We start from the raw sequence: 115,343 nt of genomic DNA on the forward strand, positions 1-115,343 counted from the left end.
GACGCCCCGCTGGACTACGCGGAGCGGATCTCCCGTTTCCATGAGCTGGGTCTGCTCACGGACCGGGACATGGGCGATCTGCAGAAGCTCGTGCACGGCATCGCCCACTCGGCGGGCCGGCAGGGCATGGGCCAGTTCTGTCACGGCGACGCCCTCCTGTCCAACATTCTCCTCTCACCGGCCGGTCCAGTGCTGGTGGACTGGGAGCATGCGGGCTGGTACTTGCCGGGCTACGACCTGGCGACGCTGTGGGCGGTGCTCGGGGACGCTCCCGTGGCGCGCCGTCAGATCAGTCAGCTGGCGCAGTCGGCCGGTCCGGCGGCACGGGACGCCTTCCTGGTGAACCTGATGCTGGTACTGACCCGTGAGATCCGTACGTACGAGACGGCCGTGCAGCGCTCGATGCACGACACGACCCCGGCGGCACCGGGACCGGCCCACCCGGGTGCTGCGCCGTCCGGCGAGGAACAGCGGCTGCTGCTGAGGCGGCTGCACGACGACTGCCAGTTGGCCCGACGGGCCGTCCGAGCGGCGGTCGGCACTCGCTGACGGGGACGGAGGTCCGCGGTTGCGCCTGGACAGCGGCGCACCGCGGGCCTTCGTCATGTCCGGGTGCTGCCCGCCACCTGGCGTCCCCGTTTCCGCTGTCTCTGTTTCCGCGGTCCCTGTTTCCCGGTGTCCACCGTTCGGGTTATTGGTCCACTCCACTGACGCCCCGCAGGCCGGGTCACCGCCGCCACGAAACCCGCTACACCCGCCGATGACATGGGAAATCGCCTGCCTCTGGGCATGATTGACGGATCGTCGGAGAGCCGATACCACTGACGCGTTCGGCCCCCGCACGCCCCACCGCGCCCGACCGTCCCAGGAGGCTGCTTTGCGAGGATCCGCCCCCGGCCCCAAGGCCATCGCCGGGCATCGACGCACGCGCAGGACCGCGGGCGCCGTCGCCGCGGCGGCGCTGCTGCTGCCGCTGCTCGGCGCGGCCCCGTCCGGCACCACCGAGCAGGTCTCCTCCGCACAGTTGCAGAGGGCCTTCGGCGCCGCGGCCGCCGAGTACCACGTGCCGCAGAGCGTCCTGCTCGCCGTCTCCTATCTGCAGTCCCGCTGGGACGCGCACGCCGGTGCCCCGAGCGTCAGCGGCGGCTACGGCCCGATGCACCTCACCGACGCCCGTACGGCGATCGCCGAGGCACCGCACCACAGCGAGGGCACGGAGGACGCCCGCGGCGACAGCTCGCGCGCTGCCCTCCTCCCCGACACCAAGGTGCCGGAGAACTCCGAACTCCCGGCCCGGCTCAAGACGTTGACGAAGGCGGCCGAGCTCACCGGCCTCCCGGCGGAGCAGCTGCGTACGGACGCCGCCGCGAACGTCGAGGGCGGCGCCGCGCTCCTCGCCGCCGCGCAGCAGGACCTCGGCGAGCCGCTGAGCGACGACGCGGCCGACTGGTACGGGGCGGTGGCACGTTTCTCGGGCGCGGACGACACGGCGACGGCGGCGACGTACGCCGATGACGTCTACGAGGTGATGCGCGGCGGCGAGGAGCGCACCACGGACGCCGGTCAGCAGGTGGCGCTCGCCGCCCAGCCCGAGCTGAGCCCCGACACGGCACAACTCGGGCGGACGGGGCTGCGTACGGTCTCCGCCGATGGCACGGAGTGCCCCAAGGAGGTGTCCTGCGAGTGGATCCCGGCCCCTTACGCGGAGTTCGGCGAGGGTGACTACGGCAACCACGATCTCGGCGACCGGCCCGCGTCGCAGAGCATCAAGTACATCGTCATCCATGACACGGAAGGCACCTGGGACGGCGTCCTGAAGCTGGTCCAGGACCCGACCTATGTGTCGTGGAACTACACCCTGCGCTCGACCGACGGTCACATCGCCCAGCATGTGCAGGCCAAGGACGTGGCCTGGCACGCGGGCAACTGGTACGTCAACGCCAAGTCGATCGGACTGGAGCACGAGGGCTTCCTGGCCTCGCCGGACGCCTGGTACACGGAGGAGATGTACCGGACCTCGGCGCGGCTGGTGAAGTACCTCTCCAAGAAGTACGACATCCCGCTGGACCGGCAGCACATCCTGGGGCACGACAACGTGCCGGGCCCGACGACCGCCACCATCCCGGGTATGCACACCGACCCGGGCCCGTACTGGGACTGGCAGCACTACTTCAAGCTGCTGGGGCACCCCTTCCACCGCACGTCGAAGCACGGCGGCGGGCTGGTGACCGTACTGCCGGACTTCACCGACAACCAGCCGGTGTACACGGGCTGCGTCACCAAGGGCGTGCCCTGCACCGCGCACGGCTCCAGTGAGGTGCGCCTCTACAGCGCGGCGGACGAGAACTCGCCCCTGATCAAGGACATCGGGCTCTACCCCAAGGGCGACGCCTCGACCACCGGCGTGAACGACGTCGCCTCGCGTGTCTCCACCGGGCAGCGGTACGCGGTCGCCGAGCGTGACGGCGACTGGACGGCGATCTGGTACCTGGGCCAGAAGGCCTGGTTCAAGAACCCGCGGAAGCAGCCGACGGCGGTGAACGCGTCAGGGCTGGTCGTCACACCCAGGGACGGCCTCGCGGAGATCCCCGTCTACGGGCGCGCCTACCCGGAGAAGGAGGCGTACCCGACGGGCGTCCCCGTCCAGGCCGTCTCGCCGCTGCCGTACAAGCTGCTCGAAGGCCAGCGGTACGCGGTCGGCGACAAGGTGCCGGGCGAGTACTTCTACGCGCCGACCTTCGACACGGCAGGGCACAAGGTCGTGATCGGCACGGACATGTACTACGAGATCCAGTTCGGCCACCGGGTGGCGTTCGTGCGGGCCGCGGACGTGGACGTGATTCCGTCGCACTCGTGACAGCTTGACCGGTTGACGGCCGGGGCCGGGTCCGCTTGCCGCGGGCCCGGCCCTGTCCGTTGCTCTGGCCGGTGGTCCCGAAGTGGCAATTGCCGGTGGCGAAGGCAATGGCATCCGATCACCGCAAGCGCTGTCGCCGGACAGCTTCGGCCGTGGTCGGGCCAGTAAGCGACATATAACCCCGCACGCAGCCCATGTGAGATGGGATGCCCGAATCATGGTAAGCGGCATACCTGGGGCGGACATGGGCGACTTTGTCAGTGAGACTTCAACTCGGCCCGCCGATGCGACGGGCCCTCACCACTGTCGGTGCGACGCCGAGGAGCGCAGGGCCGGTCCGGGAGGCGCGGAGGAAAGGTTTCGAGGACTGCTCGAAGCGGCGCCCGACGCCATGGTCATCGTCGACGACACCGGCACCATCAGACTCGTCAACGCCCAGACCGAAGCCCTCTTCGGATACCAACGCGAAGAACTCCTCGGCCACCCCGTCGAACTCCTGGTCCCCGGCCGTTTCCGCGCCCACCACACCTTCCACCGCGACGGCTACGCCAACAACCGCCAAGTACGCCCCATGGGTGCCGGACTCGAACTCCACGGCCTCCGCAAGGACGGCACCGAATTCCCCGTCGAAATCAGCCTCAGCCCCCTCGAAACCGCCGACGGCCTCCTCGTCTCCGCCGCCGTCCGCGACGTCAGCGACCGCAAGGCGGCGGAGGAGAGGTTCCGGGGACTGCTCGAAGCGGCGCCCGACGCCATGGTCATCGTCGACGACACCGGCACCATCAGACTCGTCAACGCCCAGACCGAAGCCCTCTTCGGATACCAACGCGAAGAACTCCTCGGCCACCCCGTCGAACTCCTGGTCCCCGGCCGTTTCCGCGCCCACCACACCTTCCACCGCGACGGCTACGCCAACAACCGCCAAGTACGCCCCATGGGCGCCGGACTCGAACTCCACGGCCTCCGCAAGGACGGCACCGAATTCCCCGTCGAAATCAGCCTCAGCCCCCTCGAAACCGCCGACGGCCTCCTCGTCTCCGCCGCCGTCCGCGACGTCAGCGACCGCAAGCGCGCCGAAGCCCGTATCAACGAGCTGGCCGGACTGGTGGAATCGTCCCAGGACGCGATCCTCGCCAAGACCCTGAACGGCGACATCACTTACTGGAACGCGGCGGCCGAGCGGCTGTACGGCTACTCGCGGGCCGAGGTCGTGGGCCGGCACGTGTCGCTTCTGGCGCCGTCGGAGCGCCGGGACGAGATAGACGTACTCCTGGACCGGCTGCGCAGCGGGGAGAAGGTCGAGCACTTCGAGACACTGCGGCTCACCCGCTGCGGGGGCCTGCTGGACGTCGACATCACCCTGTGGCCCACCCGTGCCCCGGACGGCGCGATCATCGGGGCCTGCGCCATCGTCCGTGACATCAGCGACCGCAAGCGGGCCGAGGCGGAGCTGACCTTCCTCTACGAGCAGCAGCGGCATATCGCCCTCACCCTGCAGCGCAGCCTGATGGGCACGCCGCCCGCCATCCCCGGTCTTTCCACGGCGAGCCGCTACCGGCCCGCCACCCAGGGGGCCGGGGTGGGCGGTGACTGGTTCGACCTGATCCCCCTGGGGGCCGGTCGGGTCGGGGTGCTGATCGGCGACGTGATGGGCCGCGGTCTGGATGCCGCCGCCGTGATGGGGCAGCTGCGGTCCGCCGCGCATGCCCTGGCCAAGACCGGTATGCAGCCCCGCCAGCTCATGCAGGCCCTGGAGGCGGTCGTCGGGGACCTGGACGTGCCCGACCAGCTCGTCACGTGCTGTTATCTGATCATCGCGGCCGACGCGGGGGAGGTGACGGTCTGCTCCGCGGGGCACCTGCCGGTCCTGGTGGCCACTCCCGGCGACGGCGCCCGGTCTCTCCCGGCGCCCGTGAACGCGCCTCTCGGTGTCGGCGACGTCCTCTACCAGCAGTCCAGCGCGGTCATGCCGCCCGGTGCCACGCTCGTCCTCTACACCGACGGTCTCATCGAAACGCCGGGCTCCGACATCGAGGACCAGCTCGCCAAGCTCACCGCCACCCTGGGGGACCTCTTCGCCACCGTCCCGGACCTGGAGGACGCCGCCGATCGAGTGCTGGCCGCCCTGTTGCCCGACGCCGAGGGTCACAACGACGACGTCACCCTGCTGTTCACCCGGCTGCCCGACGGGCCCCTGTCGTCCGTCACGACGGACCTGCCCGCCGTTGCCGAGTCCGTGCCCGAAGGCCGTGCCTTCCTCAGCAAGGCCCTCACCTCATGGGACTGCGTGAGCACCGCGGACGACGCCCGGCTTCTTCTCTCCGAGATCCTGACCAACGCCGTCCAGCACGCCCAGGGGCCCATCGGCCTGCACGTGTGCAGGACCACCACCGATCTGACCGTCGAGATCAGCGACAGCAGTCCCCATCTGCCCCAGCCCCGTCCGGCGGCCGAGGACGAGGAGTCGGGCCGGGGCCTGTCCCTCGTCCGCGCTCTCGCCGACGACTGGGGTGTGCGCCCCACGGACGAGGGCAAGACCACCTGGTTCACCCTCAGGCTGTGAGGGCAACGGGCGGGCAGGGCCGAGGGCTTGGGATGTTCACCCAGGATCCCGGGCGATGCCCGGCGGCGACGTTCAGCTCTGCTGGAACAGCTCCGCCGGCAGCGGCTTCAGCAGGGCGTACAGGTCGTCGGTGATCGGGCGGTCCCAGGCCGCGATGGTCACCAGCACATTGTCGCTGCGGTCGAACTGCACGCAGGAGATGCGGGTCTCGGAGAGCTTCAGGCGGCGCACGATCAGGAGGTTGTCGCCCTGCATCACCGGCATGTCCTCGGTGCCGGTGACGGTGACCTCCTCCTCGTTCTCCAGCGCGATCAGCAGCTGGGCCACCTCGAAGGGGACCTCGTCCTCGGCGATGTCACGGGCCGGGGAGCCCTCCGGCAGATTGCCGATGATCATCGCGGGACCACGGCCGCCGAAGAGGTCGTAGCGCAGGAAGACGCCCTGGCAGCTGCCGTCGGGCGCGGGCAGCAGGCCGGCACCGAGATTGCCCGGCCAGTCGCCCGGGTCCATGGCCAGAACGTCGAAGTCGGGCCCGGCGGGAGTGGCGCTGCGGCGGCGGAGGAAGGACATGCCGCAATGGTACGTGCACGGGCGTGAAGCGGGCCCCGGGGGCGCCCCTGCGAGCGGCCAGGGAGATGGCTGTTCCCCGGCGTTGGGGACAGCGGTACCCGGTCACGGCGCCGGTTGTTCGCCCAGTGCGGCGGCGAGTCCCGTACGGTCCGTGCCAACCTTCCGGTAGACCGCCGACAGCATGCGTACGACGGCCTGCTCGTCGGTGTGCAGTTCCTCGGCGATCCGGGCCGTGTCGCCGCCACGGACGGTGAGTGCGGCGGCGGCCCGTTCACGGGCGGTGAGCGTGTCCGTCTCGGTGCTGTGCAGGCGCCGCGGCCGCAGACCGGCGGCCGCGAGCTCGTCACGGGCCTCCTCGACCAGCCCGTCGGCTCCGCACTGGACGGCCGCGTCGAGCCCCCGGTAGAGGTGTTCGGCGGCTTCCTTGGGGCGGCCGACGCGGCGCAGCTCGGTGCCGAGGGCGACCAGGGCGCAGGCGAGCTCGTACGCGGCCGGGGAGCGCTCCAGCTGGCCGACGGACTCTTCGAGGAACTTGACGCGGGCCGAGCCGGAGGAGACCTCCGCGGCGGCGCGCAGTGCCTGGCCGATCGCGGAGGGGGTGCCGTACTGGCGGGCGCGGTTCACCGCTTCGAGTGCCATGGTGACGGCGCGTTCCGGGGCGTCGTGGCTCTCGGCGCGGGCGAGGTGGAGCTGCCAGGGGCACCAGGCGGGGTTGCGCATGCCGCGTGGGTCGAGCCGGCGGCCGGCGGCCGCGAGCTCGGCGGCGGCGTCCTTGGTGAGGCCGCGGGCGAGCAGCAGCTCGCCGTGCACGGTCTGGGCGTCGGGAAAGGTCACGGCGGCCGGGAAGGGAGCCTCGAACGCGTAGTCCTCGGCGGTCCGTGCGGCCTCGGTTGTCCGGCCGCGGGCGAGCAGGACCTCGATGAGAGTGCCGACGGCATACCAGTGGACGGGGGTGCCGGGCCCGACCCGCTCGGCGAGCCGGAGGCCCGCGCGGACGAAGTCCTCGGCCTCGGCGAGCCGGCCGCGGCGGTAGCGGACGTACCCGAGGATGGTGTAGCCGAAGGAGAGGTGGGCGCCGTGCCAGCCCTGGGCCTCGAAGTCGGCGATCCCGGTGGCGAACAGCTCCTCCGTGCGCCCGGGCCGGTCCGCGTACATGAACGTGAGGGCGACCAGGACGGGCACCTCGAAGCCGCGGTCGGCCTCGGCCCAGCCGAGCCCTCCGGCGAGGGCGCGTTCGGCGTGGTGGAGGGCGATGTGCGCGGGCTCGCCGCGCAGGGTGGCGTCCCAGGCGCGCAGCCCGATGACGTACCGCTCGGTGAGCTCGCGGCCGGTGAGCCGGTCGGCGAGGCGGGTCAGGCGGCGGGAGCGGGCGGGCGAGTCGGGTTCGTCGGAACGGAACGCGTCCCACATGAACTGCTCGGACTGCATGCGCAGCCGCACCCGGGCGTCGCCGGTCACGCGGATCTCGCGGGCGAGGGTGTCGGAGGCCTCACCGAGGCGGTCGCTGTGGGCGAGGACCTGGGAGAGCCGGTAGACGATGTGGTGGCGCAGCTCCGGATCGGTGATGGGCTCTTCGAGGGCGGCGCGCAGATGGTTGACCGTGGTCGCCGGTTCGGTGAGCAGGGAGGCGCAGCCCAGTTCGTACAGGACGGCGGCCCGGTCCTCGAAGGGCGGCGGTTCGCGCAGGGCGCGGGCCAGGCAGCGGCGGGCGGCGTCGGGGGCTCCGGCGCGGAGGGTCTCGCGGGCGGCGGCGCGCAGCTGCTGGACGACCCAGGTGTCGCCGTCGGGGTGGGTCTCCAGGAGGTGGCGGGCGGCGGCGGACGGGCCGAGACCCTCGTCGATGACGCACCAGGCGGCCTGACCGTGCAGGGCGACGCGGACGCCGCCGGGTATGGCGCGGTAGACGGCGGTGGCGATGAGGGGGTGGACGAATTCGAGCGTGCCCCCGGCAGTCACCGGGCCGGTGAGGATCCGGGCGCCGCGCAGGGCGTCCGCGGCGTCGGCGGCCTCCTCGGAGCCGAGGCCGGCGACGGCGGCGGCGAGCGCCGGATGGATCTCGGTGCCGAGCACCGCGCAGGCCCAGGCGAAGCGCACGGTGGAGGTGCCGAGGCGTTCGAGGCGGGCGATCAGGCCGCTGCCCTTGACGGCGGCGGCGAGGTCGCGCAGCAGATGCGCCCCGGCCTCCGTGGGGGTCAGTCCGCGGTCGCGGACCTTGGCGGTCAGCTCGACCGCCTCGAAGGGGTTGCCCGCGGTGACCGCCCAGCACTCGCGGCAGAACGCGTCGTCGGCCTGGGTGCCCAGATCCTCCCGCACGAGACGGGCGACGGCCGCCGCGCTGAGCGGTTCGAGGTCGATGGGGCGCTGCCCGGCGCGTCCGGGCAGTCCCCTGAACGCCTCGGCGTGGTCGGGGAGTTCGTCGGGCCGGTAGGCGACGGCGAGCAGCAGGGGGAGTTCCTCGGCGCGCGGCGCGAATCCGGCGAGCCAGCTCAGTGACTCCGGGTCGGCCCAGTGCGCGTCGTCGAGGACGAGCACCATCGGGGCGCGCTGCACCGCGAGGTGCGTGAGTACCCAGTCGAGGCCGTCGCGCAGGCCCTGCTGGTCGGGCGGGGCGCCCTCGGCCGGCGCGCACAGGCCGAGCGCGGGCCCGACGATCGCGTACCAACTCCCCAGCGAGGCCCGGAGTTCGGACTCCGGCGACCCGGCGAGCTGGGGTTGCAGGAGCTGGCGGGCGACATGGAAGGCGACGCCCTGCTCCTGGTCGCCGCCGCGCGCGGACAGCACGGTGCAGCCCTTGGCGGCGGCGCGCCGCCGCACTTCGGCGAGGAGGGTCGTCTTGCCGATGCCCGCACGTCCGGCGAAGGCGAGGAGCGCGCCGCGAGGACGCTCCGGTGGCTCACCACCGTCCCTGCGCACTCCGGTGAGCTCGCCCAACGCCTCTTCGGCGGCGGCGAGTTCACTCTCACGCTCGAAAAGCGTCCGACGGCTTCGTACGCTGCGCTGTCCCATGCCGCACCCCCTGCCACGGTGGTGCAGCCGGCGCGGGGAGCAGGTGCGCACCGTGACCTTCAGGCAGCTCAGCGTACGCCCGGAGCGGCCCGACCGCGCCCGTACGGCCACTACTGACCGGATCCGTCGGTCAACGGCCCTCGGCCTATGCGGACTTCTTGTGCCGTTCGTGGTGCCGGGCGACCCTGGCGCGGTTTCCGCACGACGGTTTGCACCATTCCTGGCGTGGGTGTTCCTTGATGAAGTACCGCACGCAGCGCGGCGCGTGGCAGGCGCGCAGGCGTTGCCGGTCGGGGCTCGCGAGGAAGGCGACGGCGGCGCGGGCGAGCAGGGCGGGCAGGGGTGCGTCCGCGCCCACGGCTTCCTGCCGTACGACGGGATCGGCGTCCTCGGCCCAGCCGAGGACGGGGACGGTCGGGACGAGCGCCACCGCCGTGTTCAGGCGCTCCACGGCCTGCGGTACGGGCAGCAGCCGGGCGGCGTCGGCCGGGCTCGGCTCGCCGGGGCGTACGGCGCGCGCGAAGAGGGCGCGGACGGCGGCGCGCACGTCGCGTACGGCGGTGAGCGTCACCGGATCGGCGACGAACCGGCCGGCTCCCGGCAGGGCGTCGGGGTGCGCCTGGACCCAGGCCGTCAGCCCGGAGGGATCGGTGAGATCGTCGGCGACACCGCCGTGACCGTCGTGCCGGATGGTCAGCGCGAGGTCCAGGGCGAGCCTGGCGTCCCCGCTGATCGAGTCGTCCATGGCGCTAATGATAGATCCAGCGGCTTCCATTAGCGCATGGCGGAGAGGCCCTCAGTCCCGGGCCGCCGAGGCAGCCGCCCCTCCCCTGTACGCAGGTGGCGGGGCGGCCCCGACCTCTGTCGGCTCAGGTCAGATCGAACTCGCCCTCGCGCGCCCCCGATACGAACGCGCCCCACTCGGCGGGTGTGAAGATCAAGGAAGGGCTCTCGGGCGAACCACTGTTGCGCATCGCGATGAAGCCCTCGACAAAAGCGATCTGGACGTCTCCCCGCCCTCGGCTGCTGGACTGCCACTCCGCGTTGCTCAGGTCCAGCTCCGGCTTGTCCCAGCCCGCGAGCGGGTGCTGCTCAATGGTGCTTTCAGCCACGTCCGTGCTCCTCCCGGTTCGTCGTCCGCCGTCAGCCTAGCGATCGGTTCGGGCGGCGGACAGGCCACGTGAGGGGGACGGTTTCAGGAGGCGGGCGGCGCGGCGCCGACCAGCCACATCGAGAAGAACTGGGATCCGCCGCCGTAGGCGTGCCCCAGTACCCTGCGAGCCCCGTCGACCTGGTGATCTCCGGCCTGGCCACGCACCTGAAGTGCCGCTTCGGCGAAGCGGATCATGCCGGAGGCGCCGATCGGATTGGTGGACAGGACACCGCCCGACATGTTGACGGGCAGGTCCCCGTCCAGCTCCGTGACCCCGGACTCGGTGAGTTTCCAGCCCTCGCCCTCCTCGGCGAAACCCAGGTTCTCCAGCCACATCGGCTCGTACCAGGAGAACGGCACGTACATCTCGACGGCGTCGATGTCCCGGCGCGGGTCCGCGATACCGGCCTGCCGGTACACATCGGCCGCGCAGTCCTTGCCCGCCTGCGGGGACACGAAATCCTTGCCCGCGAAGAGAGTGGGCTCACTGCGCATGGCGCCGCCGTGCATCCAGGCGGGCGGCCGGGGCGAACGGGCCGCCCCCGCACGGTCGGTGAGGATCATCGCGCAGGCCCCGTCCGAGGACGGGCAGGTCTCCGAGTAGCGGATCGGGTCCCACAGCATCGGCGAGGCCTGGACCTTCTCCAGCGTGATGTCGTGCTCGTGGAGATGCGCGTACGGGTTCTTCAGCGCGTTGCGGCGGTCCTTGTACGCGACGAGCGAGCCGACCGTGTCGGGCGCGCCGGTGCGCCGCATGTACGCGCGCACGTGCGGTGCGAAGAATCCGCCGGCCCCGGCGAGCAGCGGCTGCTGGAAGGGGATCGGCAGCGACAGGCCCCACATGGCGTTCGACTCGGACTGCTTCTCGTAGGCCAGGGTCAGGACGGTTCCGTGGACGCGCCCCGCGATGAGGTTCGTGGCGACCAGGGCCGTCGATCCGCCGACGGAGCCCGCCGTGTGCACCCGCAGCATCGGCTTGCCGACGGCGCCGAGCGCGTCCGCGAGATACAGCTCCGGCATCATGACGCCCTCGAAGAAGTCGGGCGCCTTGCCGATGACGACGGCGTCGATGTCGGCCCACGTCAACTCGGCGTCCGCCAGGGCCCGCCCGGCGGCCTCGCGGACCAGTCCCGCGATGGACACGTCCCGCCGTGCCGCCACGTGCTTGGTCTGGCCGATGCCTACGACGGCCACGGGCTCCTTGCTCATCGGGCATCCCCTTCGAGTACGGCGACCAGGTTCTGTTGGAGGCAGGGGCCCGACGTCGCGTGGGCGAGCGCCCGGTCGGACTCGCCGCGATGGATGCGGGCGGCGGCCTCACCGATACGGATGAGCCCGGCCGCCATCACCGGATTGGCGGCGAGCGCTCCCCCGGAGGGGTTGACGTCCACGCCGTCGTCGAGCCGGAGTGCTTTGCGCAGGACCACTTCCTGGGAGGTGAAGGGGGCATGCAACTCGGCGGTGTCCACGGGCCGTTCGAAGGCTCCGGCCCGCTCGGCGGCAAGGCGGGTCGACGGCGAGTCGGTCAGATCGCGTACGCCGAGGCTGTGTGCCTCGATGCGGTGGTCGATGCCCCGGATCCAGGCGGGCCGTTCGCACAGTTCACGGGCCCGCTCGCCCGCGGCAAGGATCACAGCGGCGGCACCGTCGCCGACGGGCGGACAGTCACCGGTGCGCAGGGGACGTACGAGATACTCGCCCTGAGCCCTCGAACCCCTCACCTGCGCATGGGAGTTGCCGGCCGCCGACGCGCGGCTGCGGGCGGCGACTCCGGCGAGCGCGGGCTCATCGGTGTCGCCCGCGTCGATGAGCGCCTGCGCCTGAAGTGCCGCGAGCGCGACGGAATCCGGCCACAGGGGGGCCACGTAGTAGGGGTCGAGCTGCCGGCTCAGGACGTCCCGTACGGAGCCGGGCGACGACTTGCCGTACGCGTAGACGAGCGCGGTGTCTGCGTCGCCGGTCAGCAGTTTCGTCCACGCCTCGTACAGCGCCCACGCCCCGTCCATCTCGACGTGCGACTCGGAGATCGGCGGCCAGGCGCCCACCCCGTCGAGCGCCATCGTGAAGGAGAAGGCGCGGCCCGCGAGATAGTCGGTGGAGCCGGAGCAGGTGAATCCGATGTCGCTGGTCTTCAGGCCGGTCCGGTCGAGGACGTCGTGCAGGACCGGGATGAGCATCTCCACCTCGGAGAGCTCGTCACTGGTGCGCCGATGGTCGGTCTGCGCGAAGGCGACGACGGCGATGTCCCTGATGGGCGGCATCTACAACAGCTCCTTGTACGTTTCGTAGTCCGCGTCCGGTTCGCCGGTGGGCCGGTAGTGGTCGGGATAGCCGCCGCCTTCCGTCCACACCGGCTCCACGCGCAGGCCCATCCGCACCTCGTCGTAGGGGATGCCGCCGATCCGGCCGTGCAGCGCGAGGTCGGCGCCGTCGAGGGCGATGTGCGCGTAGACGTACGGCACTTCGATGTCGAGGTTCCTCGCCTTGATGTTGACGATGCAGTACGTCGTGACGGTGCCGCGCGGACCCACTTCGACCTGTTCGGCCGTGGCGACGCCACACGTGGGGCACGCGCCCCTGGGCGGGACGTACACCTTGCGGCAGGACGGGCAGCGTTCGCCGACGTTGCGCCGGCCGGAGAGGGCGTTGATGTAGCCGGACTGGGCGCGGCCGGGTGAGTAGACGTAGTCGAGGCGGGCGGGTGCGACGATGCCGGTCACCATGTCCTCGAACCGGCCGTCGTGGCCGGTGAGTCGCTCTGCCGTCCCCTCGTACGGTTCGAAGCAGGCGATGTCCGTGATCGCGCCGGAACGCTCCTCCGCCCAGCGGACCCGGACGCGCATGCCGGTGCGTACGGCGTCGGGGCCCGGGGCGTCGAGGGCGTGCAGGAGGGCGGTGTCGGCGCCGTCGAGTCGCACCAGGACCCAGGCGAAGGGGGTGCCGAGGGGCTGGCCCCTGCGGGGTTCGTGGTTCCAGGCCCAGGTGGTGACGGTGCCGGTGGGGGCGACCTCGACGAGGTCGTGTATCTCCTCGGCGGTGACGGGGTCGTACTCGACGGGCGGGACGAGGGTACGGCCGTCGGAGGTGCGCACGCCGAGGACGACGCGCTCGCGCAGGCCGGTGAGGAAGGCGCTCTGGACGGGGCCGAGCGAGCGGGTGAAGGGGAATTCGACGACGAGGGGGGCTTTGAGGACTTCGGGCATCCCGGATGTCTCCTTCGGAGGTCGGATGGGCCATGCCTCCGTAGGAGGTCAGGCGCGCCGGTAGACGGGCGGGCGCTTCTCGGCGAAGGCCCGGGAGCCCTCCTTGGCGTCGGCGGTGTCGAAGATCGGCCAGCCGCGCCCCAGTTCGGCCGCGAGGCCGTCGGTCTCGGTCATCTCGGCGGTCTCGTACACGGACGCCTTGACGGCCTCGACGGCGAGCGGGCCGCAGGCGTTGATCTGCTCGGCGACGGCGAGGGCCTTGTCCAACGCGGCGCCGTCGGGCACGACATGGCCGATCAGGCCGATGCCGGCGGCCTCCCGGGCCGAGTACGGACGCCCCGTGAGCAGCATTTCGAGGGCGTGGGTGCGCGGGATCTGGCGTTGCAGCCGGACCGTGGACCCACCGATGGGGAAGAGGCCGCGCTTGACCTCGAAGAGCCCGAAGGTCGCCGACTCACCGGCGACGCGGATGTCGGTGCCCTGGAGGATCTCCGTGCCGCCCGCCACGCAGTACCCCTCGACGGCGGCGATCACCGGTTTGCGGGGGCGGTGGTGGCGCAACATCGCCTTCCAGTGCAGATCGGGGTCGGCTTTCAGCCGGTCCCGGTACTGCTCGCCCTCCATACCCTTTCCGGCCAGCGCCTTGAGGTCCATCCCGGCGCAGAAGGCACCCCCCGCGCCGGTGAGCACGATCGAGCGGATCGCGTCGTCCTCGTCGGCCTCGACCCAGCCGTCGTACAGACCGACCAGCATCGGCAGCGAGAGCGCGTTCCTGGCCTCGGGCCTGTTGAGTGTGAGCACCAGTGTGGCGCCTTCGCGCTGCACGGTGAGGTGTTCGGTCCCACCCATTGCCGTCCTCCCGTCTCGGATGCGAGAACAGGTTGCAGGAGGTGTCGAGCCAGTACAAGGGTTTTCTGACAGACAGTCAGATTTCTTCTGCCGGGACCCTTCACAGTTGGGTCGGGCTTTGCTCTGATGACCGTCGAGCCCAGGCCCTGTCGGGGCAGCCATGGACGTTCGGGGTCAGGAGGAGCGGTGGAGTACAACCTTGCCGACCTGTTCGAGTCGGTCGTCGACGTGGTCCCGGGCCGCGAGGCGCTCGTGTACATCGACCACCCCGGCACGGGTGCGGAGCGCCGGCTGACGTACGCGCAGCTGGACGCGGCCGCGAACCGTGTCGCGCACCATCTGATCGACAGCGGCATCCGCCCCGGCGAGCACCTCGGGCTCCACCTCTACAACGGTGTCGAGTACCTCCAGACCGTGCTGGGCTGCCTGAAGGCACGGATCGTGCCGGTCAACGTCAACTACCGCTATGTGGAAGAAGAGTTGGTCTACCTCTACCGGGACGCCGATCTGGTGGCCCTGGTCTTCGACGCGGAGTTCACGGACCGGGTGGCGGCGGCGCTGCCGCACGCTTCGGCACTGCGCCATCTCGTCCGGGTGGGGATTCCCGCGCCCGACGCGGTCCCGTTGGACGCGGTGGACTTCGCGGACGCCGAAACGGCCGCATCCCCCGAGCGGGGTTTCCCGGCGCGTTCGGCGGACGACCAGTTCATCATCTACACCGGTGGCACGACGGGCATGCCCAAGGGTGTGATGTGGCGGCAGGAGGACCTGTTCTTCTCCGGCCTGGGCGGTGGCGCTCCGACGGGCGAGCCGGTCAAGCAGCCGGAGGAACTCGCCGAGCGCGTCGCGGCGGGCGGCGAGGGGATCACCTTCTTCCCCACTCCCCCACTGATGCACGGCACCTCGACACTCACCGCCTTCATCGGCTTCAACTTCGGCCAACGGATCGTGATCCACCGCAAGTTCGCACCCGAGGAAGTCCTGCGGACGATCGAGAAGGAGAAGGTCACCAGCATGTCGCTGGTCGGCGACGCGATGCTGCGACCGCTGATCGACGCGTTGAGCGGGCCCCTGAAGGGCACGGACTGTTCCTCCATGTTCAGCGTGTCGTCCTCCGGCGCGATCATGTCGGACACGGTGCGCGAGCAGTTCCAGGCACTCGTCCCGAACGTGATGCTGCTGAACAACTTCGGCTCGTCGGAGTCAGGCTTCAACGGCACCGCGACGGCGGACTCGGGCCCGGAGCGCGGCTTCCGGATCCGCGTCAACTCCCGTACGCAGGTGGTGGATCCCGTCACGCACGAGCCGGTCGCGGCCGGTGAACCGGGGCGGGTGGCGCAGCGCGGCCATGTGCCCCTCGGCTACTACAACGACCCCAAGAAAACCGCCGAGACCTTCTTCCAGAAGGGCGACGAGCGGTGGGTGCTCCTGGGCGACATGGCCACGGTCGACGAGGAGGGCATCGTCACCGTCCTCGGGCGCGGCTCCCAGTGCATCAACACCGGTGGCGAGAAGGTCTATCCGGAGGAGGTCGAACAGGCCCTCAAATCGCATCCGGACGTGTACGACGCCCTGGTCGCCGGCGTGCCCGACGAGAAGTGGGGCAACCATGTGGCGGCGGTCGTCCAGCTCCGCGAGGGCGCGAACCACCCGTCCCTGGAGGACATCCAGACACACTGCCGCTCCCACCTCGCGGGCTACAAGATCCCCCGCCAGCTCGTCGTCACGGACACCATTCAGCGGTCGCCGAGCGGCAAGGCGGACTATCGGTGGGCCAGGTCGGTCGCGGCGAGCGCGGCCGACTGACCCGGGCGCCCCCCGTCCGGCGTACTCTTTGCGCGCGGTTGACCTTCCCGGTTGAACGTCGGGTGAAGGCCGACCGTACGGATGGTGGCGCCCCCGCCCTGCCCCGGGGCGTGTCCGCGGTGTCATCACGGGGCTTCGCACGGAAGGACCATCTGCGTGTCGCACTCCACGCGCTCTCGCCAACTACCGGAACAACCGGAGACGGAGCCGCATCCGGACGCCGACACGGCTGCCGGAACGACCGCGGATGCGGATACCGATACCGACACGGCTGCGGAAGCTGATGCGCCCACAGATGTGGATACCGACATACCGGGGAGTGCGAGCGCGGCGGACACGGAAGCCGACGCGCCGGCGAAGGCTGACGCGCCAGCGGAAGCCGAGGCGCCTGCGAAAGCCGAAACACCCGCAGAGGCCGATCCGGATGAGGGCGGCGACACCTCTGAGAAAGCCGTCGCCGGTGGTGGGCGGCGAGGCTGGTGGGGCTGGCGGGTCAAGTACCCGCGTGCGGCACGGGTCGTGGCCGTCGGGACCTCGGTCCTCGCCGGCGCCCTGGTGCTCTTCGCCCTCCTCGTGCCGAACCAGCTCGACCGCCTCTCCTTCGACGCCTTCCTCCGCATACCGGCGGAGGGAGTCCTCCTCGCCGCCCTGCTGTTGGCGCTGCCGCCGAAGCCGAGGCGGATCACGGCGGTCGTCGTGGGTGTGCTGCTCGGCCTGCTGACCATCCTGAAGTTCGTCGACATGGGCTTCTACTCGGTGCTGGCCCGGCCGTTCGACCTGGTGCTGGACTGGATCCTGTTCGACGACGCCGCGGAGTGGGTGAAGGAGTCGTTCGGCCGGACCGGCGAGGTGATCGCCGTGATCGCGGTCTTCGCGCTCGTCATCGCCCTGCTCGTCCTGATGACCCTCGCGGTCGTGCGGCTGACCGACCTCATGGTCCGGCACCGGCCCGTCGCCACCCGGACCACGCTGGTCCTCGGCACCGCCTGGATCACCTGTGTGACGGTCGGCGTGCAGTTCACCGACGTACCGGTGGCCTCACAGATCAACGCCAAGCTCGTCCAGAACCGGGTGCACCAGGTACAGGCGAGCCTGCGCGACGGAAAGGTGTTCGCCAAGGAGGCCGCCGTCGACGCCTTCGCCGACACCCCGCCCGACCAGCTGCTGACCGGGCTGCGCGGCAAGGACGTCCTGTTCACCTTCATCGAGAGTTACGGCCGTACGGCGATCGACGACCCGGCGATGTCCGAGCAGATCGACTCGGTTCTCTCGGAGGGGACCAGTTCGCTGAAGGCGGCCGGGTTCTCATCGCGCAGCGCCTGGCTGCGCTCCCCTGTCACGGGCGCCGGCAGCTGGCTGGCCCACTCCACCTTCCTGTCCGGCCTGTGGATCAAGAACCAGCAGCGCTACCGGAGTCTCACCACGAGCGACCGCAACACGCTCACCAGTTACTTCCAGAAGACCGGCGCCTGGCGCACGGTCGGCATCGTGCCGGGTGTCCGCCGGGCCTGGCCGGAGGGCAAGTTCTTCGGCCTCGACCACATCTACGACTCCGAGCACCTCGGCTACAACGGCCCGTACTTCAGCTGGACGCCGGTGCCCGACCAGTTCAGCCTGGAGGCCTTCGAACGCCTGGAACACGGCAAGAAGGACCACAAGCCGATGATGGCGGAGATCATCCTGGCCTCCAGCCACAACCCCTGGGCGCCCATCGCCCACATGATCGACTGGAACGACCTCGGCGACGGCTCGGTGTTCAACCAGATCAAGAAGGAGGGCAAGGACCCCAAGCAGGTCTGGAAGAACCCGGAGAGCGTGCGCACCGAGTACCGGCGCGCCATCGAGTACTCGCTGCACAGCCTCACCGAGTACGTCGAGAAGTACGGCGACAAGAACACCGTGCTCGTCTTCCTGGGCGACCACCAGCCCGTCCCGACCGTCACCGCAGGCAGCACGAGCCGGGACGTGCCCGTCACGATCGTCGCGCACGACCAGAAGGTGCTGGACAGGATCGCCGACTGGGGCTGGACGGACGGTCTCAAGCCCGCCAAGGACGCGCCCGAGTGGCGCATGGACACCTTCCGCGACCGCTTCATGACGGCATACGGTCCGCATCCCGACTCGTCGGCGACGGCCTCGACTCCCTGACCACCCGCGATCCGGCGTCCGCGGCCCGCGCGGCCGCGGACCCGACCGCGCCCGGCCTACGCCGGCCGGGCCACCGGAACCGAGCAGCTGATGGCATCGGCGGCCGGAGTGTCTCCTCGCGGTCGACGCAGTAGCCGCGGTCGCGCACCGCCGCGAGGTCGGCGAGCAAGGCGCCGCGGTCAGTGTGGGCGCGGCACGCTCAGCTCCGCTCCGCGCTGCCGCACCCATTGACCTCCCATGGTTCACCCACCTAACCTTCATTCTCATACGTAGACGCCATCTGCATATAGGGATGAGATTCATGACTGGGTTCAGCGTGGCGGGCGAGGACGTGGTCCAGCGGCTGCGGGACGGCATGGCCGGCGGAGTGCTGTCCTTCCCGCTCACGAGCTTCCGGGACGACGGCGACCTCGACCTGGAGTCGTACCGGGCGTACCTGACCGCCCAGCTGGCGACCGCGCCGGGCGCGGTGTTCCCCGCCTGTGGAACCGGCGAGTTCAGCGCGCTGGACGAGGATGAGTACCGCGCCGTCGTCGAGGCCACGGTCGAGATCGCCGACGGCCGGCTGCCCGTGGTCGCGGGTATCGGCTACGGCTGGGCGCAGGCGCTGCGGTTCGCCCGGATCGCGGAGGCGGCGGGCGCGGACGCCGCGCTGGTGCTGCCGCACTATCTGGTCGAGGCCCCGCAGGACGGGCTGGTGGAGCAGCTGCGCCGGATCGCCGCCGGCACCCGGCTGCCGCTCATCGCCTACCAGCGCGGGCCGGTCGCCTTCACCCCCGACGGCCTGCGCCGGATCGCGGAGATCCCCAACGTCATCGGCCTCAAGGACGGGCACAGCGACCTCGACCGCCTCCAGCGCCTCACGCTCGCCGCCCCCGACGGTTTCCTGTTCTTCAACGGCGCCGCCACCGCCGAGATCCAGGCCCGCGCGTACGCCACCGTCGGCGTCCCCGCCTACTCCTCGGCCGTGCACGCCTTCGCGCCCGAGATCGCGGACGCCTGCTTCGTCGCCCTGCGGGACGGCGACGACACCACCGTGAACAAGCTCCTGGCCGAGTTCTACGTCCCCCTCGTCGAGCTGCGCGACCGCGTGCCGGGCTACGCCGTCTCACTGGTCAAGGCCGCCGCCCGGCTGCGCGGCCTTCCGGTCGGCCCGGTACGCGCCCCGCTCACCGACCCCGGTCCGGACGACCTCGCCGAGCTGGAGAAGATCCTCGACCACGGGCTGGCGCTCACGGGAGCCGAGCGCCGGCCGACCTGACCGGCGGAGCCTCCGGCTGCGCCATGCCGCCTCTTCTGACGGGCAGCGGGGTCCATCCGGAGACACTGGTGCTCGCGGTCGAGTGGACCCTCGACGCCCTCAGCCCCTCATCACAGCGCCCGCGTCACCCCCGTACCCAAGGATTTCGATGAGCATGAGCCAGCAACCGACCGTCGCCGAGTTCTCCGTCTACCCCGTCGCCGGCCGGGACTGCATGGAGCTGAACCTCTCCGGCGCGCACGGCCCCTACTTCACCCGCAACGTCGTCGTCCTCAAGGACTCCGAGGGCCGTACGGGTCTCGGTGAGGTCCCCGGCGGCGAGAAGATCACCCAGACCCTGCGCGACGCCGAGTCGCTGGTCGTCGGCGCGAAGGTGGGCGACTACAAGCGCGTCCTGCGCGAGATCGGGGACCGCTTCGCCGACCGCGACGCCGGCGGGCGCGGCGCCCAGACCTTCGACCTGCGCACGACCGTCCACGCGGTGACCGCGGTCGAGTCGGCGCTGCTCGACCTCCTGGGGCAGCACCTCGACGTGCCGGTCGCGGCGCTGCTCGGCGACGGACAACAGCGGGAATCCGTACGGGTGCTGGGCTATCTCTTCTACGTCGGTGACCCTGATCGCACGGACCTGGAGTACGTGCGCGAACCCGACTCCGCCGTCGACTGGTACCGGATCCGGCACGAGGAGGCCCTCACGGCCGAGGCGATCGTCCGGCAGGCCGAGGCGGCCTACGACCTGTACGGCTTCCGGGACTTCAAGCTCAAGGGCGGTGTCCTGGAGGGTGCCGAGGAGGTGAAGGCCGTCCGCGCGCTCAAGGACCGCTTCCCCGAGGCCCGCATCACCCTCGACCCGAACGGCGCGTGGTCGCTGCGCGAGGCGATCGAGCTGTGCGAGCCCCTGGTGGGCACGCTCGCCTACGCCGAGGACCCCTGCGGGGCCGAGGGCGGCTACTCCGGGCGCGAGATCCTGGCCGAGTTCCGCCGCGCCACGGGCCTGCCGACCGCGACCAACATGATCGCCACCGACTGGCGGCAACTGACCCACGCGCTGGCCCTGCAGTCGGTCTCCATCCCGCTGGCCGACCCGCACTTCTGGACGATGCAGGGCTCGGTGCGGGTGGCCCAGCTGTGCAACGCGATGGGCCTGACCTGGGGCTGCCACTCGAACAACCACTTCGACATCTCACTGGCCATGGTGACCCACTGCGGAGCCGCGGCCCCGGGCGCGTACAACGCCCTGGACACCCACTGGATCTGGCAGGAGGGCCTGGAACGCCTCACCACCGCCCCACCCCGCATCGTCGACGGCGAGATCGCCGTCCCCGACGCCCCCGGCCTGGGCATCCAGCTCGACATGGACCGCCTCCTCACGGCCCACGAGCTATACCAGCAGAAGGCGCTCGACGCACGCGACGACGCGATCGGGATGCGCTACCTCATCCCCGACTGGGAGTTCGACGCGAAGCGGCCCTGCCTGGTGCGCTAGCACCGACCTGGTGTGCGGTGTACGGCCATGGGCCGGTCACTGGCTGAACCGGTCCCGCAGCTCCCGTTTGAGGATCTTCCCGCTGGCGTTGCGTGGCAGTTCGTCCACGAACAGGATTCGCTTGGGGGCTTTGAAGTGGGCGAGGTTCTCGCGGGCGTGGGTGATGAGTTCGGATTCGGTTACCTCGCCGCGGGGGACGACTACGGCGGTGACGGCCTCGATCCAGCGCTCGTCGGGGAGGCCGATCACCGCCACCTCCGCGACCTGCTCGTGCGTGTAGAGGGCGTCCTCGACCTGGCGTGAAGCGACCAGTACGCCACCGGAGTTGATGACGTCCTTCACCCGGTCGACGACGGTGAAGTATCCGTGGGCGTCGCGCACGGCGAGGTCCCCGGAGTGGAACCAGCCGTCGCGGAAGGCTTCGGCCGTCTCTTCCGGCTTGTCCCAGTAGCCCTCGCACAACTGCGGTGAGCGGTAGACGACTTCACCCGGTGTCCCGTCGGGTACATCCTTGCCGTTCTCGTCGACCACGCGCGCGTCGACGAACAGGACCGGGCGGCCGCAGGAGTCCATCCGGCCCTTGTGCTCGTCGGGGCCGAGGACGGTGGCCAGGGGGCCGATCTCGCTCTGGCCGAAGCAGTTGTAGAAGGCCAGCTTCGGCAGCCCCTCGCGCAGCCGTTCCAGAACGGGTACCGGCATGATCGACGCCCCGTAGTAGGCCTTGCGCAGCCCGCTGAGGTCCCGGGTCGCGAAGTCGGGGCGGTTCGACAGGCCGATCCACACGGTGGGCGGAGCGAACAGGCTGTCCGCGCGGCCCGTCTCGATCAGGTCGAAGAGCGGATCGGCATCGGGCGAGTCGAGGATGACGTTCGTCGCGCCGATCGCGAGATACGGCAGCAGGAAAACATGCATCTGCGCCGAGTGGTAGAGCGGCAGCGAGTGCACCGGCCGGTCCCCCGCGCTCAGGTCGAGGGCGGTGATCGCGCTCAGGTACTCGTGCACCAGGGCGCGGTGCGTCATCATCGCGCCCTTGGGCAGGGCGGTGGTCCCGGAGGTGTAGAGCAACTGCACGAGGGTGTCACCGCGCGGCTCGGCGCCCTCGTACGCAGGTGCCGCGTCCAGCCGCGCGAGCAGCGAGTCGTCGGCGTCGCGCAGCGGCAAGGTCCGTACGCCGTCCGGGAGTTGCCCGGCGAGGTCCGGGTCGGCCAGGACCAGCGTGCTCCCGGACTGGCCGACGATGTACGCGAGGTCGTCACCGGTCAGGTTCTGGTTGACCGGCACGTGCACGAGCCCCGCGCGGGCGCAGGCGAGGAAGCCGATCAGGTACGCGTCCGAGTTGTGGCCGTAGGCACCGACCCGGTCGCCCGGCCCGAGCCCCTGGTCGAGGAGGACGCTCGCCGCGCGGGAGACGGCCTCGTCGAGTTCCGCGTAGGTCCAGGAGCGCTCGCGGTAGTCGACCGCGACGCGCGCCGGGGTGCGCCGGGCGCTGCGCCGCAGCACCCCGTCAACCGTGCTGCCGTGTCCAGGCGTCATGACACATGATCCTCGGTCCGCGTCTCAGGGAGGTCAAGTCAACGCACGGAGGTCGAACAGATACGCCAACACCGCACATACCCGTTGGTACGCTCAACCGCCCCTTCCCTCAATGACGTTGGGAGGCACGATGCGCACCCGCCTGAGACGGCTCGTCATCACGGCCGTCGCCCTGCTCACCGCCACGACCGCACTGCCCGCGGCCGCGGCCCAGCAACAGAACCGTCAGGAACATCCCTCGCACGGCGGCCTGTCGGCCGTGATCCGCTACACCGAGTACGGCATACCGCACATCGTCGCGAAGGACTACGCCAACCTGGGCTTCGGCACCGGCTGGGCGCAGGCCGCCGACCAGGTGTGCACCCTGGCCGACGGCTTCGTGACCGTACGCGGCGAGCGGTCCCGCTTCTTCGGGCCCGACGCGGCGCCCGACGGTTCGCTGTCCTCGGCGACCAAGAACCTCTCCAGCGACCTGTACTTCCGCGGTGTACGGGAGACGGGCACGGTGGAGAAGCTGCTGGCCGAGCCCGCGCCGCTCGGGCCGGGCCGCGACGTCAAGGCCCTGATGCGCGGCTGGGCGGCCGGCTACAACGCCTGGCTCGCCCAGAACCGGATCACCGACCCGGCCTGCCAGGGCGCCGACTGGGTCCGCCCGGTGACTCCCGTGGACGTGGCCGCCCGTAACTTCGCGCTGGCCGTGCTCGGCGGCCAGGGGCGCGGGGTCGAGGGCATCACGGCAGCCCAGCCGCCGACGACGACGTCCACCGTGACGAGTGCGCCGGAAGGGTCGAGCGCCGCCGCCCCTGACGCGAAGAGCACCGCCGCGGCCGCGCGGGAGCTCTTCGACACCGCCGACGCCGACATGGGGTCCAACGCGGTCGCCTTCAGCGGTGCCACGACGGCGAACGGCCGCGGTCTGCTGCTCGGCAATCCGCACTATCCCTGGCAGGGCGGCCGCCGCTTCTGGCAGATGCAGCAGACGATCCCCGGCGAGCTGAACGTCGAGGGCGGCGCGCTGCTCGGCTCGGCGACGGTGTCCATCGGGCACACCGCACATGTGGCGTGGAGCCATACCGTCGCGACGGGCATCACGCTCAACCTCCATCAGCTGACGCTCGATCCGGCCGATCCGACGACGTATCTGGTGGACGGGAAGCCGGAGCGGATGACGAAGCGGACCGTCACCGTCGACGTGCTGGACGGCACGCCGGTCACGCGCACCCAGTGGTGGACCCGGTACGGCCCTGTCGTCACCTCGCTCGGCGCGCAACTGCCGCTCCCCTGGACGTCAACGACGGCGTACGCGCTGAATGACCCGAACGCGGCCAATCTCCGCGCCTCCGACACCGCGCTCGGCTTCAGCAAGGCCCGCAGCACGACAGATGTTCTCGCGGCCCTCCAGCGCACCCAGGGGCTGCCCTGGGTGAACACGATCGCCGCCGACTCGGGCGGGCACTCGCTGTTCACGCAGTCGCAGGTACTGCCGCGCATCACCGACGAGTTGGCGCAGCGCTGCTCGACGCCGCTCGGCAAGGTCACCTATCCGTCGGCCGGTGTCGCGATCCTCGACGGCTCGCGCGGGGACTGCGCGCTGGGCAGCGACCCCGACGCCGTACAGCCGGGGATCTTCGGGCCCGCGAAGATGCCGGTGCTCAAGGACGCGCCGTACGCGGAGAACTCCAACGACAGTGCCTGGCTGGCCAATGCGGACCGGCCGCTGACCGGGTACGAGCGGATCTTCGGCACGATCGGCACCCAGCGCACGATGCGTACGCGCGGGGCGGCCGAGGACGTGGCGGCGATGGCCGCCAAGGGCCGGCTGAGCGTACGGGATCTTCAGGCGCAGCAGTTCGCGAACCGGGTGCCCGCGGGTGATCTCGTCGCGGACGACGCGGCGCGTGCGTGTGCCGCGCTGCCGGGTGGCACGGCGACAGGCAGTGACGGCAAGGCCGTTGACGTGTCCGAGGCCTGCGGTGTGCTGGGGGCGTGGGACCACTCCATGAACACCGACAGCCGGGGCGCGCTGCTCTTCGACCGGTTCTGGCGGAAGCTGGCGGTCGCGGTCCCGGCCGCGCAGCTCTGGAAGGTGCCGTTCTCGGCGGCGGACCCGGTCCGTACCCCGAACACGCTCAACACCGACGCGCCGGGCTTCACCACGGCCCTCGCCGACACGGTGACGGAGTTGCGTACGGCGGGCATCGCGCTGGACGCGAAGCTCGGCGCGAACCAGTTCGTCGTACGCAACGGCCGGCGCATCCCCGTGCCGGGCGGCACGGAGTCGCTCGGCGTGTGGAACAAGGTCGAGCCGGTGTGGAATCCGGCGGCCGGCGGATACACCGAGGTCACCACCGGGTCCTCGTACATCCAGGCCGTCGGCTGGGACGGGAGCCGCTGCCCGGTCGCCCGCACGCTGCTGACGTACTCCCAGTCGGCGAATCCGAACTCGCCGCACTACAGCGACCAGACGCGGCTGTTCTCGGGCGAGAAGTGGGTCACCTCGCGCTTCTGCGAGAAGGACATCCTGTCGTCGCCGGGGTTGCGAGTGGTGCGGGTGAGCGACCACCGCTGACAACAGTGCTGTGGTCCCGTCCTCCATGGGGCGGGACCACAGTGCCGCGGGTCGGCGCCCCGCGCGTCACAGCTCCATGTGGCCCAGCTTGTCGGGGTTGAGGACCGCGTAGACCCCGTCGATGCGTCCCTCGTGCACGGAGATGGTGACGACCTGCTCGATGCCGTCGACGGTGAGTGCCAGGGCGGGCAGCCCGTTCGCCGTGACGACGCGCGCGTCGCCGAACGGATAGCGGGTGACCAGACCCGCGATGAACGCGACCACACGCGCGCGGCCCTCGATCGGGCGCAGCGCCGCCCTGACCTTGCCGCCGCCGTCGTTCCAGGCGACCACGTCCTCGGTCAGCAGTTCGGTCAGACCCGTGAGGTCGCCGCTCTGCGCGGCCTCCAGGAAACGCGCGAGCAGTTTGGCGTGGTCGTCCTCGGCGAGCGCGAACTTGTCGCGCCCCGAGGTGACCCGGCGGCCCGCCCGGCTGTGCATCTGGCGGCAGTTCGAGGAGGTCGTGTCCAGGATGCGCGCGATCTCGTCGTACGGCAGGTCGAAGGCCTCCCGCAGGACGAACACCGCGCGCTCCGGCGGCGACAGACGCTCCATCAGATGGATGGTCGCGTAGGCCACGGTGTCGCGCAGCTCGGCCGTGTCCAGCGGGCCGAGCGCCGCCGTCGCGACGGGCTCGGGGAGCCACGGCCCGGTGTACGCCTCGCGGGTGACGCGGGCCGAGCGCAGCTGGTCGAGGGCGAGCCGGGAGACGATCGTGATGAGGAAGGCGCGCGGTTCGCGGATGTCCGCCCGGTCGGTGCCCGTCCAGCGGAGATAGGCGTCCTGGACGACGTCCTCGGCGTCCCACATGCTGCCGAGCAGCCGGTAGGCGAGGCCGAGCAGCAGGGGGCGGTACGCCTCGAACTGCTCGGTCGCCTGCTCCGGAGTCTTCAACTCCTCAGTCCTTTCCCTGCGGTTCGGCGTGCATCCGGCTCCCTGCGAGGCGGCGTACGGCCCGCTCCCAGCGGTTCAGCGTGCGGCCGTCGCGCCATTCAACTCGGCCGCGAACCCCGCGCGCCAGGAGGCATACCGGGGCCGCCAGTCGAGAGTGAGCACGGCGCGCGCGTTGTCCGCGCCGCGCAGCCCGTTCATGAACGCCACTCCCCAGCCGCCGACCGCGAGCCGGGCGAGCGCCGCGGGTGCCTTCTTGGGCGCCGGGGCGCCGAGCATCCGGGCCAGCTCGGGCAGCCACTCGTGCAGCGGCGCCGGGTGGTCGTCGACGATGTTCAGCGGGCCGCTCGCGGGCTTGTCGAGTGCGGCGATCACCGCGGTGGCCGCGTCATGGGCGTGCGTGAAGGAGAACACCGAGTTCCCGCCGCCGACCAGCGGAACCTTTCCCCCGGCGACCTGGTCCACGAAGGAGCCGTCCTTGGCGTAGATCGTGCCGGGCCCGTACAGGTGCCCGAAGCGCAGGACCGTGCCGCCCGCGTCGGCGGTGCGCAGCTCCAGCTCCTTCAGGGCTTCGAGCACCGGCACGAACTGCTTCGGCGGACGCTGCCACAGCGGGGCGTCCTCGTCGGCCGCACCCTGGCCGGCCGGGTCGTAGGCGTACGCGAGTCCCTGGGCGACGATCTTCTTGACCCCGGCGTCGTGCGCGGCCTCGTACAGATTGCGGGTGCCCTCGGTGCGCAGCCGGTTGGTGAGGGCGAAGTCGCGGGCCAGGTGGCGCGGGTCGATCTGGGCCGGGATGGCGGTGAGCATGTTGACCACCGCGTCGGGGGCCGCCTCGCGCACGGCCCGGTGCAGCGCGGAACGGTCGAGGGCGTCGGCCACGACGCTGCCCTCGACAGCCGTACGCGACAGTGCCACTACGTCATGTCCCACCGAGCTGAGCAGCGGAACGAGCGCCCGCCCGATGACTCCGGTGGCTCCGGCGACGAGTACACGCATGGGAATCCATCTCCTGATGTCGGGCCCCCTGGCGGTCCGCTGATCGGTTCCCGGGGGCGTTTCGGCATCAGGACGGGCGAGTGCGGTTCCGCGTGACAGGTCGCGAATGTGACCTGCGTCACACTGCCCGGGTGCGGCCCTCCCAGTAGGGATCCCGCAGTCGCCGCTTGTACAGCTTTCCGTTGGGATCGCGGGGCATGACCTCGATGAAGTCGACACTCTTGGGCCGCTTGTAGCCGGCCAGCTGCCGCTCGCAGTGGCCGAGGATCTCGGCGGCGAGGGCCGGGCCCGGCTCATGGCCGGGGGCGGGCTCGACGACGGCCTTGACCTCCTCGCCCCAGTCGTCGTGCGGGATACCGAAGGCGGCCGCGTCGGCGACGGCGGGGTGGGTGAGCAGGGCGGCCTCTATCTCGGCCGGGTAGATGTTGACCCCGCCGGAGATGATCATGTCGATCTTGCGGTCGCGGAGGAAGAGATAGCCGTCCTCGTCGAGATAGCCGAGGTCACCGACGGTGAAGAAGTCGCCGATGCGGTTCTTCTTCGTCTTGGTCTCGTCCTTGTGGTACGAGAATCCGCCGGTGCTCATTTTCATGTACACGGTGCCGAGCTCACCGGGCGGCAGCCTGGTGCCGTCGTCGTCGAAGACGGCGAGCTCGCTGATGGGCCACGCCTTGCCGACCGTGCCGGGCTTCTTCAGCCAGTCCTCGGCGGTCGCGAAGGCTCCGCCGCCCTCACTGGCCGCGTAGTACTCCTCGACGCAATCGCCCCACCACTCGATCATGGCCCGTTTCACATGGTCGGGGCAGGGGGCAGCGCCATGGATGGCGTGCCGCATGGACGAGACGTCGTAGCGCGCCTTCACCTCGTCGGGAAGCGCCAGCAGACGGTGGAACTGGGTCGGGACCATATGCGTGTGCGTGCACCTGTGGGTGTCGATGACACGCAGCATCTCCTCGGGCGTCCACTTGTCCATCAGCACCAGACGGTGGCCGATGTGCAGGGACGCGCCCGCGAATTGCAGCACGGCGGTGTGGTAGAGCGGCGAGCAGACCAGGTGCACGTTGCCGTCGAACGGCTTGATGCCGAAGATGGCGAGGAAACCGCCGAGGTACGACTCCTCGGGGAGCTTGCCGGGCAGCGGGCGCCGGATACCGCGCGGGCGTCCCGTGGTGCCCGAGGTGTAGTTCATGACCCAGCCGAGGGTGCGTTCGGCGGGCGCCGACTCGGGCTGTCCGTCGAGGAGTTCGGCGTACGGCCGGAAGCCCGTAACCTCGCCGACCGCGTACCTCTGAGTCCCTGGCAGCTTCGCCTCGTCGGCGGCGTGCCGGGCGGCGTCCGCGAACCGTTCGTGGGCGATGAGGACCTTCGCGCCCGAGTCGGAGACGATCCAGGCGATCTCGGGGCCGACGAGGTGGTGGTTGACGGGGACGAGGTAGAGGCCCGCCTGCGAGGCGGCGAGATAGGCGACGAAGAACTCGACGCCGTTGGGCAGCACGACCGCGAAGGCGTCGCCGCGTTCGAGGCCCGCGGCGCGCAGCCCGTGGACGAGCCGGTTGGCCGAGGCGTGCAGCCGTCCCGCGGTCCACTGCTCGCCGGCCGGGGTGACGAGGACGATCCGCTCGGGGTCCGCGGCGGCCTGGGCCCAAAAGCCGTTCGGAGGCGTGCCCCCACTCACGCTATTACTCCCACCCACGCCCTCACTCGCACTGTTACTCTCACCCGTGCTCACGACTGGGCGCTCCTTCCCGCGATGCGGTTGATGCGGTCGACGGCCCGCTCGAAGCCCCGGGTCAGGTCGTCGAAGACGGCCTGGACGCTGCGTTCGCTGTTCATCCGGCCGACGATCTGCCCGACGGGGGTGCCGAGCAGCGGCTCCACCTCGTACTTCTGGATGCGCGAGACCGCCTCGGCGACGAGCAGCCCCTGGAGGGGCATGGGGAGCGTGCCGGGCCCGTTCGGGTCGTCCCAGGCGTCGGTCCACTCGGTACGCAGCTGGCGCGCCGGTTTGCCGGTCAGGGCGCGCGAGCGGACGGTGTCCCCGGACCCTGCGGCGAGCAGCTTCCGCGTCACCGCGGGCGAGTGCATGTCGGCTTCGGTGACGGTCAGCCACAGGGAGCCGAGCCACACGCCCTGGGCACCGAGGCTGAGCGCGGCGGCCACCTGCTGTCCGCTGCCGATGCCGCCCGCCGCCAGGACGGGCAGCGGGTCGACGGCGTCCACGACTTCGGGCGTGAGCACCATCGAGGCGATCTCCCCGGTGTGCCCGCCCGCCTCGTAGCCCTGCGCCACGACGATGTCGATGCCCGCCTCGGCGTGCTTGCGCGCGTGCCGGGCGCTGCCCGCGAGCGCGGCGACCCGTACGCCCTTCTCGTGGGCGCGTTCCACCACGTCGACGGGCGGTGAGCCCAGCGCGTTGGCGAGCAGTCCGATCGGATAGTCGAAGGCGACGTCGAGCTGGGTCCGGGCGACCTGCTCCATCCACCCCGTGATACGCCACCCGGACACCTCGCCCTCGGCGAGTTCGGGCACGCCGTACTTGGCGAGGGTGTCCCTGACGTACTGCCGGTGCCCCTCGGGGATCATCGCCTCGACATCGGCCTCGCTCACGCCCTCGACCTTCTTGGCGGGCATGACGACGTCCAGGCCGTAGGGCTTGCCGTCGACGTTCGCCTCGATCCAGTCGAGGTCGCGCTTGAGGTCGTCGGGTGCGGTGTAGCGGACCGCGCCGAGCACACCGAATCCGCCCGCACGGCTGATGGCCGCGGCGACGGCGGGAAACGGCGTGAAGCCGAAGATGGCGTGCTCGACTCCCAGTTCCTTGCTCAGCTCCGTCTGCATGGCCGCAGGATGCCGCAGTCCTCCGGACGAGGGAAGGGGTTTTCTGATGCTCCGTCAGATTTCTGGACACGACCCGGCGTTGTTCCGGACCGGGTTGCCGCCACGGCTTCAGCCGCGCCCCCCGTCCCCCTCCTCCAGCACCGCCATGGCCGCGTTGTGCCCTGGTACCCCGCTCACCCCGCCGCCGCGCACCGCGCCCGCCCCGCACAGCAGGACGTTCGCGTGCCGGGTCTCCACGCCCCAGCGGCCCGTGCCCTCCTGCGCGTAGGGGAAGGCGAGGTCGCGGTGGAAGATGTTGCCGCCGGGCAGCCGCAGGTCGCGTTCCAGGTCGAGGGGGGTCTTCGCCTCGATGCAGGGGCGGCCGTCCGCGTCGGTGGCGAGGCAGTCGGCGAGCGGCTCGGCGAGGTGGGCGTCCAGCTGGGCCAGGGTCGACTTCAGCAGCTCGTCCCGTACGGCGTCGTTGTCGCGCTCGAACAGCCGGGCGGGGGTGTGCAGGCCGAACAGGGTCAGGGTCTGGTAGCCCTGCTCGACGAGGTCGTCGCCGAGGATGCTCGGGTCGGTGAGCGAGTGGCAGTAGATCTCGGAGGGCGGCACGGTGGGCAACTCGCCGGACGCGGCCTGCGCGTGGGCGGTCGCCAACTGCTCGTACCCCTCGGCGATGTGGAAGGTACCGGAGAACGCCTCGCGCGGGTCGACGGAGGTGTCGCGCAGCCTGGGCAGCCGCCTGAGCAGCATGTTCACCTTGAGCTGGGCGCCCTCGGCCGGGGTGGGCGGCTCGTCGCCGGTGAGGTGCGCAAGCTCCTGCGGCGAGGCGTTCACGAGAACGTGCCGGGCCGCGACGACGCCCTCCCCGTCCGGGGTCCGGTAGGTGACCTCGGCGGCCTCCCCGTCCGTCTCGATCCGCAGCACCTCGTGACCGGTGGCGACCACGGCGCCCGCGCTCCGTGCCGCCGCGGCGATCGCGTCGGTGAGGGCGCCCATACCGCCGACCGGCACGTCCCAGGCTCCGGTGCCGCCGCCGATCACGTGGTAGAGGAAGCAGCGGTTCTGCCGCAGCGAGGGGTCGTGGGCGTCGGCGAAGGTTCCGATGAGGGCGTCGGTGAGGACGACACCGCGGACGAGGTCGTCGGCGAAGTTCTCCTCGACGGCCGTGCCGACCGGCTCCTCGAAGAGCATCCGCCAGGCGTCCTCGTCGTCGACGCGGCGGCGCAGCTCGTCCCGGGTGGGCAGCGGTTCGGTGAGCGTGGGGAACACCCGCTGCGCGACGCGGCCCGTCATGGCGTAGAAGCGCTGCCACGCCGCGTACTCGCGGTCCGAGCCGGTCAGCCGCGCGAACGCCTCACGGGTGCGCCGCTCGCCGCCGCCGACGAGCAGCCCGGTGGGCCGTCCGTCGCGTTCGACGGGCGTGTACGAGGAGATGGTGCGCCCGCGGACGCGGAAGTCGAGGCCGAGATCCCGCACGATCTTCCGGGGCAGCAGGCTCACCAGGTACGAGTAGCGCGACAGACGCGCGTCGACTCCGGCGAACGGCCGGGTGGACACGGCGGCGCCCCCGGTGTTCCCGAGGCGCTCCAGCACCAGCACGGACCGCCCGGCCCGGGCCAGGTAGGCGGCGGCGACCAGTCCGTTGTGGCCCCCGCCGACGATCACGACGTCGTATCCCTCGTGTGCAGGCATGCTTCTTCGTAGCACGTGATGATCTACGTCGGCCAGGGGTGCGCGGCAAGCGGCGGGCGACCGGATGGGGACGATGACGACGGCGAGGACGACGAGGACACTGACGGCTCGCCGGACGGTCAGTGCCCTCCGGCCGCCCGCTGCTGCCGTAACGCCGCCACCCTCCGGTACAGCTCCACCGCCTCCTGGCCGCGCCCCAGCTGTTCCAGGCAGTGGGCCTCGTCGTTGCGGCTGGCGAGGGCGTCGGGGTGGTCGGCGCCGAGAACGTGCTCGCGGGCGATGGCGACGCGGCGGTACTCGGTGAGGGCGTCGGCCCAGCGGCCGAGCCAGCCGAGGCCGACGGCGACCTCGCGGCGGCTGACGAGGGTGTCCGGGTGGTCGGCGCCGAGGACGCGCTCACGGATCGCGCACACATCGCGGGACTCGGCGAGCGCCTCCTCCCAGCGGCCCATCCGGCCGAGGTTCACACCGAGGCCGTGCCGGGCGCGCAGGGTTTCGGGGTGCGCGGGACCGTGCACGCGGGTGCGGTCGTCGACCAGGTCGCGGTACAGCTCCAGGGCCTGGGCGCTGCGGCCGAGCCGGCCGAGGCTGATACCGACCTCGTACCGGGCGGCGAGGGTGTCCGGGTGGTCGGGGCCGAGGGCCTGCGCGCGGGCCTCGGCGACCTCCTGGTAGGTGTGCAGCGCCTCCGGCCAGCGCCGCAACTGGCCCAGTGCGTAGGCGACTTCGTACCGCGTGACAAGGGTGTCGGGGTGGGTCGGGCCGAGCACCCGGGCGCGGGCGGCGGCGACCTCGCTCGCCATCCGGTACGAGTCCTCCAGGCGCCCGAGCCTGCTCAGGTTGAAGGCGAGGTTGTGGCGGCAGCGCAGGGTGTCGGGATGGTCGGGTCCCATGGCGCGCTCGCGGGCGCCGAGCACGGACGTGTAGGCCTGGTGCGCCTCGAAGTGGCGGCCCAACTGGCCCAGCACGTATGCCATTTCCTGGCGTGCGGCCAGGGTGTCGGGGTACTCGGCACCGAGCACCCGCTCCCTCACCTGGGCGACATGCGCGTACTCGCGCAGCGCCTCGGCGGGCCGGCCGGTGCGGCTGAGCGTGAAACCGACCTCGTAGCGGCTGGCGAGCGTGTCGGGGTGGTCGGGCCCGAGGGCGTGCTCGCGCTCGGCGGCGACCGCCCGGTGCACCTCGCCGGCCTCGGTCCACCGGCCGAGCCGGCCCAGGCTCAGGCCCGCGTTGTGCCGCCCTGTCAGGGTGGTGATCAACTCCGGTGAGGGGGTCGGCCGTTCGGTGCGCTCGGGCGCGCGGGTGACGGCCGTGGACGGGCGGGCGATCCAGTCGCCGGTGAGACCTGCCGCCGCGTCCGGCGGGGTGGAGTGCGGTCCGGCGCCGGTCGCCTTGTGGCCGGTGCCCATACCCCGGGTCCAGGACGGCAGCCGGGGTTCGCGCGAGGGCGGCTGCTCGGGGCGCGACTGAGTCGAGGGCGCCAAGGGCCGCTGTTCCGGGGTGGGTTGCCGGAGAGACGGGGTCACCACGGTCGGCACGTACACCGGGGTCGTGCGGCCCGCGCTGATGCGGCGGCCGAGTTCGCGGGCGTCCTGCGGGCGCTGCTCGGGCTGTTTGGCGAGCAGGTCCAGGATGATCTTCTCGAAGTACTCGGGGAGTTCGGCCCGGTGGCTGCGCGGCGGCTCAGGAGGCGTGTCACGGTGGCCGACGAGGACGGCCCAGGCGTCGTCGAGGTCGAACGGCGGTGCCCCGGTGGCGATCTCATAGAGCACACATCCGAAGGAGTACAGATCGCTGCGCTGGTCGACGTGGGCTCCGCTGATCTGCTCCGGCGACATGTAGTGCGGGGTGCCCATCGCGATACCGGTGCCGGTCAGCCGTGAGGTGAAGCCGATGTCGTGGCCGAGCCGGGCGATCCCGAAGTCGCAGATCTTCACCGTGCCGTCGGCCAGCCGCATGATGTTCGCGGGCTTCAAGTCCCGGTGCACGATGCCCTGTTGATGGGTGTAGGCGAGCGCGGAGGCCACCTGGTCGGCGATGTCGACGACTTCGGAGACCGCCAGCGGATGGTGTTTGTTGTCTTCCAGGAGCTGGCTGAGGTTGCGCCCCTCCAGCAGCTCCATCACCAGATAGAGCACACCGTCGGACTCCCCGAAGTCATGGACGACGGTCACTCCGCGATGCTGCAGGGCGGCGGCCACCCGGGCCTCGCGCCGAAACCTCTCCCGCAGGACACGCGTGAAGGACTGATCGTGGTGCGGGCCGAGCGGCTTGAGGCACTTGACGGCGACGTGCCGGCCCAGCGACTCGTCCCGCGCCCGCCACACCTCGCCCATACCGCCCCGCCCGATCAGATCGAGCAGCCGGTACCGGCTCTGGATCAGCCTGGTCTCCGCCATCTCGTGCGATCGCCCCCGTCGCTGCTCGCCGCGCCCTCCCCTGGCCCGTCCAGTATGGCGAGTTATCTGCCGACTTTGCAGGGCGCGGGGCGGGAGCCGGGGCCCAGCCGTGACATGGCGCGCAGAATGTGTTTGGGCGGGAGTTGCCAGCGCAGACGTGCGGGAACACAGCGCAGCAAGGTGCCCGTGAAACGCAGGCGCCGGGTCACCGTGGCGGGCGGCGGGGCGGCCCTGCCGTACAACTCGTGGGCGTACGGCGGCAGAGCGGCGTACGCGAGATGCGCCACACGCCGCCACAGCAGGGCGCGCGCCGGTACGAGCAAGGGGTGGACCGGCGGACGCACCAGGAAGTCGTCCACGTCCCACGCCTCGGGCCCCGCCGCCAGCTCCGGCAGCATCTTCTCGAAGTAGGCGGCCAACTCCGCCTGGTTCGCCGGTACGTCGGCGGGGTCGAGCCCCACCAGCCGTGCGCTGACCAGGTGTTCACCGATGTAGCGGTCGGCCTGCGTGTCCGTGAGGGGGAACCCGGAGCGCCGCAGGACGTGCAGATAGGAGTCGATCTCGGCGCAGTGCACCCACAGCAGCAGCCCGGGCTCGTCGACGCCGTACCGCTCCCCCGTGTCCGGGTCGGTCGCCGTGAGCATGCTGTGAATCTTTCGTATGCGCGTCCCTGCCTTCTCCGCGGCCTCACGGGTGCCGTAGGTCGCCGTCCCCACGAAGTTCGCGGTGCGCATCAGCCGGCCCCAGGCGTCGCGCCTGAAGTCGGAGTTCTGCATGACTCCGCGCACCGTGCGCGGGTGCAGGGCCTGGAGGTAGAGCGCGCGGATCCCGGCGACCCACATCATGGGGTCGCCGTGCATCTGCCAGGTCACCGAATCCGGACCGAAGAGTCCCGGGTCGCCCTTCTGGAAGGCCTCCATACCAGCAGGCTAACGCCGTACCCGCGGCATCCCCAGACCGATCCACGAGATGATCTCGCGCTGGATCTCGTTGTTGCCGCCGCCGAAGGTGAAGATCACCGCCGATCGGTAGCCGCGTTCCAGTTCGCCGTGCAGGACCGCGCCCGCGGAACCCTCCTTGAGGACGCCGGGGGCCGCGACGATCTCCATCAGCCAGGCGTAGGCGTCGCGGCGCGCCTCCGAGCCGTACACCTTGACCGCGGAGGCGTCCTGCGGGGTGAGCGTGCCCTCCTGGACCGCGTTCACCATCTGCCAGTTCAGGAGCTTCATCGCGTCGAGCTTGGTGTGGGTCTGCGCGAGGCGGCGGCGCACCCACGGGAGGTCGACGACGCGGCGGCCGTCGGCGAGCTTGGTCTCCATCGCCCAGCGCTGGACGTCGTGCAGGGCGCGGATCGCCATGGTGCCGTGTGCGGCGAGCGTGACGCGTTCGTGGTTGAGCTGGTTGGTGATCAGCCGCCAGCCCTTGTTCTCCTCGCCGACCCGGCGGGAGGCGGGGACGCGGATGTTCTCGTAGTAGCTCGCGGTGGTGTCGTGCGAGGCGAGGGTGTTGATGATCGTGCACGAGTAGCCGGGGTCGGAGGTCGGCACCAGGAGCATGGTGATGCCCTTGTGCGGCGGGGCGTCCGGGTCGGTACGGACGGCGAGCCACACCCAGTCGGCGGTGTCGCCGTTCGTGGTCCAGATCTTCTGACCGTTGACCGTGTAGTGGCCGGTGGCCTCGTCGCCGTCCCGTACGGCCTTGGTCTTGAGCGCGGCGAGATCCGTGCCCGCGTCGGGCTCGCTGTAGCCGATCGCGAAGTCGATCTCGCCGGAGAGGATCTTCGGCAGGAAGTACGCCTTCTGCTCGTCCGTGCCGAACCGCATGATCGTCGGGCCGACCGTGTTCAGCGCCATCAGCGGCAGGGGCACGCCCGCCTGGGCCGCCTCGTCGAAGAAGATGAACTGCTCCATGGGGCTCAGCCCGCGCCCGCCGTACTCCTTCGGCCAGCCCACGCCGAGCCAGCCGTCGGAGCCGAGCCGCCGGATCGTGTCGCGGTAGAAGCGCTTCTGCGCCGCCGGGTCGCCATAGCGGGCGTAGGCGTTGTCCGGCACCAACTGGGTGAAATAGCCGCGCAGTTCGGTGCGCAACCGCTGCTGCTCCGGCGTGTATTCGAGATGCACGGCGCCTCCTGGCTCCCAGTGGCTGAGCTGGTTCTCCCGGTCGGACGGCGCACAGAGTAGAACGCGTTTCAGAAATTGGGAATGCCGATGACGTGTCAGGAGGACATCCGCCGGGCTCTCACGGGTCAGGAGGACGTCCGCCCGGGCCTTCCGCGCGCACCGTCTCCCACATGGCCCGCATGGACGCGTCCAGGGAATGGCGCGGGCTCCAGCCGAGCAGCCGCCGCGCCCGGGTGCTGTCGACCTGGATCCAGTCGGCGCCACGGCTGCGGACGGCCCCCGAGTGCCCCCGTACCGTCCCCGGTGGGCGTCCGGACGCGTGGACCAGCGCGGTGACCAGGGTCCCGATGTCCAGCGCCCGGCCGGTGCCGATGTTGAACACGCCCTGGGCGGAGGGGGTTTCGGCGGCACGCACCACCGCGTCGGCGGCGTCGCGGGAATCGACGTAGTCGCGGCACGCCTCGGCGATCGTCAGATCGATGGCCCCCGGGTCGTCGCGCAGCCGTGCGGCGAGGGAGCCGAAGAAGCTCTCGGCGGCGGGGTGCGGGCCGATGGTGTTGGTGAGGCGCAGGACCACACCGTCGAGTTCCCCGGCGCGCGCGGCGTCGAGTACCAGCCCGGCGGCCACCAGCTTGGAGCGCGGGTAGGGCTGTCGCGGGTCCGGCTCCACCTCTTCGCCGATCGACGTGCCCCAGGGGACGGGGCCGTACTCGTGGATCGTGCCGAGCTGTACGAGGCGCGGCGGACTCGGTGTCTTCTTCAGCGCGTCCACCAGGCGCTCCACCAACTCGACGTTGGTGGAGTGGAGTTCGTCGCCCCAGCCGAGCGTCGCGTTCACCACGGCGTCCACCCGCTCCATGGCCAGAACCTCCGCGAGCTGCTCGCTGGACACGTGCGCGGCGTCCAGGGCCAGGAACCGGTGGGCGGCCACCTGGCTCGCGTGACGGCGGGCGATCGCGACCACTTCCGTACCGCGGGCGGCGAAGGCGGCGGCGATCTGCCGGCCCATGCACCCGGTGGCGCCGATGACGGCGACCCGCCCTGCCCCGCCGGGCCCGACTCCCTCACTCACCGGGCGGAGTCCGGTTCCGCGGGCCACTGCCGGCAGTGCTCGTACCGGGGCAGCATCCCCCGCGCCTCTGCCTCCGCGAGCGAGATCGCGACCGTGTCCCGCTCGGACAGGTGGAACTTCATGTCGTAGGGCCACGGCAGGCCGAGTGCCGGGTCGAGCGGGTCGATGGCCTGTTCCAGCTCGGCCCGGTAGGCGGTGGACACCAGGTACGACATCACCGTGTCGTCGTCGAGCGCCAGAAAGGCGTGCCCCACACCGTCGGGGATGTAGACGGCACGGTAGGAGACGGCGTCCATCTCGACGATGTCCCATTTGCCGAAGGTCGGCGAGCCGAGCCGGATGTCGACGACCGCGTCGAGGGCACGCCCCTGCGCGCAGTACACGTACTTGGCCTGTCCGGGCGGTGTGGTCGTGAAGTGCAGCCCGCGCAGCACACCGCGGGCGGAGCGGCTGTGGTTGGTCTGCGCGGTCACGAACCGTTCGCCGACCGCCGCGACGAACGCCTGCTCCTGCAAGGGCGAGACGAACAGTCCGCGCGCGTCCGTGTGGATCTCGGGCGTGAACTCGAAGCCGCCGGCCACGGCGAGCCTGCGCGTACGCATCCCCATCACCTGCCCGTCGCGTCGTGGTGGGTCCGGGGCCGGGCCGCGCGGCCCGGGGCGCCGAACCAGTGCCGCAGGGCGTCCTCCAGCTCCAGCAGCGCGTCCTTGCGCGGTACGCCGTCGCCGGGATCCGCCCACGCCACATGGCCGTCCGGGCGCAGCAGCAGACCCGCTCCGCCCTCGGCCGGGACCGTGCCGACGCGGTGCGACCAGTCGGTGGCGAGACCGGCCGCCTCCTGGGCCGTGCCGTCCGGCAGGAGCAGCACTCCGCGCCCCGTGCGCAGCACCGTCCGGACCTCGCCGCCGACCGCTTCCGCGAGCGGCGGGCAGGGTCGGCCGAGCAGTTCGTGCTCGTAGCGGCCGGGAGACGGGGTGTAGCGGACGTCGAGGCCCGTCATCTCGTGTGCCAGCCTGCTGTTGACCTCGGGCAGCGCGAGGAGTTCCGAGAACATCTCGCGCAGCGGGTCGACCTTGGGGTCGGGGGCCATGAGCATGAGCTGCACCCGGGTCTCGCGCAGCACGCGCTCGGCGACCGGGCGGCGCTCGGAGCCGTAGCTGTCGAGCAGCCCGGGGGGAGCCCAGCCGACGATCGTCCCGGCCAGCTTCCAGCCCAGGTTGACGGCGTCCTGGAGGCCGAGGTTGAGTCCTTGCGCCCCGATGGGGAAGTGCACATGCGCCGCGTCGCCGGCGAGCAGCACCCGGCCCTGCCGGTAGGTGTCCGCCAGCCGGGTCGTGTCGGCGAACCGGGACAGCCAGCGCGGCCGGTCCATGGCGACGTCGATGCCGGTGATCCGCCGTACCGTCTCGCGCAGCTCATCCAGGGTCACCGGGGTGTGCTCGGAGCCCGGCTCCGGCGGGGTGAACTCCGTGGTGAGCACGCGGGTCACCCCGGGCTGCAGCGAGATCGCCATCAGCAGGCCGCGGGGGGTGCGCATGGTGCCCGGCACCCCGTTGGGCAGCTGTCCGGGGTCGGCCAGTTCCACATCGGCGAGGAGCGCACGCACCGTGGGCGCCGAGCCGCTGAAGCCGATGCCGGCGAGCTTGCGGACGGTGCTGCGCCCGCCGTCGCAGCCGACCAGGTAGTGCGAGCGCAAACGGTAGGTTCCCTCGGGCGAGTCGACCTCGCCCACGACGTCGGAGGGGGTGGCGTCGAGCCCGGTCAGCGCGTGTCCGCGGCGGATCTCCACCCCGCACGACAGGGCGTACTCCTCCAGCAGTTCCTCGGTGCGCGCCTGCGGGATCAGCAGGGCGTACGGATGCTCGTTGTGCAGGTGTCCGAAGTCGAGCAGCGGTTCCAGGCCGGCGAAGTGGGCCTTGGGCCAGGTGCGGTTGCCCTCCATGAACCGGCCGAGCAGGCCCCGCTGGTCCAGTACGTCCAGCATCCTGGCCTGCATACGGAAGGCCCTGGAGTGGCCGCTCGGCTCGGTCAGGCGCTCCAGGAGGACCACGCGGGCACCTCCGAGGCGCAGTTCGGCGGCGAGCAACAGGCCGACCGGACCGCCTCCCACCACGACGACGTCGGTGTTCATCGAACCTCCAAGTCCCTGTGCGGCGTATGCCCGTTGTCCCCGTGCGGCGGCGTTCGCGGCTCGTCGTACAGCAGGGCGGGGTCCGGTGCCATCGGACCGGCGACCAGACACAGGCCCGCCAGCCGTGTGCACAGGCCCCATCCGATGCGGCGCCCGACCGCGCGGGCGAAGTCGAGGTCATACCTGGCGGTGCGCATGTCCCTCACCCTTCCGGGGGCTCCTCGAGCCGGGGTGGAGGGCCCGTCGATCAGCCCCGCGACGCCATCGACCGTGAGTCGAGGGGGGCTCCAGCACGGTGCCCGAGCCTGGGTCGCGGACGACCGTCGGCAGCAGAGGATCGGATGGCAGTGACGAAAGGAACCCGCACCCCCCAGGTACTCGTGGCGGGGGCCGGCCCGGTGGGGCTCGCCCTGGCCTACGAACTCGCCCGCCGTGGAATCCCGTTGCGTCTCATCGACGCCAAGGACGCGCCCGCGACCACCAGTCGCGCCGTCGCCACGCATCCGCGCACGCTGGAGGCGTACGACCAGATGGGTCTGGTCGAGGAGATGCTCAAGCGGGGCCGGGAGATCCGCGCCTTCACCCTCTTCCAGGACGGCCGTCGGCTGGCCCGCCTCGACGCGGACTACTCGACCATGCCGACCCGCTTCCCGTTCACGCTGGCCATCGAGCAGACGGCGACCGAGGAGGTGTTCCGCGACGCTCTCGCGGACCTCGGCGTGGTCCCGGAGTGGGGCACGAGCCTGGAGCGAATCTCGCGCGACGACGACGGGGTGACCGTCGTACTGAGCCACACCGGCGGCGAGGACGAGACGGTCCGCGTCCCGTGGCTGGTCGGCTGCGACGGCGGCCACAGCACCGTACGCCGCTCCCTCGAACTCCCGCTGATCGGCGAGGCGAACCAGACCTGGCTGCTGGCCGACGCGCCCATGACGAGCGAGCTGCCGCCCAACAGCATCTACTGGGTGCGCACCGACGGTGGCACGCTGATGGCGGTGCCCCTCGCCGACGACCGATGGCGCCTGCTGGACACCGCAGAGACCGACTACGACGGCGACCCCGGCCATCTCGCGGCGCGCTTCGAGCGCAAGCTCAGCCAGGGCCTAGGCCACCAGGTGCGCATCGGCACGCCCAGCTGGGTGTCGGTCTTCACGGCCCAGCAGCGCATGGTCCCGAACATGCGGGTCGGCCGCTGTCTGGTGGCGGGCGACGCCGCCCATGTGCACAGCCCGGCCTCCGGCCAGGGTATGAACACGGGCATCCAGGAAGCCGTCAACCTCGCCTGGAAGCTGGCCATGGTCATCGAGGGACATGCCCGCGCGGAGCTGCTCGACAGCTACACGAGCGAGCGCGTGCCGGTGGGTGAGGCGCTCCTGGAATCCACCAAGAAGGCCACCCAGATGATCGAGCTGCGCAGCCGGTTCACGGACCTCGCGCTGCCCGTGATCTTCGGTGTGGTGAGCCGGGTGGCCCCGATCCGCAAGCGGATGCAGCGGGAGATGCTCGGCGGGATGTCCGGGCTGCTGCTCTCGTACGCGGATCGCACCCTCACCGCCCCGGACAGCCACGACGGCAGCGGCCCCCGTCCGGGCGCCCGGCTCACCGAGGTCACCGACTCCGATCTCACGGGCACCGGCTGGCCCGCGCTGCTCGCGGCGCTGCGCCGGCCCGGCTGGCTGCTGCTGGCGGCCGCCTCGCCCGGCGACCCCGCCGTCGCGGAGACGGTCCGCCGGGCGCGTGCCGCGTACGGGTCCTGGCTGTCGGTGCTGAGCGTCACCGAGGCGAAGTCGGCCACGGACCCCGAGGTGATCCCCGACGGCGACGGGCGGGTGTCCGACCGGCTCGGTCTGTCTCCCGGCGGATGGCTCCTGGTCCGCCCCGACGCCTATCTGCTCGCCCGCGGGTCCGCCCTGTCGCCGGCCGCGCTGTCCGACGCGCTCGGCCGGCTGCCGCTCGCCCGTCGCGTCTGAGGAGCCCTGATGGATCTCGGACTGACCGACCGGGTCGCCCTGATCACCGGGGGGACCCGGGGCATCGGCGAGGCCACCGTGCGCGCCTTCGCCGCCGAAGGCGCCCGCGTCGCGCTGACGTACGCCGGCTCGAAGGACAGGGCGGCCGAGCTGGCCGTCGAACTCGGCGGCCCGGAGCGGGCCCTGGCGATCCGCTACGACCTGGCCGACCCCAGTTCGGTCGAGGACCTGGTGCCGGCTGTCGAGCGGCACTTCGGCGCGGTGGACGTGCTCGTCGCCAATGCCGTGCGGCGGCCCGCGGCCCGCCCCGGACCGGGCTTCGAGCATCTCGACCCGGCAGCCTGGACCGCGTATCTCGACGACAACCTGACGGCGACGATCCGCACCGTGCAGACCGCGCTCGCCGGGATGCGCGCACGCGGCCACGGCCGGATCGCGCTGATCTCCTCGCACCTGACGGCCAAGGGGCAGGCGGGGCAGGAAATCTACACGGCGGCCAAGTCGGCGCTGCACGGCTTCGCGCTCAGTCTGGCCCGCGACGCCGGACCCGACGGCGTCCTGGTCAACGTGGTCAGCCCGGGGCTCACCACGACCGAGGGCGCCCTGCGGCACTTCCCCGCGGCCGTCCTGGAGAAAGCGGCCGCCGCACTGCCGACCGGGCGCCTCGGCAGCCCGGAGGAGGTCGCCAGGACTGTCGTCTTCTACTGCTCGGCGGCCAACGAGAACATCACCGGCGAGCTGGTCTCCCTGGTCGGGCGCGGGTGACCCCACCCACGCCCGGTCCCTCGCCGCGGGCCGCCCGCCCGCACTCACCGTGGAAGGAACACCAGTGGTCAACACCCAAGCCCCCGTGGGCGAATCGGTCGTCGTCGAGGCGCCGGCGAAGGTCGTCCTCGACCTGATCGCCGACCCCGATCCGCTGCACTACCTCTCCCCCACCATCGTCTACGCCGACCGGGTCACCGCCGGCCCGGACAAGGACCGGGTGACGGTGTGGACGATCACCGAGACCGAGCAGGTGTGGTCCCGCACCCAGCAGCGCACCCTCGACGCCGACGGCCTGCGGGTCACCTTCGAGGACACACCCGAATCCGCCCTCGCCGGAGTGCGGGGCGAGTGGCTGCTGCGCGCGGTGTCGGACGACAAGACCGAGATCGAGCTGAAGCAGGACACGAGCGCGCTCACCTCCCCCGAGGCCGTCACCCGGGCCGAGGAGGCACGGTCCGATCTGCTGTCCACGGTGGCGTACGCCGCCGCGAACCGGCAGGAACTGTCCGACCTGGTCGTCGACTTCCGTGACCCGCTCTTCGCCGCGGGGTCCGCCGAGGACGCGTACAAGATCCTTTACGAGGCCGATCGCTGGCCCGAGCGGCTCGCGCACGTCTCCCGGATCGACATGACCGAGGAGGTGCCGGGCATTCAGTTCTTCGACATGGACACCACGACGTCCGACGGCGCCCCGCACACGACCCGTTCGGTGCGGATCTGCTTCCCGCACTCGAAGATCATGTACAAGCAGATCGGGCTGCCCGCGCTGCTGGCCGCGCACACCGGACACTGGCTGTTCACCCCGACCCGCGAGGGGATCGTCATCGAGTCCCGGCATGTCGCCGTCATCAAGCCGTCGGCGCTGTCGATCCTCGGCGAGGGCACCACGGTCGAAGACGCCCGCCGCTATCTGCGCCGGGTGCTGAGCACCAACTCCATGACCAATCTGCGGCTGTCCAAGGAGTTCGCGGAGGAGCAGGCGCGTGCGTGAGCCCGTCGAGCGCCTGGACGACCTGCCGCGGCGCGCCGCCGAGGCCGACCCGGACGGTGTGGCCGTCCGCACGGACCACGGCGACGCGCTGACCTTCGGCGAGCTGGAACGGCGGGTGAGCGGCTGCGCGGCGCGGATCCGGAGCCTGGCGGGCGGACCCGGCGTGGTCGTCGCGATCACCTCCGTCCTCCATCCCGACTTCGCCGTGGCGTACTTCGGGACGCTGCGCGCGGGCAATGTCGTCGTGCCGGTCAACCCGTTCCTGCGCGCGAAGGGGCTGGAGGCTCTGGTCGCCGCGAGCGGGGCGCGGCTGGTGCTCACCACACAGGAGATCGCCGGCCAGCTCGGCGGCGGGGTGCCCTCGCTGGACATCGGCGACCGGGCACTGTGGGACACCGAGCTGCTCGCGGACGTACCCGCCGTCGGTCCCGACGACATCGCGTCCGTGCACTTCACCAGCGGTACGACCGGCGAGCCGAAGGGCGTGCGGCAGACGCACCGCAACCTGGCGGTCAACGCGGCGCAGACCGTGCACGCCCACGGCCTCGACAGCACCTCGGTGACGGTCAACCACCTGCCCACCTACCATCCGATGCATCTCAACTCGGCACTGTTCGCGGGTGCCGAGCAGGTGCTGGCCACCGATCCGGATCTGGCCGCGTCGCTGCGGACGGCGAACGAGGCGCGGGCCACCCGGTACTACAGCCTGCCGATGCGGCTCAGCCGTCTCGCCGTGCGTCCGGACCTCGCGGAGCTGCGCCTGGAGACCGTACAGGCCGTCTTCTCCGGCGGCTCCGCGCTGCCGGTGCCGGCGGCACGGACGCTCGGCGACCACTTCGGGATCCCGGTCCTTCAGGGGTACGGGCTCGCCGAGACCGCGCCGATGACCCACTGCGGGAGCCGCACCCACCCGAAGGACGGTTCCTGCGGGCCGCCGGTCCCGCTCACCGAGTGCCGGATCGTGGATCTCACCACGGGCAAGGCCCTCGGCCCCGGCGAGCGCGGCGAGATCCAGGTACGCGGCCCGCAGTTGATGAAGGGGTACCTGGGTGAGCCCGACGGGGCGGCCGTCGACGCCGAGGGCTGGTTCGCCACCGGGGACGTCGGCCAGGTCGACGAGGACGGCTACCTGTTCGTCGTCGACCGGCTCAAGGACGTCTTCAAGTGCGACAACTGGCTGGTCTCCCCACAGGAGATCGAGCAGGTGCTGCTCGCGCATCCCGCCGTCGCGGACGGTGTGGTCGTCGACCACCCGGACGAGTTCAGCGGTGCCGTCGCGGTCGCCCTCGTGGTGACCCGTCGCCCCGAGGAGCAGGAGGCCCTCGACGCGATCGCCGCGGACGTCAACTCCGGCCTGCCGTACTACCAGCACATCCGGCACATCCGGGCGGTCCCGGAGATCGCCCGGTCCGGCGGCGGAAAGATACGCCGCCAGGATCTGCGCCGGCTCTTCGAGGATCTGCTCGTCACGAGCGAGTGAAGCCCGCCCACCCTTGCCCCAGTTAAGGAGTACGACCATGGTGACCCTGATCAACAAGTTCACGGTGACGGGCGAGATCGACGCGTTCCGGCGCGCCATCGCCGAGGTCAGCGCCTATATGCAGGCGCAGCCGGGCTTCATCAGCCACGAGGTGTACCGCTCGATCGGCAAGCCGAACATCTTCGTGGAGACCGCCCACTGGGACGACCCCGACTCGCACAAGAAGGCCGTGCAGAGTGACGAGTTCCGCAGCCGCGTACGCGGCCTGGCCGGGCTCGCCACGCCGGACGCCGACCTGTACACCCCGGTCGGCGACGACCACTGACGTCACACGAAGGGGCCCCCGGGAGATTCCCGGGGGCCCCTTCGGCATCACGTCCCGCTCACCCGGGCGTGCTCACCCCGTCCTTGGTGACACGCCGCCGGCTCACCTTGAGCTCGCCCGCCTCGCGGACGAGGACGTCCTCGCACACACAGCTCATCTTCACCTCGGGCTCACCGCCCACCAGCGTGCCGATGATCAGCGCGTAGCACCTCACGTGCAGCGAGCCGTCGGCCGCCGCTTCCACGGCGAGCATGCCGTGCCAGTGCCGGCGCACCTCGCCCGCGGCCACCAGCCCCTCGTGCGTGGAGCGCACGGCCTGCGCGAGGGCGGACCGTCCGACGACGGGTTCGGGCCGGTGCTCCGGCGCGAACTCCCCGTCCTCGGTGAAGGTCTGGGCCCACTCGTCGGCCCTGCCGCTGTCGAGGAGCTGCATGTGGCGGGCGTAGAACTGCTGCACCTCGGTGTAGAGCGCCTCCTGCACGCGCGCGGTGTCGAGCGTGGTGTCGGTCATACGGTCCTGCCTTCGTGATCGGGGTGCCGACAGTGCGCCGAGCCCGCGAAGAGGCTCAGCGGAGTTCGTAGGTGAGGTTCAACGGGGCTTGCACTCCAGGACCGCCCAGTCGCCGACGGCCGGCTCGCAGTCCAGCTCGAATCCGCCGGCGGCGAGCAGCTCGCGCCATTCGTCGAGATTGCGCTCACGGCCGCCCATCACCACCAGCATGTCCACGTCCAGGAACTTCGCGGTGTCCCAGGTGTTGCCGGGTGCCACGACCTGTTCGAGGACGAGCAGCCGCCCCGCGGAGTCACCGATCGCCTCGCGTACCCGGCGCAGGATCTCCACGGCCTTGTCGTCCGGCCAGTCGTGCAGCACGGTCTTCAGGACGTACGCGTCGCAGCCGGCCGGGATCGGATCGGTGAAGAAGTCGCCGCCGACCACGTCGACCCGCTCGGCCACCTCCCGTTCGCCGAGCAACTCCCCGGCGGTGTCCGTGACTTGGGGGCGGTCGAACAGAACACCCCGGATGCCGGGGTGGCGGCGGAGGATCTCGGCGAGGAAGTAGCCGCGGCCGCCGCCGACGTCGGCGAGGACGGGGAACCGTGAGAAGTCGACGCGGTCCAGGTAGAGGCCGCCGAGCCGACGGCTGATGGTGGTCATGGCGTCGTCGAAGACCTCGCCGGCCTCCGGGTTGGCCTGGAGGTACTCCCAGAAGGACATGCCGTTCGCCGCGTCGAAGCCCGGATGGCCGGTCCGCGCGGAGTGCAGGATCGACCCGAACGAGCCCCAGAAGAAGCCGGATCCGTCGAGCAGCACGGCGTCCCGCACCCCGTCGGGCAGGTCGGTGCGCAGTCCCTCGGCGATCGGGGTGAGGGCGAACTGCCGCCCGTCGAGCTCCTGGAACACGCCGAGCAGCGCGGCACAGCGCAGCATCCGGTAGAGCGCGGCCTCGTCGGCACCGACGGCGTCGGCGAGTTCGGTGACCGTGCGCGGGCCCTTGATCAGCTGGTCGGCGACATTGAGTTCGGCCAGCGCGTACACGACCGCGGAGAACCGCTGGCCGTTGGCGAGGAGCATCAGCCGCTGGCGAAGCGAGACGTCCGGCCGGTCGACGAAGGAGTACGCCGCCTGAGTTTCTTGGGTCATGTGCGTCAGCCCTCGTTGTCGTCGATGAAAGCGACCGCGCGGGTCCAGCCGGCTCCGGCGCCCGCGATCTTCACGGGGAAGCACGAGAGGGTGAAGCCGTGCCGGGGCAGCCGGTCCAGGTTGGCGAGGCGCTCGATCTGGCAGAACTCGCGGTCGCGGCCCGTGAAGTGGGCGGGCCACAGGACCGACCGGTCCCCGGTCCGCTGGTAGCGCTGGAGGATGTCACCGAAGGGCGCGTCCAGGCTGAACGCGTCGGTGCCGATCACCTTCACTCCGAGGTCGAGCAGGAGGTGCACGGCGGGTCCGTCGAGCCCGGCGAAGTTCGTGAAGTATTTCTCCGTACCGGCCCACCGGTCGGCTCCGGTGTGCAGGAGCACGATGTCGAGGGGCGCCAACTCGACGCCCACCCGGTCCAGTTCGGCTTGAATCCGGTCGGCGCCGACGGCGCCGGGGGGCGCGTCGGTGAGGTCGAGCACGACGGCGGGCCGGTGGAACCACTCCAGGGGAAGCTCGTCGATCGTGCGCGGCGGGCCCTCGCGGTAGGAGGCGCGGGTGCCGTAGTGGGCGGGCGCGTCGATGTGGGTACCGGTGTGGGTGGTGAGCCGCAGTGTGTCGATCGACAGCAGTTCGCCGTCGTCGAGCACGCTCGGGTCGAATTCGATGCCGAAGTGCTCACGCATCTCCTCGGCCATGTGCCGGGCGCCCTCGGCCGGTGTGATCACCTCGTGGGTCACCGGTTCGGGCTCCCAGCCCCGGGCGTCGACGGGTGATGACAGATCGACCAGTCTCATCCGCGATCACTCCTTCTGGTTGACGGTGAAGAGGTTGTCGGCGACCCGGATGCCCGGGGCCCCGAAGGCGATCCGGTTGGTGAACTTGGTGCCGATCGGGGTGCGCATCACGACACGGGCGAGCTTCGGCCGCAGGAAGGTGGCCAGGCTGTCGGCGGAGAGCATCATCCGGCTCTGCACGGCCTGGAACTTCATGACCGCCTTGATGTGCGGCCTGCGGATCCGCTCGAACTCCGCGAGGCGCCCGGCGCTCGTGTCGCCGTCCGCGACGGCGGCGAGCAGGATCGGGTGGAGCAGCGCCGCGTCCTGGACCGCGAGGTTGATGCCCTGGGCGCCGAGCGGACCGTGCGTGTGCGCGGCGTCGCCGATGAGGACGAGGCCGTCGCCGGTCCAGCGTTCGGCGGCGGCGCCGAACACGTCGAGGAGCGAGACGTCGGCGAAGCTGTGCAGGGTGCCTTCCACCCGGTCCGCGAACTGCGGGGTCGCCGCGGCGATCCTGCGGCGCACCTCGCCCATGCCCAGCGGGGCGAGTTTCTTCCACTCCCCCTTGGGCAGGGTCCAGCCCATCTGGAGGGCGCCCGGGTGCGAGTCGTAGGCGAGCACGGGATTGCCGCCCGCGCGGTTCACCATGACCTCGCCGAGGGGCTCCTCGGCGGGCAGCCGGAACCAGACCACGTCCTGGTCGAAGACATCCTGGCGGACGTGGTCGATCCCGGCGAGCCGGCGCACCTGCGAGTGCCGCCCGTCCGCGGCGACGACACAGGCGCCGCGCACCGTGTAGGTGACGTCCTGAGCCTTGGCGTACACACCGCGCACGGCCTCGCCCTCACGGATCAGGCCGTTGACCCGCGCCACCAGGTAGCGGAAGCCCGGGAACTCCTGGCACCTGTCGAGGAGTTCGGCGAGCAGGTGCGCCTGGGGCAGACTGAGCAGGTAGTTGTACGGCGGCTGGAGCTTGCGGTACTCGAAGGCCATCAGCACCCGGCCGTGCTCGACGAGCCGGAACCGCTCCAGGACGTGCGCGCCGCGGTCGGTGGCGCCCTTGAGGACGCCGATCTCGTCGAGTACGGCGAGGCCGCCGGGCTGGAGGATCTCGCCGCGGTACTCGCGGCTGAGCGAGGAGCTGCGCTCGACGACGGTGACGCGCGCTCCGGAGCGCAGCAGCAACAGCGCCAGGGTCATGCCCGCCGGGCCACCGCCGACGATGCAGATGTCGGTCTGTTCTTCCGTCTGCTCTGCCGTCTGTTGTTCTTCCGTCTGCTCTTCCATGTCGGTCTCCTGTCAGGCCAGCAGGCTCAGGCCGCCGTCGGCGGAGACCACATGGCCGGTGATCCACTGGGCCTCGGGCAGACAGAGCAGCGCCACGGTGTCCGCCACGTCCCGGGGTGTCGCGAGGCGTCCGGCGGGGGTGCGGGCGCCGATCGCGCGGGCGACCTCCGGGCGCGTGGTGTCGGCCCCCTTGTCGAGCTTGGAGGCGGAGACCGCGTTGACCGTGATGCCGCGGCCCGCCAGTTCCACCGCCACGAACCGGGTCAGGCTCTCCAGGGCCGCCTTGGCGACCCCCAGGCTGACCATGTGGGGAGCCACGCCGCGGGCGACGCTGGCCGACACGACGATGATCCGGCCGCCCTCGGACATCAGGTCCGCGGACGCCGCCGCGGACGCCGCGAGCGGCACCACCGCGGTCGCCGTGTCGGCGTACACCTCCCTCAGGCGCATGCCGAGCGTCGGCATGGGGTGCGCCGAGGCGGCCGAGTGGACCAGGAGGTCGAGGCGTCCGTGCCGCTCGCGCACCTCGCGCATCAGCTCGGGCAGCGTCGAGGCCCGGCGCGCGTCGGCGCGCAGGGTCGCCAGGCTGCCCGGCGTGTCCTTCAAGTCGGCGAGCAGAGCCTCGGCGTCCGCCTCCGAGTGGGCGAACGTGGCGATGACGTCGCAGCCGGACACGGCCAGCTTCTCGGTGACGGCCCGGCCCACTCCGCGCGTTCCGCCGATGACGAGGGCGCTCTTGCCCTTCAGGCCGGGCAGCGGCGGTACTTCGCTGCGCGTGTGCGGTTCCGACACGGTGCACTTCCTCTCGCGGTCCGGGCCGCCGCGGGCTGCCTTCGGCAGACGGGCCCAGCGGGTGAGTTGAGTGCTGTCACCGTGTCCCAGGACGGTCGATCGTCGCTGGAGCCGGGGCGGAGCGCGCGGGGAGCGGTCGCGCCGGCGGCCGCTTCGACCGGCGGTCCAGTTCCCGTCTAGGGGAGTTGACGATGCTGGTGTCATGACAGCTCCCGCTCTCGAAGCCGTGACGAACCTCCGCAGACTCGCTCTCGCCGCCGGTCACGCGGCCGCGCTCCGCGCCGCGGCGCAGCTGGGTGTCGCCGACGCGCTCGGCGAGGAACCCGCGACCGCCGCCGAACTGGCGCGCGCGGTCAACGCCGAACCCGGCACGCTCGACCGGCTGTTGCGCGCGCTCAGCTCGCAGGGCGTGTTCACCGCCCAGGGCGACCGCTACGCACACACGCCGGTCTCCCGACTGCTGCGCACCGACACCCCGCGCAGCCTGCGCGACATGGTCCTGTGGGCCACCGAACCCTGGACATGGGACGTGTGGCCGCACCTCGCCGACGCCGTACGCACCGGCAAGGGCGGTTTCAGCGAGGCGCACGGCAAGGACTTCTTCACCTATCTGTACGAGGACGCGCCGGAGTCGGCCGAGGTCTTCAACCGGGCCATGACACAGGCCAGCCGGCTCTCCTCGGCGGCGATCGCGGAGTCACTCGACCTGCGCGGTGACCTCACGGTGGTGGATGTCGCCGGCGGCCACGGCGACCTCATCGCGACCGTCCTGGAGCGCGATCCGTCCCTCCAGGGCGCCCTGTTCGACCTGCCCGGTGTGCTCCCCGACGTCGACCCGCGGCTGCGCGAGGGCGGTGCGCTGCACGACCGCTGCCGGCTGGTGGCGGGCGACTGCCGGGACTCGGTGCAGGTCGAGGCGGACGTCTTCATCCTGAAGAACGTCCTGGAGTGGGACGACGCGGGCACCGTGGCCGCGCTGCGCAACGTGGCCGCCTCCGCCCGTCCGGGCGGGCGGGTCGTCGTGATCGAGAACCTGGTCGACGGAAGCCCGGAGACGGGGTTCACCACGGCCATGGACCTGCTTCTGCTGCTCAACGTCGACGGCAGGAAGCACCTGCGCCAGAGTCTGCTGCGCCTGGTGGAGGAGGCCGGTCTCACCGTGACCGACGTCCGGCCCGTCGGGCCGTATCTGCACATGATCGACAGCCGTGTTCCCGAACGCCGGGACACGGGTAGCTGACGGCCGCGGGAAGACAACAGCCGTCCACCTCCGTCCGGGGCTCCACGCCCCGGGCGGAGTGCGCCCGGCGAGCATTTATTACTTAGCGGTATCCGAAAGCTGATGGCACCAATAAATCGTGCGCGAGCTATTTTCCCGGTTGCCTTTCAAGGAATATTCAGTGGGAAACGCTCGACGCCACACGGTCGAGAATCGCCAGGGAGTCGGCCATGGGGTCGAAGCACAGCATCGCGTGCTGCAGACCCCGTATGCGTGGGGACGGTTCGAGACCCAGGTCGGTCACCAGACGATGCCGGTACTGGTGGAAGGAGTCGAGCGCGGCGGACAGCCGGCCGGCCCGGAACAGGGCCAGCATGTGCTTGACGCGGATCCCCTCGTGCAGGGGGTAGCTGCCCACCAGGACGGTCAGTTCGCTCTGCACTTCACGGTGCCGGCCGAGCCGCAGGTTGGCCTCGATGCGCATCTCGGTCGCGGCGAGCCGGCTCTCCTCCAGGCCGCAGATCTGCGGATAGAGCAGTGGCCCCGGGCGTACGTCGCTCAGTGGGGCGCCACGCCAGAGTTCGAGCGCGCGGGACAGCAGCCCTTCGGCCTTCTCGTTGTCGCCCTGCTCCAGGAACTTCTGTCCCTGCTCGACCAGGGTTTCGTACGCGCTGAGGTCGTGTTCGGTCTGGTCGGCCTGCAGGAGGTACCCCGGGACCCGGGTGACGAGCGCGTCCGACGGAGGCTGGCCCATCACCTGTGAGATGTCTCGGAACATGCGGCGTAACTGCAGGACGTACGTCTGGAGCGTCGTGGACGCGCTGCGCGGTGGGCGCTCGTCCCAGAGCTCTTGGATCAGGGAAGCCGTGGACACCGCACGGCCGGGCTCGAGCATCAGCATCGCCAGCACACTGCGAGGCTTGGGTGCCGTCAGGATTTCCGCCACTTCGACATCATTGATGGTTAACGTACCGAGCACTCCGAGCTTCATCTTGCTACCCCCAGGATGGCCAAAAACAACTTACCCCCGCAGTCAGTGCTGCTAAGGCGATCCGAGACGAATCAGATTATCACGAGAAGACATCAAGAACATGACTTACTCGCGAGTTTTAAGATCAGGACTGCACACAGAATGTGCTGGACCTAATTAACCAGCGTCATGCTCCAAACGTGGACACAGTCCGTTACCGTTATTACCCCTCCCTTTGAACAAAGCTTTGACCTATGCGCCACTCAGGGTGATCCACATACCAGCGAACAGTCTCGGCCAGTCCCTCGTCGAAGGGGATACGAGGAGTGAAGCCGAGCCCGCGCAGCTTGCCGGCGTCGAGGCTGTAGCGACGGTCGTGACCCTTGCGGTCCACGACGTGCTCCACCATGTCCCAGCCGCGGCCGCAGGCTTCGAGCAGGCGCCGCGTCAGCTCACGGTTGGTCAGTTCCGCGGTGCCCGCGATGTGGTAGACCTCGCCGGGCGCACCGCGTTCGGCGACGAGCTGCACGCCACGGCAGTGGTCCTCGACGTGCACCCAGTCGCGGATGTTGCCGCCGTCCCCGTACAACGGCACCTTCCGGCCCTCCAGCAGCCTGCTGATGAAGAGCGGGATGACCTTCTCGGGGAACTGGCGCGGCCCGTAGTTGTTGCCGCAGCGGGTGATCGACACGGGCAGGCCGTGCGTGACCGCGTAGGCACGGGCCACCAGGTCGCCGCCGGCCTTGGACGCCGCGTAGGGCGAGCGGGGCCGGAGCGGGGCGTCCTCGTCCCACGAACCGGCGTCGATGGATCCGTACACCTCGTCCGTCGAGACCTGCACGATGCGCGGAGTGCCCGCCTCCAGGCAGGCCTGGAGCAGGGTCTGGACACCGAGCACGTTGGTCCGTACGAATTCCGCGGCGCCGGTGATGGAACGGTCGACATGCGATTCCGCGGCGAAATTGACGACCACATCCTGGCCGGGTATGACCTTGCCCAGCAGCTCGGGGTCGCATAAATCTCCCCACACCAACTCGCACCGCACATCGTCCAAATTGGCTGGATTTCCGGCGTAGGTCAGTTTGTCGAGAACCGTCACCTCCGCGTCGGCATATGCGGGATACTCCCCGGCCAGCACGGCGCGCACGTAGTGCGAGCCAATGAAACCGGCGCCACCGGTGACAAGAATCCGCGGGCCGCTCATGACGCGATCTGCACACGGCTGCGGTCCCCGAGGACGAGACGGTGGGCGGACGGCGGTTCGGGGGTGCGGGTGATCTCCACGTCCTGGCCTATCAGCGAGGACTCCAGCGGCCGCACCCCGGTGATCGAGGCGCGCGGCATGACGATGGAGTCACGGATCCAGCTGTCGGCGATGCTGCAGTCCTCGGCGATCGAGGTGTAGGGGCCGATACGGGAGTTGGTGACGGTCGCGCCGGAGCCGATCACAGCGGGGCCGACGACCACGGAGCCGGTCACGCGCGCCCCGGGCTCGACGACCACCTGGCCGTTGATCTCGCTGTCGCGCACGATCCCGGCGCTGGACGGTTCCAGGGATCGCAGCACCAGGCGGTTGACCTCCAGCATGTCGGGCACGTTGCCGGTGTCCTTCCAGCAGCCGGTCATGACGGCGGCCTCCGCCCGCAGATCGTGGTCGATGAGCCACTGCACCGCGTCGGTGATCTCCAGTTCGCCACGGGCCGAGGGCTCCACTTCGGCGACCGCCTTGTGGATGGCCGAGCTGAACAGGTAGACGCCCACGACGGCAAGATCGCTCCGTGGTCGGCGGGGTTTTTCCTGAAGTCCCGTCACCCGGCCGTCGGCGGACACCTCGGCGACGCCGAACTGCCGGGGGTCGTCGACCTGCGCGAGCATGATCTGCGCGGCGGGCCGCCGCTCCCGGAAACGCTCCACGAAGTCGGTGATGCCGTCGAAGACGACGTTGTCGCCCAGATACATCACGAAGTCGTCGTCCCCGAGGAAGTCGCGGGCTATCTTCACGGCATGGGCCAGACCGAGCGGCTCCCGCTGCCACAGATAGGAGACCTCCAGGCCGAACCGCGAGCCGTCGCCGACGGCGGCCTGGATCTGGGCACGGGTGTCGCCCACCACGATGCCGGTCTCCGTCACCCCCGCGGCGGCGATCGCTTCCAGACCGTGGAACAGCACCGGCTTGTTGCCCACCGGCACGAGCTGTTTGGCCAGCGTGTGGGTGATCGGCCGCAGCCGGGTTCCTGAACCGCCGGAAAGCACGAGCGCTTTCATGAGCTGAACCTTCCCTACGAGGCGTTCGGTGGTTTCACCTGTGCGGGACCCAGGTCCTGGATCCCTCGGGCGGCCGGTCCCGGCTCCAGGAGCCGGCCGACGAGCCCGGTGTCGTGCCGGGCCGTGCTGAACTCGTCGCTGTCGACGACCGAGCGGAGGAAACCCGCCGTGGTACGCATGCCCTTGCCCTCGACACGGACCTCGTCCAGGGCCCGGCCCATCCGGGCCAGCGCGAGCTCCCGGTCGGGTGCCCAGACGGTGACCTTGGCGAGCAGCGGGTCGTAGAAGACGGAGATGCGCGAGCCTCGGCGCACATGGGTGTCCACGCGCACGAACGGGCCCGACGGCAGGGCGAGTTCGTCGATGACTCCGGGGGTCGGTGTGAACTCCCGGTCGGCGTCCTCGGCGTTGATGCGGCACTCGACGGCGCAGCCGCGGGGCGCGATGTCCTGCTGGCCGATCCGCAGCGGATGGCCCGCGGCGACCCACAGCTGCTCATGGACCAGGTCGATGCCCGTGACCAGTTCGGTGACCGGATGCTCGACCTGGATACGGCAGTTGACCTCCATGAAGTAGAAGCGGCCGCTGTCGTCGTAGAGGAACTCGAAGGTGCCCGCGCCCACATAGCCGGCGGCCTTGGCGCCCTGGACGGCGTGTTCCGCCATCGCGGCGAGGACGTCCTGGTCCAGGCCGGGTGCCGGGGCCTCCTCGATCAGCTTCTGGTGGCGGCGCTGCACCGAGCAGTCGCGCTCGCCGAGGTGGATGACGTTGCCGTAGCGGTCGGCGAGCACCTGGATCTCGACATGCCGCGCGGACTGCAGATAGCGCTCCAGATAGACCCTGCCGTCCCCGAAGACGGCGGCGGCGTGGCGCCGGGTTTCCCGGTAGACGGCGGGGAACTCGTCCGCGCCGTACGCCACTCCGATACCGCGGCCGCCGCCGCCCGCGACCGCCTTGACGACCACGGGAAAGCCGATCTCGGCGGCAAGCGCCTCGGCCTCGCGGGACGAGGAGACGGGGTCCAGGGTGCCGGGCAGCAGGGGCAGCCCGGCATCGGCCATGAGGGCCCGGCAGGTGGACTTGTCCCCCAGCGCCTCCATCACCTCCGGGGGCGGGCCGATGAAGGTGATGCCCTCGGCGGCGCACACCTCGGCGAAGTCGGCGTTCTCGGAGAGGAATCCGTAGCCGGGGTGGATGGCGTCGGCTCCGGTGCGCCGGGCGGCCTCGATGACGGCCGGGATACTGAGGTAACTGGCCTGAGCCGAACCGGGACCGATACGGACCGCCTCGTCGGCGTACCGTACGACTTCGCTGTCGGTGTCCTCGGTGGAGTACACGACGGCGACCCGGATGCCCAGTTCCCGGCAGGCGCGCGCGACGCGCAGCGCGATCTCACCCCGGTTGGCGATGAGGACGGTGCGGAACACGGCGCCTCACCGCCCGTCGGCCGGGACGAGGGAGCACAGTGGGTCGCCGTACTCGACCAGGGCTCCGTTGGGCTGAAGGAACTCGTCGATGACGCCGTGCCGGTCGGACTCGATGGGGATCATCAGCTTCATCGCCTCGATGAGGCCCACCTGTTGGCCGGGCACGACCGTGTCCCCCTCGGTCACGAAGGGTTTGGCGCCGGGTTCGGGCGCCCGGTAGAAGACCCCGACCGTCGGAGCGTGGATGTGGTCGAGCGGTGACCGTACGGCCGGTGCCGCACCGCTCGGGGCCGGTGCGGCCGTCGCGGGCGAGGCGGGTGCCGGTGCGCCGGCCGCCGCGGGGGCCGCGCCCGGCCAGTCCATCTCGATGGTGACGGGGCCGACCGTCACACGGACCGCGGACGGCGGAACGGGGGCCTCCGACAAGAGCTCGATCATGCTCGTCTTGGCGGCCTCCAGGACCGAGGGAAGGGTGTCGGGGCCTCCGTCGCTCATCAGAGCGTCGAGGGTGGCAACGCTGTCGGGCGTGGGCATCTCACTACCTCTCCGGTACCGGGCGGTCGGGCGGTGTCTGAGCTTCCGAACACGCGGAACCGGGCCCGCCGCCTGGCCAGCAGTTGATCGGTGGTCAGCTCTGTCAGTTCTTCGAGCAGCGGCCGTACGGCACCGGCGAGGCGCTCCGCCGTGGTCCGGTGATCGCTCTGCGCACCACCCTCGGGTTCGGGGACGACTCCGTCGACGACCCCCTGAGCGAGCAACTCCCGTGCGTGCAGCCCCAGTTCGCGGGCCGCGAGGGGTGCCGCGGCCGGGTCGCGCCACAGGATCGCGGCGCATCCCTCCGGGCTGATCACCGAGTAGACGGCGTTGCTCAGTGCCAGCACCCGGTCGGCGACCGCGAGCCCGAGAGCGCCTCCGCTGCCGCCCTCCGAGACGATCACGGCGACGATCGGCACGGGCAGCCCGGACATCAGCCGCAGGTTCTCGGCGATGGCCACGGCCTGGCCGCCGCGTTCCGCCTCGACGCCCGGGTACGCGCCGCTGGTGTCGACCAGCGTGAGCACCGGGATGCCCACCTTGGCGGCCAGCCGCATCAGCCGGGCGGCCTTGCGGTAACCGGCGGGCACCGGCATGCCGAAGTTCCGCTCCCGCAGCGCCGCCGCGGTGTGTCCCTTCTGCTGGCCGATCACCATCACGGGCCGGCCGCCGAACAGACCGACTCCCGCGACCGTGGCCGGGCAGTCACCGCCGAGCCGGTCGCCGTGCAGTTCCTGGAAGTCCTCGACGAGCAGGCCGATGTAGTCCAGGGCGGTGGGGCGTTCGAGGTTCCTGGCCAGGCGGACGGCCTGCCAGGGGTCGAGGTCGGGGACCTGTTCCGGGTCGGTGAGCAGGACGGAGTCCGCAGTGTGGGGCTCCTCCTCCTGGACGTGCTCCGCGGGAGCCAGCGCGCCCAGCAGCCGGGTCAGGGTCGCGCGCAGCTCACCGCGCGGAGCGACCACGTCGACCTGGCCGTGCTCCCGCAGGAACTCCGCGCGCTGGAAGTTCTCCGGCAGCCGCTCGTTGATGGTGCGCTCGATGACGCGCGGTCCCGCGAAGCCCATGCGGGCCCCCGGCTCGGCCACGATCACATCGCAGAGCGTGGCGAACGAGGCGGCCACTCCTCCGTACACCGGATCGGTGATGACGGAGACCGTGGCGATGCCGGCCTCGTCGAGGGCGAGCAGGGCCTGGCTGGTCTTCGCCATCTGCATCAGCGAGATCAGGCCCTCCTGCATACGGGCGCCGCCGGACGCGCAGACGATGATCAGTGGCCGACGCTCGGTGAGGGCCGTCTCGGCCGTGAGCGTGATGAGTTCACCGACGCCGCCGCTGAGGCTGCCGCCCATGAAGCCGAACTCCATGGCGACGAGGGCCACCTCGACACCGCCGATACGGCCGCGGACGGCGATCGCGGCGTCGTCGAGCCCGGTGCGTTCCCGGGCCTCGGCCAGCCGCTCGTGGTAGGGCCGGGTGTCGGTGAAGCCGAGCGCGTCGTCGGCGGTGCGCGGCACGCTGAGGAGGTCGGCCGACCCCGGGTCGAGAAGTTGGTCGAGTCTCTCCCGCGCCGACAGCCGCCGGTGGTGGCCGCACTCCGGGCAGACGCCGGCCGACCGGGCCAGCCGCTTGGCGTAGACGGGGCGCCGGCAGTGGTCGCACAGCCACCAGGCGGCCACCGCGGTCGTGTCGGCGGGGGCGGTCATGAAGTCGCGGCGATCTGGCGCCTGGCCAGTTCGAGGAGCCTGCCCGGCGTGCCGACCTCGTTGACCTCTTCGTCGGTCAGCTCGACGCCGTAGACCCGTTTCAGCCTGGCCGCGGTCTCCAGGACGGCCAGCGAGTCGTATCCGAGGTCGGCGAAGAGGACGTCCGCGAACTCCCCGTCGAGATCGGCGCTCTCGCCTTCGCCCGCGCACTCGCGCAGGATGCGGGCGAGTTCGCCGAGGGTCAGCTCTGGCATGGCATTTCTCCTCTGGATTGCTGAGCGGGGCAGGGCTCAGTGGGACGCGCCCACGACCATCGCGGAGTTGAAGCCGCCGAGGCCGCGGGCGACGACCAGCACGGCGCCCATACGGAGCTCCAGCGGCCGGTCGACGATCACCTGGAGCCCGTACCGGGGCGACGGCCGGGTGTGCGCCGCCGGGGGAAGGACGCCGTCGCGCAGGGCGAGCAGCGCGGTCGCGACGTCCAGTGGTCCCGCGCCCGCGCACAGCCGGCCGGTCAGGGTCTTGGGGATGGCGACCGGGAGCTCGCGCTCGCCGAAGACCGCGGTGAGCGCGGCGGCCTCCGCCCGGTCGAGGTGCGGAATGCCGGCTGCGTCGGCGAAGACGGCATCGATGTCATCGGGTGCGGCACCGGCGTCGGCGAGGGCGAGTTCGATCGCCCCGCGCAGCGCCGACGTGTCGTCGGCGGGTGCGGTGCCCGGCTTGGGGTCGAAGGTGGCGGCGTATCCGAGGAGCCTGCCGTGGACCTGGGGAGCGTGGCGTTTGCGGGCGGCCGCCTCGTCCTCGACGACCAGGATCGCGCCGCCCTCGCCCGGGACGAAGCCGGCGGCCTCCTCGTCGAACGGGCGGTACGCGAGTGCCGGGTCCTCCGCCGCGCTCAGCTGTCCGGTCGCGGTCTGGGCGATCCAGCCCCAGGGGCACAGGGATCCGTCGACCGCGCCGGTGACCACGGCGTTCAGGTCCCGGCGCAGCAGGCGCCGGGCCTGGGCGAGGGCGTCGAGGCCGCCCGCCTCGTCGGCGACCAGCACTCCGCTGGGGCCGCGCAGGCCGTGCCGGATGGAGATCTGGCCGGTGTTGACCGCGTAGAACCAGGCGAAGGACTGGTACGCGCTGACGTACTCGGGTCCCTGGCGCCACAGGTTGTCGAGTTCCTGGTGGCCGAACTCGAAACCGCCCGCGCTGTTGGCGGTGACCACGCCCACGCCGTACTCGGGCAGTTGCCCGGTGTCCAGGCCGGCGTCACGGATGGCCTGGTCGGCGGCGACGAGGGAGAGCCGGGTGGAGTGGTCGGTCTGGGGGATCAGCCGGCTGGGCAGATGGGCGGCGGGGTCGAAGCCGCGGATCTCGCCGGCCAGGGTGGCACGGTAGCGCTCGGGGTCGAAGCGGGTGATGCGGCCGATGCCGGAGCGGCCCGCGAGGGCGGCGCTCCAGTACTCCTCGGTGCTCAGGCCGTTCGGCGCGACGACTCCGATGCCCGTGACGACGGCTGCGTTCACCGCTGCGCCCGACCGGGCCGGGTGAGCACCATCGCGCTCTGGAAGCCGCCGAATCCGCTGCCGACGCTGAGGACGACGTCGAGCCGCGCCTCCCGTGCGGCCAACGGCACATAGTCCAGGTCGCATTCCGGGTCCGGCTCGTGCAGATTGGCCGTCGGTGGAACCGCGCCGTTCTCGATGGCGAGCGCGCAGGCCGCGAGTTCGACGGAGCCGATCGCACCGAGCGAGTGGCCGATCATCGACTTGATGGAGCTGACGGGCGTACGGCGGGCGTGGTCGCCCAGCGCCTTCTTGAACGCGGCGGTCTCGTGCCGGTCGTTCTGCTTGGTGCCGGAGCCGTGCGCGTTGATGTAACTCACCTCGTCCGCCGTCACCCGGGCCTCCACGAGGGCCGTCTCGATGGCGGCGGCCATCTCCTTGCCGTCCGGGCGCAGCCCCGTCATGTGGAAGGCGTTGCACCGTGAGGCGAACCCTCCGACGCCCGCGTACACATGGGCGCCGCGGGCCCGTGCCCGCTCCCGCTCCTCCAGCACGAAGACCGCGCAGCCCTCGCCGAGCACGAAGCCGTTGCGGCTGCGGTCGAACGGGCGGGAGGCGGTGGCCGGTTCGTCGTTGCGGGGCGTGGTCGCCCTGATCGCGTCGAAACAGGCGACGGTGATGGGCGAGATGGGCGCGTCGGTGCCGCCCGCGATCATGACGTCGGCCGAGCCCTCCTCGATGAGCCGTACGGCGTGGCCGACGGCGTCGAGTCCGGAGGTACAGCCCGTGGAGACCACGGAGCACGGGCCCTGCGCGCCGACGGCCCAGGCCACCTCGGCCGCCATCGAGCTCGGCACGAAGTAGTCGTAGAGGTGCGGGACCGCGAGGTCCGGGTCGACGAGCCAGTCGCGGCCGCCGTGGCTGGCGACGACGTACTCGCGTTCCAGGCTGGTGGTGCAGCCGACGGCGCTGCCGATGGTGACGCCCGTGCGGTAACGGTCGAGCTCCCCGGTTTCGAGGCCGCTGTCGCCCACCGCTTCGCGGGTCGCCACCAGCGCGAACTGGGTGGCCCGGTCGAGCCGGCCGGCCTCCTCGGCCGTGAGGCCTTCCGCCTCCGCGTCGAAGTCGCACTCGGCGGCCACGGTCGAACGAAAGGGCGAGGCGTCGAAATGGGTGATGGTACGAGTCGCGGTGCGGCCGGAGACCAGCAGATCCCAGAACGGTTTGCTGCCGATTCCGCCCGGAGCGACCACGCCGACACCCGTTATCACTACATCTCGGGCCATTCTGTTCATCCCCCGACATCTGAAGTGGATCCGGCTTTCCCTGTCGCGCCCCGAAGCATTCGGGGCATCGCTTGAGGCGACCTCGAACGCAAGTTGAAGGGACAGGCACCGGTTCGATTCGAGTGGGCGTCAAGGCGCGCGCTAGAGCCCCTTGCGACGGTGTGCCCCGCGAGCGCCCGCTCGCCTTCCACGCGTCGGAAGGGACATCCATGGCCAGCGGCACCATCACCGTCACGGAAGCCGACTACCTCCGGATCATCATTCACGGCACGACCGCGTTCGAGCTTCTGCGGACGGGGCTGGAGTTCGACCTGTTCGAGCGGCTGGAGGCGGCCGAGGGCATGGACATCGAGGAGGTCGCGGAGGCCATCGGCGTCGAGCCGCAGCCCGCCCGCATCCTGCTCCTCGGGCTCGCCTCGCTGCGACTGCTGGACAAGAAGGACGACAAGTACGTCAACAGCGAGATGGTGCGGCGCAAGCTGCTCAGGTCGAGCCCGCGTTTCCTGGGTCCGCTGGTGGACATCCAGGCCGACATCATCAACCAGTCGCTCGTCGATTTCGCCGAGTCGATGCGGCAGAACACCAATGTGGGCCTGCGCCACATCGAGGGCCCGGGCACCACGTTGTACGAGCGCCTCACGGCCCACCCGGAACTGCAGGAGGTGTTCTACCGGAACATGGGCGACGCCTCGAAGAAGGCATTCGCGCAGATCCTCGACCGGTACGACTTCTCGGGTGTGCGCCATGTCATCGACATCGGCGGCGGTGACGGCACCAACAGCATCGAACTGGCCCGCCGCTATCCGCACTTGGAGGTGACGGTCTTCGACCAGGAGAGCGTCACGCGGATCGCGGCCCAGCGCACCGAGGACGCCGAACTGAGCAAGCGTGTGCACTTCCACCCGGGCGACCTGTTCACCGACGCGCTGCCCGAGGGCGCCGACGCGATCATGTTCTTCCACATCTTCGAGATCTGGTCGCTGGAGCGGAACACCGAGCTGCTGCGCAAGTGCTACGAGGCCCTGCCGCCCGGCGGTGTGTGCCTGGTCTACAACTTCGTCTCGAACGACGAGGGCACCGGCTCGATGAGCGGCGGCCTGGTCTCGCCGTACTTCCTCGCGCTCGCCTCCGGCGAGGGCATGACGTACGCCCCCCAGGACATGGACAAGGCCATCCGCGACGCCGGCTTCTCCCGGGTCGAGCGCTACGACGGCCTCGGGTTCAGCCACTGCCTGGCCGTCGGGCACAAGTAGGCGCACCCCGCGGGCCGACGGCGGCCCATGGGCTCACAGGAGAAGGAGAGTTCAGTGCAAGGACAAGACCTGTACGTGAGGTCTCTCGGGGTGCACCTGCCGGAGCCGGTGAGCACCGCGCAGGCCGTGGCCCAGGGCCGTCTGGAGGCCGAGGACGTCGCCGACGGCGAGCTGACGGGCGTTCGGGTCGCCGGTGACGTGCCCGCCCCGGAACTCGCGGTGCGGGCGGCCCGCCAGCTGTTCGAACGCTCCGGCACTCGGCCGTCGGACGTCGACCTGATGCTGTACGCCAGTGTGTGGCACCAGGGCCCGGACGGCTGGGGCCCGCAGTCGTATGTGCAACGCCATCTGGGGGGCGAGGCCCTCGCGGTGGAGCTCCGGCACGGCTGCACCGGGCTGTTCAGCGGACTGCAGCTCGCCTCCGGCTTCCTGCGCGGCAATCCGGGGTCGACGCAGGCGCTGCTGCTCGGCGCGGAGAACTTCGGCACTCCGCTGATCGACCGCTGGCGGGCCACCGGCGGCGGCATGCTCGTCGGCGACGGCGCGAGCGCGCTGCTGCTGGACAAGGAGCCCGGCTTCGCCAAGCTGCTGTGGGTCGACTGCATCGCCGTACCCGATCTGGAGGCGATGCACCGCAGCGGCGAGCCGATGTTCCCGCCGGGCGCCACCATCGGGCGCACGCTCGACTTCTCCGAACGCAACCAGCACTTCCTCAAGCACGAGGGCGAGCAGATGCGGCCGCTGCTGATGAAGGCCCACCAGGACCTCTACGACCGGTGGACGGCCGCGACCGGGCTCGGCGTCGAGGACGTCACCTACCTGAGCTATATGAACACCTCGCGCACCACGATCGAGAAGCGGCTGCTGCCGCTGCTCGGTCTGCCGGCGGAGCGCACCACCTGGGAGGTGGGCCGCGACATCGGGCACCTGGGGGTCAGCGACCAGCTCGTCGCGCTCGACCGGCTGCTGCTGGACGGCAGGCTCAAGCCGGGCGACCACTATCTGATGTACGGGCTGGGCCCGGGCATGACAGTGGCGGGCGCGATGTTCGAGATCACCGAGGTGCCGTCATGGACAGGGTCATGACGGCGCCCGAACCCATCGCCGTGGTGGGCATGGCGTGCCGGTTCGCCGGAGGCGTCGACTCTCCGGAGGCGTTCTGGTCGATGCTCGGCGAGGGCCGGGACGCCATCGGCGAGGTACCCGCCGACCGCTGGGAGTGGTACGGCTCCCTCGACCGGGAGAACGCGGCAGCGGTGAACGGCGTGACCCGGTACGGCGCGTTCCTCGACGACATCAAGGGGTTCGACGCCGACTTCTTCGAAGTGACCCCGCGCGAGGCCGCGTTGATGGACCCGCAGCAGCGGATCGTCCTGGAGCTGTCCTGGGAGGCGCTGGAGCACGCGGGCATCCCGCCGCGCGATCTCGCGGGCAGCGACACCGGGGTGTTCATGGGCGTCGGCTCGGACGACTACGGGCGTCGGATGCTGGAGGACCTGCCGCGCATCGAGGCCTGGACCGGTATCGGCGGCGCCTACTGCGGGGTCGCCAACCGGGTCTCGTACGTGCTCGATCTGCGCGGTCCGAGCGTCGCCGTCGACACGGCGTGCTCGTCGTCCCTGGTGTCCGTGCACCTGGCGGTGCAGAGCCTGCGGGCCGGCGAGTGCCCGGTGGCGCTGGCGGGCGGTGTGCTGGTGATGGCCTCGCCCGGACTGTCGCTGGTGCTCGACGCGGCGGGGGCGACGGCTCCCGACGGGCGGTGCAAGTCGTTCGACGCGAGCGGCGACGGATACGGCCGGGGCGAGGGCGGCGGCATCGTCGTCCTCAAACGGCTGTCGGACGCCCGGCGGGACGGCGACCGGATCCTCGCCCTGATCCGGGGCAGCGCCGTGCAGCAGGACGGAAAGACCAGCGGCATCATGGCGCCCAACGGCGAGGCGCAGGCCCATCTGATGCGCCGGGCGTACGAGAGCGCCGGTCTCGACCCGGCCACGGTCGGCTATGTCGAGGCCCACGGTACGGGCACCCGCGCGGGCGACCCGCTGGAGGCGGGGGCGATGGCCTCGGTCTTCGGTGCGGGCCGGCCGAGCGAACAGCCCTGTCTGATCGGGTCCGTGAAGCCGAACATCGGTCATCTGGAGGCGGGCGCGGGCGTCGCCGGGGTGATCAAGGCCGTTCTCGCGCTCCGGCACGCGGAGATCCCGCCCAGCCTCAACTTCGTCGAGCCCAACCCCGCGATCCCTTGGGAGACTTCGGGTCTTCGGGTGGTCACCGAGCCGACCCCCTGGCCCGGGACGGGCGGTCCCCGGCGGGCGGGGGTCTCCGGGTACGGCTACGGCGGCACGATCGCGCACGTCGTCCTGGAGCAGGCGCCGGACGCCGGGCTCCCGGACCCGGGACGGGACGACGAGTCGGCCGCGGACCGGGACACGGGGCCCGCGGTGTATCCCTTGTCGGGCGCGAGCGACGCGGCGGTACGGGAGTACGCGGGCAGGCTCGCCCAGCGGCTCGACGACGCCCCCGCAGCGACCGCCGAGGTCGGCGGCACCCTGGCCCGGCGGCGCTCCCATCTCTCGCACCGGGCCGCCGTGGTGGCCGCCGACCGGACGCAACTCGCCCACCAGCTCCGGGAGTTCGCGCAGACGGGCAGCGCGCCGGGCCTGAGCACCGGATCGGTGCTGCCGGCCGCCGGGCGCGGTCTGGTCTGGGTGTTCTCCGGGCACGGCTCGCAGTGGACCGGCATGGGGCGCGAACTCCTCGCCGACGAGCCGGTGTTCGCGGAGGTCATCGACCGGCTGGAGCCCGTCTTCCTGGAGGAGATGGGCGTGTCCCCCCGGGCGGCGCTCCTCGACGACGCCCCGCAGCCCGTCGACGTGGTGCAGCCGCTGATATTCGCCGTGCAGTCGGCGCTGAGCGCCCTCTGGCGGTCGCGGGGGCTGCGCCCCGACGCGGTCCTCGGCCACTCGGTCGGTGAGATCGCCGCCGCCGTGACCGCCGGGATGCTCACCCTGGAACAGGGCGCCCGGCTGGTGTGCCGGCGTTCGCTGCTGCTGCGCCGGGTGGCCGGGCGGGGCGCCATGGCGATGGTGGGCCTGACCGCCGAGGAGGCCGAACTCCGGCTGGGCGACCGCCGGGACGTGACCGTGGCGATCACCGCGTCGCCGGGCTCCACCGTGATCTCCGGGGACATTCCCGCGGTCGCGGAGGTCGGCGAGCGGTGGCGCGCCGACGGGATCGCGGTCCGCACGATCGACTCGGACGTGGCATTCCACAGTCCGCAGATGGATCCCCTGCTGGACGATCTCGCAGCGGCGGCGGCCGACCTCGCGCCGTCCCACGCCGTGCTCCCCGTCTACGGCACGGCCCTGGACGATCCCCGGGACACCGCACCGCGCGACGGACGCTACTGGGCGGCCAACCTCGGCGGCCGGGTCCGGTTCGCCCAGGGCGTCGCGGCGGCCGTCGAGGACGGCTATCGGCTGTTCCTCGAAGTGTCGCCGCACCCCGTGGTCGAGCACTCGGTCAACGAGACGCTGGACCACCTGGGCATCGAGAACGCCTTCGTCACGCACTCGCTGCGCCGCCGCCGTCCCGAGCGCGAGACGCTGCTGGCCAATCTGGGCCAGCTGTACTGCCATGGGGCCGCCGTGGACTGGTCGTGCTCCTGGCCCGCCACCACTCCCGCCGAACTGCCGGTCATCGCCTGGCAGCGCAAACCGTACTGGCTGGAGGAGCCGCCGCCCCGCTCGTCCGCCGCCGACCGTCACGACGTCGCCGGTCACACCTTGCTGGGCGGCCGCACCACCTTCGCCGGGACGACCCCGGCGCAGGCCTGGCGGACGTATCTCGACCGGGACAGCCGTCCCTATCCGGGCGACCATCCGGTCCGTGAGGTGGAGATCATCCCGGCCGCGGTCCTGCTCAACACCTTCCTCGGCGCCGCTGCCACCGGCGGGAGCCTGCCGGATCTCAGCGATGTGGCCCTGCGGGTACCGGTGTCGGTGTCGCAGCCGCGCGAGGTCCAGGTCGTCACGCAGGACGGCACGATCCGGCTCACCTCCCGCATCGTCGGGGAACCCGGCGACGACAAGGGCCTGATCACCCACACCACGGCGAACATCGAGCCGCACAGCGGGCTCGGCGAGGCATCACCGGTCGCCGCCCCCGACGCGCTGCCCACCGGGCATGTGGTGGACCGGCTCGCGGAACTCGGCGTCGCCGCCATGGGCTTCCCCTGGCGGATCACCGAACTCCGGTGCGGCGAGGGCACGTTGGTGGCCACGGTCCGCGCGTATCCCGAGTCGGACGAGCCGCCCGGGACCTGGGCCTCGGTCCTGGACGCCGCGCTGTCCACCGCGTCCGTGGTGTTCCCCGGCCCGCCCGTGCTGCGTATGCCGGCGCACATCAAGCGGGTCGCCCTCGAAGGACCGTGCCCGGCCCGGGCCCGGATCACCGTACGCCTCGGCGGCGAGGACGTCGTCGACGTGGAGATCCAGGACAGCGGCGGCACCCTCGTGGGCCGGCTCACCGGACTGCGGTACGGGCTGCTGGAGGGTGAGATGGGCTCCGCCGCCGGCCCTCGCAGGCTCGTCCACCGCATGCGGTGGCAACCGCTGCCGCAGCAGGACCCCGGTGCGCACCCGACCGTGGTCCTCGTCGGTGACGACCGCGACCTGGTGAAGCGGCTGAGCCGCCGGCTGGTCGCCGAATCGGTACCGCACCGGATCGCCGCGGCCCCCGAGGAACTGCGGGAGGGCGAGCTCTCGGACGACCACACGGTCGTGGTCGTGCCGGCCCCGGGCCTGCCGGACGAACCGGTCGGCAAGGCGTCGCTGCGGGCTTCCTGGCTGCTCGCGCGGACCGCGCGGCGGCTGGCCCGTGCCCCGCGCCCGCCCCGGCTGTGGTGTGTGACCCAGGGCGTACGCGAGAGCACGGCCGAAGCCTCCCTCGCCCATGGGCCGCTGTGGGGTCTGGGCCGCATCATCGCCGGTGAGCACCCGGACCTGTGGGGCGGAATCGTGGACATCGGGTCCTCGCCCCGGGACATCGCCGGGCTGGTCGACCTCCTCGGCACCGCGCACGGCGAGGACATCCTGGCCGTACGTGACGGCCGCCCCGAAATGGCGCGGCTCGCGCTGCTGGAGGGCGAGCCGGTCCGGCCGCCGATGACCTGCCGCCCGGACGGCACCTATCTGGTCACGGGCGGGCTCGGCGCCCTCGGTCTGGAGGTGGCGCACTGGCTGGCCGGGCGCGGCGCGCGCCGGATCGTACTGTCCGGGCGGCGGTCGCTGCCGCCGCGGGACCAGTGGGACGAGATCACCGATCCGCGTGTGCTGGCCCAGGTGGAGGCCGTCAGGTCCATCGAGCGGCTGGGGACCACGGTCGTCACGGTGGCGCTGGACGTCTCGGACGCGGACGCCGCGGAGAAGCTGCTCTCGCCGACCGCGCTCGGGCTGCCGCCCATCCGCGGTGTCGTGCACGCGGCCGGTGTCCTCGACGACGGTCCGCTGCGCTCCCTCGACGAGGACTCGCTGCGCATGGTGCTGCGGCCCAAGGCCGAGGGTGCCTGGGTGCTGCACGGCCTCTTCCCGCCCGGCAGCCTCGACTTCCTCGTGCTGTTCTCGTCCTGCGGCCAACTGCTCGGCCTGCCCGGGCAGTCCAGCTATGCGGCGGGCAACGCGTTCCTCGACGCGCTCGCGGCCCACCGGCGGGCCGCCGGGGACAACGGCACGGTCAGTTTCGGCTGGACGTCGTGGCGGGGCCTGGGCATGTCCACCTCGTCGGAGGTCATCGACGCCGAGCTGGCCGCGCACGGTACCGCCGATGTCACCGCGGTCGAGGCGTTCGCCTCCTGGGAGCTGGCCGAGCGCTACGGCCTCGGATACGCGGCCGTGCTGCGCACGCTCCCCCTGGAACCCGGGCAGCGGCGGCCGCCCTTGCTGAGCGAGCTGCCGTCCGACGCACCGGAGGGCCAGGACGTGGAGGAGACCGAGGCCCCCTGGGCCGGTCTCGCGGGCGACGAGCTGCGCACCTTCCTCACCTCCGAGGTGCGCCGGCAGGTCGCCGCCGAGACCCGGCTGGCCGCGTCCGAGGTGGATCCGCACCGGGCGCTGGCCGAGATGGGCCTCGACTCGGTGATGACGGTGCGCATCCGGCGCGGTCTCGAACGGCAGTTCAGGATGCCGCTGCCCGCGACGCTCTTCTGGGACCGCCCCACCGTCCACGCGGTCGCCGACCTGCTGGCACAGCGCGTCGACACCCCCGACCCCGCCCGGGAAGACGAAGGGAGCACACGGTGAAGCGCGAAGGGTTCGTGCCCTGGCCCGCTGACATGGCGCGCCGCTATACGGAGGCGGACTGCTGGCGCGGCCGGCCGCTGGGTTCGCTGATGTGGGACTGGGCCGACGCCTGGGCCGACCGGACAGCGGTCGTCGACGGCGACCACCGGCTCGGCTACGCGGAGCTGGCCGCCTCGGCGGACGCACTGGCGGAGCGGCTCGCGGGCCAGGGGCTGGCCGGCGGCGACACGGTGCTCGTCCAACTGCCCAACTGCTGGGAGTTCGTCGTCGTCACCCTGGCCTGCTTCCGGCTCGGGGTGGCTCCGGTGATGATGCTGCCGCCGCACCGCGAGTACGAACTGGCCTCGATCGGCGCCCATGTGGACGCCAAGGCCCTCATCGTGCCGGACGACTGGCGGGGCTACGACCACCAGGATCTCGCCCGCCGGGTCGCCGACAAGCTGCCCGGCACGCCCTTGATCCTGGTCGTCGGCGACGACGTACAGCCCGGCAACGTCGACGTGCGCGCGCTGCTGAGGCCGGACGCCGACACGGCCGCGCGGCGCGGGAGGCTGGACGACGCGGCTCCGGACGCCACGGACGTGGCCCTGTTCCTGCTCTCCGGCGGCACCACCGGCCTGCCGAAGGTGATCAGCCGGACACACAACGACTACGAGTACAACATCCGGCGGTCCGCGGCCGCCTGTGCCCTTAACCCGGAGACCGTGTACCTCACGGTCCTGCCCGCCGGGCACAACTACCCTCTCGCCAGCCCCGGGATCCTCGGCACCCTCTCGGTCGGCGGCCGTGTGGTGCTGCTGCCCTCACCGCGGCCCGAGGCGGTGTTCGAGGCGATCGAGCGGGACGGCGTCACCACCACGTCGGCGGTCCCGGCGGTGGCACTCAAGTGGACGGAGGCCGCGGCCACATGCGGGCGCGACCTGTCGAGTCTGCGCCATGTGCACATCGGCGGATCGGTGCTCTCACCAGAACTGGCCGCCCGCATCGGGCCCGCCCTGGGCTGCCGGATCCAGCAGGTGTACGGGATGGCCGAGGGCCTCATCTGCTACACCGACCCGGACGCGCCGGACGAGGTCGCGCACGGCACCCAGGGCGCCCCGATCAGCCCGTACGACGAACTGCTCGTCGTCGACGCGGACGGCACGCCCGTACGCCCCGGGGCGATCGGCGAGTTGCTCACCCGGGGCCCCTACACCCCGCGCGGCTACTACGGCGTGCCCGACCAGAACGTCCTCTCGTTCACTCCCGACGGCTGGTACCGCACCGGCGATCAGGTACGGATCACCCCGCAGGGCCATGTGGTGGTCTGCGGCCGGGTCAAGGACCTGATCAACCGGGGCGGCGAGAAGATCGCGGCCGGCGAGATCGAGACCCTGGTGCAGGAGATGCCGCAGGTCGCCGAGGTGGCCGCGGTGCCGGCCCCGGATCCCGAAGTCGGCGAACGGGTCTGTCTGTTCGTCCGCCTCCACGAGGGCCGCACGCTCGCCCTGGAGGACGTGGCCGCGGCGCTCACCGCACGCGGCCTCGCCGCCTTCAAGATCCCCGAGCGTCTGGAGGTCCTGCCCGACCTGCCGCACACACCCGTCGGCAAGCCCGACAAGAAGGTGCTGCGGGACCTGCTCGTCACCACGACGGTGAGGTGACCCATGACCGTTGACCGCATCCTCACCCCGGACGGGCCCGGCCCGTCCGCACGCTTCACCGAGTCGGGATCGGCCGCGGAGGACCGCGCGTCGGTCAAGGCCGCGCTCGCATGGCTGACCGCGCGCAGGGACGCGCACACCTTCGAGGTCGTCCAGGTCCCCTTCGCGGAGCTCCAGGAGTGGTCCTTCCAGGCGGACACCGGCAATCTCGGCCACCGCAGCGGCCGGTTCTTCACGGTCGAGGGCCATCGGGTGCACACCGACTACGGAAAGGTGCCGCGCTGGGACCAGCCCATCATCAACCAGCCCGAGATCGGCATGCTCGGCTTCCTCGTCAAAGAGATCGACGGCGTGCTGCACTGTCTGATGCAGGCCAAGATGGAGCCCGGCAACATCAACGTCGTCCAGCTGTCGCCGACCGTGCAGGCCACCCGGAGCAACCAGAAGCGGGTGCACCGCGGTTCGAGTGTGCGGTATCTGGAGTACTTCACCGATCCCGGGCGGGCGGACGTGCTCGTCGACGTCCTCCAGTCCGAGCAGGGGTCCTGGTTCCTCGGCAAGCGCAACCGCAACATCGTGGTCGAGACGACCGAGGACGTCCCGCCGCACCCCGACTACCGCTGGATGACGATCGGCGACATCCAGGAACTCCTGCGGCTGGACAACATGGTGAACATGGACGCCAGGACCGTGTTGTCCTGCGTGCCGTTCGCCCGCCCGACGGGGGCCCCGCCGCCGGGTCCGCACGGGGAGTTCCACGCGGGCCTGCGCCGCTCGATGGCGCCGGAGGAGGGGTCCTTGCACCCCACACGGTCGGTGCTGAGCTGGTTCACGGACACCACGGCCCGCCACGAACTGCGCACCGAACGCCTTCCGTTGAACCGGGTCGAGGGCTGGCACCGCACCGCGGACACGATCAGCCACGCCGAGGGACGGCACTTCTCGATCATCGGCGCCCGGGTGACGGCCGGCAGCCGCGAGGTGCTCAGCTGGACGCAGCCGCTGCTGGCCCCGCACGGCGTCGGCCTGGCGGCGCTGCTGGTGCGGAACATCGGCGGAGTGGTCCACGTCCTGCTGCACGCCCGTCCCGAGGCCGGCTTCCCGCACGGCATCGAACTGGCCCCCAGCGTTCAGTGCACGCCGGACAACTACCGGGGCCTGCCGGACGACCACCGCCCGCGCTTCCTGGACTACGTCACCGGCGTCCCCCGGGAGCGGGTGCGTTTCGACGCGGTGCAGTCCGAGGAGGGCGGCCGCTTCCACCACGCCGAGTGCCGCTACACGGTGATCGAGGTCGAGGAGGACTTCCCCGTCGAAGAACCCGAGGGATACCGGTGGCTGACGCTGCATCAGGTGACGGGGCTGCTCCGGCACAGTCACTACCTCAACGTCCAGGCGCGCAGTCTCGTCGCATGTCTGCACAGCCTGTGGTGACCGGGCGCGTGGCACCGCTGCGGATCGGGGTCCTCGGGTGCGGCGGCATCGCCATGCGCCGCATGCTGCCCGCGATGGCACGGACCCCGGCGGTCCGCATCGCCGCGGTCGCGAGCCGGGACCGGGCGCGCGCCCAGACGGCGGCGGCGCGGTTCGGCGCGGATCCGGTGCACGGCTACGAACGGCTCCTGGAGCGCGACGACATCGCCGCGGTGTACGTTCCACTGCCCCCCGCGCTGCACGCGCCGTGGACGGCGCGGGCGCTGAAGGCCGGCAAGCACGCGCTGGTCGAGAAGCCGATGGTCACCGCGGCACAGGAGGCGCGGGACCTCGCGGGCCTCGCCGAGGAGGGCCGGCTGGTGCTGATGGAGAGCTTCATGTTCCTCCACCACTCCCAGCACGCCACCGTCACCGCTCTTCTGGAGCGCGGTGAGATCGGCGAACTGCGCGGGATGACCGCCGAGTTCGGGTTCCCGCCACTGCCCGCCCAGGACATCCGCCACCGTCCGGAACTGGGCGGAGGCGCGCTGCTCGACGCGGGCGTCTATACGCTGCGGGTCACCCAACTCCTGCTGGGCGGCGCGCTGTCGGTGGCCGGCGCGACACTTGCGGCCGACGCCGCGACCGGGGTCGACGTCGGCGGCGACGCGCTGCTGCGCGGCGACAGCGGGGTCACCTCTCATGTCTCCTTCGGCTTCCGTCATTCCTACCGGTCGGCGTACACCCTGTGGGGCAGCGCCGGGCGGATCGTTCTCGACCGGGCCTTCACACCGCCCCCGGAACACCGTCCGGTGCTGCGGGTCGAACGGCAGGACCGCGTCGAGGAGTTGACACTGCCGGCCGATGACCAGTTCGCCAACATCGCCGCCCGGTTCGCGGCCCTGGTCCGCGGCGACGGGGATCCAACGACGCAGCGCGTGGCGGCCGTACGGCAGGCGGAGCTGGTCGATGCCGTACGCACGGCGGCCGTACGGCAGGCGGAGACGGTCGACGCCGCCCGCGCGGCCACCCGCCCTCGTCCGGGAAGTCCGCCATGACCACCGCGTCCACCGGCGTCGACCGGACCGTGCTGCGCGACATGCTGTCCCGGTGGCCCAGCGGGGTCGCCGTCGTGACCACGGTGGACAGGGCCGGGGCACGGCGCGGGTTCACCGCGACGGCCTTCTCCTCGCTGTCCATGGACCCGCCCATGGTGCTGGTCTGTCTGGACCGCGCGGCCGACTGCCACCCGGCTTTCGCATCGGCCGAGGTGATGGCCGTGCATCTGCTGAACGAGGACCAGGCGCACCTGGCGCAGCGGTTCGCCACCAAGAACATCGACAAGTACGACGGCCTGCCGGCCTCCGAGGGCCTGGGCGGAGTGCCGCTGCTGGACGGCGTGCTGGCCCGGGTCGAGTGCGCGCTGGAGCGCCGGATCGACGCCGGTGACCATGTGATCCTGATCGGCCTGGTGCGCCGCTGCGAGGTCTTCGCGGGCGCGCCACTGGTCTATTTCGCCCGGGCGTTCCACGGCCTGCGGACCGCGACCCATCACAGAGAGGCGGACACCCCATGACGAACGCGATGCCGGGCACTCCCCCGGCGGACACCGGTCTCGCGGCGGCCGCGGGCAAGGTGGCCGAGCTGGCCGCCGAGTCCGCGGCCGCCGCCGACTCCGCGAACCGGCTCTCGCCGCCTGTCGCGGAGGCGTTGGTGAGCGCCGGATTCGCGCGCCATCTGGTGGGCCCGCAATGGGGCGGCACGGCCGCCGCTCCGGGCGCGATGCGGGATCTCGCGCGGGCGCTCGCCGTGGTGGGCGCCGGCTGCATGTCGGCCGCGTGGTGCGGCGGGGTGCTCGCGGCCGTGGGGCGCATGTGCTCGCACCTGCCCGAGGAGGGGCAGCGGGAACTGTGGGGCGACGGCCCGGACGTACCGCTCGCGGGGTCCCTGGCCCCTTCGGGAACCGTCCGCGAAGTGCCGGGCGGCTGGCGGCTCAGCGGCACATGGGACTTCGCCAGCGGGGTGGACTACGCGCAGTGGACGATGGTGGGCGGCCTGGTCCGTGGTACGGAAGGCCCGCCCGTACTGCGCCACTTCGTGCTGCCCAGCAGCGACTACCGGGTGCTCGACACCTGGCTCAACGTGGGGCTGCGCGGCACCGGCAGCAACAGTGTCGTCCTCGACGACGTCTTCGTGCCCGCGCACCGCAGTTTCGAGCACCGCTCGGTGCTCATGGGCGACCCGGACCCCGCGGCCCCGCGCCTGCACCGCGTTCCGCTCAAGTTGATCAACGGTCTGTTCTTCGTCGCCCCCGGGATCGGTGCCGTCGAGGGGGCGCTCGGCGCGTGGACGGAGTGGACGGCGAACCGTGTCGAGATCACCGGCGCAAGGACCAGCTCCCGGCCCGGCGTCCGCCTGACGCTGGCCCGAGCGGCGGCCGGGCTGGACGCGGCCCGGCTGATCGTCGACCGCGCGGCCGCGGAGGCCGACGACGCCGAGGTCACCCCCGCGCTGACACTGCGCGCCACCCGCGACTACTCGACCGCGGTCGACCTGCTTCTCGACTCCGTGAACGGGCTGCTCAGGATGAGCGGCGCCCGGGGCCAGGCCCAGTCCAGCCCGGTCCAGCGCGTGTGGCGGGATGTGCACTGCATGGCGGGGCACGCCGCGCTGCAGCCGGACGTGAACGCCGACGGGTGGGCGAAGCACGCGCTCGGCGAGGAGTGACGCGCGCCTGCGCGCACAAGGGAGGGGGCGGCCCGCGGCCGCCCCCTTCTTTCCGTACGCCCCGCCGGGACTTGTCCATTTTTCCGTACGCCCCGCCGGGATTCCTCCGTACGCCTCGTCAGGACGCGGCCACGAACTCCCGTATCGACGCGACCATGTAGTCGACCATCTCCGGGGTGATGCCGGGATACACACCGATCCAGAACGTCGCCTCGGTGGTGACATCGCTGTTGGTCAGCTCCCCGACCACCCGGAAGTTCCGCCCCTCATAGGCGGGATGGCGGGTGAGGTTGCCCGCGAAGAGCCTGCGGGTCCTGATCTTCCGGTCCTCCAGGAAGGTCACCAGGGCGCTGCGGGTGAACGCCGCGTCGGGCAGCACGGTGAGGACGAAACCGAACCAGCTGGGGTCGCTGCCGGGCGTCGCCTCGGGCAGCAGCAGGCCGGGAACACCGTGCAGCCCCTCGCGCAGCCGCTGCCAGTTGCGCCGCCGTGCCGCGCCGAACTCCTCCAGCCGGCGCAGCTGGCTCAGGCCTAGCGCCGCCTGTACGTCGGTGCTCTTGAGGTTGTAACCGACGTGCGAGAACACGTACTTGTGGTCGTATCCCCGCGGCAGCGTGCCGAAGCTGTAGTCGAAGCGGCGCAGACAGCGGTTGTCCTCGCCGGGTTCGCACCAGCAGTCGCGCCCCCAGTCCCGCATCGACTCGACGATCCGCGCGAGTGCCAGGTTTCCGGTCAGCACGCAGCCGCCCTCACCCATCGTGAGGTGGTGGGCGGGATAGAAACTGACCGTGGACAGGTCGCCGAAGGTGCCGGTGAGGCGTCCCTGGTAGTACGAGCCGACCGCGTCGCAGTTGTCCTCGACGAGGAACAGGTCGTGCCGGGAGGCGAGTTCGGCGATCTCGGCCACCGGGAAGGGGTTGCCGAGCGCGTGCGCGATCATGATGGCCCGGGTGCGCGGCCCGATCGCCTCCTCGATCCGCTCCAGCGTCGTGTTGTACGTGCCCAGTTCGATGTCGACGAAGACCGGGACCAGGCCGTTCTGCAGTACCGGGTTCACGGTCGTCGGGAAGCCCGTGGCCACCGTGATCACCTCGTCGCCGGGCACCAGGCGGGCGTCCTCCAGCTGCGGCGAGGTGAGGGCGCTGAGCGCGAGGAGGTTGGCCGAGGAACCGGAGTTGGTCAGATGCGCCTTGCGTACCTTCATGGCGCGGGCGAACCGGCTCTCGAAGGTCCGGGCTCGCGACCCGGCGGCGATCGTCATCTCCAGAGCCGCTTCGACGAAGGCGACCCGGTCCTCCTCGTCGAGCACCGCGCCCGAGGTGAGGATCGCCGTCTCGCCGGGGACGAAGCTGTCCTCGGTCTGCTCCTGGTGGAATTTACGGGTCAGTTCCAGCAGTGCGCTGCGTATGTCCATCGGCTCAGTCAGGCCCTTCCTCGGCGTTGGTGATGGCCTCGCTCCACATCGCCCGGACCGTCGAGGCCAGGCTGTGCCGGGGGCGCCAGCCGAGCAGCCGCTCGGCAAGCCCGGTGTGCACGGCGAGCCAGTCGACCCCGGCGCTGCGCCCGGTGGCGGCGCCCTCCTCGACGACCGTCGCGGGCACTCCGCTCGCGGAGACGAGCAGGTCCACCAGCCGGCGGACGCTCACGGCCGTGCCACTGCCGATGTTCACCGTCCGTCCGACCGCGGGGAGGGTCGCGGCGGCGGCCACGGCGGCGGCGAGGTCACGGCAGTCCACGAAGTCGCGTTCGGCGGTGAGCGGCGCGAGCCTGATCACCGCGGGCTCGCCGCGCTCGGCCGCGTCGCGGAGCTGAGCCGCGACCCGGCCCAGCAGACTGGAGCGCGGCAGTCCGGGGCCCGCGCAGCTCGTCGCACGGAGCACCACCCCGTCCAGCAGGCCCGCCCGTGTGGCGTCGAGGACGATCCGGCTGCCCTTGAGCTTGCTCCTGCCGTACGAGGTCGCCGGGTTCTCCGGCGCCTCCTCGGTGAGGTGCCGTCCCGGCGCGGGCAGCTCGTACTCGAAGACCGAGCCGAGCTGCACCACGCGCACCCGGTGCGGCACCTTCGCCACCGCGTCGCGCAGCCGCTCCACGAGCTCGACGTTGGAGGTGTCCAGGGCCCGCTCGTCGTAGTCCCAGACCGCTCCGGCGGCGTTCACCACGACCGTCGCGCGGTGCTCGACAAGTATGTCGGCCAGGGCGGCCGGCGCTCCCCCGACGAGGTCGATCCGAGCCGAGGGAACACCCGGCGCGGGGCGGCGGGCGGCGGACAGGACGCGGGCACCACGGGCGGTGAGGGCGGCGCAGATGTGCCGCCCGAGGAAGCCGCTGCCGCCGACGACGACGGCGTGCACGGCGTCGGGCGCGGTCACGACGCCGCGAGCCGCGCCGCCAGGGCGCTCGGGGACGGCAGCGCCGCCGTCTCCGAGCGCACCCGCCCGGCGGCCTCCCGGTAGGAGTCGGGTGCCGCCAGCATGTCGGTGGCCGTCTTCAGCAGCAGCTCGGTGCTGTCGAGCCGGTCGAGCATCGTGCCCGCGCCGACGCGTGCGACGCTGTGCCCGATCTCGGTGCAGATCGGGGACGGCGGCACGACGAGCTGCGGTACGCCCAGGACCACCGCGGTGAGCGCCGTGCCCGCGCCGCCGTGGTGGACGACGAGGTCGCAGGTCGGCAGCAGCGTGCGGAACGGAACTCCGCGCGCGACGCGCACCTGGTCGGGCAGCCCTTCCTCCGCGAGGGGACCGCTCGGCGCCAGCACGATCTCGGCGTCGCTGACGGCGGCCAGCGATTCCAGTGTCAGGGTGAGCACGTCCGGGCCACCGGGGTCGCGATAGCGCGCTCCGGCGACTCCGGCGGTCACGCACACCCGTCGCGGCCGGTCGCGTCCGGCGAGCCAACCGGGCTGCCCGCCCGAGCCGTTGTACGGCACGCACCGCATCGGCAGCCGCCGTACGGGCGGTCCGTCCGGGGGCCGCAGGGAGGGCGGGCACGGGTCGATCCAGCCGGCCGGCTCGGTGACATCGGCGGCGTACCGCTCGAAGAGGCCGAGGTAGGCGGGCAGTGGCTCGGTGTCCGCGTCGCCGGTCGGGGGGTGCAGGGTGCTGCCGATCTCCCAGCCGTGGCCGACCGCGGGCACCCCGAGCACGGCGGCGAGCACCGGCCCGGCCATGGCGAGCACGTCGTGGACGACCAGGTCGGGCCGCCACCAGCGGCCGAAGTCGATCAGGTCGTCCAGTATCAGGCCGGCGACGGCGCACTGCTTCTCGTACAGCGCGCGGATCACCCGGCGCTGACCGGCGTCCAGCAGGTCGAGGTGGGCGGACCAGCCATGGGGCCAGCGGGCCGGGCGGCCCCAGGCCGCGAGCTCGGGAGGCTTGGGCAGCGCGGCGATCGCGGCCTGGTCGCCGACGCCGACGGCGCACAGTCCCGCCTGGGTGATGGCGTCCTGGCAGGCCGGCGGGCCCGCGACCCGCACCTCGTGCCCGGCGGCCTGGAACGCCCACGCCAGCGGGACCATCGGGAACAAGTGCCCCGGTGCCGCCCAGGTCGTGAACAGCACGCGCATACGCCCTCACCTCGCCCGGAGCATGCGGCGCCCGGTCGGCGCCTGATGTCCTGGCCAGCTTCGTCGGCGGGGCTCAAGCGGGGCTGGAACGTCGATCCAGGACGGGCGCCCACACTCGGCCCGGATGCGTATCAGCGTCATGTCAGCGACATGGAAGTGGCTGTTCCTAGCATCCAAGCGACCCCGTCCGAACCGGGCAGTCCGGTTCGGGAGGAGAGAAGAGGGGAATCCTGTGACATCCGCGATCCAGGCCCACGGCCTGGCCAAACGCTTCGGTGAGACGGCCGCGCTCACCTCCGTCGACCTGGAGGTCGAGGCGGGCACCGTGCTCGGGCTGCTCGGGCCCAACGGCGCGGGCAAAACCACGGCTGTCCGTATCCTCGCCACGCTGCTGCGGCCCGATGCCGGGCAGGCCTTCATCCATGGCCACGACGTGGCCAAGTCCCCGGACCGGGTCCGCGAGATCATCGGCCTCACCGGCCAGTTCGCGGCCGTCGACGACAGTCTCACCGGCGTCGAGAACCTGCTCTTCCTGGCCCGGCTGCTGGGCAAGTCCCGCGCCGATTCGCGCAGTACGGCGCTGAATCTGCTCGGCCGGTTCGGTCTGTCCGACGCGGCCGACCGCACCGCCAAGACCTACTCCGGCGGTATGCGCAGGCGGCTGGACCTGGCCGCCTGCCTGGTGGGCGAGCCCCAGGTGATCTTCCTGGACGAACCGACCACGGGTCTGGACCCCAACGCCCGCGACCAGTTGTGGGAGATCATCCGCGGCGAGGTGCGGCGCGGTGTGACGGTGCTGCTGACCACGCAGTACCTGGAGGAAGCAGATCAGCTGGCCAACGACATCGTGGTCGTCAACCAGGGCTCCGTCGTGGCTCAAGGAACCCCTGAAACGCTGAAGCGCGAGGTCGGCCGGCCCACGCTGCAGGTGCGTCCGGTGGACGCCGCGCAGGTGGAGCGAGTGGCGGCGCTGGTGACCGAGGTGATCGGCGAGCACACCCATGACGGCCGGGTGGTCAAGGCGCGCGTGCAGGACACCGCGGCGCTGTCCGCGGTCGTACGCCGTCTCGACGACGCCGGGATCGAGGTCGCCGAACTCTCCGTCCGGGAACCGAGCCTCGACGAGGTCTTCAAGCAGCTGACAGTGACAGGAGCAGCGGTATGACGGCCATCGCCACCACCGATCAGGCGCCGCCCGTGCGGCGCCGTGGCCCCGGCACCGCCGTGCGGCAGAGCGCGACCGTCGCCTGGCGGCAACTCGTGCAGATCAAGCACAGCCCGGAGACGCTGGTGGAGGTCGGCATCCAGCCCGTGATCTTCGTCTTCCTCTTCGCCTTCGTCCTGGCCGGCCAGATGGCCGGCTCGCGCCACGCCTATCTGCAGTTCGTTGTCCCCGGGCTGATCGTGCAGAGCACCGTCCTGGTCACCGCGCGGACGGCGATCGGGATGAACACCGATGTCACCAAAGGCCTCTTCGACCGGTTCCGCAGCCTGCCGATCTCCCGTACGGCACCGCTGATCGGCCGGATCCTGGCGGACTACGTGATGCTGGTGTGGTCGGTGGTCCTGCTGCTGGCCTTCGGGATGCTGCTGAGCTTCCGCATCGAGACCAACTGGGGTCAGCTGATCCCGATGTTCCTCCTTCTCCTGGCGTTCTCGTTCGCGCTGTCCTGGGCCTCCGTGCTCGCCGGACTGCTCGCCAAGGACCCCGAGAGCGTGCAGGCACTGGCCTTCGGCCTCATGTTGCCGTTGACGTTCATCAGCGACGCCTTCGTCCGGGTGGACACCATGCCGGGGTGGTTGCAGGCGGTCGTCAAACTCAACCCGGTGTCCATGCTGGCCGATTCGATCCGCGGTCTGCTGGTCGGAGGTCCGGTGGGTGAACCCGTGACGAAGACGCTGATCGCCTCGGCCGTCCTCCTCGTGGTCTTCGCCCCGCTGGCTCTGCGCGCCTACCACCGCGAGCGGTAAGGGAGTTCACGCATGAGGGTGCTGATCGTCGCACTGGTACCGAGCCATCTGCTGTCGATGGTCCCGGTCGCCTGGGCGCTGCGGGCGGCCGGGCACGAGGTCCTGGTCGCCGGTGGTGCTCCGGTGGTGGAGCGCGCCGCGGCCGCCGGGCTGTCGGGGGCCGTGGTGAGCGAGCCGCCGGGCAAGCGGGTGCGGCGGTCGGCGGCGCCCTCCGGGCTGCCGGGTGCCGGTCCGGACTGGACGCTGCTGCGGGAGCGCTGGCGGCAGCGGGTCGACGGTGTGCTGGACGAGCATCTGGACGTCGCACGTCAATGGCGGCCCCATCTGGTGCTGGTGGATCCGATCGAGTTCAGCGGTCTGATCGTGGCGGCGGCGCTGCGCGTCCCGGCCGTCGTGCACCGCTGGGGGCCGGACCGCATCAGCTCCCAGTCCATTCCGCGGGCCGTCGAGGCGCTCGCGGAGGTGGCGGCGGGGCGCGGCATCGACGACGGTCCGGCGCTGCCCTCGATGGTGCTCGACCCGTGCCCGCCGACGCTGCAGTGCCCGGAGGCCTCGGCCTCCCAGCCGGTGCGGTTCGTGCCCTTCAACGGGGCGGGTTCACCGCCCCGTTGGGCCCCCCGGCCGCGCACGGGCCGCCGCCTGTGCGTCAGCTTCGGCGGCGAGACACCGATGCTGTCCCAGCCCGCGGTCTGGGACGCCCTGGTCCGTGAACTGGCCGCCGTCCGCGACCTGGAGTCGGTCGTCACAGCCGTCCCGCGGGATGCGGGCGCCCTGCCCGCGTCCGTGCGGGCACCGGGACCGGTCCCGCTGGACCTGTTCCTGGGCGGCTGCGACGCGCTGCTGCACCACGGCGGCGCCGGAACCGCCCTGACGGGCCTCGCGTTGGGCGTACCGCAGCTGATCCTCGCCCAGCCCAACCCGTCATGGGCGGCTGTCGGGGAGCGGGTCGCGGCGCGCGGCGCCGGAGTCGTACTCGACCTGGACTCGGCCCTGCGTGAGGACGCCGAAAACGGGCTGGGGGCGACGCTGGAGGCGTTGCTCTCCACTCCCGGGCATCGCTCAGCCGCCGAGTCGCTGGCCGACGAGATCCGCCGGCTCCCGGCGCCGAGCGCGGTGGTACCGCTGCTCGCGGAGCTGGCGGCGGCACCGGTCGGCCGCTGAAGCGTGTCGCGGAAGGCCGTGAACACGCGTCAGGCACCACGGCCGACCCGCCGGCCCCGCCCCGCCGTTCACCGGGCCGGCGGCGCCAGTCGGCCGGTGAGGCCCGCGACCAGGGGCTCGATCTCCTCGAGGCTCACCGGTCGCGCGGCCCCGTACCGGTCGTCGCCCAGGGCCAGCCTGGTCGCCCGGGCGACCCGGTGGACGTCGGGGTCCGCGTCGAGTTGCTGGCCGCGCACGTCCGCGGCTGTGTGCAGGAGGACCGCGGCGTGCTTGGGTTCGGCCTGGGCGAGGGCGATGTCCGCGGCCAGCACGAGCACGCGGGCCACCAGCTGGGCCTCGTCGACCTGCCGGGCGAGGCGCAGTGCTGTCGTACAGGCCTCCACCGCCGTGGGAAGGCGGCCTTCGGCGACGGCCAGGTGGCCCTGGCTGGTGAGGACGGCCGGGCGATATCCGATACCCGGCCCATGTGCCATGACCTCGGCGAGGGCTTGTTCGAGCAGTCGGCGGGCCTCGGCGGGCCGGCCCCCGGTACGGCACAGGTCGCCCAGCGCGTGGTGGGCGACGCCGAGAACCTCGCCGAGGCCGAGCCGAGCCGCCTCCGCCGCGGCCTCGCGCAGACCGGCCTCGGCCGTCTCGGAGTGGCCCGCCCTGGCCTGTTCGACCGCCAGGCGGACCATGAGCATCGGCCGGTCCTCGGCGACCCCCAGCTCCGTCACCGCGCGCAGCGCCTCCTCCAGCGCGCTCATCGCGCCCACATGGTCTCCCCGGGCGCTCTCGGACTCGGCGAGCGCGGAGAGCGTGTAGGTCAGCCCGAGGCGCTCACCGAGGGTGCGGAACCCGTCGAGTGCGGCGAGGAGTTCGTCCCGTGCCGCGTGCGGCTGCCCGGCGTTGGCGAGCATGCGGGCGCCGAGCATCCGGGCGAAGGCGCCGATCCACGGGTCGCGGTGGCCGCTGAGCCCGCGCAGTTGTTCGCTGACCAGTTCCGGGGAACCGGAGGCGAGTGAGCCCAGGATTCCGGCCGCCACCAGAGCGGGGTGGTCGGCCTCCTTCAGTTCCTGGATCAGCGCCAGCGCCTCGAACAGGTAGCGGACGCCGTCCTCCTGGCCGAGCAGTGCCCCGTGGTGGAGTCCCCCGACGGCGCAGACGATCGCCCGCTCCACGGGCCGGGTCTCGCACCGCAGGTCGAGCGCGCGGCGCGTCCACTCCATGGCCTCGGCGCGGCGTCCGCTCAGCAGCCAGAACCACTCCAGCGAGGCGACCAGGCGCAGCGGCAGCTCCGGCGGTGCGGCGTCCAGGGACCAGCGCAGGGCCGCGTGGAAGTCGTCCAACAGCGCGGTCAGGGTGGCGAGTTCGGTGGCCTGAGCGATGCGGCGCAGTCCCGGCTCGGCGGCCTCGGCGATCGACAGCAGCGTGGTGGCGTGGCGCAGCCGCAGCACGTCCTCGTCGCCTGCCGCGGCGAGCCGCTCGGCGGCGTAGAGGCGTACGGTCTCGGGCATCCGGTAGCCGATCCGCCCGCCCGTCTCCTCCGTCTGCACGACGGACTTGGCGACGAGGGAGGAGAGCAGCATGTCGAGGTCGGCGGTGTCGAGTCCCTCTCCGGCGCAGACCCGCTCGATCAGCGGGAGGTCGACGCGGCCCGCGAAGACGGCGAGCCTGCGGGCCAGGGCGCGCTCGGCGTCGTCCAGCAGCTCCCAGCTCCAGTCCATCACCGCCCGCAGCGTGCGCCGACGCCCGTCGGCGGGGTGCCCCTCGGCCCCCAGGAGCCGGAACCGGTCGTCGAGCCGGTCGCGGATCTGTTCGACGGAGAGGGACAGCAGCCGGGCGGCGGCGAGTTCCAGGGCCAGGGGCAGCCCGTCGAGGGCTCGGCAGATCGCGACCACCGGTTCCACGGTGCGCTCGTCGAGCACGAAGGCGGGGCGTACGGCGATGGCGCGGTCGACGAAGAGTCGCACGGCGGGAGAGCCGGGGGCGTCGCCGGGCCCTTGGGGCAGTGCGAGACCCGAGAGGGGGTGCAGTCGCTCGCCGCTCACGCCGAGCGGCTGCCGGCTGGCCGCGAGGACCCGCAGGTCGGGGCAGTGGGCGAGCAGGGCAGCGGCGGTCTCGGCGACCGCGCCCACGAGGTGTTCGCAGTTGTCGAGGACGAGCAGGGCGCGTTCCCCGGCCAGCAGACTCGTCAGCCGGCGCAGCACCGCGCCGTACGCCGTTTCGAATCCCGGCGTGGACAGCAGTCCGCCCTCTCCCGCGCCGAGGGCGTCCAGGATGGTGCGCGGCACGTTCGCCGGATCGCTGACGGAGCCGAGTTCGACCAGCCGGGCACGGTGGGTTCCGCGCTCGTCGACCCGGCGGGCGGACTCGACGGCCACCCGGGTCTTGCCGACCCCGCCGGGGCCGACCACGGTGACCAGCCGGGCGCGGTCCAGGAGCTCCCGCACCCGCTCGACATCCGTCTCCCTGCCGACGAGTTCGGTGAGCGGGACGGGCAGCCTCGGTTCCCCGGCGGGCCGTTGGGGCGGCGGCTGGGCCCCTTCGCCGCGCAGGACGTCCAGGTACGCCTGATGGAGTTCGGCGGAGGGGTCGATGCCGTACGCCTCGGCGAGCTGGGTCCTCGCCTCCTCGTAGACGGTCAGGGCCTCGGTCTGCCGGCCGGCGGTCTGCAGGGCGCGCATCAGCTGGACGCGCAGCTTCTCCCGGAACGGGTCCTGAGAGACCAGGCCCGCCAGTTCGGCGACGAGGCCGGCGCCTCCGCCCTCGGCGAGGTCGGCGTCGATCCGGTCCTCGCGCGCTCGTCGCCTGAGCTCTTCGAGCCGCGTCGCATGGGCGCGGACGATCCGGGTGGGGGTCAGCCCGGCCAGCGCCGGACCGCGCCACAGCGTCAGGGCGTCACGCAGCAGGGCCGCGCGCCGCCGGTGGTCGCCGCGCGCGGCGCCGACGGACGAGACGAGCGACTCGAAGCGCAGCGCGTCGACGTCGTCCCGCCCTACGAGGAGCCGGTAGCCGGTGGGGCTCGACTCGATGGCGAGCCCGGGCAGGGCCCGCCGGAGCCGGGAGATCAAGGCCTGGAGCGCGTTGTCCGGGGCGGACGGCAGGGTGTCGTCCCAGAGCGCTTCGAGGAGGTCGGAGCGCGCCACCTCCCGGCCGGCGGCCAGCGCGAGGATCGCGACCAGCGTCTGCAGCCGGGCGCCGCGCACCTCGGCGCTTCCGCCGTCCGCCGTGCGTACGCGCAGCGGTCCGAGGACACGGATGGCGGTACCAGCTGGCATGCCCTCATTGTGCCGCAGCGGCCGCGCGCGCACCCCAACCGTTGATCAAATATCGGGGTAAAGGGCGCTAGACGACGCTGAGTTCGGGCAGCGGGAAGACCAGTTTGCCGCCGCTCTCCCGGTAGGCCTGCTCCCGCTCGACGAAGCCGTCCCGGTAGATCCAGGGCAGCACGAGCAGTTGGTCGGGGCGGCGCGACTTGGCCTCGGCCTCGGTGACGATGGGGATACCCGTGCCGGGGGTGAAGCAGCCGTCCTTGTCTTTGTTGACCTCGCCGATGCACGGCAGGTCCCGTTCGGTGATCCCGCAGTACTGCAGGATCACGTTGCCCTTGGTGGAAGCCCCGTATCCGAGGGTCAGCCTGCCCGCCGCGCGGGAGGAGTCGAGGAAGTCGCGCAGCCCGTCGCGGTATTCCACCGCCCTGTGCGCGAACGCCTCGAACGGAGCCATGGTGTCCAGTCCGAGCGCGGCCTCGCGGGCGCGGATGGCGGCGATCCCGGCCTCGTCGACGCGGTGCCGGCCGGGGTTCTTGGCCAGGACGACGCAGAGGCTGCCGCCGTACACCTCGTTCAGCTCGGCGCGGATGACGGTCAGTCCGGTGCGCTCGGCCATCCACTCGATCTGGCGCAGGGCGTAGTACTCGAGGTGTTCGTGGCACACGACGTCGTACGCGGTGGCTTCGAGCATGGCCGGCATGTAGCTCTGTTCCAGCAGCCACACTCCGTCGTCGGCGAGGACGTCGTGGACGTCCCGCATGAAGTCGAGGGGGCGCGGCAGGTCGTAGAACATGGCGATGGAGGTGACGACCTTGGCCTTGCGGCTGCCGAAGTGGCCGGCGAAGGCCTCCCTGGAAAAGAACTCGGGGATCAGCGTGACATGGTCGGGGTAGTACTCGCGGAAGTTCTCGCCCGTCGGGTCGATGCCGACCAGGGTGGGACCGTCCGCCGGGTAGGCGCGCAGCAGGGTGGAGTCGTTGCTGCCGATGTCGAGGACGAGGTCGCCGCGGCCGAGGCCGGCGAGTTCGGTGAGCAGGGCGGCCTTGCTCCCGAGGTGGCGGATCATGAACTCGCCGAGCCCGGACCGGTATCCGTACCCCTCGCCGTACATCAGCCCGAAGTCGGCGGTGTGCCGCAGCTGGACGAGACCGCAGCCGTCGGGCGAGCAGCGGACGAGTTCGAGGGGCACGGCGGGGACTTCCTCGTCGCGGGTGCGCGGGAAGATGCCGGTGAGGGCCTGCGCCCCCAGGTCGAGTATCGGCAGCAGGGTGCGGTTGCCGCAGATGCGGCACTCTTTGATGGTCATCGCCTCTCCAGGTCGTGGGTGATCTCGGCGGCCGCCGCGGGCCCGTAGGCCTCCTCGATCCTCAGGTGCAGATCGGCGGTGGACAGCTTGTACTCCTGTGTGCCGAGGGACTCGAGCACCAAGGTCGCCAGCGCGCAGCCGAGTTGGGCGGCCCGTTCGTGCGGCCATCCCCAGGAGGTGCCCGCGAGGAAGCCGGCGCGGAAGCCGTCTCCGGCGCCGGTCGGGTCCACGATGCCGGCCGCCTCGACGGCGGGGATCCGCAGCTCCGGCAGGCCGGCGCGGGAGACGGTCACGCCCTCCGCGCCGTGCGTGACGATCCAGCTGCCCACCCGCTCAAGGATGTCCGGGGTGGTCCAGCCGGTGCGCTCCTGGATCAGGGCCGCCTCGTAGGCGTTGGTGAACAGGAAGCGGGCCCCGTCGACGAGGCGCCGGGTCTCCTCCCGTCCCAGCCGGGCGAGTTGCTGCGAGGGGTCGGCCGCGAAGTCCAGACCGAGTGCCCGGCAGGCGTCGGTGTGCTGGAGCATCGCCTCGGGATCGTCGGGCCCGACCATCACCAGGCCGAGCCCGCCGACGCGTCGGACGACGCTCGCCAGGGAGATCTCGCGTGCCTCCGCCATCGCCCCGGCGTAGAAGGTGGCGATCTGGTTCTGGTCGGCGTCGGTGGTGCACACGAAGCGGGCCGTGTGCCGGGTCTCGCTCACCCGCACCGACTCGGTGTCGACGCCGCCCGCGCGCAGCCAGTCGCGGTACTCCGCGAAGTCGACGCCGGCCGCGCCCACCAGGACCGGGGTGAGTCCGAGCCGTCCGAGGCCCACGGAGATGTTGGCTGCCACTCCGCCGCGCCTGATCTCCAGTGTGTCGGCGAGGAACGACAACGACACCTTCTCCAGGTGCTCGCTCATCAGCTGCTCGACGAAGCGTCCGGGAAAGGTCATGAGGTGGTCGGTGGCGATCGATCCGGTGACGGCGATGCGCACGGGGATCTCCTTGAACCGTCGGTCGGCGGGTGTGGGGTCAGTGCCGGGCGGCGTCGCGCAGGGCGTCGACGCGGTCGGTGCGCTCCCAGGTGAAGTCGGGCAGTTCGCGGCCGAAGTGGCCGTACGCGGCGGTCTGTGCGTAGATCGGGCGCAGCAGGTCGAGGTCGCGGATGATGGCCGCCGGGCGGAGGTCGAAGACCTCGGTGATCGCGTCCTCGATCTTGTGCGCGTCGACGGTCGCGGTACCGAAGGTCTCCACGAACAGGCCGACGGGCTCGGCCCGGCCGATGGCGTAGGCGACCTGGACCTCGCAACGCCGGGCGAGCCCCGCGGCGACGACGTTCTTCGCCACCCAGCGCATCGCGTACGCCGCCGAACGGTCCACCTTGGAGGGGTCCTTGCCGGAGAACGCGCCACCGCCGTGCCGGGCATAGCCTCCGTACGTGTCGATGATGATCTTCCGGCCGGTCAGCCCGGCGTCACCCATCGGACCGCCGATCTCGAAACGCCCGGTCGGGTTCACCAGCAGCCGGTAACCCTCGATGTCCAGCTTGATGCCCTCGTCAAGGAGGGCCCTCAGCTCCGGTTCCACGACGAACTCGCGGATGTCGGGGGCCAGCAGCGTCGTCAGGTCGATGTCCGCCGCGTGCTGCGAGGAGACCACGACCGTGTCCAGACGCACCGCGCGCTCACCCTCGTACTCGATGGTGACCTGGGTCTTTCCGTCCGGGCGCAGATACGGGATCGTCCCGTTCCTGCGCACCTCGGACAGCCGGCGCGACAGCCGGTGGGCGAGCTGGATCGGCAGCGGCATCAACTCCGGCGTGTCGTCGCACGCGTAGCCGAACATCAGGCCCTGATCCCCCGCGCCGCCGGTGTCCACGCCCTGCGCGATGTCCGGGGACTGCGCACCGATGGACACCGACACCCCGCACGAGGAGCCGTCGAAGCCCTTCTTCGAGGAGTCGTAGCCGATGTCGAGGATCTTCTCCCGCACCAGCTGCGCGATCGGCGCGTACGCCCGGGTGGAGACCTCTCCGGCCACGTGCACCAGACCGGTCGTGATCAACGTCTCCACGGCCACGCGCGAGGCCGGGTCCTCTTTCAGCAGCGCGTCCAGAATCGTGTCGCTGATCTGGTCGGCGATCTTGTCGGGATGGCCCTCGGTGACGGATTCCGAGGTGAACAGACGGCGGGACATGGCTCTCCTGGGCTGACTCGGTCGTCGCTCCCACCCGGACGTGAACTCGGTGAGGTGCGCCGAACGTATGCCCGCCGCCATGAACGGGCCTGGAGCACTGCTCGACTCGCGCTCGGCGCACACCTCTGCCGAGGGCCGCGCGCTCAGCGGACCTCGAAGTTGCCCATCATCATCATGTCCTCGTGCTCCAGGTTGTGGCAGTGGAAGACGTACTTGCCGCGGTGGCCGTCGAACCGCGTGATGATCCGGGCCTGTTCGGCGGGCCGCAGGTCCAGGGTGTCCTTCCAGCCGTGGTCGAACCGCCCTGGTTCCTTGGTGCCGCGGTTGAGTACCTGGAAGTGCACCAGGTGCAGATGGATCGGATGGTGGAAGTCCGCGTACAGGTTCCAGATCTCGATGTCGCCGAGCCGTGGCGCCGCGTGCACATGGTCCACGGAGAAGGGCTCGCCGTTGATGGTCCAGCCGTGGTTGTCCCCGATCGACTTGGACTGGAAGACCATGTCCCGTTCCCTGACGGCCCGTCCGGGATCCAGCGGCTCGATCACCGAGAGGGTGCGCGGTACGTGGCTGTCGTCCTTGGCCTTGCGCGCGATACGGAATTCCATCACCTGGCGGGTGGATCCCTCGCCGAAGTCGTTCACCAGCCGCACCTTCTGGCCCACGCGGTAGCGCGAGAAGTCGACGACGACCTCCTGCCGTTCGGCCGAGGCGAGATCGAGGTACGGATGGGTCAGCGGCCGGGCGAGGAGCCCCCCGTCGGAGGCCACCTGCACGAACGGCTCGTGCACGCCGTCCGGGGCCGGGTCGAGGCGCAGCCGGTAGCGGCGCGCGTTGGAGGCGTTGAGCAGGCGCAGCCGGTGGCGGACGGCGTCGACTTCCTTGTACGGCCAGGGAGTTCCGTTGACCAGGACGACGTCGCCGAGGACGCCCGCCTCGTAGCCGGAGGTCACCCCCGGCGTCTTGACCAGGTCCTTGTCGACGCTGGGATAGCGCAGGCCGCCGTCCGCCGCGAAGGACCGGTCCATGATGACGAGGGGCAGGTCGCGGTCGCCGTCGGGGAGCGGCAGGGCCCGTTCCTCGTCGTCGGTGATCAGGTGCAGCCCGGCGAGGCCGCGCCACACGCTCGGGCCGGTGAAGTCCATCCGGTGGTCGTGGTACCAGAGGGTGGCCGCGCGCTGGTCGGTGTCGTATTCGTAGGTGCGCGTGCCGTGGCTGACATCGCCGCCGCCGTGGTGCGCGCTCATGTGCGCTCCGCTCGTCGGCAGTATCTGGTCGGTGGGGTAGCCGTCGTGCCGCTGGGCGTTCCTGCCGCCGTGCAGATGGACGACGGTGGGGACGGGGAGTTCGTTGCGGTGCCGTACGACGGTTCGGCGGCCGCGCCGGGTGACCAGGGTCGGGCCGGGGAAGATTCCGTCGTACCCCCAGATCGGGGTGCGCAGGCCGTCGATGATCTCGGCGGTCGCCTCGCGCTGGGTGATCTCGTACGTGTCCGTGCCGCCGGCCGAGCTGGTGGGTTTCAGCACCGGCGGCACAGTCAGCGGCTTCCGGAACGCCTCGGGCAGCGGGACCTGGCTGCGCAGCAGGGTGCCGGTCGATGTCGTACCGCGGAAGCCGAAGGCCAGCACGGCCGATCCGCCGATGGTCAGGGCGGCGGCTCCGGTGCCCAGCAGCAGGGAGCGCCGGGAGACGCGCCCGCTCACGCGGAGGTCCCGGTGTCGGCGGGCTCACCGGCGTGCCGTACCCGCAGGGCGACCAGGAACGCGCCCGCGATCATCGCGACGCCGAGTGGAATGTGCAGGGACAGCAGCCGGGCGGCCCCCGCACCGTTCTGGGCCTGATTGGCCAGCAGCAGGGTGAGCGCCGCCAGGAACGGCCACAGTCTTCCCTTGCCGTGCCAGCGCAGCAGGGCCGCCGTCACCAGCGAACAGAACAGGAGTACGTCGGTGAAGGTCGCCCCGTACTGGTGCCAGCGCAGCGCGTCGTAGCTGCCCGACATGAACTGGCCGGCCAGCACCGCCTGTCCGAAGTACGCCAGGGCCACGACGTACATCAGCACCGCGTACACGCGCCCGTACGCCCGCCTTCTGCGGGCCCGTCCGTCCGCCGTGGGCGACGTGGTGTTCCCGTCCGCGACTTCCGCGCTCATGACTGGAAATCCCCCATTCGAAAAATTGGTACCTACACCGTAGACTCGAACTACGACGTAGACACAATCACATCGCAAGGCCAGAAGTGAAATGAGAACACAGATGAGCGGTCACGAGTCGACTCGTGAAAAAGTGGGCGCCGCACGCACGGGGACCGTCCTGGTTTCCTGTGCGCGACTGCACACGGAGCGGGTCGGGAGAGGGCCCGCTCTGGTGCTGATTCCGGGCGGTGGCGGCGACGCCGGTGTGTACGAGGACGTCGTACCGCTGCTCGCCGAGCGGTTCACGGTGATCACCTTCGACCGGCGCGGCAACTCGCGCAGCCCGTTCGCCGACCCCTCGGCGCCGGTGGACGTGGCCCGGCAGGCGGACGACGTGATCGCGGTCCTGGACCACTACGGCATCGACCGGGCCCATGTCTTCGGCACCAGCAGCGCCGCGATCATCGTGCTGGAACTGCTGGCACGTCACGCGCAGCGCCTGCTCGGCGCGGTCGCGCACGAGCCGCCGCTCGTGCAGTTGCTGCCCGCGGACAGCCCCGAACGCCTGGCCATCGAGGACATCGAGCGGCTCGGCCGGGAGAAGGGACCGCTGCGGGCGGCGGCGGCTTTCGGAGCGATGACGATGCCCGAGCCGCCACGGATGTTCGTGTCCCCGCGGGGCCAGGCGGTGATCGCCGCGACCTCGCGCTTCCTGCTGGCCACCGGCGGCTCCGTGCGCCGCGTCACCGGACGCGAGCCGGACACCATGTCCCGCATCCTGGGCAACTCCGCCCTGCTGATCGAGCGGGAGCTGCCCGAGTTCTGCTTCGCGTACCAGCCCGATCTCCAGGCTCTGCGGAACGCCGGTATCCCCTGGCGCCTCGCCACGGGCCGCGACAGCGAAGGGCGCCCCTACTACCGTCCCGCTCACGTCCTCGGCGAACTGCTCGGCGTAGCATGCGAGGAGTTCCCCGGAGGCCACACGGTCTACCAGCAGCTTCCGGAGGAATTCACCCAGCGGCTGACCACGATTCTGGACCAACTCTCCTCATGAAGACCGACAAGGGCAGCGCGGCGGACACACGGCCGTCCCCGCGCGTCAGACCGGCGCTGAACCGGACGTACATCGCCGCCGCCGCACTGGCCCTGATCGACGCCAACGGCCTCGGCAACTTCTCGATGCGCAAGCTCGGCGCGGGGCTCGGGGTCGACCCGATGGCGGTGTACCGCTATTTCCGGGACCAGGAGGAGCTGTTCGACGGCATCGCGGAGGCGCTCTTCGACGAGCTCGACGTCGACTCGCTGCCCTGGGACGGCACTTGGCGGGCGGTCGCCGAGCAGTACTGCCTGCGGCTGCGCGACACGCTGCTCCGCCATCCGCAGGCGGTCTCGGTCTTCGCGACCCGTCCGGTGCGCTCGCGTGCGTCGATCGACACGGGCGTACGGATCATCGAGCTGCTTCAGGCCAGGGGCTTCACCCCGACCCACGCCCTGCAGATCGCTCGCTGTCTGCGCGAGTTCACCATCGGGCACGCGCTGAGCCTGGCGGTGGTGCGGCTCGGTTCGCAGAGCCGCAGCAAGAAGCCCGCGCCCGAGTCGCCCGCGTACAACGTCCTCGCCCGCGCGGCCGACGACACGGAGATCGACGAACACTTCGACGTCGGCCTCACGGCGATGCTGGACGGCTTCGAGCGGCTGATCTGAACGAGAAGGGCGGCCCCAGGCCGAGGACCGGGACCGCCCTTCTTCAACCACTCAGTGAGCGACGGGAGTTGCCTCCGCGGCGGGCTCCTTCTCCCGCACGGTGGCCGGTCGTGGAGCCAGTACCCGCTCCGCCAGCACCCCGAAGACGAGACCGAAGGCGGTCCACAGGGTCAGCTGGATGGCCAGGGCCGCGAGGCGGAACTGCCAGAGCAGGCTGGCGGAGAAGTCCTTCGGGACCTCGTTGACGGCCGGCAGGAACGCGTACGCGAGGCCGATGGCGAGGACGAAGAACGCGCCCGCCGCGAGCGTCGCGTTCCAGTTGCCCAGGCGCGGCGCGAGGCGCTTGCCCAGGATGACCGTGGCGACGGCGAGCAGCACGCTGAGCACCATCATCAGGAAGTACAGGGTCGTGCGCCTGCCGATGGTGTCGGGGTCGCCGACGGACGGCGGGTTGGCCGGGTACTTCAGGAACGGCACGACGTAGACGGCGAGCAGGCCCGCCGCCGACAGCAGGAGCGCGCTGGCGCGCGGCCCGAACCGGCCGATCCGGCCCAGCGCGAAGCAGTACGCGAGGGCGGCGATCCCGCCGAACGAGACCCCGTAGACGAGGACACCGGTGGCCAGACCGCCGGTGGACTGCATCGTGCGGGAGACGATCTCCATGCCGTGCTCGTGCGAGTGCGCCTCCTCGTAGGCGATCGCCGAGTCCACGCGCGGCTCACCCAGGAAGTAGGCGACGACCAGGGCGAGCAGGCCCGCGGCGAGACCCGCGAGCATGCCACGCACCAGGAGGTTTCTGACAGTTGCGGAATTCATGAGCTCGTACGTTTCCTCTTCGGCGTCAGTGGCAGGGGAAGCCGAGGAGGTGGCGGGCGTCGTGCACCCACTCGTGCACGTTCTCGCCGGACACGAGGGAGGTGGCGCCCTGTTCGGCGCCGACGAAGTAGAGCAGGACCAGCATCAGGATGCCGAAGAAGACCGCCCAGGGGGCGATCGCGCCGATCGGCAGCTTCGCGGGAACGGCGGTGGGGGTAACGGTCGGCTGAGCGACGGACTGCGCCATGGGGCAGAACCTCCTGGGGAACTCGCGTCCCATCGTGGTGGTGCACAGGACGACGGCCGCGGGTCTGACTTGCTCGACCTTCACCACCCCTGGCGGGAGTGGTTCTTGATGGGCTTACAGTGGCGCGACCGTGCCGGATTTCCACCGGACTTCCGCCGAACCGTCGTCAATATCGACGAGACCGTACCGCGTGGCGGGGATTCGGCCAAGGGCGCATGAGGAGCACGGCGTGCGCCCCTCGCCCGGCCGCGTGGCCGGTTCCCGTACCGCACAAGGGTTTCGCACAGGAAAGTGGATGTGTATGACGAGCCGAGTGATCCTGATCTCAGCGGCGATCAGCGAGGCACTGCGCGAGGCCCGCTTCGACGACGGATGTCCGGTCGATGCCTCGGGGCTGCGGCTCGCGCGGGCGGCCGCGGGCAGTGTTCCGGCCGCGGCCCGGCCGTGGGTCTCCCCCACCGTGCGGTGCCGGGAGACCGCGGGCGCGCTCGGCCTCGACACCCCTGAGGACGCACCGGAGTTGGCGGGGGTGGACGTGGGCCGCTGGCGCGGGGCGACCCTCGACGAGGTGAGCGCGAAGGAGCCGGAGGCGGTGGCACAGTGGCTGGCCGATCCCGGATCCGCGCCGCACGACGGGGAGTCGGTGCGGGCGTTCTGCGACCGGGTGGCGGGCTGGCTGGACACGGCCTCCGAGGTCACCGGGCGAACCGTCGCCGTGGTGGAGCCGGAGGTCGTACGGGCTTTGGTGGTACGGGTGTTGGGGGCGCCGGAGTCGGCCTTCTGGCGCGTCGACGTGCCACCGCTGACCGCCACGGAGTTCAGCGGCCGCGCGGGTCGCTGGAACGTTCGCGCGGGACGCCCGCTCGGGGAGCCGGGCTGACCCGTACGCCATCAGGGCGCGTCGTCCCTCACGCGCCCGCCGCCTCCCGCGAGATCCGCTCGAACTGCGCCCCCATCGCCTCGGAGAGCGCCTGGGCCGCCTTCAGTGGGCGGACCATGACCATGAAGTCGTCGATCCGGCCGTCCTCGTCGAAGTGCAGGAAGTCGCAGCCGGTGAGCTGCTTGTCGCCCACCTTCGCCTCGAAGACCAGCGCGTGGTCCCGGCCGTCGGCGCCGGCGATCTCGCGTACGTACCGGAAGTCGGTGAAGACACGGGAGACGCCGCGCAGGATGGCCGCGGTGATGGCCTTGCCCGGGTAGGGCTTGAAGGCGACGGGGCTGGTGAACACCACGTCCTCGGCCAGCATCTCCTCGATCGCGGCGAAGTCTCCGGCCTCCACGGCCTTGCGGAAGGAATGCATCACGCCCACCTCTTCTACTCAACCAGTTGTCTAGGTGCGGATGACATTAATCGCGTGTGTTCGCGGCGTCCAGCCTCGGGGCAGAGCCGCCCGCCGTATTCCCGGAGTGGCATTGGATTCCCTATGCCTGCAAGCGGGTTCCCTATTGGTCACCTATGTCCGACGCGCATACCGTCGAGCACATCGCCGCCCTGACGATCTGAGCGCAGAACGTCAGGGCGTACGGCCAAGAACGCTCCCCAGGTCCGTCAGGGCCCGCTCCCCCGGAGAACACACCATGTCGAAGATCCTTTTCGTGATGACCGGCGTCGACTACTGGACGCTCGCCGACGGCACCCGGCACCCGACCGGTTTCTGGGCCGAGGAGGCCGTCGCCCCGTACGAGGCCTTCAAGGCCGCGGGTCACGAGGTCGTCGTCGCCACGCCGGGCGGCGTCGTGCCGACCGTGGACCGGGGAAGCCTGGCGCCCGAGGTGAACGGCGGGCAGGAGGGCGCCGACCGGATCGCCGACGCCCTCGCGTCGATCGCCGAGCTCCAGCAGCCGGTCAAGCTGGAGGAAGTGGACCTGGACGACTACGCGGCCGTCTTCTACCCCGGCGGCCACGGCCCGATGGAGGACCTCGCGGTCAACGCCGACTCCGGCCGGCTCCTCACCCTCGCGCTCGACTCGGGCAAGCCGCTCGGTGTGGTGTGCCACGCCCCGGCCGCGCTGCTCGCCGCCACCCGCGAGGACGGCGGCAACGCCTTCGCGGGCTACCGGGTCTCCGGGTTCACCAACGCCGAGGAGACCCAGGCGGGTCTCGCAGGCAAGGCCAAGTGGCTGCTCCAGGACAGGCTCGTCGAGGCGGGCGTCGACTTCCAGGAGGGCGAGCCGTGGGCCCCCAAGGTGGTTGTCGACCGCAACCTGGTCACCGGCCAGAACCCGTCCTCCTCCGCCCCGCTCGCGGCAGAGCTGCTGAAGAAGCTGGCCTGACGATGGCCACCGACCGGCTCGACGAGGTCCTCGACGCCGCCTACGAGTGCCTGACCAGGTACGGCGTACGGCGCACCACGATGGACGACATCGCCTCCACCATGGGCGTGTCCCGGTCAGCGGTCTACCAGTACGTGCGTGGCAAGGACGACGCCTTCCGCCGCCTCGCCGGACGCCTGCACGAGCAGGCGCTCGGCCGGGCCCGGCAGGCGGCCACCGAGGACGCCCCGCACACCGAACGCGTCCGGGGCGTCCTCGCCGCCAAGCTCGACCTGGTGGGCCGACTGGCCGGGGACTCCCCGCACACGGCCGAACTCCTCGACGCGAAGGCCCGGTTGTTCGGTGACATCTGCCACGACTTCACCGGCGAACTGCGCCGCCTCCTGATCACCCTCTTCGCCGAGGCGGACTCCCTGGCCGGCGTCGAGCCCGCCGAGGCCGCCGACATCTGCCTCGCCCTGGTCGTCGGCCTGGAGTCGGCGCCCGAGGGCAGACATCTGCTGCTCCCGGCGACCGACGCCCTGCTCACCGGATTGCTGGGAGCCCCGCTCGGTTCAGGGGGTTTCCGGTAATCCCTGGTCAGGGGTGTGCTCGCGGCCCGGAAGCAATACCCGCCGGACCGGCCTAGCCTGGAGGAATGGGCGGTGACCTCGTCACGCTGTTCCTGGCCGGTGACGTGATGCTCGGCCGCGGAGTCGACCAGATACTTCCGCACCCCGGCGATCCGAAGCTGCCGGAGTCGTACATCAAGGACGCCCGCGCCTATGTGGAGCTGGCCGAGGCGGCGAACGGCATGATTCCCCAGCCGGTCGGCTTCCCCTGGCCGTGGGGCGACGCTCTGGACGTGCTCGACGCGGCGGCGCCCGACGCCCGGATCCTCAACCTGGAGACCGCCGTCACGCGGAACGACGAGATCGCGCCCGCCAAAGAGGTCCACTACCGGATGCACCCGGCCAACCTGCCCGCCCTGGCCGCCGCCCGTCCGCATGTCTGCGCCCTGGCCAACAACCATGTGCTGGACTACGGCCGCCGCGGGCTGGAGGAGACCCTCGATTCCCTGGCGGACGCGGGTCTTCGCTCGGCGGGGGCGGGCCGGGACGCCGAGGAGGCCCAACGTCCCGCGATCGTCCCCGTCGCCGGTGGCCGGCGCGTCCTGGTCCTCTCCGTGGGGATGGCCTCCAGCGGCATACCCCGCGGCTGGGCCGCCACAGCGGAGCGCAGCGGGGTCGACTTCGTCGCCGAGCCGTCGGATGCCGCCGCGGCCGGGATCACCGCCCGGCTGCGCCCGGCCAGGCGGCCCGGCGACATCGTGGTCGTCTCGGTCCACTGGGGCTCCAACTGGGGCTATCTCATCCCGCGTGACCAGGTCCGCTTTCGGCCATGCGCTCATCGACGGCGGCGCGGACGTCGTGCACGGGCACTCCTCGCACCATCCGCGGCCGTTGGAGTCGTACCGGGGAAAGCTCATCACCCACGGCTGCGGCGACCTGATCAACGACTACGAGGGCATCGGCGGCCGCGAGGAGTACCGGGACGACCTCCGGCTGCTGTACTTCGTCACCGTGAACCCGGACGACGGCAGATTCCACGACGTGCGCATCACCCCGATGCGGGCCCGGCGGATGCGGCTGGAGCGCGCGACGGCCGAGGACGCGCGGTGGGTGCGGGACGTTCTGGACCGGATCAGCCGGGCCTACGGCTCACGCGTCGAACGCAGCCCGGACGACACCCTCACCGTCCGGCCGTCCCAGCGGCCGCGGGAGTGAGCGGCACGGACTTCACTCGGGACCCGAGGACCTGACCTCACCCGGAAGGCGACCATGTACTTCACCGACCGAATCGAAGCGGGCCGGCGGCTCGCCGCCCGGCTGCACCATCTCAAGGGCGAGGACCTGGTGGTCGTGGGACTCCCCCGCGGCGGCGTCGTGGTCGCCGCGCAGGTCGCCGAGGCCCTCGGCGCTCCGCTCGACGTCTGCCTCGTACGCAAACTGGGGGTGCCCTTCCAGCCGGAGCTGGCCATGGGCGCGATCGGCGAGGAGGGCGTGCGCGTCATCAACGACAAGGTGGTGCGGGCCACGGGTGTGACGGACCGTGCTCTGGCGGCCGTGGAGGAACACGAGCGCGGCGTCCTGGAGCAGCGGGCCCGCCGCTACCGGGGCGGGCGGCAGCCGGCCCGGTACGAGGGACGCACGGTGCTGGTGGTGGACGACGGTCTGGCGACCGGCTCCACGGCCCTGGCGGCCTGCCGGATCGCGCGCGCCCGCGGAGCGTCGCGGATCGTGCTGGCGATTCCCGTGGCGCCGCACGACTGGACGGCCCGCATCGGAGGCGAGGCGGACGAAGGTGTCTGTCTGGACACGCCCCAGCCGTTCTACGCGATCGGTGAGTTCTACGCGGACTTCGGGCAGACGAGCGACGAGGAGGTCATCGCCTGCCTGGAGCACAACCGCGCGGCCCACGCCACGTCCGACGCAGCGCCGGGCGCGGGCGGCGCCTCCCCGGAACACGATTCCGCGCCCTACGACAGGGCGGTCCGGATACCGGCCGCGGGCGCCGAACTCGACGGGCGGCTGACGCTACCCCGCGGCGCCCCCGGAGTCGTCCTCTTCGCCCACGGCAGCGGCAGCAGCAGGAAGAGCCCGCGCAACCGCTTCGTCGCCACCGGACTGAACCGCGCCGGTCTGGGCACCCTGCTGTTCGATCTGCTCACCGAGGCCGAGGCGGTGAACCGGGACAACGTGTTCGACACGGCACTGCTCGCCCGCCGTCTGACCCAGGCGACCGAATGGCTGCGTGAACAGCCCGGCACCCAAGACATGGCGTTCGGCTACTTCGGTGCCAGCACAGGCGCCGCCGCCGCGCTGTGGGCCGCGGCGGAGCCCGACGCGGACATCGCGGCCGTCGTCTCCCGCGGCGGCAGACCGGACCTGGCCGGCCCCAGGCTGCCGGAGGTGAAGGCTCCGACGCTGCTCGTCGTCGGGGGCCGCGACCACATGGTGCTGGACCTCAACCGGCAGGCCGCGGCACGCCTGAACTGCGAGCATCAGCTGGCCGTCGTCCCCGGTGCCACTCATCTCTTCGAGGAACCCGGCACCCTGGAATCGGTCACCGAGCTGGCCACGGACTGGTTCGGCAGACACCTCGCCTGATCCGGAAGTCAGACCGACCGGGACCACAACGTCAATCGGCGTCGCTGACCACCCGTGCCCCGGCCACCCCGGCACCGGCACCGGCCTGACCGCGCGGTGATGCCGTCGTGCCGCGGACTTCGAGGGCCGGAGCGGTGAGGACGACCTCGCCGGGGCGGGCGGGGTCGTCGATCCGGTCGAGAAGGCACTGCGCGGCGCGCCGGCCGACGTCGTGGCCGGCGCTGTCCACGGTGGTGAGCCACAGGTGCCGCAGGCGTGAGAGGTACGTGTTGTCGTAGCCGACGAGGGAGAGGTCGCGCGGCACCTGAAGGCCGAGCTCCTCGGCGGCCGACAGGGCGCCGACACAGGCGATGTCGTTGAACGCGAAGACGGCGGTGGGCCGTTCAGGGGCGCTGAGCAGCCGGACCGTCGCCCGGTAGCCGCCCTCCTCGGTCAGGTCGCCCTGCTCCACGATCGCCTCCTCGGCCAGTCCGTGCTCGCGCATGACCGCCTCGAAGCTGCGGCGGCGCAGCTCGCCGACCATCCCCTGCCCCGCGATATGGGCGATGCGCCGGTGGCCGAGGCCGATGAGGTGCTCCGTGGCGAGACGGGCGCCGCGCTCGTCGTCATTGGCGACGACGTCGACACCGGGCAGCTCGGGCTCCCGGGCGCCCGCGACGACGGTGGGAATCCGCCCGGCCGCCGTGCGCAGCGCCTCCGAGGCCGGCAGGGTGCCGACGGCGATCAGACCGTCGACCCGCAGGTCCATGAAGGTCCGGGTGAGGTCCTCGCCGAGACGCCGGTTGAGGTGGCCGTCGGCGAGCAGCATGTGCAGCCCGGAGTCGTGCAGCCGGGAGTTCAGACCGTCGAGCAGCTCCACGAACCAGGGGTTGCGCATGTCGTTGAGGAGCACTCCGACCGTACGGGTGCGCCGCTCGCTGAGGCTGCGCGCGGCGGCGTTGGGCCGGTAGCCGAGTTCCTCGACGGCGGCCAGCACGGCCTGCCGCTTCTCGTCACGCACCTGGTCGGAGCCGCGCAGCACGAGGGAGACCAGCGACTTCGACACTCCGGCCCGTTCGGCGACATCGCGAATCGTCGGTGCTCTCATGGTCTGGACCGTTCCATACGGCGGGCGAGCTTGTCAAAGGGCTTGACACGTCACAGAACGGCCTTCAATGTGAGCCGGGAACTTGTTGGACCGGTCCAAAGAGGGGCAGTCATGGTGCGTACGCTCGGCGTTGCCGTCGTGGGGTTCGGCTGGATGGGAAGGGTGCACACCCAGGCGTACGCCCGCGTGCCGCACCATTTCCCGGAGCTCGCCCTGCGGCCCGAACTGATCGCCGTCGCCGACGACGTGCCCGGCCGCGCCGAGGAGGCCGCGGCGCAGTACGGCTTCGCCACCGCGGCCCGGGACTGGCATGAGATCGCCGCCGACCCCCGGGTCCATGCGGTCAGCATCGCCGCGCCGAACTTCCTGCACCGCGAGATCGGCACCGCGATGGCGGAGGCGGGCAAGCACATCTGGATCGAGAAGCCGGTGGGCCTGACCGCCGAGGACGCCCTGTCCGTGTCGGACGCGGTGACCAAGGCCGGGGTACAGGGCACGGTCGGCTTCAACTACCGGGGCGCGCCCGCCGTCGCCGCCGCCCGCGAGCTGATCGCCTCCGGCGAGATCGGCACCGTCACCCATGTCCGCATCCGGCTGTTCAGCGACTACGCGGCACATCCGGAATCCGCGCTGACCTGGCGCTACGAGCGGGAGCGCGGCGGCAGCGGAGTCCTCGGCGATCTGGCCTCGCACGGCGTCGACCTGGCGCGCTTCCTGCTCGGCGAGATCGAGGCACTGACCGCGGACACCGCGATCTTCCTGCCCCAGCGGGCCCGCCCGACGGGCGCGACCGCCGGCCATACGCGCGCGGCGGGCGGCGAGCTGGGTCCGGTGGAGAACGAGGACTACGTCAACTGCCTGCTGCGCTTCGCCTCCGGCGCGCGGGGTGTGCTGGAGGCCTGCCGGGTCTCGGTGGGCGAGCAGAACAACTACGGCTTCGAGGTGCACGGCACCAAGGGCGCGGTCTTCTGGGACTTCCGGCGCATGGGCGAACTGGGCGTCAGCCGGGGTACGTCGTACCAGGACCAGCCCGTCAGCACGCTGTACGTCGGGCCCGGGCAGGGCGAGTACGCCGCTTTCCAGCCGGGCGCGGCGAACAGCATGGGCTACGACGACCTCAAGGTCATCGAGGCGCGCAACTTCCTGCGGTCCATCGCTGACAACACCGCGTACGGCGCGACGCTGGTTGACGCGGTTCACAGCGCCGCCACGCTGGACGCCATGTCACGCTCCGCCGAGCTGGGAACGTGGGTTTCACCGACCTGAGCGACGCGCACGGATCGGAGCAACGGACCCGGGCGGAAAATACACTTCGCGCCGTCGAGGGGTCCGTCACAATGACGCGATGATCGGCAATCGGATCACCTACCGCATGGCGGACGGCATACGCGTACCCGGAACCTGGCGGCACGCCTTCATCCGTAACGGCGACTACTTCCTGACCGACCTGTTCATCTACGCGGACGGACTCGTCAACTGCTGGGGCCTGGTCACCCTTGAGGAGTTCGAGGAGAAGCTGCGCAGCGGCTGGGTCGCCACCGAACTCCCGGACGGCGCCAGGGCGTCCGGCCATGAGCTGGCCGCCTGGAAGTTCAGCGAGCCGCGCAGCTGGCACACCCCTGAGCTGCTGCTCGCCGAGGTGCGCGACACCATCGATCAGCTCAACGGCCGCCCGGACTCGACGGAGCGGTGCCTGGCCGCCGTTGACGCGTTCCTCGCCGACCGGACCGAGGAGAAGCGGGCCGTGGCGCGCGTCGCCTACCTCGCAATCCCCGAGACGCGGCGCCGCTACGCGCTCGGCGACATGGACCGCAAGGACTGGCCACTTCGAGTCTTGGTGGCCGGACCTGGCGGACGCATGGAGCGGCCGGACAGAGCAGTCACCCAGGAGATGTACGACGACGCGGTGGCCTACCTCGAGGACCGGGCGAAGTGGATCGCCGAACGGCCCTCACGGGTCCCGGCGGACGGACCCGCGACTCCTGTCGCCCCCGCGATCCACCTCTACCAGAGCTATCCGCTGAAGCAGTCCGACGATCCGGGCACGAAGGCCCTGCGCAACGGCTACCCGGCACCCATCGACGTCGACGGCGTCACCTACCCGTCGGTCGCCTACGCGTACTGGGCCCTCTCGACCGACGACCCCGAAGCCCGGGCCGCGATCACAGGAGCGGACAGAGCGTACGACGCCCAGCAGCTGGCGGCCGGCGCCCGCCGGCGCGACGGCTGGGAACAGGCCCGTACCGCTGTGATGACCGGGCTGCTGCGGGCCAAGTACACCCAGCACCCGCCCCTGGCCGAGATTCTCCTGGCCACGGACGACGCGACGCTCGTCTACGACCACATGGACTCCGACTTCTGGGGCGACAACGGCGGCCGCGGCCGGAACTGGATCGGCCGCCTCCTCGAACTCATCCGTTCCGAACTGCACGCCGGGCGCTCAGGGATCCGGGTGAGCCCTTGAGCTGACGCGCAGGGCCGCGGATCGAGGCGTTGCTCCCGGCGGACCGGGATCGCGTGCCGGCCCGATGCCGCGCCCAATTTTTTGTTATCGGCCGCGTTCCACGACGTCTCCAGTGCGTAGGGCTTCCCCAGGCACCCGAGCGTTAAGGAACCAACTCAGTGACAGCACAGATCAGTCGCCGGAACATGCTGAAGATCGCCGGGGTGGCGGCGGGCGCCGCCGGGACCGGCACGGCCCTCGCGGCGGCCCCGGCATCGGCGGCAGGCGGTGCCTTCGCACACCCCGGGATGCTGCACACTCGGGCCGATCTCGCCCGCATGGCGGCCAAGGTGAAGGCCGGCGCGCAGCCCTACACGGCCGGCTTCGCCAAGCTGACGGCCAACGCGCACGCGCAGAGCACCTGGAAGGCCAACCCGCAGGCCACGGTCTACCGCGGCTCCGGCTCGCCCGAGAACTACCGCACGCTGTACAACGACATCCACGCCGCCTACCAGAACGCCCTGCGCTGGCACGTCACCGGCATCGCCGCGCACGCCGACACCGCCCGCGACATCCTCAACGCCTGGTCGGCCAAGCTGACCAAGCTCGAGGGCAGCGCCGACCGGTTCCTCGCCTCGGGCCTGTACGGCTACCAGTTCGCCAACGCCGCCGAGCTCATCCGCGGCTACGACGGCTTCGAGCTGGCCCGCTTCCAAACGATGATGCTCGACGTCTTCCACCCGCTGAGCGAGGACTTCCTCGCGAACCACAACGGCGCCTACATCACCAACTACTGGGCCAACTGGGACCTGACGAACATCGCCTCCGTCCTCGCGATCGGCATCCTGTGCGACGACCGCACCAAGGTGAACCGCGCCGTCGACTACTTCAAGCACGGCGAGGGCATGGGCTCGGTCAAGAACGCCATCCCGGTCGTGTACGACGACGGTCTCGCCGAATGGGTCGAGGCCGGCCGCGACCAGGGCCACGCGCTGCTCGGCGTCGGCCTGATGGGCACCATCTGCGAGATGGCCTGGAACCAGGGCATCGACCTGTACGGCTACGACGACAGCCGTTTCCTCAAGGGCGCCCAGTACGTGGCCAAGTGGAGCATGGGCGAAGACGTGCCGTTCACCCCGTACACCCGGAAGAAGGGCGCGCCCGGCATCTGGTCGGGCACGGAGACCGCGTCCGCGGCGGCGGGCGTCGACCCGGCCATGGCCCGGCCGATCTGGGCGATGGTCGCGAGCCACTACACCAAGCGCCGGGGGCTCGACGCGCAGTACCTCACGCGGGTCGCGGCCCGGTTCGCGCCCGAGGGCGGCGGCGGGGACTACGGCCCCAACAGCGGCGGCTACGACCAACTCGGCTTCGGCACCCTGGCGTTCACCCGCCCCCGGGCCACCACCGCCGAGGCGACGGCGTCACCGACGCCCTCCGCCACCGCGTCCGGCGCGTCGCCCGCCGGCGGCGCGTCCGCCGCCGCGTCCGCCACGCCTTCCTCCTCGTCGAGCCCGCTCGGCGGGAGGAGCGGCGACCTGGCCGCCACCGGATCCTCCGACCTCCCCGCGTGGACCGCCGCCACCGGCGTCGCCGCCCTCGCGGGCGGTCTGCTCCTGCTGCGCCGCCGCGGTCAGGCCCGTCGCGACGCCGGGGAGTGACCCTCAGGAGCGCACGAGCAGCTGGAACTCGAAGGCGTACCGCGAGGCGCGGTAGATGTGGGTGCCGTACTCGACCGCGCGGCCGGTGTCGTCGTAGGCCGTGCGCTGCATGGTGAGCAGGGCGGCGCCCGCGGGCTCGTGCAGCCGCTCGGCCTCGTCCGGTGTGGCGGAGCGGGCGCTCACGGACTGGCGGGCGCTGTGCAGGGTGATACCGACGGCGCGCATCATGCGGTACAGGCCGGTCGACTCCAGCCGGGCGGTGTCGAGGCCCAGCAGGCCCTCCGGGATGTAGTTGCACAGGGCCGCAACCGGCTCACCGCGGGTGAGGCGCAGCCGCTCCACACGGTGTACGCCGCTTCCCTCGGTGATGCCCAGGGCGGCCGCGACCTCGGCGGAGGCCGGCTCGACCTCGTTGTGCAGAACCTGGGTCGTGGGGCTCTGCCCGGCGGTTTCCAGATCGTCGTAGAGACTGCTGAGCTCCAGTGGGCGTTTGACCTGGCTGTGCACCACCTGGGTGCCCACGCCACGGCGGCGGACCAGGAGCCCCTTGTCTACGAGGGTCTGGATGCCCTGGCGGACGGTGGGGCGGGACAGGCCGAGCCGCCCCGCGAGCTCGACCTCGTTGCCCAGCAGGCTTCCCGAACTCAGCACTCCGCGCTGGATCGCGGACTCCAGCTGCTGCGCGAGCTGGTAGTAGAGCGGAACGGGGCTGCTGCGGTCGAGCGCGAAATCGAGGCCCACGGGCGGGGCGGCTGCCGTCGCTCGTGGGGATCCGGTGGTCCGGCGGACGGGAACCCTTGCCATCGCATCGTCCTGACGGTCGGTCGTGACGTTCGGTCCTGAAGGCGGCCGGTGCGGGAGACCGCGGGTCCGTTCCCGCGCCGGCCGCCGCTCGGGTCAGGAGTGACTGGGGAAGCCGAGGTTGATGCCTCCGTCGGACGGGTCCGGCCAGCGGGTCGTGATCACCTTGCCCTGGGTGTAGAAGGCGATGCCGTCGTTGCCGTAGATGTGCAGGTCTCCGAAGAGGGAGTCCTTCCAGCCGCCGAAGGAGTGGTAGCCGACGGGCACGGGGATCGGCACGTTGATGCCGACCATGCCCGCCTGGACCTCCAGCTGGAAGCGGCGGGCGGCGCCGCCGTCCCGGGTGAAGATCGCGGTGCCGTTGCCCCAGCGGGAGCTGTTGATGAGCTTGATGGCGTCGTCGTAGGTGTCGGCGCGCACCACGCACAGCACCGGGCCGAAGATCTCGTCCTTGTACGCGTCCGCCGTCACCGGCACCTTGTCGAGCAGCGAGACGCCGAGGAAGAAGCCCTCCGCGCACTCGGGGTGTCCCTCGACCGAGTAGCCGGTGCCGTCGACGACGACCTCGGCGCCCTGGGCCGCCGCGCCGCTGACGTACGAGGCGACCTTGTCGCGGTGCTCGCGGGTGATGAGCGGGCCCATCTCGGAGGCCGGGTCGTTGCCGGGGCCGATGTTCAGGCCCTTGGCGCGCTCGGCGATCTTGGCGACCAGCTCGTCGCCGGTGTCGCCCACCGCCACCACGACCGACACGGCCATGCAGCGCTCGCCGGCCGAGCCGTACGCGGCGTTGATGGCCTGGTCGGCGGCGAAGTCCAGGTCGGCGTCGGGGAGGACGAGCATGTGGTTCTTGGCGCCGCCCAGGGCCTGTACACGCTTGTCGTGCTCGACGCCCTTGAGCTGGATGTACTTGGCGATCGGCGTGGAGCCGACGAAGGAGACCGCGACGACGTCCGGGTGCTCCAGGAGCCGGTCCACGGCCACCTTGTCGCCCTGCACGATGTTCAGCACACCGTCCGGCAGGCCCGCCTCGGAGGCCAGCTCGGCCAGCCGGAAGGACGCCGACGGGTCCTTCTCGCTCGGCTTGAGCACAAAGGTGTTGCCGCAGGCGATGGCGAGCGGGAACATCCACATCGGCACCATGGCCGGGAAGTTGAACGGCGTGATGCCCGCGACGACGCCCAGCGGCTGGCGGATCGAGGCGACGTCGACGCGGCTGGAGACCTGGGTGGACAGCTCGCCCTTGAGCTTCTCGGAGATGCCGCAGGCCAGTTCGACGATCTCCATGCCGCGCGCGACCTCGCCGAGCGCGTCGGAGTGCACCTTGCCGTGCTCGGCGGTGATCAGCTCGGCGATCTCGTCGCGGTGCGCGTCCAGCAGCTCGCGGTACTTGAACAGGACCGCCGTGCGCTTGGCGAGCGAGGCCTCGCCCCAGCTCTCGAAGGCGGCCTTCGCCGTGGCGACCGCGGCGTCCACCTCGTCGACGGACGCGAAACCGACCTGCTTCTCCTGGGCGCCGGTGGCCGGGTTGTAGACCGGGCCGAAGCGTCCGGAGGCGGACTCGACGGGCTTGCCGCCGATCCAGTGCGTGATGGTCTTCATGGTGCGGGGGCCTTTCGTGGGCGGGGAGTTCAAGAAGTCGGGGTCACAGGTGGCGGCGGCGGCCGGCGACCTGGCCGTCGTAGCGTTCACGGGCGTGCAACGCGGCTTCGCGCGTGGCCACTTCGGCGACGGGTACGTCCCACCAGGCCGCGGCGGGCGGTGCGGTGGGCGTCGGGTCGGTCTCGACGTACACGCAGGTCGGCCGGTCCGAGGCGCGCGCTTCGGCCAGCGCGTCGCGCAGTTCCCGTACGGTCTTGGCGCGGAGGACGTCCATGCCGAGGCTGGCGGCGTTGGCGGCCAGGTCCACCGGGAGCGGGGCTCCGGAGAAGGTGCCGTCGGCGACGCGATAGCGGTAGGCGGTGCCGAAGCGCTCGCCGCCGATCTCCTCGGAGAGGCCGCCGATGGAGGCGTAGCCGTGGTTCTGGATCAGGACCAGGTTGACGGGCAGGCCCTCCTGGACGGCGGTGACGATCTCGGTCGGCATCATCAGATAGGTGCCGTCGCCGACCAGCGACCAGACCGGCGTGCCGGGGGCGGCCTGCTGGACGCCGATGCCGGCCGGGATCTCGTAGCCCATGCAGGAGAAGCCGTACTCCAGGTGGTACTGGCGCGGGCCGCGCGCCCGCCACAGCTTGTGCAGGTCGCCGGGGAGCGAGCCGGCCGCGTTGATGACCACGTCGTCGTCGCCGACGACGGCGTCCAGCGCGCCGAGGACCTGTGTCTGGGTGGGCACGGCGGAGTCCTCCGCCCGGTAGGCGGCCTCGACCACGTCGTCCCAACGCGCCTTGCCCGCTCCGTACTCGGCCTCGTACGCCGCGTCGACCCGGTGGCCGGACAGCCCCTCCGTGAGCGCCTCCAGACCCGTCCGCGCGTCCGCGACCAGCGTCCGGGCGGCGAGTTTGTGGGCGTCGAAGGCGGTGATGTTGAGGTTGACGAACCGTACGCCGTCCTTCTGGAACAGCGTGTTGGACGCGGTGGTGAAGTCGGTGTAGCGGGTTCCGACGCCGATGATCAGGTCGGCGGTGCGGGCGATGTCGTCGCAGACCGCGGTGCCCGTGTGGCCGATGCCGCCGAGGTCGGCGGGGTGGTCGTACCGAAGCGAGCCCTTGCCCGCCTGGGTGGAGGCCACAGGGATGCCGGTGGCGTCGGCCAGGGCCTTGAGCGCGCCCTCGGCCTCGCTGTGGTGGACTCCCCCGCCGGCGACGATCAGCGGGCGCCCGGCGGCGCGGATCGCCCGTACGGCTTCCGCGAGTTCGACCGGGTCGGGGGCGGGGCGGCGTACGCGCCAGACGCGTTCGGCGAAGAACTCCTCCGGCCAGTCGTACGCCTCCGCCTGCACGTCCTGTGGCAGGGCGAGGGTGACGGCGCCGGTGTCGGCGGGGTCGGCCAGGATGCGCATCGCGTTCAGCGCGGAGGGGATGAGCATCTCCGGGCGGGTGATCCGGTCGAAGTAGCGGGAGACCGGCCGCAGCGTGTCGTTGACGGAGACGTCGGCCTCGACGGGGTGTTCCAGCTGCTGGAGCAGTGGGTCGGCGGGGCGCGTCGCGAAGTAGTCGCCGGGCAGGAGCAGCACCGGGAGACGGTTGATGGTCGCGAGGGCGGCGCCGGTGACGAGGTTGGTCGCGCCGGGGCCGATGGACGTGGTGACGGCCTGGGCGGACAGGCGGTTGAGCTGGCGGGCGTAGCCGACCGCCGCGTGCACCATGGACTGTTCGTTGCGGCCCTGGTGGAACGGCATGGTGTCCTCGCCGGCCTCCAGAAGTGCCTGGCCGACGCCCGCCACATTGCCGTGGCCGAAGATGCCCCAGGTGCCGGCGATCAGCCGGTGGCGTACGCCGTCGCGCTCGCTGTACTGCGCGGACAGGAAGCGCACCAGGGCCTGTGCTGTGGTCAGGCGGCGGGTGGTGGTGCTCATCAGGACCTCTCGGGGGCGGTGTACAGGGGCAGCCGGGGGTCGACCGGCTGGTCGGGCCAGGTATCCCGGATCCAGGCGTGGTCGGGGTGGTCGCAGATCAGCCAGGAGCGGTCGGTGCCGGGGCCCGCCATGACGTTCAGGTAGTACATGTCGTGTCCGGGCACGGCCATGGAGGGTCCGTGCCAGCCGTCCGGGATGAGGACGACATCGCCGTCGCGCACCTCGGCGAGCACGTCGGTGCCGCTGCCGTGGCCCGAGGGCGAGACCCGCTGGTAGCCGAGGCCGGGCGTGCCCTCGCGGGCGGCGAACTCGAAGTAGTAGACCTCTTCGAGCTCGGACTCCTCGCCGGGGCGGTGCTCGTCGTGCTTGTGCGGCGGGAAGGAGGACCAGTTGCCGCCGGGGGTGATGACTTCGACGGCGATCAGCTTGTCGCATTCAAAGACCCCCGCCGCGCCGAAGTTGTTGACCTGGCGGGAGCAGTTGCCGGTGCCGCGCAGTTCGACCGGGACGGCGGAGGCGGGTCCGTAGCGGGCGGGCAGCCGCCGGGTGCAGCGTGCGCCGGTGAGCGCGAACCGCCCGCCGTCGCGCGAGGCGATCGAGACCTGGGCGTCGCGGGGAACGTACGCGAAGTCGGTGACCCCGCTGAAGACGCTCGCGCGGCCGGTCAGCCGGAACGTGTCGCCGCCGACCGCGACGGTGCAGCCGCCGGACAGTGGGAGCACGATCCACTCGCTGTCGCCGGTGTCGAAGCTGTGCCAGCCGCCGGGCGGCAGTTCGAGCACCCGCAGGCTGGAGTAGCCCCAGCCGGCCGACTCGGGGGTGACGTCCACGGTGTAGGCGTCGGCGGTGGCCTTGCCCGCGGGAAGGTGGTGCGTGGTGGTCATCGGGAGTGGCTCCTCTACGGGAATCGGCAGGCCTACGGGAGTCAGAGCAGGCCGACCGCGGTGTCCACCGCGGTCTCCACGCTGCCTTCGGCGGGGTACAGCAGCGACCGGCCGACGACCATGCCCTGGACGGTGGGCAGCCGCAGGGCCTTGCGCCATCTCTCGTACGCGCCCTCCTGGTCCCGGCCGACCTCGCCGCCGAGCAGCACGGCCGGCAGGGTGGAGGCCTCCAGCACCTCGGCCATGTCGTCGGGGTCGTCGGTGACCGGCAGTTTGAGCCAGGTGTAGGCCGAGGTGCCGCCCAGGCCGGAGGCGATGGCGATGGACCGGGTGACGGCCTCGGCGCTCAGGTCGTTGCGGACCGTGCCCTCGACCCGGCGGGATATGAACGGCTCGACGAACAGCGGCAGTCGGCGTGCCGCCATGTCGTCGACGGCGCGGGCGGTGGTCTCCAGGGTCTCCAGCGAACCGGGGTCGTCGTAGTCGATGCGCACCAGCAGCTTCCCGGCGTCGAAGCGGAGCCGCTCGATGTCCTCGGCGCGGTGGCCGGTGAAGCGGTCGTCCATCTCGAAGGAGGCGCCGGCGAGCCCGCCGCGGTTCATGGAGCCCATCACGACCTTGTTCTCCAGGACCCCGAGCAGCAGCAGGTCCTCCAGGATGTCGGCGGTGGCGAGCACCCCGTCCACTCCGGGCCTGGACAGCGCGGTGCAGAGGCGTTCCAGGAGGTCGGCGCGGTTGGCCATGGCCAAGCGGCGGTCGCCGACACCGAGGGCGCCGCGCGCGGGGTGGTCCGCGGCCACGATCATCAGTCGGCCGCTGTCGCCGATCAGCGGGCGGCGGACCCGGCGGGCGGCCGCTTCGGCGATGGCCTCCGGGTGCCGGGCGCGCACCGTGACGAGGTCGGGGATGCTGATACTCAAGACAGGCTCCGTTCAGGGGTGGCGTCGGCTTGCCGGGTACGAGGAGGGCGTCGGCCTCGGACTGGGGCGGCAGTCGCGTACGAGGAGGTCGTGCGCCTCGGACTCGGTCAGCCGCGCGCGAGGAGGTCTTCGACCTCGGTCTCGGTCGGCATCGCGGAGGAGCAGGCGAGTCGGGAGGCGACGAGCGCGCCGGCCGCGTTGGCGTACCGGATGGTCTTCTCCAGCTCCCAGCCGGACAGCAGACCGTGGCAGAGGGAACCGCCGAACGCGTCTCCGGCGCCGAGGCCGTTGACGACCTCCACCGGTACCGGCGGGACCTCGGCGACGGTGCCGTCGCGGTGGACGGCCAGGACTCCCTTGGGGCCCTGTTTGACGACGGCGAGTTCCACGCCGGCTTCCAGCAGGGCTTCGGCGCAGGCGCGTGGTTCGCGTACGCCGGTGGCGATCTCGCACTCGTCGAGGTTGCCGACGGCGACGGTGGAGTGCCGCAGGGCCTCGGCGTAGTACGGGCGGGCCTCGTCCGGGTCCGTCCAGAACATCGGGCGCCAGTCGAGGTCGAAGACGGTGGTGCCGGACTTCGCGCGCGCCTTCAGGGCGGCGAGCGTGGCCGAGCGGCTGGGCTCCTCGCTCAGTCCGGTGCCGGTGATCCAGAAGATGCGGGCCGCGCGGATCGCGAAGAAGTCCAGGTCGTCGGTCCGGATCTCCAGGTCCGGCGCCTTGGGGCGCCGGTAGAAGTAGAGCGGGAAGTCGTCCGGCGGGAAGATCTCGCAGAACGTGATCGGCGTGGGGTACGCGTCGACGGGTGTGACCCAGCGGTCGTCGACGCCGAACCCTTTGAGCTCCTCGTGGAGGTAGGTGCCGAAGGGGTCCTGTCCGGTGCGGGTGATCACCGCGGTGGCCCGGCCCAGGCGTGCGGCGGCCACCGCGACATTGGCCGCCGAGCCGCCGAGGAACTTTCCGAAGGTCTCGACCTGCGCGAGCGGCACACCGGTCTGCAGGGGATAGAGATCGACGCCGATGCGTCCCATGGTGATGACGTCGAACGATTCAGCGTCGAAGGGTTCAGCGGACTCAGGCATGCGTGACGCTCCTGATGCGTGGGATGCGGGCAACGGGGCGCCCGATGCCTCTTAGGTGTAGGACCCACAGCAAGCCCCTGTCAAGACTTTGTACTGACATTCGGACCTGCTCAGGAAATGATGTCTTAACAAAGTCTTGACAGGTGGGTGCATCAGGGACTTGTATCCCGTCCCAACGAAACAGCCGCGTCATCGGCACATGACCCGGACCCCCCGTCCGAGCCCCGCACGGGCTCAGCGCCCCGGCGCCGTCCCGTTCCCTTTCCCCCCGTCGCACAGTGAGGTGCTGGAAAGATGGACCGCACGTTTCACCCCCGCTCTCGTAGAATCGCCCCCCTCGTCGCGCTGGCAGCGGCGTCCGCGCTCCTCGTCGCGGGCTGCTCCAGCAGCTCGGGCGGCAAGAAGTCGGAGGACAGCGGCTCCGGAGCGTCGGCCGGCAAGGCCAACACCCCCCGCATGACGATCGCGCTGGTCACCCACCAGGCCCCTGGCGACACGTTCTGGGACATCGTCCGCAAGGGCGCCGAGGCCGCGGCCGCCAAGGACAACGTCAAGCTCATCTACTCCGCCGACCCGAGCGCGGGCACCCAGGCCAACCTGGTCCAGAACGCCATCGACCAGAAGGTCGACGGCATCGCGATCACCCTGGCCAAGCCGGACGCGATGAAGGACGTCGTGAGCAAGGCGAAGACGGCGGGGATACCCGTGGTCGGCCTCAACTCGGGTCTCAGCGACTGGAAGAAGCTGGGCCTGATGGAGTTCTTCGGCCAGGACGAGACCGTGGCGGGCGAGGCGCTAGGCAACAAGCTGAACTCCGAGGGCGCCAAGAACGCCGTCTGTGTGATCCAGGAGCAGGGGAACATCGGGCTCACCCAGCGCTGTGATGGCGTGAAGAAGACGTTCAGCGGCAAGACCCAGACCCTGTACGTCAACGGCACCGACATGCCGTCCGTGAAGTCGACGATCACCGCCAAGCTCAAGCAGGACACCTCCATCGACTACGTGGTCGCGCTGGGCGCCCCGTACGCCCTGACCGCGGTGCAGTCGGTGGGCGACGCGGGCAGCAAGGCGAAGATCGCGACCTTCGACCTCAACAAGGACCTCACCACGTCGATCTCCAAGGGTGACATCCAGTTCGCGGTCGACCAGCAGCCCTACCTCCAGGGCTACTTGGCGGTCGACTCCCTGTGGCTCTACAAGACCAACGGCAACTACAGCGGCGGTGGCGAGCAGCCGATCCTGACCGGCCCGGCCTTCGTCGACAAGTCGAACGTCGACGTGGTCGCCAAGTTCGCCGCGAAGGGCACCCGGTGACGAAGATGACCCAGCAGGCTGAGCCGGCGGTGACCATACCGCCGGCCTCCGGCCCCAAGGAGACCGACGGGCGGACCGCGCAGCGCTCTCTGGCGCTCCGGCTGCTCGCCCGGCCCGAGGTCGGCGTGTTCCTCGGCGCAGTCGCCGTGTTCGTCTTCTTCCTCATCGCGGCGCCGGCGGTCCGCTCCGGCAGCTCGATGGCGACCGTGCTCTACCAGTCGTCGACGATCGGCATCATGGCGCTGCCCGTCGCCCTGCTGATGATCGGCGGCGAGTTCGACCTGTCGTCCGGCGTCGCCGTGATCACCTCGGCGCTGACCGCGAGCATGCTCAGCTACCAGCTGACCATGAACGTCTGGATGGGCGTGATCGTCGCGCTCTTCGTCTCCCTCGCGATCGGCGCGTTCAACGGCTGGATGATGGTCCGCACCGGGCTGCCGAGCTTCCTGGTCACCCTCGGCACCTTCCTGATCCTGCAAGGCGTGAACCTCGCGGTCACCAAGCTGATCACCGAAAACGTCGCGACCGACGACATCAGCACCATGGACGGCTTCGACCAGGCGAAGAAGGTCTTCGCCTCGTCGTTCGACGTCGGCGGTGTCCAGGTGAAGATCACCATCGTGTGGTGGCTGGTCTTCGCGGCGATCGCGACCTGGGTGCTGCTGCGCACCAAGTACGGCAACTGGATCTTCGCGGTCGGCGGCAACCAGGACAGCGCCCGCGCGGTCGGCGTGCCGGTCACCTTCACCAAGATCACGCTGTTCATGACCGTCGGTTTCGGTGCCTGGTTCATCGGCATGCACCAGCTGTTCTCGTTCAACACGGTGCAGTCGGGCGAGGGCGTCGGCCAGGAACTCATCTACATCGCCGCGGCGGTGATCGGCGGCTGTCTGCTGACCGGCGGCTACGGCTCCGCGATCGGCCCGGTCTTCGGTGCCTTCATGTTCGGCATGGTGCAGCAGGGCATCGTCTACGCCGGCTGGAACCCCGACTGGTTCAAGGCCTTCCTCGGCGTGATGCTGCTCGGCGCCACGCTCATCAATCTGTGGGTCCGCCGCACGGCGACCCGGAGGTGAACTGACTCATGGCAAGCAACGGATCCGGACCCGTCGGCGCGATCCTCAAGGACACGCCGTCCGAGGACGGCACCGCCCCCCTCGTCGAACTGCGCAACGCCGGCAAGGCCTACGGCAACATCCGCGCCCTGCACGGCGTGTCCCTGACCGTGCGGCCCGGCCAGGTCACCTGCGTGCTCGGCGACAACGGCGCCGGCAAGTCGACCCTCATCAAAATCATCTCGGGTCTGCACCAGCACACCGAGGGCGAGTTCCTCGTCGACGGCGCACCGGTGCGCTTCAACACCCCCCGCGAAGCCCTCGACAAGGGCATCGCCACCGTCTACCAGGATCTCGCCACCGTGCCACTGATGCCGGTATGGCGGAACTTCTTCCTCGGCTCCGAGATGACCAAGGGCCCCTGGCCCGTGCGCCGCCTCGACATCGCCCGCATGAAGCAGACCGCCGACGAGGAACTGCGCAACATGGGCATCGTCCTCGACGACCTCGACCAGCCCATCGGCACCCTCTCCGGCGGCCAGCGCCAGTCCGTGGCCATCGCCCGCGCCGTCTACTTCGGCGCCCGCGTCCTCATCCTCGACGAGCCGACCGCCGCCCTCGGCGTCAAGCAGTCCGGTGTCGTCCTCAAGTACATCGCCGCCGCCCGCGACCGCGGTCTCGGCGTCATCTTCATCACCCACAACCCGCACCACGCCTACATGGTCGGCGACCACTTCAGCGTGCTCCGCCTCGGCACCCTCGAACTCAGCGCCGACCGCACCGAGGTCAGCCTGGAAGAGCTCACCAACCACATGGCCGGCGGCGCCGAACTCGCGGCGCTCAAGCATGAGTTGGCGCAGGTGCGCGGCGTCGACGTCGAGGAGCTCCCCGAAGCGGAAGACCTCCAGGCACCCGTGGCGGCCTCCTCCGAAGGGACCTCCTGAGATGACCACTCCCCTCGACCGCATCCGGGTCGGCTCGGCCCCCGACTCCTGGGGCGTCTGGTTCCCCGACGACCCGCAGCAGGTCCCGTGGGAACGGTTCCTGGACGAGGTCTCCGAGGCCGGCTACTCGTGGATCGAGCTCGGCCCGTACGGCTATCTGCCGACCGACCCGGCCCGGCTCACCGCCGAGATCGACAAGCGTGCTCTCAAGGTGTCGGCCGGCACGATCTTCACGGGGCTGCACCGCGGACCGTCCGTCTGGGACTCCACGTGGAAGCACGTCAGCGAGGTCGCCTCGCTCACCCAGGCGATGGGCGCCAAGCACCTGGTCGTCATCCCGTCCTTCTGGCGGGACGACAAGACCGCCGAGATCCTCGAACCGCCGGAGCTGACCGCCGAGCAGTGGGCCCACCTGACCAAGGGCATGGAACGGCTCGGCCACGAGGTCAAGGAGACGTACGGCCTCGACATCGTCGTCCACCCGCACGCGGACACCCACATCGACACCGAGGACCACGTCGAGCGCTTCCTCGACTCGACCGACTCCGACCTGGTCAACCTGTGCCTGGACACCGGGCACTACGCCTACTGCGGCGGCGACAGCGTCAAGCTCATCGAGACCTACGGCGAGCGCATCGGCTATCTGCACCTCAAGCAGGTCGACCCGGAGATCCTCGCCGACGTCGTCAAGAACGAGGTGCCGTTCGGCCCCGCCGTACAGCGCGGTGTGATGTGCGAACCCCCGTCGGGCGTACCGGAGTTGGAGCCGGTGCTGGTCGCCGCCCAGCGTCTCGGCGTGGAGCTGTTCGCCATCGTCGAGCAGGACATGTACCCGTGCGAGCCGGACAAGCCGCTCCCGATCGCCGTACGCACCCGCAAGTTCCTGCGCTCCTGCGGCGCCTGACCATCTGAAGGGACCATCGACCACCATGACTCAGCGCGGAACACTCGGGGTGGCCGTCATCGGCACGGGCCGGATGGGGGCCGACCACGTACGCCGGATCACCGAGGTCATCAGCGGGGCGCGGGTGACCGCCGTCGTGGACATCGACGCCGAGCGGGCCAAGCAGCTCGCCGACGGCATCGACGGCTGCACGGCGTACACCGACCCGGCCGCCGCCCTGGCCGCCGACGACGTCGACGCCGTGATCATCGCCTCCCCCGGCCCGGCCCACGAGGCGGCGCTGCTCGCCGCCTTCGAGCACGATCTGCCGGTGCTGTGCGAGAAGCCGCTCACCCCGGACGCGGCCTCCGCGCTGCGCGTCATGGAGGCCGAGCAGAAGCTCGGGCACCGCAGGGTCCAGGTCGGGTTCATGCGGCGGTACGACGCCGAGTACATGAAGCTCAAGTCCCTGCTGGACAGCGGCGAGCTGGGCCGGCCGCTGATGCTGCACAACCGGCACCGCAACGCCGACGTGCTGTCGTACTACACCGAGCAGATGCTGATCAACGACTCGGTCGTGCACGAGATGGACGCCGCCCGCTGGCTGCTCGACCAGGAGATCACCGCGGTCACGGTGATGAAGCCGAGGCCTTCCGGCAACGCGCCCGAGGGCCTGTCGGACCCGCAGTTCGTCGTGTTCGAGACGGACGGCGGAGTCCTGGTCGACGTGGAGATCTACGTCAACTGCCGCTTCGGCTACCAGGTGCAGGCCGAGGCGGTCTGCGAGAGCGGCACCGCGCGGATCGGCGAGGCCCACGGGATGTCGGTCAACGCCGGTGGCCGGTGGGGTGGTTCGATCGCCCCGGACTTCGTGGAGCGGTTCGAGGAGGCGTACGACCGCGAAGTGCAGGCCTGGGTCGACGCCACCCTGCGCGGCGAGGTCACCGGCCCCAGCAGCTGGGACGGATACGCGGCGGCGGCCGTCTGCGAGGCGGGTGTCCGCGCCCAGGCCGAGGGCCGCCGGACCGAGGTCGAACTGATCGAACGCCCCGCCCTCTACCGCTGACACGACGGACACCCGTACGTCTCCGGGGCGGCCTCGTCAGGTCGACGAGGCCGCCCCGTCGGGTGCGTAGCCGAGGACTCCCTTGATTTCCAGGTAGTCGTGGAAGCCGAACTCGCCCCACTCCCGGCCGTTTCCGCTCTTCTTGTAGCCGCCGAACGGACAGGCGAAGTCGAACCCGTCGTTGACCGCGACCCACCCCGCCCGGATGCGGCGGGCGACGGCGCGGGCGCTGTCGAGGTCCGCCCCGGCCACGTAACCGGCGAGGCCGTATTCCGTGTCGTTCGCGATCTCGACGGCGTGGTCCACACTGTCGTAGCCCAGGATCGTCAGCACCGGCCCGAAGATCTCCTTACGGGCGATCGTCATGTCGTTCGCGACATGGGCGAAGACGGTGGGCTTGACGTAGTAGCCCTTGTCCAGACCGTCCGGGCGTCCGGTGCCGCCTGTCACCAGGGTGGCGCCCTCGTCGATGCCCTGCTGGATCAGCCCCTGGATCTTCTCGAACTGGGCCT

Annotated in this window: 93 protein-coding genes, 4 pseudogenes and 1 riboswitch (2 of these 98 cut by a window edge); of the genes and pseudogenes, 41 read left to right on the forward strand and 56 right to left on the reverse strand. The window is 71.3% G+C overall.

Annotated elements, in window-relative coordinates; translation table 11 throughout:
* The 4 genes and pseudogenes from OG975_RS04200 to OG975_RS04215 form a co-directional block, all read left to right on the forward strand.
* On the forward strand, positions 1 to 549 hold the 3' end of the coding sequence (locus OG975_RS04200) for an aminoglycoside phosphotransferase family protein (protein WP_406327506.1). 594 nt of this gene lie to the left of the window's left edge; 549 of the gene's 1,143 nt are visible here — the last part of the coding sequence; its start codon lies beyond the left edge, outside the window; its stop codon occupies positions 547 to 549.
* A gap of 328 nt (positions 550 to 877) precedes the next feature.
* Positions 878 to 2,857 (forward strand): N-acetylmuramoyl-L-alanine amidase, encoded by a 1,980-nt coding sequence (locus tag OG975_RS04205; protein ID WP_406327507.1) that lies wholly within the window; start codon positions 878 to 880, stop codon positions 2,855 to 2,857.
* Positions 2,858 to 3,101: 244 nt separating this feature from the next.
* Positions 3,102 to 3,881: pseudogene (locus OG975_RS04210) on the forward strand (PAS domain-containing protein); the annotation flags it as partial.
* A 126-nt stretch (positions 3,882 to 4,007) separates the two neighbouring features.
* Positions 4,008 to 5,420 (forward strand): annotated as a pseudogene (locus tag OG975_RS04215) (SpoIIE family protein phosphatase); the annotation flags it as partial.
* A gap of 72 nt (positions 5,421 to 5,492) precedes the next feature.
* Here the strand turns inward: OG975_RS04215 and OG975_RS04220 are convergent.
* The 8 genes from OG975_RS04220 to OG975_RS04255 all read right to left on the reverse strand — a co-directional run bounded on the left by OG975_RS04220 (position 5,493) and on the right by OG975_RS04255 (position 14,201).
* On the reverse strand, positions 5,493 to 5,990 hold the full coding sequence (locus OG975_RS04220) for a hypothetical protein (RefSeq protein WP_327426428.1): 498 nt from the start codon (positions 5,988 to 5,990) through the stop codon (positions 5,493 to 5,495).
* Between the two features lie 102 nt (positions 5,991 to 6,092).
* A complete protein-coding gene (locus OG975_RS04225) occupies positions 6,093 to 8,996 on the reverse strand; it encodes an ATP-binding protein (RefSeq protein ID WP_406327509.1) in 2,904 nt (967 codons plus the stop codon).
* A 145-nt stretch (positions 8,997 to 9,141) separates the two neighbouring features.
* On the reverse strand, positions 9,142 to 9,741 hold the full coding sequence (locus OG975_RS04230) for a CGNR zinc finger domain-containing protein (RefSeq protein ID WP_406327510.1): 600 nt from the start codon (positions 9,739 to 9,741) through the stop codon (positions 9,142 to 9,144).
* A gap of 124 nt (positions 9,742 to 9,865) precedes the next feature.
* Positions 9,866 to 10,108: a DUF397 domain-containing protein gene (locus OG975_RS04235; protein ID WP_406327511.1), complete on the reverse strand. Its 243-nt coding sequence runs from the start codon at positions 10,106 to 10,108 to the stop codon at positions 9,866 to 9,868.
* 83 nt (positions 10,109 to 10,191) lie between these two features.
* The gene (locus OG975_RS04240) at positions 10,192 to 11,358 is read right to left on the reverse strand and encodes a thiolase domain-containing protein (protein ID WP_406327512.1); all 1,167 of its coding nucleotides are present in this window, start codon (positions 11,356 to 11,358) and stop codon (positions 10,192 to 10,194) included.
* Entirely contained in the window at positions 11,355 to 12,410 is a 1,056-nt protein-coding gene (locus OG975_RS04245; protein ID WP_406327513.1) for a thiolase domain-containing protein, read from the reverse strand. The genes OG975_RS04240 and OG975_RS04245 overlap by 4 nt, the downstream gene beginning before the upstream one ends.
* Positions 12,411 to 13,352: a Zn-ribbon domain-containing OB-fold protein gene (locus OG975_RS04250; RefSeq protein WP_406327515.1), complete on the reverse strand. Its 942-nt coding sequence runs from the start codon at positions 13,350 to 13,352 to the stop codon at positions 12,411 to 12,413.
* Between the two features lie 48 nt (positions 13,353 to 13,400).
* Positions 13,401 to 14,201 carry a crotonase/enoyl-CoA hydratase family protein gene (locus OG975_RS04255; protein WP_406327516.1) on the reverse strand — a complete coding sequence of 267 codons (801 nt, stop codon included), beginning with the start codon at positions 14,199 to 14,201 and terminating at the stop codon, positions 13,401 to 13,403.
* A gap of 186 nt (positions 14,202 to 14,387) precedes the next feature.
* Here OG975_RS04255 and OG975_RS04260 point away from each other — a divergent pair, with 186 nt between their 5' ends.
* Together OG975_RS04260 and OG975_RS04265 are read left to right on the forward strand one after the other, a co-directional pair.
* A complete protein-coding gene (locus tag OG975_RS04260; RefSeq protein WP_406327517.1) occupies positions 14,388 to 16,007 on the forward strand; it encodes an acyl-CoA synthetase in 1,620 nt (539 codons plus the stop codon).
* 156 nt (positions 16,008 to 16,163) lie between these two features.
* Entirely contained in the window at positions 16,164 to 18,155 is a 1,992-nt protein-coding gene (locus OG975_RS04265) for a sulfatase (RefSeq protein ID WP_406327519.1), read from the forward strand.
* Between the two features lie 65 nt (positions 18,156 to 18,220).
* Here OG975_RS04265 and OG975_RS04270 read toward each other — a convergent pair.
* Positions 18,221 to 18,342: pseudogene (locus tag OG975_RS04270) on the reverse strand (IclR family transcriptional regulator C-terminal domain-containing protein); the annotation flags it as partial.
* A gap of 114 nt (positions 18,343 to 18,456) precedes the next feature.
* On the opposite strand from OG975_RS04270, the gene OG975_RS04275 reads away from it, so the two are divergent.
* The gene (locus OG975_RS04275; protein ID WP_406327521.1) at positions 18,457 to 19,416 is read left to right on the forward strand and encodes a 5-dehydro-4-deoxyglucarate dehydratase; all 960 of its coding nucleotides are present in this window, start codon (positions 18,457 to 18,459) and stop codon (positions 19,414 to 19,416) included.
* 148 nt (positions 19,417 to 19,564) lie between these two features.
* The gene (locus OG975_RS04280; RefSeq protein WP_406327523.1) at positions 19,565 to 20,902 is read left to right on the forward strand and encodes an enolase C-terminal domain-like protein; all 1,338 of its coding nucleotides are present in this window, start codon (positions 19,565 to 19,567) and stop codon (positions 20,900 to 20,902) included.
* A 36-nt stretch (positions 20,903 to 20,938) separates the two neighbouring features.
* On the opposite strand, the gene OG975_RS04285 is transcribed toward OG975_RS04280, so the two are convergent.
* A complete protein-coding gene (locus tag OG975_RS04285) occupies positions 20,939 to 22,435 on the reverse strand; it encodes an acyl-CoA synthetase (RefSeq protein ID WP_406327525.1) in 1,497 nt (498 codons plus the stop codon).
* A 130-nt stretch (positions 22,436 to 22,565) separates the two neighbouring features.
* On the opposite strand from OG975_RS04285, the gene OG975_RS04290 reads away from it, so the two are divergent.
* Complete coding sequence (locus tag OG975_RS04290) at positions 22,566 to 25,004, forward strand: penicillin acylase family protein (protein WP_406327527.1); 2,439 nt, start codon at positions 22,566 to 22,568, stop codon at positions 25,002 to 25,004.
* Between the two features lie 66 nt (positions 25,005 to 25,070).
* On the opposite strand, the gene OG975_RS04295 is transcribed toward OG975_RS04290, so the two are convergent.
* The 12 genes from OG975_RS04295 to OG975_RS04350 all read right to left on the reverse strand — a co-directional run bounded on the left by OG975_RS04295 (position 25,071) and on the right by OG975_RS04350 (position 39,367).
* Positions 25,071 to 25,937, reverse strand: a complete 867-nt coding sequence (locus OG975_RS04295; protein ID WP_406327529.1) for an RNA polymerase sigma-70 factor — start codon at positions 25,935 to 25,937, stop codon at positions 25,071 to 25,073.
* Positions 25,938 to 26,012: 75 nt separating this feature from the next.
* Positions 26,013 to 26,933 (reverse strand): NAD(P)-dependent oxidoreductase, encoded by a 921-nt coding sequence (locus tag OG975_RS04300; RefSeq protein ID WP_327426446.1) that lies wholly within the window; start codon positions 26,931 to 26,933, stop codon positions 26,013 to 26,015.
* A gap of 118 nt (positions 26,934 to 27,051) precedes the next feature.
* Positions 27,052 to 28,608: an acyl-CoA synthetase gene (locus OG975_RS04305; protein WP_406327531.1), complete on the reverse strand. Its 1,557-nt coding sequence runs from the start codon at positions 28,606 to 28,608 to the stop codon at positions 27,052 to 27,054.
* Positions 28,609 to 28,658: 50 nt separating this feature from the next.
* Positions 28,659 to 29,771, reverse strand: coding sequence for an NAD(P)H-dependent flavin oxidoreductase (locus tag OG975_RS04310; protein ID WP_406327533.1), 1,113 nt, complete (start codon positions 29,769 to 29,771; stop codon positions 28,659 to 28,661).
* 108 nt (positions 29,772 to 29,879) lie between these two features.
* On the reverse strand, positions 29,880 to 31,448 hold the full coding sequence (locus OG975_RS04315; RefSeq protein ID WP_406327535.1) for a phytoene desaturase family protein: 1,569 nt from the start codon (positions 31,446 to 31,448) through the stop codon (positions 29,880 to 29,882).
* A 119-nt stretch (positions 31,449 to 31,567) separates the two neighbouring features.
* Positions 31,568 to 33,847, reverse strand: coding sequence for a tetratricopeptide repeat protein (locus tag OG975_RS04320; protein WP_406327536.1), 2,280 nt, complete (start codon positions 33,845 to 33,847; stop codon positions 31,568 to 31,570).
* Between the two features lie 62 nt (positions 33,848 to 33,909).
* Complete coding sequence (locus tag OG975_RS04325; RefSeq protein ID WP_406327537.1) at positions 33,910 to 34,767, reverse strand: oxygenase MpaB family protein; 858 nt, start codon at positions 34,765 to 34,767, stop codon at positions 33,910 to 33,912.
* A gap of 9 nt (positions 34,768 to 34,776) precedes the next feature.
* Positions 34,777 to 35,967, reverse strand: a complete 1,191-nt coding sequence (locus OG975_RS04330) for an acyl-CoA dehydrogenase family protein (RefSeq protein WP_406327539.1) — start codon at positions 35,965 to 35,967, stop codon at positions 34,777 to 34,779.
* 118 nt (positions 35,968 to 36,085) lie between these two features.
* Entirely contained in the window at positions 36,086 to 37,039 is a 954-nt protein-coding gene (locus OG975_RS04335; RefSeq protein WP_406327541.1) for an NAD-dependent epimerase/dehydratase family protein, read from the reverse strand.
* The gene (locus OG975_RS04340; RefSeq protein WP_406327543.1) at positions 37,036 to 37,641 is read right to left on the reverse strand and encodes a dTDP-4-dehydrorhamnose 3,5-epimerase family protein; all 606 of its coding nucleotides are present in this window, start codon (positions 37,639 to 37,641) and stop codon (positions 37,036 to 37,038) included. The genes OG975_RS04335 and OG975_RS04340 overlap by 4 nt, the downstream gene beginning before the upstream one ends.
* A 5-nt stretch (positions 37,642 to 37,646) precedes the next feature.
* Positions 37,647 to 39,170: an FAD-dependent monooxygenase gene (locus OG975_RS04345; protein ID WP_406327545.1), complete on the reverse strand. Its 1,524-nt coding sequence runs from the start codon at positions 39,168 to 39,170 to the stop codon at positions 37,647 to 37,649.
* Positions 39,167 to 39,367, reverse strand: coding sequence for a hypothetical protein (locus tag OG975_RS04350; protein ID WP_406327546.1), 201 nt, complete (start codon positions 39,365 to 39,367; stop codon positions 39,167 to 39,169). The genes OG975_RS04345 and OG975_RS04350 overlap by 4 nt, the downstream gene beginning before the upstream one ends.
* A gap of 150 nt (positions 39,368 to 39,517) precedes the next feature.
* Between OG975_RS04350 and OG975_RS04355 the strand changes: the two genes are divergently transcribed.
* The 5 genes from OG975_RS04355 (at position 39,518) to OG975_RS04375 (ending at position 44,704) form a co-directional block, all read left to right on the forward strand.
* Positions 39,518 to 41,140: an FAD-dependent monooxygenase gene (locus tag OG975_RS04355; RefSeq protein WP_406327547.1), complete on the forward strand. Its 1,623-nt coding sequence runs from the start codon at positions 39,518 to 39,520 to the stop codon at positions 41,138 to 41,140.
* A 9-nt stretch (positions 41,141 to 41,149) separates the two neighbouring features.
* Positions 41,150 to 41,905, forward strand: a complete 756-nt coding sequence (locus OG975_RS04360) for an SDR family NAD(P)-dependent oxidoreductase (protein WP_406327549.1) — start codon at positions 41,150 to 41,152, stop codon at positions 41,903 to 41,905.
* Between the two features lie 64 nt (positions 41,906 to 41,969).
* Positions 41,970 to 42,899 (forward strand): SRPBCC family protein, encoded by a 930-nt coding sequence (locus OG975_RS04365; protein ID WP_406327550.1) that lies wholly within the window; start codon positions 41,970 to 41,972, stop codon positions 42,897 to 42,899.
* Positions 42,892 to 44,379 carry a class I adenylate-forming enzyme family protein gene (locus OG975_RS04370; RefSeq protein WP_406327552.1) on the forward strand — a complete coding sequence of 496 codons (1,488 nt, stop codon included), beginning with the start codon at positions 42,892 to 42,894 and terminating at the stop codon, positions 44,377 to 44,379. Before OG975_RS04365 ends, OG975_RS04370 begins: the two co-directional genes overlap by 8 nt.
* 37 nt (positions 44,380 to 44,416) lie before the next feature.
* Positions 44,417 to 44,704 (forward strand): antibiotic biosynthesis monooxygenase family protein, encoded by a 288-nt coding sequence (locus OG975_RS04375; protein WP_330302495.1) that lies wholly within the window; start codon positions 44,417 to 44,419, stop codon positions 44,702 to 44,704.
* A 58-nt stretch (positions 44,705 to 44,762) separates the two neighbouring features.
* On the opposite strand, the gene OG975_RS04380 is transcribed toward OG975_RS04375, so the two are convergent.
* The 5 genes from OG975_RS04380 to OG975_RS04400 all read right to left on the reverse strand — a co-directional run bounded on the left by OG975_RS04380 (position 44,763) and on the right by OG975_RS04400 (position 49,198).
* The gene (locus OG975_RS04380) at positions 44,763 to 45,215 is read right to left on the reverse strand and encodes a nuclear transport factor 2 family protein (protein WP_406327553.1); all 453 of its coding nucleotides are present in this window, start codon (positions 45,213 to 45,215) and stop codon (positions 44,763 to 44,765) included.
* A gap of 78 nt (positions 45,216 to 45,293) precedes the next feature.
* Positions 45,294 to 46,346, reverse strand: a complete 1,053-nt coding sequence (locus tag OG975_RS04385; RefSeq protein ID WP_406327555.1) for a methyltransferase — start codon at positions 46,344 to 46,346, stop codon at positions 45,294 to 45,296.
* A gap of 5 nt (positions 46,347 to 46,351) precedes the next feature.
* Entirely contained in the window at positions 46,352 to 47,137 is a 786-nt protein-coding gene (locus OG975_RS04390; protein ID WP_406327556.1) for a cyclase family protein, read from the reverse strand.
* Positions 47,138 to 47,143: 6 nt separating this feature from the next.
* The gene (locus tag OG975_RS04395) at positions 47,144 to 48,406 is read right to left on the reverse strand and encodes an FAD-dependent monooxygenase (RefSeq protein ID WP_406327558.1); all 1,263 of its coding nucleotides are present in this window, start codon (positions 48,404 to 48,406) and stop codon (positions 47,144 to 47,146) included.
* A gap of 12 nt (positions 48,407 to 48,418) precedes the next feature.
* Positions 48,419 to 49,198 carry an SDR family oxidoreductase gene (locus tag OG975_RS04400; protein WP_330302500.1) on the reverse strand — a complete coding sequence of 260 codons (780 nt, stop codon included), beginning with the start codon at positions 49,196 to 49,198 and terminating at the stop codon, positions 48,419 to 48,421.
* A gap of 202 nt (positions 49,199 to 49,400) precedes the next feature.
* Here OG975_RS04400 and OG975_RS04405 point away from each other — a divergent pair, with 202 nt between their 5' ends.
* Positions 49,401 to 50,438 (forward strand): methyltransferase, encoded by a 1,038-nt coding sequence (locus OG975_RS04405; protein WP_327426479.1) that lies wholly within the window; start codon positions 49,401 to 49,403, stop codon positions 50,436 to 50,438.
* A 157-nt stretch (positions 50,439 to 50,595) separates the two neighbouring features.
* Here OG975_RS04405 and OG975_RS04410 read toward each other — a convergent pair whose 3' ends face one another.
* The 9 genes from OG975_RS04410 to OG975_RS04450 form a co-directional block, all read right to left on the reverse strand.
* Positions 50,596 to 51,363, reverse strand: coding sequence for an AfsR/SARP family transcriptional regulator (locus OG975_RS04410; RefSeq protein ID WP_327426480.1), 768 nt, complete (start codon positions 51,361 to 51,363; stop codon positions 50,596 to 50,598).
* Between the two features lie 247 nt (positions 51,364 to 51,610).
* A complete protein-coding gene (rfbB, locus tag OG975_RS04415; RefSeq protein ID WP_406327560.1) occupies positions 51,611 to 52,591 on the reverse strand; it encodes a dTDP-glucose 4,6-dehydratase in 981 nt (326 codons plus the stop codon).
* The gene (locus OG975_RS04420; RefSeq protein WP_369255424.1) at positions 52,588 to 53,652 is read right to left on the reverse strand and encodes a glucose-1-phosphate thymidylyltransferase; all 1,065 of its coding nucleotides are present in this window, start codon (positions 53,650 to 53,652) and stop codon (positions 52,588 to 52,590) included. Before OG975_RS04420 ends, rfbB begins: the two co-directional genes overlap by 4 nt.
* A gap of 14 nt (positions 53,653 to 53,666) precedes the next feature.
* Entirely contained in the window at positions 53,667 to 55,079 is a 1,413-nt protein-coding gene (locus tag OG975_RS04425) for an acetyl/propionyl/methylcrotonyl-CoA carboxylase subunit alpha (protein ID WP_406327562.1), read from the reverse strand.
* Between the two features lie 6 nt (positions 55,080 to 55,085).
* Positions 55,086 to 55,613 (reverse strand): acetyl-CoA carboxylase biotin carboxyl carrier protein, encoded by a 528-nt coding sequence (locus OG975_RS04430; RefSeq protein ID WP_406327564.1) that lies wholly within the window; start codon positions 55,611 to 55,613, stop codon positions 55,086 to 55,088.
* On the reverse strand, positions 55,574 to 57,316 hold the full coding sequence (gene accA / locus OG975_RS04435) for an acetyl-CoA carboxylase carboxyl transferase subunit alpha (RefSeq protein ID WP_406327566.1): 1,743 nt from the start codon (positions 57,314 to 57,316) through the stop codon (positions 55,574 to 55,576). The genes OG975_RS04430 and accA overlap by 40 nt, the downstream gene beginning before the upstream one ends.
* Entirely contained in the window at positions 57,313 to 57,570 is a 258-nt protein-coding gene (locus OG975_RS04440) for an acyl carrier protein (protein ID WP_381251613.1), read from the reverse strand. The genes accA and OG975_RS04440 overlap by 4 nt, the downstream gene beginning before the upstream one ends.
* A 36-nt stretch (positions 57,571 to 57,606) precedes the next feature.
* The gene (locus OG975_RS04445; protein WP_406327568.1) at positions 57,607 to 58,830 is read right to left on the reverse strand and encodes a ketosynthase chain-length factor; all 1,224 of its coding nucleotides are present in this window, start codon (positions 58,828 to 58,830) and stop codon (positions 57,607 to 57,609) included.
* Positions 58,827 to 60,095, reverse strand: coding sequence for a beta-ketoacyl-[acyl-carrier-protein] synthase family protein (locus OG975_RS04450; RefSeq protein WP_406327569.1), 1,269 nt, complete (start codon positions 60,093 to 60,095; stop codon positions 58,827 to 58,829). Before OG975_RS04450 ends, OG975_RS04445 begins: the two co-directional genes overlap by 4 nt.
* 209 nt (positions 60,096 to 60,304) lie before the next feature.
* Between OG975_RS04450 and OG975_RS04455 the strand changes: the two genes are divergently transcribed.
* The 8 genes from OG975_RS04455 (at position 60,305) to OG975_RS04490 (ending at position 73,430) form a co-directional block, all read left to right on the forward strand.
* Positions 60,305 to 61,348: a methyltransferase gene (locus tag OG975_RS04455; protein ID WP_381251606.1), complete on the forward strand. Its 1,044-nt coding sequence runs from the start codon at positions 60,305 to 60,307 to the stop codon at positions 61,346 to 61,348.
* Positions 61,349 to 61,423: 75 nt separating this feature from the next.
* Positions 61,424 to 62,434, forward strand: a complete 1,011-nt coding sequence (locus OG975_RS04460; protein ID WP_406327571.1) for a ketoacyl-ACP synthase III family protein — start codon at positions 61,424 to 61,426, stop codon at positions 62,432 to 62,434.
* Positions 62,419 to 67,647: a type I polyketide synthase gene (locus tag OG975_RS04465; RefSeq protein WP_406327573.1), complete on the forward strand. Its 5,229-nt coding sequence runs from the start codon at positions 62,419 to 62,421 to the stop codon at positions 67,645 to 67,647. The genes OG975_RS04460 and OG975_RS04465 overlap by 16 nt, the downstream gene beginning before the upstream one ends.
* Complete coding sequence (locus tag OG975_RS04470) at positions 67,644 to 69,290, forward strand: (2,3-dihydroxybenzoyl)adenylate synthase (protein ID WP_406327575.1); 1,647 nt, start codon at positions 67,644 to 67,646, stop codon at positions 69,288 to 69,290. The genes OG975_RS04465 and OG975_RS04470 overlap by 4 nt, the downstream gene beginning before the upstream one ends.
* Positions 69,291 to 69,293: 3 nt before the next feature.
* Positions 69,294 to 70,724, forward strand: coding sequence for an NDP-hexose 2,3-dehydratase family protein (locus OG975_RS04475; RefSeq protein ID WP_406327577.1), 1,431 nt, complete (start codon positions 69,294 to 69,296; stop codon positions 70,722 to 70,724).
* Positions 70,703 to 71,761 (forward strand): Gfo/Idh/MocA family protein, encoded by a 1,059-nt coding sequence (locus OG975_RS04480; RefSeq protein WP_406327579.1) that lies wholly within the window; start codon positions 70,703 to 70,705, stop codon positions 71,759 to 71,761. The genes OG975_RS04475 and OG975_RS04480 overlap by 22 nt, the downstream gene beginning before the upstream one ends.
* Positions 71,758 to 72,279 (forward strand): flavin reductase family protein, encoded by a 522-nt coding sequence (locus tag OG975_RS04485; RefSeq protein ID WP_406327580.1) that lies wholly within the window; start codon positions 71,758 to 71,760, stop codon positions 72,277 to 72,279. The genes OG975_RS04480 and OG975_RS04485 overlap by 4 nt, the downstream gene beginning before the upstream one ends.
* Positions 72,276 to 73,430, forward strand: a complete 1,155-nt coding sequence (locus OG975_RS04490; RefSeq protein WP_406327582.1) for an acyl-CoA dehydrogenase family protein — start codon at positions 72,276 to 72,278, stop codon at positions 73,428 to 73,430. The genes OG975_RS04485 and OG975_RS04490 overlap by 4 nt, the downstream gene beginning before the upstream one ends.
* Before the next feature lie 118 nt (positions 73,431 to 73,548).
* Here OG975_RS04490 and rfbH read toward each other — a convergent pair whose 3' ends face one another.
* The 3 genes from rfbH to OG975_RS04505 are packed head-to-tail and all read right to left on the reverse strand — an operon-like array spanning position 73,549 to position 76,992.
* The gene (gene rfbH / locus OG975_RS04495) at positions 73,549 to 74,844 is read right to left on the reverse strand and encodes a lipopolysaccharide biosynthesis protein RfbH (protein ID WP_406327584.1); all 1,296 of its coding nucleotides are present in this window, start codon (positions 74,842 to 74,844) and stop codon (positions 73,549 to 73,551) included.
* Positions 74,845 to 74,848: 4 nt separating this feature from the next.
* Entirely contained in the window at positions 74,849 to 75,799 is a 951-nt protein-coding gene (locus OG975_RS04500) for an NAD-dependent epimerase/dehydratase family protein (protein ID WP_406327585.1), read from the reverse strand.
* Complete coding sequence (locus tag OG975_RS04505) at positions 75,796 to 76,992, reverse strand: nucleotide disphospho-sugar-binding domain-containing protein (RefSeq protein WP_406327586.1); 1,197 nt, start codon at positions 76,990 to 76,992, stop codon at positions 75,796 to 75,798. Before OG975_RS04505 ends, OG975_RS04500 begins: the two co-directional genes overlap by 4 nt.
* Before the next feature lie 232 nt (positions 76,993 to 77,224).
* Here OG975_RS04505 and OG975_RS04510 point away from each other — a divergent pair, with 232 nt between their 5' ends.
* From OG975_RS04510 to OG975_RS04520, 3 genes are read left to right on the forward strand one after another with little or no spacing between them, the layout of a single operon-like run.
* A complete protein-coding gene (locus OG975_RS04510) occupies positions 77,225 to 78,157 on the forward strand; it encodes an ATP-binding cassette domain-containing protein (RefSeq protein ID WP_406327588.1) in 933 nt (310 codons plus the stop codon).
* Positions 78,154 to 78,963: an ABC transporter permease gene (locus tag OG975_RS04515; protein ID WP_406327589.1), complete on the forward strand. Its 810-nt coding sequence runs from the start codon at positions 78,154 to 78,156 to the stop codon at positions 78,961 to 78,963. Before OG975_RS04510 ends, OG975_RS04515 begins: the two co-directional genes overlap by 4 nt.
* Positions 78,964 to 78,975: 12 nt before the next feature.
* Positions 78,976 to 80,124, forward strand: a complete 1,149-nt coding sequence (locus OG975_RS04520; RefSeq protein WP_406327590.1) for a nucleotide disphospho-sugar-binding domain-containing protein — start codon at positions 78,976 to 78,978, stop codon at positions 80,122 to 80,124.
* Between the two features lie 68 nt (positions 80,125 to 80,192).
* Here OG975_RS04520 and OG975_RS04525 read toward each other — a convergent pair whose 3' ends face one another.
* The 6 genes from OG975_RS04525 to OG975_RS04550 form a co-directional block, all read right to left on the reverse strand.
* On the reverse strand, positions 80,193 to 83,384 hold the full coding sequence (locus OG975_RS04525; protein WP_406327592.1) for a BTAD domain-containing putative transcriptional regulator: 3,192 nt from the start codon (positions 83,382 to 83,384) through the stop codon (positions 80,193 to 80,195).
* Positions 83,385 to 83,451: 67 nt separating this feature from the next.
* Positions 83,452 to 84,684: a class I SAM-dependent methyltransferase gene (locus OG975_RS04530; RefSeq protein WP_406327594.1), complete on the reverse strand. Its 1,233-nt coding sequence runs from the start codon at positions 84,682 to 84,684 to the stop codon at positions 83,452 to 83,454.
* Entirely contained in the window at positions 84,681 to 85,661 is a 981-nt protein-coding gene (locus tag OG975_RS04535; protein WP_406327596.1) for a carbohydrate kinase family protein, read from the reverse strand. Before OG975_RS04535 ends, OG975_RS04530 begins: the two co-directional genes overlap by 4 nt.
* A gap of 37 nt (positions 85,662 to 85,698) precedes the next feature.
* Complete coding sequence (gene metK, locus OG975_RS04540) at positions 85,699 to 86,862, reverse strand: methionine adenosyltransferase (RefSeq protein ID WP_406327598.1); 1,164 nt, start codon at positions 86,860 to 86,862, stop codon at positions 85,699 to 85,701.
* 143 nt (positions 86,863 to 87,005) lie between these two features.
* Entirely contained in the window at positions 87,006 to 88,562 is a 1,557-nt protein-coding gene (locus OG975_RS04545; RefSeq protein ID WP_406327599.1) for a multicopper oxidase family protein, read from the reverse strand.
* On the reverse strand, positions 88,559 to 89,008 hold the full coding sequence (locus tag OG975_RS04550) for a hypothetical protein (protein WP_381251570.1): 450 nt from the start codon (positions 89,006 to 89,008) through the stop codon (positions 88,559 to 88,561). Before OG975_RS04550 ends, OG975_RS04545 begins: the two co-directional genes overlap by 4 nt.
* Positions 89,009 to 89,111: 103 nt before the next feature.
* Here OG975_RS04550 and OG975_RS04555 point away from each other — a divergent pair, with 103 nt between their 5' ends.
* The gene (locus tag OG975_RS04555) at positions 89,112 to 90,044 is read left to right on the forward strand and encodes an alpha/beta fold hydrolase (RefSeq protein ID WP_406327600.1); all 933 of its coding nucleotides are present in this window, start codon (positions 89,112 to 89,114) and stop codon (positions 90,042 to 90,044) included.
* Complete coding sequence (locus tag OG975_RS04560) at positions 90,041 to 90,694, forward strand: TetR/AcrR family transcriptional regulator C-terminal domain-containing protein (protein ID WP_406327602.1); 654 nt, start codon at positions 90,041 to 90,043, stop codon at positions 90,692 to 90,694. Before OG975_RS04555 ends, OG975_RS04560 begins: the two co-directional genes overlap by 4 nt.
* A 51-nt stretch (positions 90,695 to 90,745) precedes the next feature.
* Here OG975_RS04560 and OG975_RS04565 read toward each other — a convergent pair whose 3' ends face one another.
* Together OG975_RS04565 and OG975_RS04570 are read right to left on the reverse strand one after the other, a co-directional pair.
* Complete coding sequence (locus OG975_RS04565) at positions 90,746 to 91,510, reverse strand: CbtA family protein (protein WP_406327603.1); 765 nt, start codon at positions 91,508 to 91,510, stop codon at positions 90,746 to 90,748.
* A 25-nt stretch (positions 91,511 to 91,535) separates the two neighbouring features.
* Positions 91,536 to 91,757: a CbtB-domain containing protein gene (locus OG975_RS04570; RefSeq protein WP_405884984.1), complete on the reverse strand. Its 222-nt coding sequence runs from the start codon at positions 91,755 to 91,757 to the stop codon at positions 91,536 to 91,538.
* A 36-nt stretch (positions 91,758 to 91,793) separates the two neighbouring features.
* Positions 91,794 to 91,958: riboswitch (cobalamin riboswitch) on the reverse strand.
* Positions 91,959 to 92,058: 100 nt separating this feature from the next.
* Here OG975_RS04570 and OG975_RS04575 point away from each other — a divergent pair.
* Positions 92,059 to 92,637, forward strand: a complete 579-nt coding sequence (locus OG975_RS04575) for a histidine phosphatase family protein (protein ID WP_406327604.1) — start codon at positions 92,059 to 92,061, stop codon at positions 92,635 to 92,637.
* Positions 92,638 to 92,665: 28 nt separating this feature from the next.
* Here the strand turns inward: OG975_RS04575 and OG975_RS04580 are convergent, their stop codons facing one another.
* Positions 92,666 to 93,058: a nuclear transport factor 2 family protein gene (locus tag OG975_RS04580; RefSeq protein ID WP_406327605.1), complete on the reverse strand. Its 393-nt coding sequence runs from the start codon at positions 93,056 to 93,058 to the stop codon at positions 92,666 to 92,668.
* A 277-nt stretch (positions 93,059 to 93,335) separates the two neighbouring features.
* On the opposite strand from OG975_RS04580, the gene OG975_RS04585 reads away from it, so the two are divergent.
* From OG975_RS04585 to OG975_RS04600, 4 genes and pseudogenes are all read left to right on the forward strand, one after another.
* Positions 93,336 to 94,031, forward strand: a complete 696-nt coding sequence (locus OG975_RS04585) for a type 1 glutamine amidotransferase domain-containing protein (protein WP_406327606.1) — start codon at positions 93,336 to 93,338, stop codon at positions 94,029 to 94,031.
* 2 nt (positions 94,032 to 94,033) lie between these two features.
* The gene (locus OG975_RS04590) at positions 94,034 to 94,603 is read left to right on the forward strand and encodes a TetR/AcrR family transcriptional regulator (RefSeq protein ID WP_406327607.1); all 570 of its coding nucleotides are present in this window, start codon (positions 94,034 to 94,036) and stop codon (positions 94,601 to 94,603) included.
* Between the two features lie 65 nt (positions 94,604 to 94,668).
* A pseudogene (locus tag OG975_RS04595) lies at positions 94,669 to 95,797 on the forward strand (CapA family protein).
* A gap of 54 nt (positions 95,798 to 95,851) precedes the next feature.
* Positions 95,852 to 97,180: a phosphoribosyltransferase family protein gene (locus OG975_RS04600; protein WP_406327608.1), complete on the forward strand. Its 1,329-nt coding sequence runs from the start codon at positions 95,852 to 95,854 to the stop codon at positions 97,178 to 97,180.
* Between the two features lie 31 nt (positions 97,181 to 97,211).
* Here OG975_RS04600 and OG975_RS04605 read toward each other — a convergent pair whose 3' ends face one another.
* Positions 97,212 to 98,267, reverse strand: coding sequence for a LacI family DNA-binding transcriptional regulator (locus OG975_RS04605; RefSeq protein ID WP_406327610.1), 1,056 nt, complete (start codon positions 98,265 to 98,267; stop codon positions 97,212 to 97,214).
* 111 nt (positions 98,268 to 98,378) lie between these two features.
* On the opposite strand from OG975_RS04605, the gene OG975_RS04610 reads away from it, so the two are divergent.
* From OG975_RS04610 to OG975_RS04620, 3 genes are all read left to right on the forward strand, one after another.
* A complete protein-coding gene (locus OG975_RS04610; protein WP_406327611.1) occupies positions 98,379 to 99,533 on the forward strand; it encodes a Gfo/Idh/MocA family protein in 1,155 nt (384 codons plus the stop codon).
* 79 nt (positions 99,534 to 99,612) lie between these two features.
* Positions 99,613 to 100,731 carry an NADAR family protein gene (locus OG975_RS04615; protein WP_406327613.1) on the forward strand — a complete coding sequence of 373 codons (1,119 nt, stop codon included), beginning with the start codon at positions 99,613 to 99,615 and terminating at the stop codon, positions 100,729 to 100,731.
* Positions 100,732 to 100,916: 185 nt separating this feature from the next.
* Entirely contained in the window at positions 100,917 to 102,371 is a 1,455-nt protein-coding gene (locus tag OG975_RS04620) for an alginate lyase family protein (protein ID WP_406336141.1), read from the forward strand.
* Between the two features lie 3 nt (positions 102,372 to 102,374).
* Here OG975_RS04620 and OG975_RS04625 read toward each other — a convergent pair whose 3' ends face one another.
* The 6 genes from OG975_RS04625 to iolC all read right to left on the reverse strand — a co-directional run bounded on the left by OG975_RS04625 (position 102,375) and on the right by iolC (position 109,569).
* Positions 102,375 to 103,175, reverse strand: a complete 801-nt coding sequence (locus OG975_RS04625; RefSeq protein ID WP_406327615.1) for a GntR family transcriptional regulator — start codon at positions 103,173 to 103,175, stop codon at positions 102,375 to 102,377.
* A 93-nt stretch (positions 103,176 to 103,268) separates the two neighbouring features.
* On the reverse strand, positions 103,269 to 104,771 hold the full coding sequence (locus OG975_RS04630) for a CoA-acylating methylmalonate-semialdehyde dehydrogenase (RefSeq protein WP_406327616.1): 1,503 nt from the start codon (positions 104,769 to 104,771) through the stop codon (positions 103,269 to 103,271).
* A 43-nt stretch (positions 104,772 to 104,814) separates the two neighbouring features.
* On the reverse strand, positions 104,815 to 106,686 hold the full coding sequence (gene iolD / locus OG975_RS04635; RefSeq protein WP_406327618.1) for a 3D-(3,5/4)-trihydroxycyclohexane-1,2-dione acylhydrolase (decyclizing): 1,872 nt from the start codon (positions 106,684 to 106,686) through the stop codon (positions 104,815 to 104,817).
* On the reverse strand, positions 106,686 to 107,570 hold the full coding sequence (iolB, locus tag OG975_RS04640; protein ID WP_406327619.1) for a 5-deoxy-glucuronate isomerase: 885 nt from the start codon (positions 107,568 to 107,570) through the stop codon (positions 106,686 to 106,688). The genes iolD and iolB overlap by 1 nt, the downstream gene beginning before the upstream one ends.
* 41 nt (positions 107,571 to 107,611) lie before the next feature.
* The gene (locus OG975_RS04645; protein ID WP_406327620.1) at positions 107,612 to 108,490 is read right to left on the reverse strand and encodes a deoxyribose-phosphate aldolase; all 879 of its coding nucleotides are present in this window, start codon (positions 108,488 to 108,490) and stop codon (positions 107,612 to 107,614) included.
* A 107-nt stretch (positions 108,491 to 108,597) separates the two neighbouring features.
* Entirely contained in the window at positions 108,598 to 109,569 is a 972-nt protein-coding gene (iolC, locus tag OG975_RS04650) for a 5-dehydro-2-deoxygluconokinase (protein WP_406327621.1), read from the reverse strand.
* Positions 109,570 to 109,863: 294 nt separating this feature from the next.
* Here iolC and OG975_RS04655 point away from each other — a divergent pair, with 294 nt between their 5' ends.
* The 5 genes from OG975_RS04655 to OG975_RS04675 are packed head-to-tail and all read left to right on the forward strand — an operon-like array spanning position 109,864 to position 114,831.
* The gene (locus tag OG975_RS04655; RefSeq protein ID WP_406327623.1) at positions 109,864 to 110,883 is read left to right on the forward strand and encodes a sugar ABC transporter substrate-binding protein; all 1,020 of its coding nucleotides are present in this window, start codon (positions 109,864 to 109,866) and stop codon (positions 110,881 to 110,883) included.
* 5 nt (positions 110,884 to 110,888) lie between these two features.
* Positions 110,889 to 111,959: an ABC transporter permease gene (locus tag OG975_RS04660; protein WP_406336143.1), complete on the forward strand. Its 1,071-nt coding sequence runs from the start codon at positions 110,889 to 110,891 to the stop codon at positions 111,957 to 111,959.
* Positions 111,960 to 111,967: 8 nt separating this feature from the next.
* Complete coding sequence (locus OG975_RS04665; protein WP_406327624.1) at positions 111,968 to 112,882, forward strand: ATP-binding cassette domain-containing protein; 915 nt, start codon at positions 111,968 to 111,970, stop codon at positions 112,880 to 112,882.
* Between the two features lies 1 nt (position 112,883).
* Positions 112,884 to 113,786 carry a sugar phosphate isomerase/epimerase family protein gene (locus OG975_RS04670; protein ID WP_406327626.1) on the forward strand — a complete coding sequence of 301 codons (903 nt, stop codon included), beginning with the start codon at positions 112,884 to 112,886 and terminating at the stop codon, positions 113,784 to 113,786.
* A 25-nt stretch (positions 113,787 to 113,811) separates the two neighbouring features.
* The gene (locus OG975_RS04675; RefSeq protein ID WP_406327627.1) at positions 113,812 to 114,831 is read left to right on the forward strand and encodes a Gfo/Idh/MocA family protein; all 1,020 of its coding nucleotides are present in this window, start codon (positions 113,812 to 113,814) and stop codon (positions 114,829 to 114,831) included.
* A 36-nt stretch (positions 114,832 to 114,867) separates the two neighbouring features.
* On the opposite strand, the gene OG975_RS04680 is transcribed toward OG975_RS04675, so the two are convergent.
* On the reverse strand, positions 114,868 to 115,343 hold the 3' portion of the coding sequence (locus OG975_RS04680) for an aldehyde dehydrogenase family protein (protein ID WP_406327628.1). Its footprint extends 967 nt past the window's final position; only the last 476 of its 1,443 coding nucleotides appear in the window; its start codon lies off the right edge, out of view; its stop codon occupies positions 114,868 to 114,870.

Origin of the sequence: Streptomyces sp. NBC_00203, assembly GCF_045206325.1 — a bacterium.
In the GTDB taxonomy this organism is placed as follows: Bacteria; Actinomycetota; Actinomycetes; order Streptomycetales; family Streptomycetaceae; genus Streptomyces; species Streptomyces lutosisoli.

Bases quoted from the DNA above. Each gene is read 5' to 3' on its own strand.
- OG975_RS04220 (WP_327426428.1), bottom strand. From the start codon at position 5,990: ATGTCCTTCCTCCGCCGCCGCAGCGCCACTCCCGCCGGGCCCGACTTC.
- OG975_RS04325 (WP_406327537.1), bottom strand. From the start codon at position 34,767: ATGGAGGCCTTCCAGAAGGGCGACCCGGGACTCTTCGGTCCGGATTCG.
- OG975_RS04610 (WP_406327611.1), top strand. From the start codon at position 98,379: ATGGTGCGTACGCTCGGCGTTGCCGTCGTGGGGTTCGGCTGGATGGGA.
- OG975_RS04285 (WP_406327525.1), bottom strand. From the start codon at position 22,435: ATGACGCCTGGACACGGCAGCACGGTTGACGGGGTGCTGCGGCGCAGC.
- OG975_RS04660 (WP_406336143.1), top strand. From the start codon at position 110,889: ATGACCCAGCAGGCTGAGCCGGCGGTGACCATACCGCCGGCCTCCGGC.
- OG975_RS04630 (WP_406327616.1), bottom strand. From the start codon at position 104,771: ATGAAGACCATCACGCACTGGATCGGCGGCAAGCCCGTCGAGTCCGCC.
- OG975_RS04665 (WP_406327624.1), top strand. From the start codon at position 111,968: ATGGCAAGCAACGGATCCGGACCCGTCGGCGCGATCCTCAAGGACACG.
- OG975_RS04620 (WP_406336141.1), top strand. From the start codon at position 100,917: ATGCTGAAGATCGCCGGGGTGGCGGCGGGCGCCGCCGGGACCGGCACG.
- OG975_RS04455 (WP_381251606.1), top strand. From the start codon at position 60,305: ATGGCCAGCGGCACCATCACCGTCACGGAAGCCGACTACCTCCGGATC.
- OG975_RS04525 (WP_406327592.1), bottom strand. From the start codon at position 83,384: ATGCCAGCTGGTACCGCCATCCGTGTCCTCGGACCGCTGCGCGTACGC.
- OG975_RS04240 (WP_406327512.1), bottom strand. From the start codon at position 11,358: ATGAGCAAGGAGCCCGTGGCCGTCGTAGGCATCGGCCAGACCAAGCAC.
- rfbB (WP_406327560.1), bottom strand. From the start codon at position 52,591: ATGAGCGGCCCGCGGATTCTTGTCACCGGTGGCGCCGGTTTCATTGGC.
- rfbH (WP_406327584.1), bottom strand. From the start codon at position 74,844: ATGGACATACGCAGCGCACTGCTGGAACTGACCCGTAAATTCCACCAG.
- OG975_RS04290 (WP_406327527.1), top strand. From the start codon at position 22,566: ATGCGCACCCGCCTGAGACGGCTCGTCATCACGGCCGTCGCCCTGCTC.
- OG975_RS04350 (WP_406327546.1), bottom strand. From the start codon at position 39,367: ATGCGCACCGCCAGGTATGACCTCGACTTCGCCCGCGCGGTCGGGCGC.
- OG975_RS04450 (WP_406327569.1), bottom strand. From the start codon at position 60,095: ATGGCCCGAGATGTAGTGATAACGGGTGTCGGCGTGGTCGCTCCGGGC.
- OG975_RS04590 (WP_406327607.1), top strand. From the start codon at position 94,034: ATGGCCACCGACCGGCTCGACGAGGTCCTCGACGCCGCCTACGAGTGC.
- OG975_RS04430 (WP_406327564.1), bottom strand. From the start codon at position 55,613: ATGCCCACGCCCGACAGCGTTGCCACCCTCGACGCTCTGATGAGCGAC.
- OG975_RS04600 (WP_406327608.1), top strand. From the start codon at position 95,852: ATGTACTTCACCGACCGAATCGAAGCGGGCCGGCGGCTCGCCGCCCGG.
- OG975_RS04395 (WP_406327558.1), bottom strand. From the start codon at position 48,406: ATGGAAGAGCAGACGGAAGAACAACAGACGGCAGAGCAGACGGAAGAA.
- OG975_RS04230 (WP_406327510.1), bottom strand. From the start codon at position 9,741: ATGGACGACTCGATCAGCGGGGACGCCAGGCTCGCCCTGGACCTCGCG.
- OG975_RS04475 (WP_406327577.1), top strand. From the start codon at position 69,294: ATGACCGTTGACCGCATCCTCACCCCGGACGGGCCCGGCCCGTCCGCA.
- OG975_RS04255 (WP_406327516.1), bottom strand. From the start codon at position 14,201: ATGGGTGGGACCGAACACCTCACCGTGCAGCGCGAAGGCGCCACACTG.
- OG975_RS04605 (WP_406327610.1), bottom strand. From the start codon at position 98,267: ATGAGAGCACCGACGATTCGCGATGTCGCCGAACGGGCCGGAGTGTCG.
- OG975_RS04580 (WP_406327605.1), bottom strand. From the start codon at position 93,058: ATGCATTCCTTCCGCAAGGCCGTGGAGGCCGGAGACTTCGCCGCGATC.
- OG975_RS04225 (WP_406327509.1), bottom strand. From the start codon at position 8,996: ATGGGACAGCGCAGCGTACGAAGCCGTCGGACGCTTTTCGAGCGTGAG.
- OG975_RS04320 (WP_406327536.1), bottom strand. From the start codon at position 33,847: ATGGCGGAGACCAGGCTGATCCAGAGCCGGTACCGGCTGCTCGATCTG.
- OG975_RS04515 (WP_406327589.1), top strand. From the start codon at position 78,154: ATGACGGCCATCGCCACCACCGATCAGGCGCCGCCCGTGCGGCGCCGT.
- metK (WP_406327598.1), bottom strand. From the start codon at position 86,862: ATGTCCCGCCGTCTGTTCACCTCGGAATCCGTCACCGAGGGCCATCCC.
- iolB (WP_406327619.1), bottom strand. From the start codon at position 107,570: ATGACCACCACGCACCACCTTCCCGCGGGCAAGGCCACCGCCGACGCC.
- OG975_RS04480 (WP_406327579.1), top strand. From the start codon at position 70,703: ATGTCTGCACAGCCTGTGGTGACCGGGCGCGTGGCACCGCTGCGGATC.
- OG975_RS04555 (WP_406327600.1), top strand. From the start codon at position 89,112: ATGAGCGGTCACGAGTCGACTCGTGAAAAAGTGGGCGCCGCACGCACG.
- OG975_RS04380 (WP_406327553.1), bottom strand. From the start codon at position 45,215: ATGACCGACACCACGCTCGACACCGCGCGCGTGCAGGAGGCGCTCTAC.
- OG975_RS04655 (WP_406327623.1), top strand. From the start codon at position 109,864: ATGGACCGCACGTTTCACCCCCGCTCTCGTAGAATCGCCCCCCTCGTC.
- OG975_RS04560 (WP_406327602.1), top strand. From the start codon at position 90,041: ATGAAGACCGACAAGGGCAGCGCGGCGGACACACGGCCGTCCCCGCGC.
- OG975_RS04575 (WP_406327604.1), top strand. From the start codon at position 92,059: ATGACGAGCCGAGTGATCCTGATCTCAGCGGCGATCAGCGAGGCACTG.
- OG975_RS04530 (WP_406327594.1), bottom strand. From the start codon at position 84,684: ATGACCATCAAAGAGTGCCGCATCTGCGGCAACCGCACCCTGCTGCCG.
- OG975_RS04615 (WP_406327613.1), top strand. From the start codon at position 99,613: ATGATCGGCAATCGGATCACCTACCGCATGGCGGACGGCATACGCGTA.
- OG975_RS04275 (WP_406327521.1), top strand. From the start codon at position 18,457: ATGACTGGGTTCAGCGTGGCGGGCGAGGACGTGGTCCAGCGGCTGCGG.
- OG975_RS04550 (WP_381251570.1), bottom strand. From the start codon at position 89,008: ATGAGCGCGGAAGTCGCGGACGGGAACACCACGTCGCCCACGGCGGAC.
- OG975_RS04485 (WP_406327580.1), top strand. From the start codon at position 71,758: ATGACCACCGCGTCCACCGGCGTCGACCGGACCGTGCTGCGCGACATG.
- iolC (WP_406327621.1), bottom strand. From the start codon at position 109,569: ATGCCTGAGTCCGCTGAACCCTTCGACGCTGAATCGTTCGACGTCATC.
- OG975_RS04340 (WP_406327543.1), bottom strand. From the start codon at position 37,641: ATGCGTACGCGCAGGCTCGCCGTGGCCGGCGGCTTCGAGTTCACGCCC.
- OG975_RS04375 (WP_330302495.1), top strand. From the start codon at position 44,417: ATGGTGACCCTGATCAACAAGTTCACGGTGACGGGCGAGATCGACGCG.
- OG975_RS04360 (WP_406327549.1), top strand. From the start codon at position 41,150: ATGGATCTCGGACTGACCGACCGGGTCGCCCTGATCACCGGGGGGACC.
- OG975_RS04440 (WP_381251613.1), bottom strand. From the start codon at position 57,570: ATGCCAGAGCTGACCCTCGGCGAACTCGCCCGCATCCTGCGCGAGTGC.
- OG975_RS04490 (WP_406327582.1), top strand. From the start codon at position 72,276: ATGACGAACGCGATGCCGGGCACTCCCCCGGCGGACACCGGTCTCGCG.
- OG975_RS04390 (WP_406327556.1), bottom strand. From the start codon at position 47,137: ATGAGACTGGTCGATCTGTCATCACCCGTCGACGCCCGGGGCTGGGAG.
- OG975_RS04315 (WP_406327535.1), bottom strand. From the start codon at position 31,448: ATGCCTGCACACGAGGGATACGACGTCGTGATCGTCGGCGGGGGCCAC.
- OG975_RS04245 (WP_406327513.1), bottom strand. From the start codon at position 12,410: ATGCCGCCCATCAGGGACATCGCCGTCGTCGCCTTCGCGCAGACCGAC.
- OG975_RS04250 (WP_406327515.1), bottom strand. From the start codon at position 13,352: ATGCCCGAAGTCCTCAAAGCCCCCCTCGTCGTCGAATTCCCCTTCACC.
- iolD (WP_406327618.1), bottom strand. From the start codon at position 106,686: ATGAGCACCACCACCCGCCGCCTGACCACAGCACAGGCCCTGGTGCGC.
- OG975_RS04585 (WP_406327606.1), top strand. From the start codon at position 93,336: ATGTCGAAGATCCTTTTCGTGATGACCGGCGTCGACTACTGGACGCTC.
- OG975_RS04670 (WP_406327626.1), top strand. From the start codon at position 112,884: ATGACCACTCCCCTCGACCGCATCCGGGTCGGCTCGGCCCCCGACTCC.
- OG975_RS04465 (WP_406327573.1), top strand. From the start codon at position 62,419: ATGGACAGGGTCATGACGGCGCCCGAACCCATCGCCGTGGTGGGCATG.
- OG975_RS04625 (WP_406327615.1), bottom strand. From the start codon at position 103,175: ATGGCAAGGGTTCCCGTCCGCCGGACCACCGGATCCCCACGAGCGACG.
- OG975_RS04505 (WP_406327586.1), bottom strand. From the start codon at position 76,992: ATGCGCGTGCTGTTCACGACCTGGGCGGCACCGGGGCACTTGTTCCCG.
- OG975_RS04280 (WP_406327523.1), top strand. From the start codon at position 19,565: ATGAGCATGAGCCAGCAACCGACCGTCGCCGAGTTCTCCGTCTACCCC.
- OG975_RS04405 (WP_327426479.1), top strand. From the start codon at position 49,401: ATGACAGCTCCCGCTCTCGAAGCCGTGACGAACCTCCGCAGACTCGCT.
- OG975_RS04565 (WP_406327603.1), bottom strand. From the start codon at position 91,510: ATGAATTCCGCAACTGTCAGAAACCTCCTGGTGCGTGGCATGCTCGCG.
- OG975_RS04310 (WP_406327533.1), bottom strand. From the start codon at position 29,771: ATGCAGACGGAGCTGAGCAAGGAACTGGGAGTCGAGCACGCCATCTTC.
- OG975_RS04420 (WP_369255424.1), bottom strand. From the start codon at position 53,652: ATGAAAGCGCTCGTGCTTTCCGGCGGTTCAGGAACCCGGCTGCGGCCG.
- accA (WP_406327566.1), bottom strand. From the start codon at position 57,316: ATGACCGCCCCCGCCGACACGACCGCGGTGGCCGCCTGGTGGCTGTGC.
- OG975_RS04570 (WP_405884984.1), bottom strand. From the start codon at position 91,757: ATGGCGCAGTCCGTCGCTCAGCCGACCGTTACCCCCACCGCCGTTCCC.
- OG975_RS04300 (WP_327426446.1), bottom strand. From the start codon at position 26,933: ATGCGTGTACTCGTCGCCGGAGCCACCGGAGTCATCGGGCGGGCGCTC.
- OG975_RS04345 (WP_406327545.1), bottom strand. From the start codon at position 39,170: ATGAACACCGACGTCGTCGTGGTGGGAGGCGGTCCGGTCGGCCTGTTG.
- OG975_RS04520 (WP_406327590.1), top strand. From the start codon at position 78,976: ATGAGGGTGCTGATCGTCGCACTGGTACCGAGCCATCTGCTGTCGATG.
- OG975_RS04675 (WP_406327627.1), top strand. From the start codon at position 113,812: ATGACTCAGCGCGGAACACTCGGGGTGGCCGTCATCGGCACGGGCCGG.
- OG975_RS04385 (WP_406327555.1), bottom strand. From the start codon at position 46,346: ATGACCCAAGAAACTCAGGCGGCGTACTCCTTCGTCGACCGGCCGGAC.